Source organism: Mesorhizobium sp. P160927, from assembly GCF_057766385.1.
On the sequence record NZ_JBYMDW010000001.1, the window covers coordinates 3,629,333 to 3,739,782 of the forward strand.

A 110,450-nucleotide genomic window follows, 5' to 3' on the forward strand; every position below is an offset into this window, starting at 1 on the left:
GCATCCGCGCGGTCGTTGGAATGTGCCGCCGACAGCGAATACAGCGGCATGGCGAAACAACCGAAGATAAAGATGATGATGAAGTTGAGCAGCGGGTTGCTGCCGGCGATGAACACCAGCGCCAGTGCCGAAAGCATCGCGCAGCAGGTCGTCATCAACAGCACCCGGCGCCGATCCCAGCGGTCGGAAAGGTAACCAAGCGGATACTGGATGATGGCTCCGCCGAAAATGCCGACGCTGACGAAGGTGACGACGTCGCCGACCGACATGCCGATCTGCTCCGCATAGACCGGCGACAAGGTGCGAAAGGCACTGTTGGTGACGCCCACGGCGATGCAGCCAAAGCAGCCCAGCGGCGAAATCCGCCAGACGCGGGCCAGATCGAGCTTGACCTCTTCCGGCGGCGTCGGGTTGGAGCGGTCGCCGAGCGAAACCGGCACCAACGACAGAGTGATCATGATCGACATGATGGCGAAGATGGTGAAGCCACCGGCGCCGAAGACGGGAATCAGGAACTGGGCTGATGTCACCGATCCGGTATCGACCATCCGGTAGATCGCCAGCACGCGGGCGCGGTCGTGGTTGGTGACGCCGGAATTCAGCCAGCTTTCGACGATGGTGAACAATCCGGCGAAACAGAAGCCGCCGGCAAAGCGCACCGCGCACGACATCACCGGATCGAGAACCAGCACGAGCAGCAAGGTGCCGACGGAGGCGATCGCCGCCAGCGCCGAAAACGCCCTGATATGGCCGACCGCCTTCATGATGCGGGTGATGGCCAGGCAGCCGAGCAGGAACCCGGCGAAATAGAAGGTGCCCATCAGGCCGATGTCGGAAGCCGAAAACCCTTCCTGCGCGCCACGCAGTGCGATCAGCGTGCTCTGCAGCCCATTGCCGCCGAGGAGGATGCCTGCGGCGAGAAGAAGCGGGATCAGGGGACGGATGGAGGACATGAAGAAATACAGCCGCTCATCGTTGATCCTTTTTGGACCATCGTCTCCGTCGATGCCAGCGGCATTTGCCAATGAAAAGGCAGCGATGCCTCGGGTCGAATCAGCTCGGCGGATGAAACAGACGTCGATGGCGACCGGCAGCGCCGGTTAATCGATCAGCGTATCAATCGACGCGCTCAAAAGTGTCTAGGCTGGTCCCGAAGGCGCGCCATGTTCCAACCGTGGTCAGCTTTGCGGGCTCACCCTCGGCCTCGGCTGAAAGAGCCAGTCCAGCCACCGTGTGCCACAACATCTCGATCTTGCCGTCTCGAAAAATGCCGGTATAGCTCACAGCCGCCGGCCCTGTCTTTCCTGACGCTGCGGAAGTAAAGCCGATCACATCTCCATGAGCGGCCCCGTGAAGAGGCACTTCCATTCCGGAAAAGCTGCTGTCGGGCAACGCTGTCTTGAAGACACCGCGGATCAAACCCTCACTATCGTCGTCGATAATTACAACCGAACCGTATTGATTGCGCCAAGTGCCCTTCCAGGAAAACATGTTTGCCTCCTCTCAGTCCATCATGCGCTAACGCGACAGGCGGTTCACCGTTCCGCCATATGACCGGCCATAAATTGAAGCGGAGGTTCCAAGCTGAGAGATAGCCCCTCCGTCCCTTTGCCTTGACAAACCATGCCTCCCATGCGCTTTTCGCGCAAATTTTGAGGCCGGGCCGCAATGCTTCGGCCTACCATCCAGCACCCCGGACTTATATCCATGACCATGCACCGTTACCGCAGCCATACCTGTGCCCAGTTGCGAAAGAGCGACGTTGGCAACTCCGTTCGCCTGTCGGGTTGGGTGCATCGCGTACGCGACCATGGCGGCCTACTGTTCATCGACCTTCGCGACCATTACGGCCTGACCCAGATCGTTGCCGATCCCGATTCGCCTGCCTTCAAGGTCGCCGAGACCTTGCGCGGCGAGTGGGTGATCCGCGTCGATGGCGAGGTCAAGGCGCGCTTGCCCGAGACGGTCAACGCCAACCTGCCGACCGGTGAGATCGAAATCTTCGCTCGTGAGATCGAAGTGTTGTCGGCGGCCAAGGAATTGCCGCTGCCGGTGTTCGGCGAGCCCGATTATCCCGAGGACATCAGGCTGAAATACCGCTTCCTGGATCTGCGCCGCGAGACACTGCACAAGAACATCGTGGCGCGCACGAAAATCATCGCCGAGATGCGCAAGCGCATGGGCGAGGTCGGCTTCACCGAATTCTCGACGCCGATCCTGACCGCCTCGTCGCCGGAAGGCGCGCGCGACTTCCTGGTGCCGTCGCGCATCCATCCCGGCACCTTCTACGCGCTGCCGCAGGCGCCGCAGCAATACAAGCAGCTGATCATGGTGTCTGGCTTCGACCGCTATTTCCAGATCGCGCCCTGCTTCCGTGACGAGGACCCGCGCGCCGACCGCCTGCCCGGCGAGTTCTACCAGCTCGACCTCGAAATGAGTTTCGTCGAGCAGGACGACGTGCTGTCGACCATGGAACCGGTGATGCGCGGCGTCTTCGAGACCTTCGCCAACGGCAAGCCGGTGACGCAGAAATTCCAGCGTATCCCCTATGATGTCGCCATGCGCAAATACGGCTCCGACAAGCCGGACTTGCGCAATCCGATCGAGATGCAGGCCGTCTCCGACCATTTTCGCGATTCCGGCTTCAAGGTGTTCGCCAACATCCTGGCCAACGATCCGAAGGCCGAGGTCTGGGGCATTCCGGCAAAGACCGGCGGCAGCCGCGCCTTTTGCGACCGCATGAATAGCTGGGCGCAAGGCGAGGGCCAGCCGGGGCTGGGCTACATCTTCTGGCGCAAGGAAGGCGACAAGCTCGAAGGCGCCGGCCCGCTCGCCAAGAACATCGGCGAGGAGCGCACCGAGGCGATCCGCCTGCAGCTCGGCCTTGCCGACGGCGACGCCGCTTTTTTCGTCGCCGGTGATCCCAAGAAGTTCGTTTCGTTCGCCGGCGCGGCGCGCACCCGTGCCGGCGAGGAACTGAACCTCGTCGACCGCGAACGCTTCGAACTGTGCTGGATCGTCGACTTCCCGTTCTTCGAATGGAACGAGGAGGAGAAGAAGATCGACTTCGCCCACAACCCGTTCTCGATGCCGCAGGGTGGCATCGATGCGCTGAACGGCGAGGATCTGCTCGGCATCAAGGCCTTCCAGTACGACATGGTGTGCAACGGTTTCGAGATCGCCAGTGGCGGTATCCGCAACCATTTGCCCGAAACCATGGTCAAGGCGTTCGAGACGGTTGGGCTCGACCGTTCCACGGTCGAGGAACGCTTTGGCGGCCTCTACCGTGCCTTCCAGTATGGCGCGCCGCCGCATGGCGGCATGGCCGCCGGCGTCGACCGCGTCGTCATGCTGCTGGTCGGCGCCAAGAACCTGCGCGAAATCACCATGTTCCCCATGAACCAGCAGGCTTACGACCTGCTGATGAACGCGCCGTCGGAAGCCTCGCCGCAGCAGCTTCGCGAACTGGCGCTGCGTGTCGCGCCGGCCAAGAAGGACTGATTGCAGCGTCGCAACTGCCCTTTTCTCCCCGTCACTCTACGGGGAGAAATGTCGGGCAGGACAATGAGCGGCAGCGCGGATGCAGGCGTTTGGCGACCAGCCGCGACAACTGACGCCTTCTGACAGGCAGGCGGTTCGGCATTCAATTTCAAACTTGCAGGCGTCAGCGCTGCCCCTCATCCGCCTGCCGGCACCTTCTCCCCGTATAGGGACGGGGAGAAGGGAGTTGTCTTCGATCAGTCCTCGTTCGCCTTGACGCTGACGCCGAGCGTCTTCGGCAGGTCGAGCGGATTGGACATGGCACCCGCCATGATCAGTGCGAACGGCACCGATGCCGGCGGCTCGGCCGAGATTTCGAGGCTCTTCGGATCGTCGAGATATTTGCTGACAGCCGCCGTAACCTGAGCCGTCAGCTCGGGATTGTTGAGCTGCGACATGCCGAACGGCACGATTGCCTTGGCCTGATTGGCGATGTCCTTGGCTGACATGCCCTGCTGCTTGCCGACATAGTCCAGCACCTTGCCGGTCAGCGAATCGTCGTCGAAGCGGATCGATGCGCTGTTGAACGAAAGCTGCTGCAACAGGCCGAGCATGGCCATGCCTTGCGCCGAATTGTCGGCGCCTTCCGGCTGTGCGGCCATCTTCTTCTGCATTTCCTGCAGCGACTTGATGAAGTCGATCGTGTAGCCGCCGAGGTCGAACGTCATGCCGAGCGTGCCGGCATTCTCGACGGAGATGTCGTATTTCGACAGTTCCATCTTGCCGTCCGACGGCTGCCAGGTGCCGGCCATTTCAAGATTGCCCGAGATGTTCTGGTAGCCGAGCGCGTTGATGACCTCCTTGGATTTGGGATCCTCGACCAGCGACAGATCGGCCGTGAACTTCTCCGTGTTGGCGGTGAATTCCATCGCCTTGCCGTCGGCGGGCGGCGTGATCTGGATGGCGAGCCCATCCATCGAAAAGGCGGTCTTGTCGGCGACCTTGACCGTCATGTTCGAGAGTTCAGCGGATTTGTACATCATCAGCGAGCCAAGCGGGCTGGTGGAGCCGTCGGCCGGCACCGTCATGTCGTGGATAACGAAGGGGCTGAGATCGAGGGTGACGCCGTCCTTGCTGTGTTCGAAGGCCGAGGTCGACACGGTGCCGATATCATAGCCGCCATTGGCCTCGGTGATGTTCTCGAGCTTGACATCGCCGATCGTCAGCGCTTCCTTTTCCGCGGCCGGTTTCACCGACACGCCCTGCAGCACCATGCTGGTGTTGTCGCCGGTCACGCCGGTCCAGGAGATGTCGACGCCCTGTGCGGAGAGTGCTGCCTTCAGCCGGTCCGCGACCGCCGCGTCCTGGGCAAGGGCCGCATTCAGCGGCAGCGTGAGCAAGAAGGTCGAAAGTGCGAATTTCCGGAGAGTTGAGCGGTTGATTGTCATCGCAAGGTCCCTGAGAGTGTCCTGAAATTATTTTTCAATTCTTTGCGCCATCACCATTCCGTGACGAACTGGACGGGAAAAAGGCGTGTCTCGGCACAATGGTCGAAAATCGCGCTGAAAGGCAAACCCGATCCGAACGCTATTGGAGAACGCAGTGAATTTGGCATGAAGGTCGGGCCGCCAGCGTGCTTCGCAATAGATGCGGCATGTAACAGATTGATGTTGGCCGGCAGGCTCGACCTTGCGGTTTTCTGTTGCAGAACTGCGCGCAAATCGACTGGTCCGGTGCGCGCCTCTTGCCGCGAATCACCCGCTCGGCTAGGTCCAGCCCATGGGAAAAAGGCTTTTGCCGCCTGACAATGGCGGTGGCGATCATATCGAACCAGTCGACCTGAAGAAGGCGCTGGAAGAGCGCTATCTCGCCTATGCGTTGTCGACCATCATGCACCGGGCGCTCCCGGATGTGCGCGACGGACTGAAGCCGGTCCATCGCCGCATCATGCACGCCATGCGCCTGCTGCGCCTCAACCCGGACCAGGGGTTCGCCAAATGCGCTCGTATCGTCGGCGAGGTGATGGGCAAGTTCCACCCGCATGGCGACCAGTCGATCTATGATGCGCTGGTGCGGCTGGCGCAGGATTTTTCGATGCGATATCCCCTGGTCGACGGCCAGGGCAATTTCGGCAACATCGACGGCGATAACGCCGCCGCCATGCGCTACACCGAAGCGCGCATGACCGACGTGGCGACTGACCTGCTTGCCGGCATCACCGAAGACGCGGTCGACTATCGGCCGACCTACAATGAAGAAGACGAGGAGCCGGTCGTGCTCCCCGGTGCCTTCCCCAATCTCTTGGCCAACGGCTCGTCCGGCATCGCGGTTGGCATGGCCACCTCGATCCCGCCGCACAATGCCGCCGAGCTCTGCGACGCGGCGCTGCATCTGATCGAGCATCGCGATGCGCCGGTGGCGAAGCTGATGGATTTCGTCCAGGGCCCGGATTTTCCGACCGGCGGCATCATCGTCGACAGCCGTGCCTCGATCCTCGAAGCCTATGAGACCGGCCGCGGCGGGTTCCGCGTGCGGTCGAAATGGAACCAGGAAGACCAGGGCAGGGGCACCTGGAGCATTGTCGTCACCGAAATTCCCTATGGGGTGCAGAAGGCGCGGCTGATCGAGAAGATCGCCGAGCTGTTGATGGCCCGCAAGCTGCCGCTGCTCGAGGATATCAGGGACGAAAGCGCCGAGGACATCCGCGTCGTCCTGGTGCCGAAGAGCCGTTCGGTCGACCCAGGCATCCTGATGGAATCGCTGTTCAAGCTGACCGAGCTCGAAAGCCGTTTCCCCCTCAACATGAACGTGCTGTCGCGAGGCAAGGTGCCCAACGTGCTGTCGCTGAAGGGCGTGCTGCAGGAATGGCTGGACCACCGCCGCGACGTCCTCATCCGTCGCTCGAAATTTCGCCTCGGCGAGATCGAGAGGCGGCTGGAAATCCTTGCCGGCTACCTGATCGCCTATCTCAACATCGACGAGGTGATCAGGATCATCCGCGAGGAGGATGAGCCCAAGCAGGTCATGATGGCCCGCTGGTCGCTCACCGACACCCAGGCCGAAGCGATCCTCAACATGCGGCTGCGCGCCTTGCGCAAGCTGGAGGAATTCGAGATCCGCAAGGAATTCGACGGCCTGACCGCCGAGAAGAAGCAGATCGAGGCACTGCTGGCGTCCGATGCCAAGCAATGGTCGACCATCAAGTGGGAAGTCACTCAGGTTCGCGACAAGTTCGGTCCGGAGACCGAGATTGGCAAGCGCCGCACGCAGTTCGCCGACGCGCCCGAGCACGACCTGACCGATATCGCGCACGCCATGATCGAGCGCGAGCCGGTCACCGTGGTGGTTTCGGAAAAAGGCTGGCTGCGGGCGATGAAGGGCCATCTGGCCGATTTTTCGACGCTGACCTTCAAGGAGGGCGACAGCCTCAAGCTCGCCTTCCATGCTCAGACGACAGACAAGGTTCTGGTCTTTACCACCGGCGGCAAGTTTTACACGATCGGCGCCGATCGGCTGCCGGGCGGCCGCGGCCATGGCGAGCCGATCCGCATCATCGTCGACATGGACAATGACCAGGACATCGTCACCGCCTTCGTTCACGATCCCAAGCGCAAGCTGCTGCTCGCCTCTTTCGACGCCAACGGCTTCATCGTTCCGGAGGAAGAGGTGGTCGCCAACACCCGCAAGGGCAAGCAGGTGATGAACGTCAAGGCGCCGGACGAGGCCAAGCGCTGCGTGCCGGTCACCGGCAATCACCTGGCCATCGTCGGCGAGAACCGCAAGATGCTGGTGTTCGCGCTCTCGGAAATTCCGGAGATGGGTCGCGGCAAGGGCGTGCGGCTGCAGAAATACAAGGACGGCGGCCTGCTCGATCTCAAGCCTTTTACACTTGAGACAGGTCTCTCCTGGCAGGATTCGGCCGACCGTACCTTCACCCGGTCGCGCGAGGAATTGGCCGAATGGATCGGCGCCCGGGCGTCGGCGGGACGGATGGTGCCCAAGGGATTCCCCAGGACCGGGAAGTTCGGGTAGAAGCTGCCGATCCCCCTCGTGGGGGAAGGTGGCCGGCAGGCCAGAGGGGCGCGCTATCCCGCCGGCGCATCAAGCAAGCTACGCCTCTCGCAATTCTCGGTCCCTAAGATCAGATCAGAGGTCGCGCCCCCCTCTGTCCTGCCGGACATTCCCCACGAGGGGGGAGATTGGCAGCTCCACCATCACATTTGGACTATCGTCACGATTGCTGCACTATATCGGTGCATAACTGACCGGATGAGCCGGGGAGAGCAGGGCGTTTGAAGGAAGCAAAGATCCAGAAACCGGAACGGCAGCAGCGCCTCTTCGGGCTGTCCACACCGCTCCGTTCGGCCGTCATACCGCCGCTGTCGGCGGCGCGCTGGCTGCTGGTGCTGATCGTTGCCGCCGGCGTCTATTTCTTCCACGGCTTCCTGTTCCCGGTGCTGGCTGCCCTCGTCATCGCCTTTGCCAGCTGGCCGCTTTACCGACGACTGCTGGTCGGCGTTGGCGGCAATCGAACCATCGCCGCCACATTTGCCATCCTGTTCATCCTCGCCTTCCTGGTCATACCGATCGCGCTTGCTGGCACCTATGCCATCAACGAGGTGCGCGAATGGGTCGGCTGGGCGATAGAGACCAACCGCCACGGTGCGGTGACGCCGCACTGGATCGCCACCCTGCCTGTGGTGGGTGAATGGCTGAACGAGCAGTGGACGACCAATCTCGGCCATCCCGGCGGGATCGGCGAACTGATCCAGCTAGTCAGCGGCGCCAATATAGGGAGCATTTACCGAGGCGCGCTCGCCGCCGGCGGCAGCGCTTTCAGCCTCTTTCTAACGCTGCTGTTCATGATGATCGCCCTGTTTTTCGCCTATCGCGACGGCGAGAATTTCGCCGGCCAGATCGATCGCCTCGGCGAGCGCATTCTGCCCACCCGCTGGGAGCGGATCTCGCGCGTCGTGCCGGCGACCATTTCCTCGACCGTGACCGGCATGACTGTAATCGCCATCGGCGAGGGACTGGTGCTGGGCATCGCGTACTGGCTGGCTGGTGTGCCGTCGCCGGTGACGCTCGGCGCGCTGACCGGCGTGATGGCGCTCATCCCCGGCGGTGCGCCATTGTCCTTCACACTGGTCTCGATCTATCTCGCCGCCAGCGGCTCGCCGATGGCCGGCCTGGCGCTGTTCATCTGGGGAACGGTCGAGTTGTTCATCGTCGACAAGACGTTGCGCCCCAAGCTCGTCGGCGGCCCGATAAAACTGCCCTTCCTGCCGACCTTTTTCGGCCTGATCGGCGGCGTCAAGACCATGGGGTTTCTCGGCCTGTTCATCGGCCCGGTGCTGATGGCGCTGCTGGTCGCGATCTGGCGCGAGTGGCTGCGCGAGGTGGAACTGGCCGACGAGATCGTGCCGCCGAATGAAATCGAAGCCGGTCCACAAATCGAGGTCTTGCCCGAGCCCAGCGTGGTCAAGAAAGCCAGCGCCTGATCTCGACCTCTAAGCCGGATGGTGCACCGCGAGGTCGCCGCGGCGTTTGCGCCCATCATGCAACTGCCAGAGCGAATGGGCGACCAGCGTGACGATCAGGATGCCGCCGCCGATCAGGCTGTTGCGGGTCGGCGTCTCGGCAAAGATCATCCACACCCAGATCGGCGCCAGCACGGTTTCGAGCAGGTAGAACATCGCCACTTCCGGTCCAGAAATGTATTTCGGCCCAGCGGCGAGGCAGAAGAACGAGATCGGCATGATGACGGCGCCGTTGAAGATGATCCACCATGGCGCGTTCACGTGAAAGCCTTCGCCGCTCACCATGAAGGCTGCCAGCCCAAGCGGCAGAAGGACGCCGATCAGCGAGGTGAATCCCATATCCTTGCCGCTGGCTCGCGAGATGGTGATGGCCACCGCGATGAAGAATGCCGAGCACAGTGCCATGAAATCACCGAACAGCTTGCCGCTGCCAACCGAACCGCCGACGATGACCAGCACGCCGAGGATCATGACCAGCATGGCCGCGATCGTCACCGCCCCCGGCCTTTCCCGTAGGAATATCCAGGACAAGAGTGCGGCGAATACGGTGTTGAAGGCTAGGATGAACACCAGGTCGGCGGTCGAGGTGTGGAAGACCGCGGTAACGAAGGTGATCGAGGTCAGCCCATAGCATATCGCCACGATCAGCCCAGACCAGCCGGGGATAAGCGGCGGGACATTCCGGCTCAGCGCGCGCCAGACCGACCAGATGATCATCGCGGCGATGAAGGTGGTTCCGGTTCGCAGCAAAAGGATGGTCCACGCGCCGCCATCCGCAAGGCGGATCAACGGTATGTCGACGGTCAGTATCAGTCCGCCGATGGCGGTTATCAGAAGGCCCTTCTGGTGATCATGGTGAGAGGACATGCAGGAACTTTCGCAATTGCATTGCAGGCGGCCGATCGGCGCAAGCGCGCACTCTCTCCAGCCGAGCGGCTGAAAGACCAGCATCCCCTGCCTTGAAACAGTTTAAGCGTGGATCGGGGGAAAACTCGGCATCAGACCGCTTCGTTGGTATAGCGCTCCCAGCCTTTTGGGCCGAGATGCTCCTGCGGCATGAAGCGCATCTTATAATTCATCTTGCGCGAACCATTGACCCAGTAGCCAAGGTAGACATGGGGCAGCCCCATCGCCTTGGCACGGGCGATATGGTCGAGGATCATGAACGTGCCGAGCGAGCGGCTTTCGAAATCCGGATTGAAATAGGAATAGACCATCGACAGGCCATCGGCCATCTTGTCGGTGAGCGCCACCGCGATGAGTTCACCCTGGCCTTTGCCGGTGATGAAGGTGTCGGGTCCGCGCCGCCGGTATTCGATCACCTTGGTGTCGACATGGGTATCCTCGACCATCATGGCGTAGTCGAGCACCGTCATGTCGGACATGCCGCCGCGGCGGTGGCGGGCATCGAGATAGCCGCGAAACAACGAATACTGTTCGGTCGAGGGCTCGGCATTGTGCATGGCGCCGACGAGGTCGGAATTGTGCTGCAGCACGCGCTTCATGTTGCGGCTGGGGGTAAACTCATGGGCCAGGATACGCACCGACACACAGGCGCGGCAGGTCTCGCAGGCTGGCCTGTAGGCGATGTTCTGCGAGCGCCGGAAGCCGCCTTGCGTGAGCAGGTCATTCATCTCCGAGGCCTTGTCGCCGACCAGATGCGTGAACACCTTGCGCTCGAATTGGCCATCGAGATAAGGGCACGGCGACGGCGCGGTCAGGAAGAACTGCGGCGACTGGGTCGGGTGCTGCGTCATCGAGCCTTGGAAACACTCCTTCGAATCTCTCTACCTTTGGCTCCGGCGGCGAAAAATTCAACAGGATTGTGAAGGTGCGGGCAACTCAACACCTTCACATTTGCGCTCAAGGGGGGCTGCGGCTCTGCTTGAGAGCGATATCAGCGGCCGGTGCGGCTGACGACAGTGCCGAGCAAAAGATCGTGCAGCGTGCGCTTGCGATCCGAGAACAGGGTCACCAGCAGGACCAGCGGCGACAGGATGACGTTGCCGGCCCAAAACAGTACTGAGTGGACCACCGCGGTCAGCCCGTCGATGCGGGTGCCGTCGAGACGGTCAAGGCGGATGCCCATCATCTTCATACCCGTGGTGGCCTGGTCGGCGCTGCCCAACGTGTTCCAGATGTAGAGGATGGCGACCGCCGGCACCAGGACGCCGAACAGCATCCAGCCCAGGCCGAGGGTCAAAAGCCCGAGGAAGAACACCAGGATGGCGAACGGAATAGTCAGCAGGCCGACGATGAGATAGTCGAGCACGAAGGCCAGGATCCGCCTTGTGCGCACGCCTTCATAAGCCCTGGCATCGTCGAGCCGGGTGTTGATGATTTCGCCGTCGAAAACGCGAGCGTTCATGTCATCTCCTGGTAACAGGGGCCTGCTTAGCCTGAGCCCCACCGCACCAGAAATGGTGAAGGCTCATGGTGGAATCAAGATCGGACCGTTTCGTCGCGGCGCCAAGCGGCACACGACGGCGTGAGGGTCCGAAGCGGTTGAATTTGTAGCACGGATGGCGTTAGTTTGCTGCGGCGCAACAAGACGCCGAGGGGACGGGGCAATATGGACTACGACATGCTGGTCATCGGCAGCGGCCCTTCCGGCCGCCGCGCCGCCGTGCAATCGGCCAAACTCGGCAAATCGGTGCTGGTGGTCGATCGGGGCCGGCGTCTTGGCGGCGTCTCGGTGCACACCGGCACCATCCCCTCGAAAACGTTGCGCGAAACGGTGCTCAATCTCTCCGGCTGGCGCGAGCGCGGCTTCTATGGACGCGGCTATCGGGTCAAGCAGGATATCTCCGTCGGCGACCTGATCGAGCGTCTGCACAAGACGCTCGATCACGAGGTCGAGGTGCTGCAGCACCAGTTCATGCGCAACAAGGTCAAAAGCGCGCGCGCGGCGGTGAAATTTCTCGGCCCCAACAAGGTCAGCCTGACGTCGGACAGTGGCGACTACAGCGAAGTCGGTTTCGCCAATGCACTGATCGCCGTCGGCACCAGGCCGCATCGGCCGGCCGACGTGCCCTTCGACAAGACCCGGGTCTTCGACAGCGACGAAATGCTTGAACTCGACCGCCTGCCACGCACGCTGACGGTGATCGGCGCCGGGGTGATCGGCGTCGAATACGCCACGATCTTTTCCGCGCTCGACGTACCGGTGACGCTGGTCGAGCCGCGCAACTCCATCCTCGATTTCGTCGACCGGGAGATCGTCGACGATTTCATCCACCAGATGCGCGACCGCGGCATGACGATAAGACTGGGCAGCGCGGTCAAGGAAATCCGCTCCAAGCCGGATGCCGCCGAAGTGGAACTGGCCGATGGCCGCACTATCCGCTCCGAGGTCGTGCTTTACGCCGCCGGCCGCACCGGCAATATCGGCAGCCTCGGCCTCGACCTGATTGGTATCGAAGCCGACTCGCGGGGCCGCATCAAGGTCGATCCGCGGACGTTTCAGACCAGCGTGCCGAATATTTATGCCGCCGGCGATGTCATCGGCTTTCCGAGCCTCGCCTCCACCTCGATGGAGCAGGGCAGGGTGGCAGCATGCCATGCCTTTGGCGTGTCGCTTCCGCCACCGCCGGAGACCTTCCCGTACGGCATCTATGCGGTGCCGGAGATCTCGACGGTCGGCCAGTCCGAGGAGCAGGTGCGCCAAAGCGGCGGCGCCTATGAGGTTGGCGTCGCGCGCTTCCGTGAGACGTCGCGCGGCCACATCATGGGCGTCGACACCGGCTTCCTGAAGCTGTTGTTCTCCATCGAGACGCGGCGCCTGCTCGGCGCGCACATTGTCGGCGAGGGCGCCACAGAACTCATTCATATCGGCCAGGCGGTGATCAATCTCGGCGGCACGGTCGACTTCTTCGTCAACAACACCTTCAACTATCCAACCCTGGCCGAGGCCTACAAGATCGCCGGCCTCGACGCCTGGAACAGGATGGGGCGGGGATAGGCACTGTCTGATGCAAGTTCGGGGAAGCCGTACACTCCCCTTCATTCTGTTGCCACTTCGAGCGGCTGCTGGAATTTCTGGCGGGCAGCCATGGAATTGCTGATGACGGTCGGCCGCTACACAGTCGGCTGCGTCACGAGCAAGCCGAATATCCGTCAGGTCCGGGGCGTGGCGAAGCACTGGATGCGGCGGCGCATGATCATCCGCTTTTGCGCGAAGCCTTGGTGCACTACAGTGCCGGCGGACACGAGGCGCTGTTTGAAAGCGGGCTTGCCCTGCTGATCGCCGGGGCAAAGCTCGAATGGTGGCCGAACGCTGATTGGGCAGTGAGCGGTCCGCAAAGGCGGTCAGCCTCCCTGCGCCGCCGCCGCCGATTCCGCCAGCCAACGCTCGACGATCACTGCGTCCGGGTCGCCGATTTCATGGCCTAATGGAACGATCCGGGCGGCGATCTCGGTACCGTGCCGGCTGAGCAATGTCACCAGGGGCGGCGCGAAAGGCCCGTAGGTCTCGTCCTCCGCCCCGGCAATGATCAGCGTCCGTGTGCCCATGAGGTCCGTTGAAGGCACCTTGTCGAGCACCGGCATTGGCCTCAGCAGCGCCGCGCTTCGGACAATGCCGGGATGGAGCAGCATCAGGCTCGAAACCAGATTAGCGCCATTCGAATAGCCAAGGAATGTCGCGTGAGCGAGATCAAGCCCATGGCGGGTGGCGACTTCGCTTGCGAATTCCACGAAGGCAGCGGTTTCGACACGGATGCTTTGCTGGTCGAAGCGCGTCGGCGTGATTCGCTCGAACCAGCGAAAACCGTCTTCCTGGGGGATACGGCCGCGTACCGCGATCAGGGCGGCATCGGGCGCGATGCGCCTCGCCAGCGGCACCATGCTTGTCTCGTCGACACCCGATCCATGCAGCAGGAACAGGCATGCACGGCCGTTTTTGCCGGCACCGAGGAGCCGATAGGGAAACGTTAGATCCAGCATCAGAGGGCCATTTTCGCCACTGGCGCCAGTCATAATGCATCCCGTTGATTATATAAGGCTTTACTCAATTTGCCGGCTTCAAAACGCAATATTTTCATGCTCCGCGAAAGTTGATTGAACCAGGCTCATTCCGGCCCGTTTCTGCGCCGATACACTCCTTGTGGGAGGAATCGAAGCGGTGCGTCGGGGGTCGCATTGCTGGACATGAACAACCAGCTTTGAGGCCTTTTGTCGATGACTACCCCTGTTTCGCCAGATCGCGATTTGCGCATCTTGGTCCGCGACACGCGTATCGATGTACTGCGCGCGCTGGCACTGCTCACCATCTTCGTCGACCATGTGCCGGGTACCGCTTTCGAGACGCTGACGTACAAGAATTTCGGTTTTTCGGATGCGGCCGAGGCGTTCGTGCTGATATCAGGCATTTCGGTCGCGCTCGCCTACGGCACCAAGTTCCGGCCTGGCGGCCGGCTTCTGGCGACCTTGAAAATGTGGCGGCGGGCGGGCGTGCTCTACGTCGCCCATATCGTCACGACAATGGTGGTGATGGCCCTGTTCTGCGCCGTGGCGGTGTTTGCCAGGCGGCCGGAACTGCTGACGCTCATCAACATCGAGCCCTTGATGAAGAACACGCCGCAGGTGCTGATCGGCATCGTCACGCTCGGCCACCAGCTCGGCTATAACAACATCCTGCCGGTCTATGCAGCGCTGCTTTTGATGGCGCCGGCCTTCGTCCTGTTCGTCAGCTCCAGGCCCGTCGCGGCGCTTGTCGCGTCCGGCACGCTGTGGCTGGTTGCCGGAATTTGGGAGATCGCCCCGCCCAATTATCCGGAGCCGGGTTTCTGGTTCCTCAACCCGCTGTCCTGGCAGTTCCTGTTCAACATCGGCCTTGCCGCCATGCTGCATGTCAGGCGCGGCGGCGTCATTCCGGTCAACCGTTGGCTGGTCGGCGCGGCGGCGGTGTATGTGCTGGCCGCGCTGGTGTGGGTGCATAGCCCGCTCTGGGGACAGATAACGTGGTTCAACCTGCCGGTGGTGATCGGCGGCTTCGACAAGACCTTCCTGTCGTTGCCGCGGCTGTTGCACATCCTGGCGGTCAGCTACCTCGTCGTCGCCCTGCCGACGCTGTCAAACCTGTTCCGCACCAGCCCCGACCATCCGCTGGCCATACTGGGCAAAAGATCGCTGCCGGTCTTCATCGCCGGCACGGTGATAGCCATGGTCGCGCAGGTGGTGAAGCTGATCAATCCGGGCGGGCTCGTCTATGACAGCCTGCTGATATCGGCCGGCATTGCCATGCAGTTCGCGCTCGCCTTCTATCTCGAATGGCTGTCGACCATCGGCGGTTCGGGCAAGGCCCGCACGGCTCAAACGGTTCCCGCGCCGGTTCGTGCGCCTTTGGGGACTGCCATGGCAAGAGCCAATCGGTAGGCGGTTCAGTCGCGTGGCGAAGCCGACGAGGCTCGCACGATCAGTTCTGCCGGCAGTTGATGCCGGCTGACCGGCCCGTTGCTTTCCAGGATCGCCCTGACGGCAAGGCGGCCCATCTCGGCAATCGGCTGGGCGATCGTGGTCAATGGCGGCTCGGATACCGCTGCTTCCGGAACACCGTCGAACCCGACGATGGAAACGTCGTCAGGCACGCTCAGCCCGCGTGCGCTCAGCCAATCGAGCGCCACCAGGGCTATTCTGTCCGACATGGCCAGGATGGCGGTGGGCGGCGTGTCGGAGGCGAAGATGATCTCGAGCCCCGCCTTCGTGCTCGCCACGTCGTTGGCGGTCTCGTAGACAGGCACTTTGGATATATCGACGCCAACCCGCGAAAGCTCCCGGAAATACCCGGTGAGGCGGTCGCGCGTCCCTGCATAGGTCGCCGCCCGAACCTGTTCGGCCGAAACAAGGCCCGTCCTGTTGTCGGCGAAGGGCAGGGCCATGACGGCGAAGCGGCGATGGCCGAGATCCGTGAGATGGCGGGCCGCCACGCCGGCGCCGGCGATATTGTCGACACCGATCGCGGCGACCGAGCCGTCCTCGGAGTCGAGGTCGAGCGCGACGAAGGGCAGCTTGCGCTCACGTGCCAACTCCACCAGGCGCGAGCCACCTTCGATGCAAAAGACGATGAAGCCGTCGACCAGCGCACTCTGGATGTTCCAGGCAAGCTGCTCGTTATTGGCGGCCGAGACCAGGGAAATGCCAGCTCCGGTCGCATCGCAAGCTTGCGAGATGCCCGCCATCATGACCCGCGCAAACGGATCGTCGAAGAAATAGGAGAGGGGCTCGGCGGTCGCCACGCCAATGGCGTTGACCTTGCCGGCCCGGAGCAGCCTGCCCTTTGGATCGGGCCCGCCATAACCCATGGCCTCGGCCGCGGCGCGAACCCGTTCGCGGACTTCCTCGCGCACGATCTCGGGGCGGCTGAATACATTGGACGCGGTGCCGTGCGAAACACCGGCGGCCTTGGCGATGTCGGCCAGCCGTACGGGTCGTCGATTGCCTGCGGTGAGTGACGCCATTTGTGCGTGCCTCCTGACATCCATGTAGCACGTTCTTCCGCCGCATCTAGTATTTTCGTTGGATCGATTCAATTTTTGCTTGACCTGCGCTGGTTTCAATCTTATATTTGAATCGATCCAAGTGGCGGCTTGGGTCTGCTGAATAGCCAAGAGGGAGGAGCGCCGTGCATCCCGTTAACTACCTGTTCGCCGACATCTATCGCAACGACTGGAATATCGGGTCAGCCACCAACAAGGCCAAGCATCGTGGTGAGACGGGCCCATGGATTCGCGATCTTCGCTTCTTGGTGCTGCGCAGGCGGAGCTGATCAACCGGCTCTTTTCGTGCCCGACGATTGGATCGATTCAAGACAGGGAGGATGAGCTATGCATCCCATCAAGCATCTGTTCGAAGATATCTACCGCAACTACTGGGGCATCGGACCGGCCATCGAGCGACCGGAAGCGCGACGCCGGCTGAAACCTGCTGTTGACGGCCGTGCCCTTTGGGGTCGCCCGGCACGCCGCCGGGACTGACCTCAAGCGATCATTTCAGGGCCGTGGACATGCCACGGCCGAGATCGCTATCGCCAGCCAGCCTGCGATGAGCAGGGTGCCGCCGATCGGCGCCGACATCGGAAACAGCCTTGAGCCCCAGAAATCGCGGGCGAGAAGATCGCCCGCGAAGAGGAGCAGTCCGGCGAGCAGAACGAGGCTTGCGATGCGCAGCCAGCGGTTTGTGCCTATAACGCCGATGGCGAGGAAGACCGGCGCATGCATCAGCAGGAACGACGCGGCGGTGCCGGTGAGGGCGCCGCCGCGGTGGGCGGCGGCCGCCGAAAGCGCCACCCCCGCCGCGCCGACGAGGCCGCCGGCAAGCACGAGAAGGCGACTGCCGTTTGGATCGCGGTTCATGGCCGGCGTGCTCCTTCTTTCTTCAGCAAGCGTCAGGGCTTGCGCGCTTCCAGCGCCATATGCCGCGTCCGCCGCGACTGGACGATCCAGTTGTAGGCGGCCCCGAGCGCCATCAGCACCGACGTGCCGAGAAACACCGCCGGCATGGCGAAATGGCCGCCCACAAAACCGCCGGCCAACGGCCCCGCGACCTGTCCGACATACTGCGCCGAGATCGCCAGGCCAAGCACGTTGCCGCCAACGCCGTCGGGGATGTTGTGCCTGATGACACTGGTGATGCAGGGCAGGAGCCCGCCCAGCGCCAGGCCCATCAGGAAACGCAGGCCGATGAGCTGTAAGCTGTTGGTGACAAAAGCCTGCGGGATAAGCAGCAGCGCCGAAACGGCCAGCGCTCCCACGACAACGTTCCAGTGCCCGATCCGGTCCGCGAGCTTGCCGAGCCAGGACGCCGAGAGGATCGTGCCCAGCGCGGCGGCCGACATCACAACGCCGGCGACGAGCGTCACCCTGCTCTGGTCCTCGACGAGCTGTTGCACATAGACGGTGATGATCGGCTCGATCGACATTGTGGCGAAGGCGAGCAGCATACCGGTGGTCAGCATGGCCACGACCGGGCGCTTGTCCGGGATCTGCGACCAGCCGCTTTTCGGCTTTGCCGCCGACGCGGGTTTGGCTGGCTTCAGGCGCGGACTCTCCTTGATGAGGAAGGTCGTTGCCAGGAAGGCGAGGAAGATCACGCCGCCTGACAAGAGGAAGGTGGCGCGAATGCCGATCACCGGCGGCAGCACGCCGCCCAACAGGGGACCGACCAGCGAGCCCGCTGTAATGCCCGCCGACAGCACACCAAGCGCCCAGCCGGAACGCTCCTTCGGCGTCTGCATGGCCACCAGTATGGTTGAACCGGAGGAATAGCCGCCCGCGAAGCCGATCAGCAGGCGCAACAGAACCAGTTGCCAGACCGTCTCGACCATGCCCGTCAGCGACATGCAGATCGCCATGCCGAAGGAGGCGCGCACCAGCATCACCTTGCGCCCGTAGCGGTCGCCCAGGCGCCCCCATACCGGCGCGACTGTGGCCGCGGCGAAGAAGGTGGCGCCATACGCGATGCCGGACCACTGCACGATTGCCGCGTGGCCCTGTGCGCCGAGTTGTTCGACATAAAGCGGCAGGAATGGCAGCAGCAGGGTCATGGCGATGAGCGTGCTGAACGAGCCCGCGAAACAGACGGCGAGATTGCGCCGCCAGTGGAAGTTGTAGCCGCTTTGCTGCGTGTCTTCCTGCGTCATGCCCTGCCTGCCCGGTATCAGCGCTTGTTGCAGATACCATTTTGGGATACCAAACTGGTCTCCGTCATGAACTTCACGCCGGCCGCTGTCAATGCGGCTTCGGAAAGGACGCGCGATGTCGCAGATGCAGAATGTCGAACGGCAGCTTCGCGAGATGATCCTGGCGCTCGAGATCGGGCCGGGAGAGCGACTGACCGAGCGCTGGATCGAAAGCCAATTCGGCGCCTCGCGCACACCTGTCAGGGCGGCGCTGCTGCGGCTGGAAACCGAGGGGCTGGTCGGCAGGGACGGGCGCGGCTGGACCGTTTCGCCCATCAACCTGGCCGAACTCGAGCAGGTCGCGGTCTATCGCGAGGCGGTCGAGATCGCGGCATTGCGGCTGACGTGCGGGCAAGCCGACAAGAGCGCCATCGATGTCATCGAGGCGATGCTCAATTCCTGCGACGAAGATACGCCGCGCGAGGAGTGGCACCGTGTCGGCATGGATTTTCACATCGAGCTGGCGCGGCTCTCCGGCAACGAATTCCTGTTCCGGGCGGTTCGTGACGCGATGACGCGCCTGTCACGCGCCCGCTGGCTGGAAGTGCGTGACGAAACGGCCCTTGGCCGTGCCTGGGTCGAACATCGCGCCATCCTTGCCGCGACACGCCTCGGTCAGGCCGATGAAGCCGCGCGGCTGCTGTCGGCCCACATCGTCGGCAGCCGTGACCGGCTGGTGAGGTCGCTTGCGAACGACCGACGTGGCCTTCGCGCCAGGGGATTTGCCGTTGTCGCCGCTTAGTGCGGTCCATGCGCTGCGGCACACTGGCCGGAAAAACAGACGGGTCTGACGTGAAGCGCACTTTCGGCCTCGCTTCAAGGAAGCCGATGGCGTAAGAGCGGCGATGGAAAACAACCGGTTTGAAACACCCGTGACCGTCAAATCCGTCACGGCGGGAAGCACTCAACTCTTGCGTTCGGCAAGGGAGGCTTCCGATTACCTCCTCAACAACTGGCCCGGCAAGCGCAGCCCCAAGCATCGTGCGGCGCTGCAGGCCTGTCACGACGCGCTCGCCGGCGACAAGCCGGCGATGAATGCCAGGCGCGCTTTCATCGCCGCGGCGCGGGAAGTGGATGTCTTCATCAGCGACAAGGCGCCAGCCTGATATTAGCTCGCGGTTTGGGCTGACAATTTGGATTGAGGCTCGGCCCGCATTAGCGGGCCGGATGCCGTTAATCCTTCGTTTCGGTCTCAGTCTCGGTTTCCGGCTTCGTACGTTCGCGCGCGGCAACCTTGGCCGCCAGCTTTTCAGCCTTCTTGGCCGCTTTCTGGCGGTCGCGCTCCTTGCGTTCCTGATCGTAGTTTGGTGCTCGCGCCATGTCGGCTCCTTTTGTGACTGCCTTGCGGCCCTGAGCCTGCCTAGGAGCATTAGCCGTCAAACACAACAGCCGAAGCGACAATGCGTGGCTGCTGGCATCCAAGAGATGCGGGCACTTGCCAGATCGGCGCCACAATGATGTAGGACATGCGGGCGCCAATGAATTGAGAAGCCCGTTTGTTTTGATCAAGTGACCGATGGCCACAATTTCACGGACCGCAGCAAGAGTTTTCTATTATTCGAGAAACGTCGCGCGCGATATCGCTCCGCAAGCGCTGTTTCGTGCCAGGCTGGCTGGCCGTCTCGAAAAGGCCAGGCTTTCCGGTGAGGCGGCACGCCGCAGGCTGAATTACTACAACAAGTTGCAGGATGGTTTCGCGCCAAGCGCCCATGCCGTGCGCATCGGAAAACTGCCCTTCACGCCAACCATGTACTATTACGACCTGAAGGAATTCGCCCGCTACTTCGATCCCGGCCTGCTCATCGACCTGGAATTCGGCGACGTCAGGAATGTCCCTAAGGTGCCTTCGATCGTTAAGGACCGGCCAATCTGTGCTGACGACAAGAACGCGATCATCATGAAACTGGACAAGTTTCGTCATTTCCAGATGCCGGCTGACGCCATCTCGTTCGCCGACAAGCTGCCGTCCGTTGTCTGGCGTGGTGATCTCAACAATCCGATCAGGACAAGATTTCTGAACGCCGTGCACGACTTGCCGTTCTGCGATGCCGGTTCGCACAAGCCGAACGCACCGCCCGAATACGCCAGGCCTTTTCTCAGCATCAGCCAGCACCAGCGCTATCGCTACATCGTCTCGCTCGAGGGCAACGACGTGGCGACCAATCTCAAATGGATCATGAATTCGAAGTCGCTCTGCATGATGCCGCCGCCGACCTATGAGACATGGTTTGCGGAGCGGCAGCTCGAAGCCAACGTCCACTATGTGCCGCTCGCGGCGGATTTCTCGAACCTTGAGGACCACGTCGCCTATTTCGAGCGGAAACCGGCGGAGGCGGAGCGCATCATCGCGGCCGCGAACGCCTATTGCCGGACATTCGACGACGAACAGACCGAGCAGGCGATCTCCCTGCTGGTGCTCTACAAATACTTCGTTCTGTCGGGCCAGATCAAACCGGATGCCGAGGTGTGGCGCTACATAACGGGCTAGTTGCGGCGCTCGGTCGAGGCAGCTAGCCATGCATTGGGGTGCTATCGGAATGCGTGGCTGGATGATACGGCAATCATGCTGCGGGAACCATCCCGACCGTCATTTGTTTGAACGCGTTTATCTTTGATCAAAAGAACCCATGGCCACCCTCCAACGAACGACGGCAAAGGTCTTCTACTATGCGCGGAACGTCATGCGCGATATCGCGCCGCAGGCGATCTTCCGGCGGCGATTGGCCAGCCGCCTGCAGCAGGCCAGACTCTCGGACGAGGCCGTGCGCCGGCGTCTGAATCACTACAACAAGCTGCAGGACGCTTTTACGCCAGGCCCGGATGCGGTGCGCATCGACAAGATACCGTTTGAACCGAGCATGTACTATTACGACCTGAAGGAATTTGCCCGCTATTTCGATCCATCATTGCTCATCGACCTGAAGTTCGGCGATGTCATCGGCGTGCCCAAGCTGCCGACCCTCGTCAAGGACCGGCCGATCCGCGCCGACAACAGCAATGCCGTCGTCATGAAGTTCAACAAATTCCGCCACTTCCACATGCCCGTCGATACCGTCGCCTTCGCCGACAAGCGCCCTGCCGTGGTCTGGCGCGGCGACCTCAACAATCCGATCAGAACACGGTTCCTGGATGTCGCGCGCGACCTGCCGTTCTGCGATGCCGGTTCGCACAAGCGCAGCGCACCGGCTAAGTACAGCAAGCCCTTCCTCAGCATCAGCCAGCACCTGCGCTATCGCTACATCGTCTCGCTGGAGGGCAATGACGTGGCGACCAACCTCAAATGGATCATGAATTCCAACTCGCTCTGTCTGATGCCGCCGCCGACCTACGAAACATGGTTCGGCGAGAGCCAGCTCGAGGCCGGTGTCCACTATGCGCCGCTCGACCCCGATTTTGCCGATCTCGGCGCAAAAGTGCGCTATTTCGAAGCGCACCCGGCCGCGGCGGAGCGCATCATAGCCGCAGCCAATGCCTATTGCCGCAAATTCTCAAATGAACGGGACGAGCATTCGATCTCCTTGCTCGTCCTCTACAAATATTTCGTGCTCGGCGGCCAGATCGAACCCGATCCCGAACTCTGGCGGTTTATCGGCGGCTAGCTCTTGCTCTCGGCCTGATGCCGATCAGATATCGCTGCGGTCGAGAACCAGATCGGCGGGGCCGAAGCGATCCTTCGCTGTTAGTTGCTGGTGCCAGTAGGGGTAGAGCAGGGGCGGCCGGCTGACCGCGTCGAGGCGCTGGCGTTCTTCGGTGCCGAGCTTCAGGGCCGCCGCCGCAAGGTTGTCCTTGAGCTGAACGTCATTGCGGGCGCCGATCACCAGCGAGGAGACGGCAGGGCGACCGAGCAGCCAGGCGAGCGCCACCTGCGCCGCCGAGACGCCACGATCCTTGCCGATGTCGACCAGCACATCGACAATCCGCCACAGCCGGTCCTCGTCGCGGATCGGCGGCTCGGACCAGCCGGCAAGCTGGCGAGCGGTCGGGCTGTCACGGCGGTATTTGCCCGACAGCAGGCCGCCGGCGAGCGGGCTCCAGACCAGAACGCCCAGCCCCTGATCGACCGAGATCGGCAAGAGCTCGTACTCGGCCTCGCGTGCTTCCAGCGTATAGTGGATCTGCTGGGTGACGAAGCGTTGCTGGTGACGGCTGTCGCTGATGGAAAGCGCCTTCATCACCTGCCAGCCGGAATAGTTGGAGCAGCCGATGTAGCGCACCTTGCCCTGGCTGACCAAACTGTCGAGCGCGGCAACGGTCTCCTCGAGTGGGGTGAGGCCGTCCCATTGGTGGACGAAATAGATGTCGATGACATCGGTCTTCAAGCGCTTCAGACTGCTCTCGCATTCACGGATCAGATGGTGGCGCGACAGGCCCTCGTCGTTCGGGCCCTTGCCGATCCGCATCCGCGCCTTTGACGCGATCAGCACATCGTTCTTGCGCTTGCCGCCGAGCGCTTCGCCAATGATCTCTTCGGAGAGGCCGTTGGAATAGACGTTGGCGGTGTCGATGAGGTTGATGCCGGCATCGATGCACATGTCCATCATCCGCTTGGCTTCGGCGAGATCGCTGTTGCCGACCGCCGCGAAGGGCCCCGCGCCGCCGAATGTCATGGTGCCAAGCGTCAGTGTCGAAACCTTCAGGCCGGAACGGCCAAGGGTGCGGTATTCCATGTCAGATCCTCACGATTTGTTGAAGAGGCGTGCCGCCAAGGCAGGCCTGGAATGCGACCGCATTTGTAGGACAATTCAGCCTGCTTGTCGCCATGCAACGACGGTCGATCGATCGTACATTGCGGAATATGCAACGTCGGAAATTGCGCTCGGGCTGCAATAAAACCGTCACCGCCGGCCTATATTGAAGTCGGCTCAGGTGTTTCCATTCAGGCCGCTGGCCAGCAATTGGGGCGCCAGTGGTAACCGAGAGGGCTTGCAAGCGGAGCAGTTGATATGACCGAGCTGAAACAGAATTCCCCTGCCAAGGACTGGCTTGAGGCCGAGCTCGCCGACACGCTCGACGAGGACTATGAGCTCGAAATGTCGGAGCCGGCCCTCTCTATGGAGATCGCCAAGATCTACAAGAACTCGCATCCGCCTTCGATCGATCGCATGCGGTATTTTCGCGACCTGATCAGCCTCCAGTCCGAATTGATCAAGCTGCAATCCTGGGTCGCCTACCACAAGAAGAAACTGGTGGTGATATTCGAGGGCCGCGACTCCGCCGGCAAGGGCGGCGTCATCAAGCGCATCACACAGCGGCTCAATCCGCGTATCTGCCGCGTCGTGGCGCTTCCGGCTCCGACCGAACGCGAGAAGTCGCAATGGTATTTCCAGCGCTATGTCCCGCATTTGCCCGCAGGCGGCGAGATCGTTTTGCTCGACCGCTCCTGGTACAACCGCTCCGGCGTCGAACGGGTAATGGGTTTTGCCAACCCCGAGCAGGTCGAGGAGTTCTTCCATGACGTGCCGGAGTTCGAGCGCATGCTGGTGCGCTCGGGCATCACCGTGGTCAAATACTGGTTCTCGATCACCGACGAGGAACAACAAATGCGCTTCCTGATGCGTATCCACGACCCGATGAAACAGTGGAAGCTGTCGCCGATGGACCTGCAGTCGCGGGTGCGCTGGGAACAGTACACCAAGGCCAAGGAGGAGACCTTCGCCCGCACCAACATTCCCGAGGCGCCCTGGTTCATCGTCGAGGGTAACGACAAGAAGCGCGCGCGGCTGAACTGCATCGACCATTTGCTCAAGCAGCTGCCGTATGAAGAGGTGCCACACGAGGAGATCACGCTGCCGGAGCGCGTCTTCAACCCGGAATACGAGCGCCAGGTGCTGCCGCGCGAACTTTACGTGCCGGAGAAGTATTGAGCGAGAGTTTTGTCCTTCTCCCCGTCACTACGGGGAGAAGGTGCCGGCAGGCGGATGAGGGGCGGCGCTGGCTTTGATAATTGAGCCCGGATCAACCCCGCGCGCGCTATGTTCTTCTGCTGACACATTGCCATCTGACATGCTCGACAGCGCAATCTTCTAGCGCTAGCGCCGCCCCTCATTGTCCTGCCGGACATTTCTCCCCGTATAGTGACAGGGAGAAACGGGCGTTCGTCGAGGGTTTCGCCACCTTACGCCCGCTTGATCACCACATGCGTGGCAAGCGCCGTCGCCACTTGCTCGGTGCATTGATAGCCAAGCTTCACCATATCCAGCCCCGCAAAAAGGTTCTCGCCTCTGCCAAGCAGCACCGGCGAGATCGCCAGGTGCATCTCGTCGATCAGCTTTTCCTGCAGATACTGCCGGACGGTGGAGACGCCGCCGCCGACTCGCACGTCCTTGCCTGACGCGGCCGCTTTGGCCTGTTCGAGAGCCGAATGAATGCCGTCGGTTACGAAATAAAAGGTCGTGCCGCCTTCCATCACGATGGGATCGCGCTTGTAATGCGTCAGCACGAAGGTCGGGACGTGATAGGGCGGGTTGTCGCCCCACCAGCCCTTCCAGCTGTCGTCAGGCCATTCGCCGCGGATCGGCCCGAACATGTTGCGGCCGAGGATCCAGGCGCCGACATTCTCGAAGCTGCGCGCCGCAAAGTCTTCGTCGACGCCTGTCTCGCCGCCTTCCTCGCCAAACATCTTGCGGAAGGTGCGGGTGCTGAAAGCCCATTTGTGCAGGGCCGGTCCGCCGACTCCGAGCGGATTTTCAAGGCTCTGATCGGGACCGGCGCCATAGCCGTCAAGCGACAGGCTGAAAGCGTTGACGCGAAGTTTGGACATGAGGACCTCCTTCTTGAGAGCCAGTTGTATTTTGCAAGCGGTTTTCTAGCAAACTGATTTTGAATTGCAAGCGGTTTTTCGAGGCGGGAAAGGTGTTTCCGAATCTTGCCGCCAAGCTACGGCCACCGCCTCATTGCCCGGTCAGTTGGCGCGCGACGATTCCAAGGTCCTCGCTGTGGCTAATCGTCAGGTCGCGGCGGCCAGCGCCTGCCGCATGGCTTTCGCCATCGTCTTGGCATGGCAATAGGCAAGCATGACCGTTTCCTCGGGTTGCGGCGAAGCCTTCGTCAGTGCCCGCCTTGCCGACACCGTCGCCCGACGGTGAAACGGGTCAGGAAGCATCCTCAGGAGGCGTTCGCCATACCGCTTGGCCGAGGTGCGGGCCGCCTCCGGCCGTGCTTCGATCATAGCTGCAGCTGCCAGTTTTTGTCAGCGGGTTTTCGATGGAACAGCCGACCAATCGAAGGAAGTGGTGACATCTACTGAAGTGCCTTGCCCGGGAAGTCGGGCTACCCCTTCAGCATCACAGCCACTTCGGGTGCGAAATAGGTCAGGATGCCGTCACAGCCGGCGCGCTTGAAGGCGAGCAACGATTCCAGCATCGCCTTCTCGCCATCGATCCAGCCATTGGAATCAGCCGCCTTGATCATCGAATATTCGCCCGAGACCTGGTAGGCGAAGGTCGGCATCTGGAATTCGTCCTTCAGCCGGCGAATGATATCGAGATAGGGCAGGCCGGGCTTGACCATCAGCATGTCGGCGCCCTCGGCGATGTCCTGCTCGGCCTCGCGCACCGCCTCGTCCGAATTGGCGTGGTCGATATAATAGGTCTTCTTGTCGCCCTTGAGCAGGCCGGCGGTGCCGACCGCCTCGCGATAGGGGCCGTAGAAGGCCGAGGCGAATTTGGTGGCGTAGGACATGATCGCCACGTCCTGGAAACCGTTGGCGTCGAGCGCGTCGCGGATGCCGCCGATACGGCCGTCCATCATGTCGGACGGCGCGATGATGTCGGCGCCGGCCGCCGCCTGGATGACGGCCGCCGCCGCGACCTGTTCGACGGTCTCGTCATTGACGATGATGCCATCGCGCAGGATGCCGTCATGGCCATGGCTGGTGAACGGGTCGAGTGCGGCGTCGGTGATGATGCCGATCTCGGGTACCGCGTCCTTGATGGCACGCGTGGCGCGGTTGATGATGTTTTCCGGGTCGAGGATGTGGGACCCCGTCTGGTCTCGCAGGCCGAGATCGACGTTGGGAAAGGTGGCAAGAGCCGGGATGCCGAGCTTGGCCGCCCGTTCGGCCTCCTTGACGGCAAGGTCGACCGAAAGCCGGAAGACGCCGGGCATGGCGGCAATCGGCTCTCGGATATTCCTGCCCTCGACAACGAATATCGGCCAGATCAGGTCGTCCACCGAAAGCCTGTTCTCCTGCACGAGCCGGCGCGACCAGTCGGCCTTGCGCATGCGGCGCAGGCGGCGGCTACCGGTGACGTCATCGACGCTGCGCGCGCCGGCAGCTTTTGCTGGGGTGAATTTGTTCATGGCCAAAACTCCGGATCCGCTGCTTTTACCACGAGCCCTTGGTGCTGACCAATGCGACACGTTTGTGCCAGTGCCGAAAGCTGCCACAGCGCTGTCCCACCACGCCTATTGGGTCAGGGCTGCCCATTGCCCGAAAGGATCCGTGCCGCGCCTCCTATTGCCACACGGAACGCCTCGTCGAAGCTGACACCGCGCACCTGCCAGCGATAGGTCTTGCCGTGATCGGCCAGTCGCCAATCGGCGATCCAGCCCAGTTCCTCGTCGCTCCATATGATGCTGCCGGCGAGCGCTCGGTCGCCGCCGGTTTGCTTGGCCATCCGATCCAGCCTTGCCATGTCCGTCGCGCGTAGCGCTCCTTCACCCAAGCCGGCAAGTTGCGCGGCTTTCGGAAACGCGACATGCATCAGCATCGGCCCGGTGGCATTGACGAAGGATTCGCGCATCGTCTCGCCGCGCCCTTCCTCGGCGCTCAGAACGAAATGCCGCGCGCCTTGTTCGGTCGTGAGGAAGACGGTGAGTGTCGGCCGCTCGCCCAGCCAGGGCCTGCTGCCGAGCGACGCCAGCAGCCTGTCGATCACATCAGGTTTGTAGAAGCAGGTGAGATCATGCGGCCGGTCATGCGTGCCTTGCTCGTCATGGATCGGAATGCCCTCCATCCGGTCATGGTAGCGGAACGAGTCGACAAAGCTGCCGGCCTTGTCGCGCAGCGCGTCCATTTCGCGTCTGGCAAGCAGCCGCTGATCGCCCGAAACACGGACGAGCACCTTGTCGAGGCAAGTCCTAAAGCCGAGTTGACGGTTTTCTTCACCCTGGCCGGTGACAATGGTCTGCGAGTGGTAAAGGTCGCCGAGGTCGGTTGCCCCCGCGGCGACATTGGTTGCCATCAACACCGATAGGCAACTCAGAACAAAGGCAAGGCGCAAAAACGGCGGCATGGCTAACTATCCTGCTCTCGGCCTCTCGTAACGTCCACCAATAGCATCGGCCACCGCTAGCCGCCAAGATCGAGGCGGCCAGGCTGCAGCCATTGACGCACCCATGTGCCGCCTTTAGCACTTCAGTCCCGCAGGCGTGGGAACAAGGATTCTCTGGCGATGGATTTTGGTGGAGGCGACGAAATTCGCTTCGAAAGGTTGGGCAGGGCCGGGGTCGTCACGCTGACGCGGCCGCAGGCGCTCAACGCCGTCACCCATCGCATGATCAAGGCGCTAGGCAAGGCCCTGCGGTCTTGGGAGCGCGACGAGGGTGTGGATGTCGTCGTGGTCAAGGCCGAGGGCAGGGCGTTTTCGGCCGGGGGCGATATCCTGCACATCTACGAAGCCGGTCGGGCTGGAAACCCACCGGTAGAGTTTTTCGCAGACGAGTATCGCCTCAACGCCTACATCGCGCGTTTCAAGAAGCCCTATGTGGCGCTCATCGACGGTATGGTCATGGGCGGCGGGGTCGGCATTTCCTTCCACGGTTCGCACCGGGTGATGACCGAGAATGCCCAGTTCGCCATGCCGGAGGTCGGCATCGGCTTTTTCCCGGATGTCGGCGCCAGTCATCTGCTGCCCGACCTTGGCGGTTCCTTCGGCATGTACCTGGCGCTGACTGGGAACCGCATTCGTTATGGCGATGCGCTGTGGTCGGGGCTGGCCACCCACACCATCAAGGCCGAAGACCAGCTAAGCTTCCTCGATCGGCTGGCGCTGACGGGCGATCCGGAATCGGTGCTGCGCGGTTTCTTTGTTCCGGCCAAGCGGGAGACCGACAGGCCGATCCTGGAGGCGATCTCCCGCCATTTTGCCCAACCGTCGCTACCGGATCTCATCGACACCCTGGACCGCGCGGGCAAGGACGAATTCGCCGCCGGGACGCTGGCAACGATCCGCACGCGCTCGCCGACCAGTCTTCGCGTCGCCTGGCGACAGATCAGCGCCGGGCAGACCTTGTCGATGGACGACTGCATGAGGATGGAGTTCCGCATCCTGAACCGGATGCTGGCCGGCCACGATTTCTACGAAGGCATCCGCGCCGCCATCATCGACAAGGGCTCGAAGCCGCAATGGCGGCCGGCAGCGATCGATGCGGTCGGCGAGGCGGATGTCGAGGCCTATTTTGCCTCGCTCGGCGATCGGGAACTCGAGTTGTGAGCGAGGTGACATCGAGACGCGTCGTCCTGCAGCCCTCGACCGTCGAGGTGATCTTCGCCTGGTTCCAGCGTGTTATCGCGGGCTACTGCCTGCTGTTCGGCATCCTCTACTGGATCAAGCTGATCGGCTTCTATCCGGGCTCGCTGTGGCGGTTCGACCTTATGCCGGTGCATTGGCAGGTCGCGGCGGTGATGCTCGCGGTGTTCTTTCCCTTCGCCGCGGCAGGGTTGTGGATGCTGGCGTCCTGGGGCCCGGTGATCTGGTTCATCTGCGCGGTCACGGAGACGGTCATGTATGCCGGCTTTCCCGAGCTTTTCGGCCATCGTCCCCTGATCATCGTCTCGCATGCCTGCGTGGCGCTGCTCTATATCGTCTTTCGCGTCGTCATCTACCTGCAGAAACGGCCGGCACGGCACTAATGCATGTCGCCCGGAAGTGTCCTCGGTTCCGGGATCACGACATGCATAAAATCAGAGGCGACGTGCTGTAAGCCTTTATACCCATTGACGACCTGTCGACTGCCTGAATCCGGCGCGGCGGCCATTGCCTAAATCTTTAGGTTAATCATCCTTGCCCGGGTGACCGTTCGTTAAGCGTCTTGCGAAACCTCTTACCGGTAAGCTCTTGTTAGCCCTAGCGTTTAAGTCGAATTTTATGAGTATTCGATAGTGTCGCGATCAAGGTGAAAAACAAAAAATCACCAAGGCGACAAACGAGAGGCAAAGACAATGATCAATTCGCGTCCGGCGGCGAAGACCGCCAACGTTTCCGACGATCGCCGCGAGGCTATCCGTTCCCTGTACATGGAATCGCTGCAGCTGGTCGAGCGTTTGCACCGCCGTCTGCTTGATGTCATCAAGGACGAATTCGACCGCAACGGCCGCTCCGACATCAACGCCATCCAGGCGCTGCTGCTCTTCAACATCGGCAATTCCGAGCTGACCGCAGGCGAACTGCGCTCGCGTGGCTATTATCTCGGCTCGAACGTCTCCTACAATCTGAAGAAGCTGGTCGATCTCGGCTTCATCAACCACCAGCGCTCGCGCATCGACCGCCGTTCGGTCCGTGTCTCGCTGACGCCGAAAGGCAATGAAGTGGCGGACGTGGTTGCCGGTCTCTATGAGCGCCATGTCGGCTCGATCGAACAGGTCGGCGGCATCAACACCGACGAGTTCAAGCAGATGAACCGCGCTCTGCAGCGGCTCGACCGCTTCTGGAACGACACGATTGCCTACCGGATGTAAGACCATCCAGGAAACGGAGCCGCGCCGCAGAAGCGTGGCCGAAACAGCGACCTCCAGTCAGGGCCGGTGCCGAAAAGCACCGGTCTTTTCTTTCTTGCGTCCGGCCGAAGCAAATTACCGGCCAAGGCCACGTTGCCGCCATATTCCAGTGGAACCGAGAGCGGAAGTGATGCTGTGGTGAAGACCATGCGTCCACCCGCAACCGTGTCGCGCCCCTTGCCTTGGTCGCCAATGTGATACGGACCATGGTTGGCTAATTGTTAAGATTGCCGATTTTAGAGTGCGGGCGAGATCGCGCGATGGTCGATGCAGCAAGTGATCGAACCGCTACAAGAATGTCTGGAACGTCCATGAGAACCAGCCGCCGCTTTTTCCTTTCCGGAGCCTCCGCGCTCGCTGCCGCCGTGGTGGCTGGGCGTGCGAATGCGCAGGACGTGATCGGAGATATCCTGAAATCCTCGGCCCGCGGCAACTGGGACGATCAGTTCGATGCACGCGCCAGCGAAGGCGGCAAGGTGGCCTCGACGCTGCCCATCTTCAGTCCCCAGACTGTCGCCTTCACCGAGCAGGCGGTCGCGCAGTATCAGAACATTGTCGGGCAGGGCGGTTGGACAGACGTTCCCGCGACGAAGAGGCTGCAACTCGGCGTCGACGATCCGGACGTGGTGCCGCTGCGCAAGCGCCTGATGGTTGCGGGCGACCTGTCGCAGAGCGCCGGCATTTCGACGGCTTTCGATTCCTATGTCGACTCGGCGGTCAAGCGCTTCCAGTTGCGCCACGGCCTGCCGGCTGACGGCTCGATGGGCAAATACACCTATGCCGCGATGAACGTTTCGGCACAGATCCGGCTCGGCCAGTTGCAGACCAATCTGCAGCGGCTGAAGGAAAAGGCCGGTACGTTGGGCAGCCGTTATGTTCTGGTCGACATTCCGGCGGCGCAGGTCGAAGCGGTCGAGAACGACCGCGTCGTGCTTCGCCACACCGCGATCGTCGGCAAGATCGATCGCCAGACGCCGATCGTCAATTCCAAGATCAACGAGATCATCGTCAATCCGTACTGGAACGCACCGGTCTCGATCGTGCGCAAGGACATCATTCCGTTGATGCGGAAGAATCCCGACTATCTCAAGAACAGCCATATCCGCCTGTTCGCGCCTGATGGCAGCGAAGTCGATCCGATGAATGTGGACTGGTCGACCGACGATGCCGCCAAGTACCGTTTTCGTCAGGATCCCGGTTCGGAAAACGCCATGGCGTCGGTCAAAATCAATTTCCCGAGCCCGGACGGCGTCTACATGCACGACACGCCGCAGCAGAGCCTGTTCGGCAAGATGATGCGCTTCGATTCCTCGGGCTGCGTGCGTGTCCAGAACGTGCGCGATCTCGTCACCTGGATCCTGCGCGACACGCCCGGCTGGGATCGCCAGCATTTCGAGGCGGCCATCAAGACCGGCCAGAACACGCCGATCCAGGTCACCAACCCGGTGCCGGTGCATTTCCTCTATCTCTCTGCCTGGTCGACAGGACCCGGCGTCGTCCAGTTCCGCGACGACGTCTATGCGCTCGACGGCAACAGCGAGCTGCAGATCACGTCTTCACTGTAACGACCTGATATTTTTTTTAAAAAGCCGCTCTCAGGGCGGCTTTTTTGTTGCGGATGTCGTCAGATCCACTCATTCGACCGGCTGGACGAAGCTCAGGCGATTGGCGATGGTCGGCAAACAGCCGGGATCGTGCCATGGACGTCGCCATCTTCATTCTCGTCGTGCTGGTCTTCGTGGCGCTGTCCGGCGCGCTCGTCCGCCTGGTTCGAGTGCCGCTGCCGGTGCTGCAGATCGCCATCGGCGCGGCCCTTGCTTGGCCCGCCAAGGGCCTCCATGTCGAGATAGATCCGGAACTTTTCCTGCTGGTGTTCATCCCGCCGCTTCTGTTCGGCGACGCCTTCGCGGCGCCCAAACGCGAACTCGTCGCTTTGCGCGGACCTATACTCGATCTCGCCATCGGGCTGGTCTTCTTCACCATTGTCGGCTTCGGCTATGCCTTGCATTGGCTGGTGCCGAGCATTCCGCTCGTCGTCGCATTCGCGCTGGCCGCCGTTCTGTCGCCGACCGACGCCGTGGCTGTATCCGCCATCGTCGACAGGAATGTGGTTCCGTCCCGGTTGATGCACATATTGGAGGGCGAGTCGCTGCTCAACGACGCGTCGGGCCTGGTCATGTTCCGCTTTGCGGTGGCGGCGGCATTGACCGGCAGCTTCTCCTTCGCGGGAGCCTCGCTCAGCTTCCTCTACGCCGTCGCCGCTGGCATCCTGGCCGGTATCGCGGCGCTGTTCATCGCCGCCAAGGCGCTGCAACTGCTCAACCGCATCGGCGGCGTGCCCGCCGAAGCGCAGGTTCTCGTCATGATCCTGCTGCCTTTCGTCGCCTATCTCGGCGCCGAGCATGTCGGTGCCTCGGGTATCCTGGCGGCCGTCACCGCCGGCCTGCTGACCGGGGCTTCCGGCATGTACCGCTTCCTTGGCGTGTCGGCGCGCATGCAGACCCTGTCGCTTTGGGCGACGCTCACCTTCGTTTTCAATGGCGCTCTGTTCATTCTGCTCGGCCTGCAGCTTCCCGACATCATCCGCAAGGTCCCACCGGAACTGTCCAGCCGTCATTGGCTGATCGAGCCGGTGGCGACGGTGCTGATCCTGACGCTCTGCCTGATCGGGCTGCGCTTCCTGTGGATCTGGGTCGGGGACATCGCCCAGGCGATCGCGGCGCGCATCGGCAAACGCGAGGCCGAGCCGTTCGGATTTCGCGTCCGGCTTGCCGGCTCCGTAGCCGGCGTGCGCGGCGCAATCACATTGGCGGGCATCCTGTCATTGCCGCTCGCTTTGCAGGACGGCTCTCCCTTTCCGGAACGTGATGTGGTGATCTTCCTTGCCGCTGGCGTCATCATCTGCTCGCTTCTGATCGCCAGCCTTGCCTTGCCCAGGATAGCGCGGGGGCTGGTCGAGCCGGGCAAGGATCCGGCAGCGGCGGAAGAGCGCCGGGCGCGCGTCGGCGCCGCCAATGCGGCGATCGCCAAGATCGAGAGCATCGCCAGCGAGGCGGGCGAGGGCGAGGCGGTCCAGGCCCGCCTGGCCGTCGCCGACAGCATCGTGGCAGCTTACCGTAGACGCATCGCGGCTTCGGACGAAGCCGACGAGGCCCGCGCCGAAGCCCGCGAAGCCGGCAGGTTGGAGCTGGAACTCAGGGCGGCCGGCATCGAGGCGGAGCGTGCAGCGCTGCGCGCCATGTTCCGCAGCCAGGAGATCAACGATCACACGATGCGCGCGCTGTTTTCTGAAATCACCTTGACCGAGGCCTTATTGAAGCAGCGGCGGGACAGGAAATAGCGAACGGCCGCGATCCGTTGGCGCAAACCGGCCAGCAAATTTCGCGCTGCAAACGTGGCGAGCCCAAAACAACTGTGTTAATGGCCCGGCGAACGCAATGCATGTCGTCCAAGGCCGTTGAGTGGTTCGGGACGACGGCGTGCACGAATTTGCCCTTCCAACCCTAGGGGAACTCAGGCCATGGCAACAGCAGCGGCGGCGTCCAACAAATTCGAATCCTTCTTCGAAACCACTTTGGAAGATGCCGATCCGGAGATCTTCGGCTCCATCCGCAACGAGCTCGGTCGCCAGCGCCACGAGATCGAACTGATCGCCTCCGAAAACATCGTCTCGCGCGCCGTGCTCGAGGCCCAGGGGTCGATCATGACGAACAAATATGCCGAGGGCTATCCGGGCAAGCGCTACTATGGCGGCTGCCAGTTCGTCGACGTGGCCGAGGAACTGGCCATCGAGCGGGCCAAAAAACTGTTCGGATGCAACTTCGCCAACGTCCAGCCGAATTCCGGCAGCCAGATGAACCAGGCGGTGTTCCTGGCGCTGCTGCAGCCCGGCGACACTTTCATGGGGCTCGACCTCAATTCCGGCGGCCATCTCACCCATGGCTCGCCGGTCAACATGAGCGGCAAGTGGTTCAAGGTTGTCTCCTACGGCGTGCGCAAGGACGACCACCTGCTCGACATGGACGCCATCGAGAAGACCGCGCACGAGACCAAGCCGAAGCTGATCCTGGCCGGCGGCACAGCCTATTCGCGTATCTGGGACTGGAAGCGTTTTCGCGAGATCGCCGACGCCGTCGGCGCCTATCTGATGGTCGACATGGCCCACATCGCGGGCCTCGTTGCCGGCGGTGTGCATCCCTCGCCCTTGCCGCACGCCCATGTGGTGACGACCACCACGCACAAATCGCTGCGCGGCCCGCGCGGCGGCATGATCCTGTGCAATGACGAGGATATTGCCAAGAAGATGAACTCGGCGGTGTTCCCTGGCCTGCAGGGCGGACCGCTGATGCATGTCATCGCCGCCAAGGCGGTGGCCTTCGGCGAAGCGTTGAAGCCGAGCTTCAAGGTCTATGCCGAAAGCGTCGCAGCCAACGCCAAGGCGCTTGCCTCCAGCCTCAAGGAAACAGGCCTCGATATCGTCTCCGGCGGCACCGACAACCACCTGATGCTGGTTGACCTCAGGCCCAAGAACGCCACCGGCAAGCGCGCCGAGGCGGCCCTTGGCCGCGCCAACATCACCTGCAACAAGAACGGCATCCCCTTCGACCCGGAAAAGCCCTTCGTTACCTCTGGCGTGCGGCTCGGCACGCCCGCCGGCACCACGCGCGGTTTCGGCCAGGCCGAGTTCCGCGAGATCGGCAAACTGATCGCCGAGGTGCTGGATGGGCTCAAGGTTGCCAATTCCGACGAAGGCAATGCCGCGGTCGAGGCGGCGGTCAAGGCCAAGGTTGTCGCATTGACCGGTCAATTCCCCCTCTATCCCTATCTCGGTTGATCCCTTATCTCGGGCGATCCCTTATCGCGGTTGACCGGGCGCGAAGCGTCATCTTTTATCCACCGGCATCGCGTCACCCTGATTGGGTGACGCATCGACCCGGAGAATTGATGATGCGAAATTTTTGTCTTGCTTCTCTCGGCGCTTTAGGTTGGCTGGCCGCCTGCGGCCCCGTTTTGGCCCAGACGCAGCCCGCTGCGGACATGCCTGCCACCAGCACTTTCGGCCGGTGGACGACCATGGTCGATACGCTCGACACCGGCCAGGACGCACACAAGACCTGCGCGGCCTCGACGGCGTTCTTCGATGCGAGTGGCAATTCGGGCACGCTGACATTGTCGATCTCGACCGGCGACGCGCTGCCGCCTGACGCCTATCCGGCCGTCATGCTCACCATCGACAACCGGACCCTGCCGACCGACAAGAAGATCTCTGCCATTTTCGGCGATCCCGGCATCAAGGTTTCCGCGACGGTTTACTCCAGCGATGCCGTCAATGGCCGTCCGAGCTGGACGATCGACAATCAGGCCAAGACAAGTCTCGCGCTGCTGCGGGCCATGCGAAAAGTCACATCGCTCGACGTCACCTTCGGCAAGCAGGCTGTCGCCAGCATTCCGATGGACGGTTTCACAAAGGCCTATCGCACCCTCGGCACATCTTGTGGCTTCCCAACTAAGGACGTGGCACCTTAACGGCCTGGCCGGAGCAAGCTTGCCGCGCTGGCAATCTTCCTCGCGCCTCGCTATCTCTGAGGTGCGGCAGGCCGTGGAAAAAGCGGAACTGCTTCAATCCGCACCGGAAAGGCTCTAAGCCTTTCACCCCACCAGATTCGCGAACCCAAGGCTCTCCATGCGCTGTCCCTATTGCCAGTCCGAAGATACGCAGGTGAAGGATTCGCGCCCCGCCGAGGATGGCGCGGCGATCCGCCGGCGGCGTGTCTGCCCCGATTGCGGCGGCCGTTTCACGACGTTCGAGCGCGTGCAGTTGCGCGACCTCGTCGTGGTCAAGAAATCGGGACGAAAAGTGCCGTTCGACCGCGACAAGCTGTTGCGCTCGGTCGAGATCGCGGTGCGCAAGCGCAATGTCGATCCCGAGCGCATCGATCGCGCGGTGACCGGGATCGTGCGCCAACTGGAAAGCTCCGGCGAAACGGAAGTGGCCTCGGGCGAGGTCGGCCGGCTGGTCATGGATGCGCTGAAATCGCTCGACGATGTCGCCTATGTGCGCTTCGCCTCGGTCTATCGCAATTTCCGTGAGGCCAAGGATTTCCACGAGTTGCTCGGCGAACTGAAGGGGGACGAGGAAAAGAGCGAAGAGGACGCCGGCTGAGCATGGCAGCACCGCAACTCAGCGAGGCCGAACAAGCGACCTTTGACCGCCGTTTCGTGGCCGCGGCCTTGCGGCTGTCGCGCAAGAATGCCGGACGCACCTCGACCAACCCGTCCGTCGGCACGCTGATCGTGCGCGATGGTGGGACCGGGCCGATGATCGTCGGTACCGGCGTCACCGCCGTCGGCGGCCGGCCGCACGCCGAGACCGAGGCGCTTGCCGAGGCCGGCGAACTCGCGCGTGGCGCCACCGCCTATGTCACTTTGGAGCCTTGCGCCCATCACGGCCGCACGCCGCCTTGCGCCAACGCGCTGGTCAGTGCCGGCATTGCGCGTGTCGTGGGTGCGGCCAGCGATCCCGATCCGCGGGTCTCTGGCAAGGGTTACGCCATCCTGCGCGAGGCCGGTGTCGAAGTGGTCGAAAAGGTCCTCGCCACGGAAGCTGCCGAACAGATGGCGGGCTACTTGATTCGCTCTCTGAGAAAGCGCCCGGAAGTAATTCTGAAGCTTGCGCTTTCGAGCGACGGCAAGATTGGCAGGGAAGGCGCCGGCCAGGTCGCGATAACAGGCGACATGGCGCGCCGCGAAGTCTACCTCATGCGCGCCGAGGCGGACGCCATCCTGGTCGGCATCGGCACGGCGCTGGAAGATGATCCGGCGCTTACGGTGCGTTTGCCCGGACTGGAGAACCGCTCGCCGGCACGCATCGTGCTCGACCGCCAGATCAGGCTGCCGGAGGCCTCGAAGCTGGTGTCGGGCGTCGATCGAGTACCTCTTTATGTGGCGGCTTGCCTTGAGGCCGATTCGCGGCGGCGGGCCGCGCTCGAGCGCGCCGGCGTGCGCTTCATCGGTACGGAGACGCACGAGGGCGGCGTCGCATTGCCGGAGCTGCTCGAGGATTTGGCGGCGCTTGGCATGGCAAGCGTGCTGGTCGAGGGCGGCGCCAAGGTGGCGAGCGCCTTTCTGGCCGACGGGCTGGTCGACCGCATCGTGCTGTTCCAGGGACCGGAAGCGATCGGCCAAGACGGCATTGCATCGCCTGTCGACGCTGACCATATCCCGGTGGGTTTTCGCAAGCTGCGCGAGATGCGGTTCGGCGAAGACGGTTACGCCGAATGGATCAGGGATTTTCAGGGATAGCGATCGATGTTTACCGGGATTGTCACCGATATCGGCACCGTGGCCGCCATCAAGCCGCTGCGGGAAGGGGTGGGACTGCGCATCGACACCGCCTATGATCCCGAGACCATCGCCATCGGCGCCTCGATTTCCTGTGGTGGCGTCTGCCTGACGGTCACGGCTTTGCCCGACAGCGGCTCGAACGCGCGCTGGTTCGAGGTCGAGGCCTGGGAGGAGGCGCTCAGGCTGACCACGGCGGCGGGTTGGAAGGCCGGCACCAGGATCAATCTGGAACGGGCGCTGAAGCTCGGCGACGAGCTTGGCGGCCACATCGTTTCGGGCCATGTCGACGGCACCGCCGAGATCGTTGAACGCAGGGATGAGGGCGATGCGGTGCGCTTCACACTGGAAGCGCCGCGCGATCTGGCGAAATTCATTGCGCCGAAAGGCTCCGTTGCGCTCGATGGCACCTCGCTCACCGTCAACAGCGTTACGGGCACCCGCTTCGACGTGCTGTTGATCCATCATTCGCTGACCGTCACCACCTGGGGCGAGCGCAAGGCAGGCGACCGCGTCAATCTTGAGATCGATACCATGGCCCGCTACGCCGCCCGGCTGGCGGAGGCGGCGAAAGAGGGACAGGCATAGCCTCGGTCTTAATCGGCATTATTAAACTTGATTGCGAGGCCCTGACGGAAACAAAGGTTATCACTGCTCATGTTCCACTGCCGCTTGCGAGGAAAGTGGACCAACTGGCTGCTCGACTGAGCGTCCGCGCGGGTGGATCGTTAAACAGGCACTTTCCGCTTGGGTTGTTTTGGAGGAGGAACGTCCACGGCTCACGCTTGAAGCGCTGGCCGATGTCGACGCTGGTCGGGTTATAGACCGCCAGGCCGTTCAGGCCCGGGCAGAGAGCCTTGGTAGTGAAAAGCCGCTCCCTGCGCCACGCTGGTGGAGCTAAGTGGACCAGTAGGGCTTTGGCCGACCTGGTCGGGCTTCATGACTTTCTTGCATCAGCAAACAATCAGGCCGCCGCCAGTGTGGTGCGGTCGCTGGTTGCCGCTGCAGCACGGCTAAACGAAGATCCGCGTATCGGGAAGAAGCTGGAAGAGTTCGAGCCGCGTGAAGTCCGCCGCATTTTGGTCGGCAACTGCGAGGTCCGCTACGAGATAGAGAACACTACGATTTCACTGCTCCGTCCGTGGCAGACCCGAGAAGAGCGATAAGCGGACTTCGCCCCCAGCCAATCTTCCGCTTGCGATCAAACCGGCTTCGGCCTAAGTCACCGGCGACCCCGGAGACATCTATGGCTGGCACATCCCAACACGGCAAGGCGTTCATTCGTCCCAAGAAGAAGGCTCACCTTCTCGTCATCGAGGCGCGCTTTCACGACGATCTCGCCGACGCACTGCTCGATGGGGCGACAAGCGCGCTCGACGAAGCGGGCGCGACTTTCGACGTCGTCACTGTTCCCGGTTCGCTTGAAATTCCCGCGGTGATCACCTTCGCGCTCGACGGCATGGCTGAAGGCGGGACGGGCTATGACGGTTTCGTCGCCCTCGGCACGATTATCCGTGGCGATACCTATCATTTCGATATCGTCGCTAATGAATCCAGCCGTGCGCTCATGGACCTGTCCGTGCAGGACTCGGTCTGCATCGGCAACGGTATCCTGACCACCGAGAACGATGCGCAGGCGTGGACGCGGGCCAAGCGCTCCGAAGGCGACAAGGGTGGCTTTGCCGCGCGTGCGGCGCTGACCATGATCGCGCTGAAGGAACAATTGGGAGCGCAATCGTGAGCGAACCCGCTTCGCCCGGACAGCCCGCGGTGCGCCACGCCAACAAGCGCGGCGCTGCCCGTCTGGCCGCCGTGCAGGCGCTCTACCAAATGGATGTCGCCGGCAGCGGCGTGTTCGAGATCACCGCCGAGTACGAGGCGTTCCGTCTCGGCAAGGAAGTCGACGGCGCGCTCTATCGCGAGGCGGACGCGCAGTGGTTTCGCGCCATCCTGGCCGGCGTCGTCGAGAACCAGAAGACCATCGACCCGATTATTCGCCAGGCGCTGACCGACGACTGGCCGCTGTCGCGCCTCGATTCGACGCTGCGTGCCATCCTGCGCGCGGGCGTCTACGAACTGATGAAGCGCGAGGACGTTCCTGTCGCGGTCATCGTCACCGAATATGTCGACATCGCCAAGGCCTTCTACGAGGAAGACGAGCCGAAGCTGGTCAATGCCGTGCTCGACCGCGTGTCACGCCGGGTGCGTGGCGAGGGACGCGGCAAGGACGCTTCGTGACCGCCATCGCGGTCGAGGCGGGCAAGGAGGCGCGGCGCACCGCGCTGATCCTCGCCGCCTCGCAGGCGATCATCGGCTCGGCGGCTCCCATCGCGATTTCCATGGGCGCGCTAGCCGGGCAATATCTGCTCGGCGCCGACAAATCCCTGGCGACCGCGCCTATCACCGGCTTCAATCTCGGTGTGGCGCTCGGCGCCTTGCCCGCGGCCGCCATTATCCGCTGGCTGGGGCAGCGTGGCGGTTTCATGACCGGAACGGTGATCACCGCGCTCGGCGGGCTGGTCGCCACCCTGGCTTTGTTCCACGGCAGCTTCTGGCTGTTCGCGTTCGCGCTGCTCGTCATCGGTGTCGGCGGGGCCTTCGTCCAGCAGTTCCGTTTTGCCGCGGCCGACAACGCCCCGCCGGCGTTCAAGGCCCGCGCCATCTCCTTTGTGCTCGCCGGTGGCATCATCACCGCCATCCTCGGGCCGCAGATCGTCATCTTCACGCGCGAATTGTTCGCACCCGTCATGTTTGCCGGTTCATTCGCCTCGATCCTGCCGCTGGCGGCTGTCGGCGCCGTCATCCTGTCGTTCCTTCGTTTGCCGTCGAGGACCGCGAGCAAGGTGGACGTTGTCGACGGCGATGCCCGACCCCTTTCCGAAATCGTCACCAAGCCGCGTTTCGTCGCGGCGCTCTTCTGCGCCGTCGGCAGCTACGCGCTGATGAGTTTCGTCATGACCGGCGCGCCGCTCGCCATGGTGGGCTGCGGCCTGTCGGAGAACGATGCGACGCTGGGCATCTCCTGGCACGTCATGGCGATGTTCGGGCCAAGTTTCTTCACTGGCTCGCTGATCCATCGCTTCGGTGCCGAGCGCATTGTCGCCATTGGCCTGCTGTTGCTGATCGGCTGTGCCGTCGTTGCCTTGTCGGGCCTGGCGCTGTGGCAGTTCTGGACGGCGCTGATCCTGCTCGGCCTCGGCTGGAATTTCAGCTTCATCGGCGCCACCGCCATGGTGGCGGCCAGCTACCACCCTTCCGAAAAAGGTAAGGTGCAGGGCTTCCACGACTTCGTCCTGTTCGGCTCCGTCGCCTGTGCGTCGCTGATGTCGGGCATGGTCTATAATGCCTGGGGCTGGATGATGCTCAACTGGATGATCTTTCCGGTCGCCGCGCTTTGCTTCGTGGCACTCGGCGCGCTTAAGATCACAAGCTTGCGACCGGCTTGACGCGAATTTGAAGCTATGCGTCCGGCGGCAGAACCTGAAGCACCCGCGCTATGAACATGTGGAACTCAGCCATGTAATTGCGCAGGAAATCCTCAGTGGATTCAACCGTCACCTCGCCGTCATCCGTGATCAGTCCCGGCGTGAACTGGATATAGGCTTCGGGTGCATTCATCTGCGGTGAGTTGCAGAAACTCAGCACGCTGCGCAGGCTTTGTTGGGCGACAGCGGTCGCGATGGCGCCCGGCGATGTTCCAATGACGGCCGACGGTTTGCGCGCGAATGAATTTTTGCCGTAGGGGCGGCTGGCCCAGTCGATCGCGTTCTTAAGTCCGCCGGGAATCGAGCGGTTATACTCCGGGGTGACGAACAGCACGGCCTGGACGGAGGCGATCGCCTTTTTGAAAGCCTGGGCGGCCGGCGGGAAATTGGCGTCGTAGTCGTAGCTGTAGAGAGGCAGATCCTTGAAGCCGATTTCCGTCATTTCGAGCTCGGGAGGGGCAAGTTGAACGAGCGCCTTCGCGAGCTTGCGGTTGATGGATGCCTGGGCAAGGCTGCCGATGAGATAACCGACCTTGTGTATGGCCATAACACGCTCTCCGTGTTTGCCGCCACCCGCACGGCATTATCCACCCGATAGCGGCCAATCGCCAGCCCGCTCTTGCGGCGAAGCCCAAATCGGCGCGTCCGGAACAAAAATATTGCGCGGGTCCCCCTTCATATGAAACCGTGTGCCCCGACTGGCCGTTGAAGCCATGCTCATATGCGGCCACCGCATTACGGTTCATAGCAAGGGGTTTTCACGATGTTTTCAGTCAAGGTTCTGGCCAGCGCGGCGATGGCGTTCGCCATCACAACGGCTTCCGCTAGCGCTCAGGTCGTCGTCTCCTCGAAGATCGACACCGAGGGTGGCGTGCTCGGCAACATTATCCAGCTCGTCCTCAACGCCAACAACATCAAGACCACGGACCGCATCCAACTCGGCGGCACGCCTGTGGTGCGCAAGGCGATCACCGCCGGCGAGATCGACATCTATCCCGAATACACCGGCAACGCCGCCTTCTTTTTCGAAAAGGCCGATGACCCCGTGTGGAAGGATGCCGCCAAGGCCTATGAGACGGCCAAGAAGCTTGACTACGACGCCAACAAGATCGTCTGGCTGTCACCGGCGCCGGCCAACAACACCTGGGCGATCGCCCTGCGCAAGGAAGTGACGGATGAGAATAAGCTCGTCACGCTGTCGGACTTCGGCAAATATGTTGCCGGCGGCGGCAAGGTGGTCCTGGCGGCCTCCGCCGAGTTCGTCAATTCGGCGGCAGCCCTTCCGGCCTTCCAGACTACCTATGGCTTCACGTTGAAGCCGGACCAGCTGATCACGCTATCGGGCGGCGATACAGCAGCGACCATCGCGGCCGCCGCCAACCAGACCAGCGGCGCCAATGCTGCCATGGTCTACGGCACCGATGGGGGCATCGCGCCATCGGGCCTCGTGGTGTTGACTGACGACAAGGGCGTGCAGCCTGTCTATCAGCCGGCGCCGATCATCCGCGAATCCGTGCTGAAGGAGCACCCGGAGATCGAAACGCTGCTGAAGCCGGTCTTCGCCAAGCTCGATCTCGTCACGCTGCAGGAACTGAACGGCCGCGTGCAGGTCGGCGGCGAGCCGGTCAAGGGCGTCGCCGAGGACTTTTTGAAGAAGAACGGGTTTTTGAAATAGCTACGCGTCGATAAGTGACGTCAGTGCGAGGCGCCTTATGACCCTGCGTTTCGATAAGCTCGGCGTGGTCATCGCTGCACTCGCAGCTTACGCCGCGTTTCTCGCGCCATTCGCCACCTTCCGCGCCAACCGCATCGTTCCCGGCCAGGCACGCTCTATCCTCGAGGCGCTGCCGCAGGCGATAGGGCCGTTGCTGCTCGCGATCATTGTCGTGGTGGCAATCATCGCGCTCCTCAAAACGCCGCTCGTCTTGCGCCTTGCAGCGAGCGTCGTGGCGCTTGTCGCGCTGGCGCTGCTCATCGGCGTCGCCGGCACATTTCTCACTCCGGCCGGCAATACCTTTGCCCGGGTCTCGCCGGCATCCGGCTTCTGGATTCTTATCTTCGCCTTCACGCTTTTGCTCGCGGACGTGCTGACCCGGCTCAACCTGTCGCCCTCGGCGCGCGTCGGCGTGCTTGTCGTCGCGGCACTGGCCATCGGCTTGCTGCTGATTTCGGGACGCTGGGACAGCCTCTCGATCCTCAAGGAATACTCCAACCGCGCCGACAGCTTTTGGGCCGAAGGCTCCAAGCATGTCAGCCTTGCTCTCGGCTCGTTGCTTGCCGCCGTGATCGTCGGTCTGCCGCTCGGCATCCTATGCCACCGCGTCGAGAGCCTGCGGGCCGGCGTCCTCAACGTCTTGAACATCATCCAGACCATTCCCTCGATCGCGCTGTTCGGGCTGCTCATCGCGCCGCTTGGCTGGGTCGCGGCCCAGGTCCCGGGGGCCGCCGCGCTAGGCATCAGGGGCATCGGCACGGCGCCCGCCTTCGTCGCCCTGTTCCTCTATTCGCTTCTGCCGGTGGTGGCCAACACCGTGGTCGGCCTTGCCGGCGTGCCGCGCGCCGCCAATGACGCGGCGCGGGGCATGGGTATGACGGACCGCCAGCGCCTGTTCGGTGTGGAGTTTCCGCTGGCCTTTCCGGTGATCCTCACCGGCATTCGCATTGTCCTGGTGCAGAATATCGGTCTTGCCACCATCGCCGCGCTGATCGGCGGCGGCGGTTTCGGCGTGTTCGTCTTCCAGGGTGTCGGCCAGACGGCGATGGACCTGGTGCTGCTTGGCGCCGTGCCGACCGTGGCACTCGCTTTTGCCGCCGCCATCATCCTCGACGCTGTGATCGAAATGACCGCCACCAAGCGCAGGGTTGAAACGGCATGATCGAAATCGAAGGCATCACCAAGCGCTATGACGCGACCACTGTCGTGGACGACGTCTCGATGGTCATCGAGCCGCGCACGGTCTGCGTCATTGTCGGTACTTCGGGCTCCGGCAAGACGACGCTGCTGCGCATGATCAACCGGCTGGTCGAACCAACCGCCGGCGTCATCAAGCTCGACGGTGCCGACAATCGATCGGTACCCGGTTACGAACTGCGCCGCAGCATCGGCTACGCCATCCAGGGCCACGGCCTGTTTCCGCATCGCACGGTGGCGCAGAACATCGCCACCGTTCCGGTGCTGCTTGGCTGGGACAAGGCGCGCATCAAGTCCCGCGTCGACGAGCTGATGACGCTCTACCAACTCGACCCGCAGGAATTTGGCCCGCGCTACCCGCACGAACTGTCCGGGGGCCAGCAGCAGCGCGTCGGCGTTGCCCGCGCGCTCGCCGCCGAACCCAATGTGCTGTTGATGGACGAGCCGTTCGGCGCACTCGACCCGATCATCCGCACCAAGGCGCAAGAGGATCTGCTGGCAATCCAGAAGCGCTTCGGCACCACCATCATCCTCGTCACTCATGACATGGAGGAGGCCGTGCATATGGGTGACAAGATCGCGGTGATGGATGCCGGCAAGCTCGTGCAATATGCAAGGCCGGCGGAGATCCTGGCGAACCCGGCTAGCAGCTTTGTCGAGACCCTGGTCGGCGCCAGCGAAAGGCCGTTCAGGCTGCTGTCGCTGGGGCGGGTACGCGATGCGGTGGAGCAGGGCGGTGCCGAAGGCGAGGCGATCCCCGGCGACGCCAGCCAGCGTGACGCGCTCGCGGAACTTCTCTGGTCCGGCAAGCCGGCGCTGCCGGTGAAGGGTGCCGACGGCAAGCCGATCGGCCGCGTCACCGTGGACGGACTGGTCAAGCGCGCGGCGAGGCCGGCATGAAGGCCTGGCTGCCGCTGCTGCTCAGGCTTGCCTTGGTGGTGTTGCTTGTTGCCTTCATCACCAGTCCGGCTTGGTTCGAGCCGTTGTTGAAGCCGCTGACCGAAAACAACGCACCCGTAATCTACAACCAGGGTAGCCTGCTGACGCTGACGCTGCTGCATCTGCGCACCGTGTTGATCGCGACCGTCGCCGCCACCATCGTCGCGGTGGCGCTCGCCATCCTCGTCACCCGGCCGGCTGGCGTCGAATTTCTGCCGTTGTCGCGCAGCCTGGTCAACATCGGCCAGACCTTCCCGCCGGTGGCGGTGCTGGCGCTCGCCGTGCCGGCTGTCGGCTTCGGCGAGAAGCCGACGCTGATCGCGCTGTTTCTCTACGGACTGTTGCCAATCTTCGAGAACGCACTCACCGGGTTGACGACCTTGCCGGCCAATGTCGTCGAGGCGGCACGTGGCGCCGGCATGACCGGCTGGCAAAGGCTCACCAAGGTCGAGTTGCCGCTCAGTGCACCGATCATCCTTGGCGGCATAAGGCTCTCCGTGGTGATCAGCCTGGCCACGGCCACAATCGGCTCGACGGTGGCCGCCAAGACGCTCGGCGAAGTGATCATCGCCGGCCTGCTATCCAATAATCTCGCCTTTATCCTGCAGGGGGGCCTGATCGTGGCGGCGCTTGCCGTGCTGATCTATGACGGACTGTCGGCGGTCGAGCGATACACGGCGCGCCGGATGGGCCGCGAAGCGGAATGACCTCGGGGAGACCGGCGGTCTGCCCCGGATGTCTGATTCAATCGATCTAAATCGAAGGCTTTGTCGGCTCTGTCGTCCCGGTTTTTGTCTTTTGGGCGAAAGCCGGGCAAAAACCGAACAATATCTTGACGTTCGCGGCCCTGTTTCGCATACACCGATGCGAAGAGGCGGATTCCGCGCGCGGAATCCGTTCTTTGTCTCAACGGCCCAGGGAGGGGTTCTTTTGGGCCAACAATCGAGGAAAATTCGGCAATGACCATTATTTCCGCCGTCATCGCCTGCGGCCTGCTTTCAATCCTATACGCCATCTGGGCGACACGTTCGGTCCTCGCGGCCGATCAGGGCAATGCACGCATGCAGGAAATCTCCGCCGCCATCCGCGAAGGCGCCCAGGCCTATCTGGCGCGCCAATACACCACCATCGCCATCGTCGGAGCGGTCGTGCTCGTGCTCGCCTGGTGGCTGCTGTCGATCACCGCCGCCATCGGCTTCCTGATCGGCGCCGTTCTCTCGGGTGCCGCCGGCTTCATCGGCATGCATGTTTCGGTGCGGGCCAATGTACGCACCGCGCAAGCGGCTTCCAACAGCCTCGCCGCCGGCCTCGACATCGCTTTCAAGTCGGGCGCCATCACCGGCATGCTGGTGGCCGGCCTCGCTCTGCTGGGCGTTTCCATCTATTATCTCATCCTGACCCATTTCATGGGTCTTCAGCCCAACGATCGTATCGTCATCGACTCGTTGGTCTCGCTCGGCTTCGGCGCCTCGCTGATCTCGATCTTCGCCCGTCTCGGCGGCGGCATCTTCACCAAGGGCGCCGATGTCGGCGGCGATCTGGTCGGCAAGGTCGAAGCCGGTATCCCGGAGGATGATCCGCGCAACCCGGCCACCATCGCCGACAATGTCGGCGATAATGTCGGCGACTGCGCCGGCATGGCCGCCGACCTGTTCGAAACCTATGCGGTGACGGTTGTCGCCACCATGGTTCTCGCCGCCATTTTCTTCGGCGGCACCGCTGTCCTCGGTGCGGCGATGCTGTACCCGCTCGCCATCTGCGGCGCCTGCATCCTGACCTCGATCGTCGGCACCTTCTTCGTCAAGCTCGGCTCCAACGGCTCGATCATGGGCGCGCTCTACAAGGGCCTGATCGTGACCGGCCTGCTGTCGATCGTCGGCCTCGGCGTCGCCACCTCGGCCACCCTCGGCTGGGGCGAGGTCGGCACCGTCGCCGGCATGACGATCACCGGCAAGAACCTGTTCATCTGCGGCCTGATCGGCCTGGTGGTGACCGGGTTGATCGTGGTGATAACCGAGTACTACACCGGCACCAACAAGCGCCCGGTCAACTCCATCGCCCAGGCGTCGGTGACCGGCCACGGCACCAACGTCATCCAGGGCCTGGCGGTCTCGCTGGAATCGACGGCACTGCCGGCAATCGTCATCGTCGGCGGCATCATCGCCACCTACCAGCTCGGCGGCTTGTTCGGCACGGCGATCGCCGTCACCACCATGCTCGGTCTCGCCGGCATGATCGTGGCGCTCGACGCCTTCGGCCCGGTCACCGACAATGCCGGCGGCATTGCCGAAATGGCGGGCCTTCCCAAGGAAGTGCGCCACTCCACCGACGCGCTCGACGCGGTCGGCAACACCACCAAGGCGGTGACCAAGGGCTACGCCATCGGTTCGGCTGGCCTCGGCGCGCTGGTGCTGTTCGCGGCCTACTCGAACGACCTGAAGTTCTTCGCCGCCAATGGCGACAAATATCCCTACTTCCAGGGCATGGGCGAAATCTCCTTCGATCTCTCCAACCCTTACGTCGTCGCGGGCCTGATCTTCGGTGGCCTGATCCCGTACCTGTTCGGCGGCATCGCCATGACGGCGGTCGGCCGCGCCGCGGGCGCCATCGTCGAGGAGGTGCGCAAGCAGTTCCGCGAGGATCCGGGCATCATGGCCGGCACCTCGAAGCCGAACTATGCGCGTGCGGTCGACCTTCTGACCAAGGCGGCGATCCGGGAAATGATCATCCCGTCGCTGCTGCCTGTGCTGGCGCCGCTCGTCGTCTATTTCGGCGTGCTGCTGATCTCGGGCTCGAAGGCGTCCGCCTTCGCGGCGCTCGGCGCCTCGCTGCTCGGCGTCATCGTCAATGGCCTGTTCGTCGCCATCTCGATGACCTCGGGCGGCGGCGCCTGGGACAACGCCAAGAAGTCGTTCGAGGACGGGTTCACCGACAAGGACGGCGTCAAGCACCTCAAGGGCTCCGAAGCACACAAGGCTTCGGTGACCGGCGACACCGTCGGCGATCCCTACAAGGACACCGCCGGCCCGGCGGTCAACCCGGCGATCAAGATCACCAACATCGTGGCGCTCCTGTTGCTGGCCGTGCTCGCGCACGGCTGAGCGGAAGCGGTTGAAAAAAACCCGCGGGGAGCGATCCCCGCGGGTTTTTCATGTCAGCTGACTGGTCGCTTGGTCCGGCATTTGGACGCCGCGTGCGCGACGCCGCTATTCTCCGGTTTCTTCCCGCTTGCTGCCTCTGCGGTACTTAGCCAACAGATCATCCACGCTTGGCTCCCGTTCAGGCATGGGCGGCAGGCCGCGTACCTTTCGCAGCATGGAGACAAAAGCACCGCGTTGGTATTTGCGGCGAAACTCGACGGATCTCGGATGAATGCCGCACGCAGCCCAAACCCTGCGTTTCAGGTAGCTGGATTTCTTCAGGCGAGACGGCACCACCGCCGCGGCAAGAACCTTGAGACGCAGGTCGTCCGGTATGCGCATGCGATCGATGAGTTCCTCCTGCTCCATCGCCGTGTCTTCGAGATAACTGCCGCTGCGCTGGCCGGAGAAGATGCTCAGCACCGTCAGATGCGGCATGGTCGCGATCACGGCTCCCTTTCGCCAAGCCCGGAAGAGCCAGTCCTGCGAACTTTCGCAAGAGCATTTGCCGGCAGGCCGCCAGGGGCCGAGCCAGTCCAACGACGCCCGCCTGACCACCTGTGCCGATCCGTATCCGGCCGTGACGACGGGATCGTAAAAACCGTCTTTGCCCATTCCGTAAATCGAGGTCTTGAGAGCATCGCCCCTCGTCCGCACCGGTTCGATGATGGCGCCGCGAGCGATGACGACATCCGCACCGGTCGCATCGATCCATCCCGTGGTTGCCGCCAGATGATCCGGAAACCAAAGGTCGTCGTGATTGAGCACGGCGACAAGCCGGCCTCGCGCCCTGGCAAAACCGATATTGTTGGGGCCGGATTGCTCGCCGAAATTGACGGGCAGGTCTATATAGAAGATGCGCGGATCGGCGAATTCGGCGATGATCGCCGGTGTCTCAGGGCGACAGTCGTCGCCGATCACCAGAATTTCAAAATCCTGCAGCGTCTGGCGCAAGACGCTGAACAGGGTTTGCCGCAAGGCCGCGGGACGATTGTGGGTGGCAATCACCACCGAGACGAGCGGCACGCGCTGCCCTGCTGCATCCGACCGGCGCGATCCTTCCACGCTACACCAGCTTGTAAGGGATTTGTTCGGTGTCCGGTGGCAGGCGCCAATGGTCGGGCGCGTCGTAGGTATAGGCCTTGTCGACGAGATTGAGCAGCAGGGCGATCTCCGGCCCGAGCGCCGTCACGCCGTGCCACACGCCTGGCGGGATTATGACGATCGCCGGCCGCAACGCGCCGAGTATCTTGTGCCACACAGTGCCGAAACTGGGCGAAGCCTTTCGGCCGTCATAGAGCGATATGCGGACGCTGCCGGCACAACAGAAGAGCCGATCCAGCGTCACCTTGTGCGCGTGCCAGCCGGTTACCGCGCCTGGATACATCGTGCGTTGAAACACCTGGCCGACAGGCGATGGATCAAGTCCCCACTCTTCCCGAAAAACCTCGGTCAGATAGCCGTTGGATGTAGCGACCGGCCTGATTTCCTTGATTGTGACGCCATCGATCGACGGCGGATCGATGGCAAGCCAGTCTGATGTCACCGTCTGCCGGTCGGGTGTCCCGGTCGCCATCCAGCCATCCGGCATCGCATGGTCGTCACTGCTCATGTCCAAGTTCCCCAGCCTGGCGGTTTGATATGGGTTTGCCCCATCACTGGCAAGCCGGGCCCCGTTAAACAAAAACCCGTGGGATCGCTCCCACGGGCTTTTGGTCGCCTGAGACATTTCTGTTCCCCAAAGTCAGGGAAGCAGGATTCTAGCGATCAGGGGGTGCCGCCGCCGGGAATGCCGGGCGCCAGCTTGCTGGCGCCGTTGATGATCTGGCTGAGGAAGTTCTGGTCCTTGCCGCCGGTCGGCGTGGTGCGCGAAATGAAGTCGAAGATCTTGCCGTCCTTCAAACCGTAATTGGCGATCTGGGTGACGCGGCTGTCCGGGCCGAAATAGACCGCCAGCACTTTCTGGTCGACCAGCCTCGGCTTGTCGAATGCGACATAGCGCTTGCGCGTCTGCGAAATATAGTAAAACGCCTCATTGTCGAAAGTCGCCGTGGTCGACGGCGTGCCGAGCGCCAGGAGCACCTGCTCGCGGCTGGAACCGACCGGCACCGAATCGATCGCCTGCTGATCGAGGACATAGCCCTGCGTGAACGTCTCGCTCGGATTGAGGTCGCCGATCATCTTGTTGGTGTGGCATGCCGACAGCGCCGCAACGATAGCCAGCAGCGAGATCACGCCGGCAGCCCTGGAATTGAAACTCGACTTGAAATTCAGCGCGCGCAACAACAATTCTCCATTATATCGCCGCAACTTGCGCTGGGCCGCAAAACCGGTAAACCAGCTTGCTTGCCGATGCAACAAGGCCAATTCAACAAACGGTCCCCGGAGACCATCCCCATGTTCCAGCGCCTTTTTGGCCGCGAACGCCACGCCAACCGCGCCATCACCGACGCGCTTTACGCACAAATCGTGGCGGCGGCGCGGCAGACTGTTTTTTATTCCCACTGGAATGTGCCGGACACGCCGCTTGGCCGTTTCGAGATGCTTTCGTTGCACATGTTCCTGGTCCAGCACCGCTTGCGCGGCGAGGACGGCGTGGCGCAAGAGATCGCGCAGGTGCTGATCGACGAATTCTTTCTCGATGTCGATCATTCGCTGCGGGAACTGGGCATTGGTGACGTGGGTGTGCCAAAACGCATGAAGAAGCTGGCGAAGATGTTCTATGGCCGCACCGCCGCCTATGATGATGCGCTGGAACGAAGCGACCATGACGGTCTGACCGCGGCACTTGCCCGCAATGTCCGTCCCGACGCCGGCGGCTGGCCGGAAGCGTCACGTTTGGCCGGGTATGTCGCCGAGGCCAGCCGGCAACTGAGTGCGCAGCCGACCGAATCGATCGTTGCCGGCACTGTGGCGTTTCCTGTAGCCAACGGAGGCTGATCGATGAAAGACGCGGGTATGCAAAGTCCGGTATCCTTTTTCGCCAATGTCGCGCGTCTGCCGCACAAAGGGCTGCCGGTTGTGATCGAGGCCGATGCCGCGCAGCGCGCGGCCCTTGCCGAGGCCCATGGGCTGCTGTCGGTCGAAGCCTATCGCGCCGAACTGCTGGTTGCGTCATGGAAGCGCAACGGCGTGAAGGTCAGTGGCCGTGTCGAGGCGGACATTACGCAGGCCTGCATCGTCACGCTAGACCCCATCGAAGCGCATGTTGAAGAGCCGTTCGAGGCGCTGCTCTTGCCCGAGGACTCCAAACTCGGACGGCAGGGATTCGAAGGCGGCGGCGAAATCCTGCTCGATGCCGACGGACCCGACAGTCCCGAGACATTTTCGGGCGACACCATTGATGTCGGGGCACTTGCCGAACAGTTCTTCGGCTTGGCCATCGATCCCTATCCGCGCAAGCCCGGCGCCTCGATTGGCACCGATGACGACACCGGACCGGCCGAGAATGAATTTCAGCAAAAACTGCGATCCTTGCTGCGAAAATCCTGAAAACCTTGCTCGCGACGGAAAAGTCGGTTGTGCGACAGCCTAAAACCGCTATTTTCGCCGAACCTTTGCGATCACTAAAACGACTTGCCGCCTAACCGTGAGATTAATACCGCGTGATCAGGATTTCCATCGATGCCATGGGCGGCGATCACGGACCAGCCGTGGTCATTCCGGCGCTCATGACGGTCGCGACCCGCCGTCCCGACATCCGCTTCGTCATCTACGGACGTGAGGAATTGGTGCGCCCGGAACTCACCAAATTCCCCAAATTGGCCGAGGTCAGCGAGTTCTTCCACTGCGAGATCGCGGTCAGGATGGATGACAAGCCGAGCCAGGCGCTGCGCCATGGCCGCTGGAAATCGTCGATGTGGAAGGCGGTCGAGGCGGTGAAGTCGGGCGCCGCGGATGCATGCATCTCCGCCGGCAATACCGGCGCGCTGATGGCGATGTCTAAATTCTGCCTGCGCACCATGGCGACCATCGATCGCCCGGCGATCGCGGCCTTATGGCCGACATTGCGTGGCGAAAGCGTGGTTTTGGACGTCGGCGCCACCATCGGCGCCGACGCGCACCAGCTCATCGATTTTGCCATTCTTGGCACCGGTATGGCGCGTTCCGTATTCGGCATCGCCCGACCCACGGTAGGCCTGCTCAACGTCGGCGTGGAGGAGATCAAGGGCCAGGAAGAGGTCAAGGAGGCGGGACGCATGTTGCGCGAAGCCAATATGGCCTCGATGAATTACCATGGCTTTGTCGAAGGCGACGATATTGGCAAGGGCACGGTCGACGTGGTGGTGACGGAAGGCTTTGCCGGCAATATTGCTCTCAAGACGGCGGAAGGCACCGCGCGCCAGATAGCTGGCTATCTGCGCGCCGCGATGAGCCGCACCCTGATGGCCAAGATCGGCTATATCTTCGCCAAGGGCGCCTTCGACCGCCTGCGCGAAAAGATGGATGTCGGCCGCTCCAATGGCGGCGTCTTCCTTGGGCTGAACGGCATCGTCGTCAAAAGCCATGGCGGTGCCGACTCGGACGGTTTCGCCGCGGCGATCGAACTCGGCTATGACATGGTGCGCAACAATCTGCTTGATCGCATCGAGGCCGATCTCGACCTGTTTCATGCGCGCAACCCGCATGCCCTGACATCAAGGAAATCCGACGTCGTTACCGACGCAAAGGAATAGGAAAGAATTTTGATCAGATCAGTTGTGCGCGGCACGGGCGCCGCGCTGCCCCGCCGCATCATGAAGAATGCCGATTTTGAAGGTATGGTCGAGACCTCCGATGAGTGGATCGCTCAGCGCACCGGCATCCGCCAGCGCCATATCGCGGCTGATGACGAGACGACGGCTTCCCTGGGCGAGGCCGCGGCGCGTGCCGCCCTTGCCGATGCCGGATTGACTCCGGACGATATCGATCTGGTTGTGCTGGCGACCTCGACGCCCAACAACACGTTCCCGGCTACCGCGGTCGAGATCCAGAACCGGCTCGGTATGCGGCACGGTTTTGCGTTCGACATGCAGGCGGTATGCTCGGGCTTCGTCTATGCGATGACGACAGCCGATCTCTACATCCGCGGTGGCCTTGCAAAGCGCGTGCTGGTGATCGGCTCGGAGACGTTCTCGCGCATCCTCGACTGGAGCGATCGCTCGACTTGCGTGCTGTTCGGCGATGGCGCCGGTGCGGTCGTTCTGGAAGCGGGTGATGGGGCCGGCACGATCGCCGACCGTGGCGTCCTAGCGGCCAGCCTGCGTTCCGACGGCTCGCACAAGGAAAAGCTTTTCGTCGACGGCGGACCATCGACGACCGGCACGGTCGGTCATCTGCGCATGGAAGGCCGCGAGGTCTTCAAGCACGCGGTCGGCATGATCACCGATGTCATCGAGGCGACCTTCTCGGCCGCCGGTATTACCGCCGACGATCTCGACTGGTTCGTGCCTCATCAGGCCAATAAACGCATTATTGACGCTTCAGCCAAAAAGCTCGGGATAGCTGAGCAAAAGGTGGTGGTGACCGTCGATTTGCACGGTAACACCTCGGCTGCTTCCGTACCGCTGGCGCTGTCGGTGGCCGTCGCCGACGGCCGCATCAAGAAGGGAGACCTAGTGCTCCTGGAGGCGATGGGCGGCGGGTTCACCTGGGGCGCCATTCTGGTTCGCTGGTAAGTGCAGAACGGTCCGGTTTCGGTCCTTGACCTTGCCGGATCAATTACTTAGGCTCTGCCGTTGTTGTGCCGATTTTATGTTTGAGCTGATGGGGCGGTCGCATGGGGGGAAAGACACTTACGCGCGCCGACCTTGCCGAGGCCGTCTACCGAAAGGTCGGTCTGTCGCGCACTGAATCCGCCGAACTCGTCGAGGCGGTGCTGGACGAAATCTGCGAAGCGATCGTGCGCGGCGAGACGGTGAAGCTGTCGTCCTTCGCGACATTCCATGTCCGTTCCAAGAATGAGCGGATCGGACGCAATCCCAAGACCGGCGAAGAAGTACCGATCTTGCCACGCCGGGTGATGACTTTCAAATCGTCCAACGTCCTGAAGAACCGCATCCTGCGTTCTCACCAGAACAGCAAGGCCAAGGGCGGCAAATAGCCTCCATTGCACGGTTGAAAACCGGCTCCGCGACAACGGCGGACTTGAATATTGCTTCACAAACCGCTGAAATAAGGCCCGATTCGGCAGCATGGCCGGATGGGTGTTCTGGCTTATGATCGATTCCGCACCTGCGGAACACGCTCTTCTCATTGTTGAGCGGGATCTCGTCTGAGCGCCGTTCCGGGCTACACGCCAGCGTGAGGATTTCGCCCATGGACAAGAGCCCTGACGCCTTCCGCACCATCAGCGAGGTCGCTGAAGATCTCGACCTGCCACAGCATGTGCTGCGTTTCTGGGAGACGCGCTTCAACCAGATCAAGCCGATGAAGCGTGGCGGCGGCCGCCGCTACTACCGGCCGCAGGATGTGGAACTGATCAAGGGCATCCGCCATATGCTGTATGACCAGGGCTACACCATCAAGGGCGTGCAAAAGCTGCTGCGCGAAAACGGCAATCATTTCCTGGTCGCCATCGGCAATGGCGACATGGCCGCCGTCGAGGCGATCTCGCAGCGCAAGCAGGCCGATCAGGTGCCGCTGACGCCGGCAGCCCAGCCGCGCGGCGGAGATGACGAACTGGTTGGCCAGCCAAGGGTCAAGCCCAGCCGCCGCTTTTTCGGCCTGGGCAAGGGCGACGAGGAAGGTCCGGTAGCGCCGGACGCGTCGAAGCTCTCGCGTGACAACCGCGCGCTGCTGCAGGAGGCGCTGTTTGACCTCCTGGAATGCAAGCGCCTGCTCGACCAGGTGCGCTGACCGCCGCGAAGCGCTTTAAAGCCTCGGAACTGGAACTCGCTTTGGGGTGAGGCGTTACGTTTCCTTCTGCAAGACAAGGAAACGCATGATGCCATCATTTTCGACCCTATCGGACATCGACCTCGAAAAGCAGGTCGCGGCTCTCTCGAGGGAACTCGCCGCGTTGCGCAAGGCAGTGTCGAAGCGGGGTGGCGCTTACTATGAAGACGGCCGTGATGCTGCTCTTGATACCTATTCGGATCTTGCGGAGCGTCTGCGCGATGCTATGCCGGCAATCCGCAAACAGGGCAGGGTGATCGAGAAATCGGCACGCGACCATCCGGCGGCCGCCGCTGCGGTCGGCCTTGTCGTACTCGGTTTGGTGGCCAGCCTGCTGTTCAGCCGGCGCTGACTGCTACCCCAGGACAAGAATTTCCAGAGAGAAAATGGCGCTCGCCCTCCAGGCGCGGGCGCCATTCCCATTGATGTCAGCGAATTGCGATACCGCTCCGGAATCTGGCCGAAGCGTGTCGAGCCGCACGATTTCCGCGGCGATCGCCGGGTTTGTCCAGAAGTCCCGGCCTTGGGATTGTGACCATGAGAAAACCAGCCTTGGACAAGAAGCCAGGGCCGGTCTTCTCGCTGGCAATGCTTAGGCCTTGTTGCCCATCTTCTTCATGTGGTGATGATGATGATGGTGGTGGTGGCGATGATGGTGACGGTGATGATGGTGGTGACGATGGTGATGCTTTGCCATAGGGGCCGCGTCCGCGCTTGTCGCGCCGACCACCGGCACCGCGAAAGCGATTGCAGCTGCAAGCCCGAGGGCCGAGAGGAGGGATTTCTTCATTGGATCGTTTCCTTTTTTTCGCGGGCAGGTACCGATCGGGCCGATATCCCCGACGCCGCGAACGGAATTACGCTCCTGAATTTTTTCGTCAGTATTTCCCGATTGTAGAATCTTGTTTCTGAACTGTTTCCGAGGAACCGGCTTCCTGCCCCATGATCGCCAGGGTCGAAAGCCGGCTGCTTTGGCTTACATTGGCGGGATCACACCATTGTTTCCGACCACGACGCGGCTGGAACTCAGCGTGCCGTCCCTCTCGCGCTGAGCGGTAACGAAGACCGTCGCGCTTGGCTTGAGATCGGTCGGGGCGGCCGGCGCAAAAGTCACGACAGGCGTGCCGTCGGGGATCGAGATATTCTTCGTCTGCCCATTGTCATAGGTCAGCGTCACGGCACGCCCGTTTATGTCGGTGACGTCCGCGACGGTGCCGTTGGTCATGCGACTGTTCGGCTCCAGGTCCCAGGGGCGATCACCCTCTCCAGTGCCTTTCAAGGCCGCGGGAAAGACCACCACTTCCAGCGCGCCGCTGCCGCCGTCGGCCTTAGAGACGGAGGCGATGCCGACGAAATCGCCCTGCTTGATGTCTTTCACCGATGCGTTGGCGACGCCTGAAAGCTTCCAACCGTCTTTCAGCTTGATCGCGGCCGTGTCGCCTTGACGGGTTTTCACGGTCAGCAACGACGGCACGAAACTGACCACCGTGCCGCGCACGCGCAATGTGTCCGCCGCCTGCGTGCTGGCCACACCGATGCCGGAAAGCATGGAAATCGTGCCGAGCACGAGGAGAGGTGTCTTGAGGTTCATTGGAGTATCCTTTTGGGAAAGGCTGGCTGGAAGGAAATGGTTTCACGCCAGCGACGTCGAGATAACGAACGGGTGGGGCGAAACTGCCGGGCAAAACCCCTTCGCGCGTTCAAAACAACTTGATCAGGACAGGGCGAGGCAGATGCATGGGCATCCGGGTCACGATGCCGTGACGGCCAGATTGGCGCTTGGCAAATCGCTGACGAGAGGGCATCTTCCTGCTCGTCTCAGGCAACATCCCATTTTGATCAAACGCTTTCAGCCAACGGAGTTGCCAATGCCTAACAAAGCAAAAAGCCACGCCCCCTCCGAACCATTAGCCAACGAGATCGGGCCGGATTACAACGCCCTCAGGGCAATGCGGGAAACGCGCGGATACAGCCTCGAAGCGCTTTCGCTGACCTGCGGTCTCTCGGTCGAAGAGATCGAGGACATCGAGAGCGGCCGGGCGGCCGACCCGGCGAAGCTGCGTCGTATTGCGTCCGCGCTTCGTCTGCCTCACGACGCTCCGATTGCTTCCGCCGTGCCGACGCCGGCCGCACAAGGCCGGCCGCAGGCATAGAATGGCGCCAGGCATGCGCCAAAAACCCGCCAAGGTTCGTTTGGCGGGTTTCTTGTGGACACATGACGCTCGCCGGCAGGCCGGGCTTGCCGATTTGCAGAGCTTGCCGATTTGCCGAGCTTGCCGATTTGGAGATCGCACGCGTTTATGCGTGCGGCCCCCAAATCCGCGCCAAATCGCATCTGCCGTGCAGCGGGTCTGAACCGTGAGTTTTTCGATATGAGCCTGGGTTCCGTCAGTGCCTTCTTCGCGGCTCGCGCGCCTGATATCGAGGTTGTCGTCACACAATCAAGTTCGGCGACGGTGGCCCTGGCGGCGGAGGCGCATGGTGTATTGCCGGCACAGATCGCCAAGACGATCTGCCTTCGCGTCGGTGACCGCACCATGCTTGTCGTGACCAGCGGCATCGCCAGGCTGGACAACCGCAAATTCAAGGACCGGTTCAGCGGCAAGCCGCGCATGCTGGACGCGCAAGAGGTTGTCGCTGCCACCAGCCATCCGGTCGGCGGCGTCTGCCCATTCGGCCTGCCGTCGCCGCTGCCGGTCTATTGCGACGTCTCGCTGCGCGAATTCGCCGAGGTCGTCCCCGCCGCCGGCGCCACCAACGCCGCTGTGCGCATCCCACCGCAGCGCATGGTTGATTTGACTGGCGCCGAGTGGGTCGATGTGTGCCAAGCCTAGTGCTGGATCCGATCCAGGCCGGCGGGCAAAGGAACGCGCGATTCGAAAATTGGGTGATGCGGCAGGGCGGACTTTTGGGGGCAAGTCCAGCTTCGAAATGGTCGGAGTGGCCGGATTCGAACCGACGACCCCTTGACCCCCAGTCAAGTGCGCTACCGGGCTGCGCTACACTCCGGACCGGTCGCGATGTATCGTGATAACCCGGCTCGGGTCAACCGAAATTCGGCGTTAATCGCGCCGGTGCGGATGTGATGGCTGGTGGACCCGGCAATACCGGCCGCAATAGCCGCTGATGGCGGTATTCGAGCGCTATGGCACCCCAGATCAAGCCGAGCAGCAGATACACATGGCGCCAGTGGTCGATGTCGATGAAGGTGCCGAGCCCGACATTGCCGATGAAGGCGACGTAGGCGCATAGGAGATAAGGCTGCCACGGCCGATCGCGCAGCAGGATGCGGAATCCGGCTGAAATCGTCCAGATGACCAGCGTCAGGAACGAGACGAAGCCGAGCCAACCATAGTCCATCAGCATCTTCAGCCAGATGTCGTGTGTGTCCTCGCCGAAGATCGTGCCGAAGACCAGCGGCCCGATGCCGAACGGGTGCTCCATCGCCATCTGGAAACCGAGCGTGTAGCGGGCGAAGCGGCCCAGGCGTGCGGTGTCGTAGCTCTGTTCCAGATGCGCGCGGTTGGAGAACATGTCCGACACACCGGGCAGTTGCAAGATGACGATGACGGCGATGGCCAGCAGCGACAGCGCGGCGAGCGTCATGATCACCACGCGGAGCCGGAACATGCCGCTGGCGCTCTGCAGGAACAGGCAGCCGGTGAGCAGGATGGCCGAGACCGCGAACATGCCCCAGGCACCACGCGAGAAGGAGAAGAAAATGCCGGCGCTGATGATCAGCAGCGGCACAGCCAGCAGCGGCATGCGCGTGACCGGGCCCGTCAGCAGCAAATAGAGCAGATAGATGCCGGGCAGCACCAGGAACGGCCCGAACACATTCGGGTCCTGGAAGGCGCCGGCGGCGCGGTCGTATTTGGTGAAGATTTCGGCATCGGGGAAGGCATGGAAATAGCCCGCTATGCCAAGCAGCGACGTCGCCACCGCCGAAACGACATAGGCATTGAAGATCAACCGGTAGAGGTTCGGCTGCGTGGCCGTAACAGATGCGAAAAACACCGCGCTGAAAGCGAGAAACAGCGACACGGCAAGATAAAGCGGGGTGTTGGCGAGATCCGCCATCTGCGTCATGGAAATCATGCCGCCGATGTTCATCGTCACCAGAAGAACCAGAAGCGGCATGGCCGCGCGCGATATCCTCAGGCCGAACAGCGCCCAGATGGCGATCAGCGCGGACATGTAGATTTCGTAAGGCGCCGGCTCGCTGATGACGAAGCCCGACAAAAGAATGCCGAGCACGACCGCGCTCGAGGAGATCAGCGTGATCAGCTTGGCGTTGACCGCCGCGCGCGGCAGATCATGGCTGATCGCGCTCAATAGGCGTTTTCCGTGTTCAAGAGCCGGACCGGCGTCAGGAACAGGATGCGCAGGTCGAAAAGCAGCGACCAGTTCTCGATGTAGTAGAGGTCGTATTCCGTCCGCATGCGGATCTTTTCATTGGTGTCCATCTCGCCGCGCCAGCCATTGATCTGCGCCCAGCCGGTGACCCCCGGCTTGACCTTATGGCGCGCGAAATAGCCGTCCACCACCTCGTTGTAGAGCAGGTTGTGCGACTGGGCGGCAATGGCGTGCGGGCGCGGACCGATGAGCGACAGCGAGCCCAGCAGCGAGTTGAAGAACTGCGGCAGTTCGTCGATAGAGGTCTTGCGGATGAAGCGGCCGACAGGGGTGACGCGCGGATCGTTCTTGGTCACCGTCTGCTTGGCGGTCGGATCCGACCGGTCGGTGTACATGGAGCGGAACTTGTAGACCTCGATGATCTCGTTGTTGAAGCCATGCCGCTTCTGCTTGAACAGCACCGGTCCCTTGCTGTCGAGCTTGATGGCGATCGCCGCGGCCAGCATCACAGGCGAGAACACGACGATGCCGATGAGGCTGAAGATGATGTCGAAGGCGCGCTTGGCGACCGAATCCCAATCGTTGATCGGCTTGTCGAAGATGTCGAGCATCGGCACTGAACCGATGTAGGAATAGGCGCGCGGACGGAATTGCAGCGCATTGGAATGCGCCGACAGCCGGATGTCGACCGGCAGCACCCAAAGTTTCTTCAGCAACTGCAGCACGCGCGATTCGGCGGTCAGCGGCAACGACACGATCAGCATGTCGATGCGGGCGATGCGGGCGAATTCGATCAGTTCCGAAATGGTGCCGAGCTTGGGATAGCCGGCGACGAGGGATGGCGAACGCTTGTCGTTGCGATCATCGAAGATACCGCAGATGCGGATGTCGTTGTAAGGCTGCTTTTCCACCGAGCGGATGAGCACTTCCGCCGCCTTGCCGCCGCCAACGATGACGGCGCGCCGTTCCATGCTGCCATCGCGCGCCCAGCGCCGGATCAGCCTCGACATCACCAGCCTGAGGCCGAAGAGGCAGACGAAGGCGACGACGAACCAGGTGCCGAACAGCAGGCGCGAATAATCTTGCGACATCTTCATGGCGAATGCCGTCAGCGCCATCAGGGCGAAGGTGCCGGCCCAGACCAGCAGGATGCGCCCAAAATTGGCGATCGGCCGCATCAGGGACACCACCTGGTAGCAGTCGGTGACATCGAGCAGCACCACGGCGAGGAACGATGCGGCGGCGATCGTCAGCGGATATTGCCAGGCGAGATAATTGAAGAACCCGACATAGTAGAAATAGACGCCGAGCCCCGAGACCAGCAGCACCGCGAATTCGACCATGCGCAGCACGCCGCTGACCATGATCGGCGACATCGTATCGCGCCGGTATTGCGATGCGACCTGCCGGGCAACGTCGTTCATGCCGCCGGGCTTGTCGCCATCGGCAGGGCCGTCGAAGTGACGCACCGCTTCTGATGAAAAGCGGTGCGCGGGGTCGATCTCGTTCATGGAACAGTCCGCAAGCTTCCCCAGGGTGATTAGCAAAAGAGAGCTAAGAAACCCTTGAAACAACCTGTGGCTTTGGAAGGGCCCGAGCTAACTTTCGAGCGCGGCGAAGTAGGCCTTCTCGATTTCGGCGGCCATGACGTCGGCGCCGAAGCGCGCCCTGAGCGTGGATTCGTCCGGCATCAATCGGCGATAGGTGGCAAGGTCGCCCAGCGCCTGGCTCATTTTGTCGGCGAGCTCGGCCGGATCCGGGCGAATCAGGGCGGGGGAGCTTGAACCGAAAATCTCCGGTATGCCGCCGACCGAGGTCGCGATGACAGGTCTTGCCGCGGCAAGTGCCTCCAGCACGGTATAGGGCATGGCTTCCGCGCGCGAAGGAACGACGACGACCGCCCCCAGCACAAATGCCTGCCGGGCCGGCATTGGCGGCAGGAAGCGGACATTGCCTTGAAGCCCGAGGCGTTTCACCTGCGCGTGGTAGCGGGGCAGGTCGTCGCCGTCGCCGACCATCACGGCACTCGGTGCGCGGCCGAGCCGGGGAGCGGCGGCGGCCAGGGCATCGATGAAGATATCCGGGCCCTTGAGGTCCCGCATCATGCCAATATAGAGCAGATCTGCCGCATCGGCCCTGGTGGCTACCGGCTCGAATTCGGTGGTGCGAAGTCCATTGTAGACCAGCGTGGTCGGAATCGGCGGTTCGCCCACCTTCCTGCGGTAGGTCCGCCGCTCGTAGTCGGAGACGAACAGCAGGCAATCGGTGAAGCGCGCCATGAGATGCTCGAGCGCGAAGAACAGCTTTCCGGTGGCTGTGCTCTCGTCATAGTGGAGAGAGCCGCCATGCGGCGAATAGAGGCGGGCTACGCGAGACCTTGATACCCGCAACAATGAGCCGAACAGACGGGCATAGGCGCCACCCTTGGCGCCGTGCCCATGCAGCACGTCCGGCCGCAATTCCTTGATGATCCTGTAGGTGCGCCGGGCCGAGGCGAGGTCGCCCGGGCCGACATGGCGCTGCATTGGCGTACGATGGATGCCGAGCGCCAGCATCTCCTTCATCTGCCCGAAAAGACGCTCCTCGAATTCACCGCCCGTGGTCGAGTCGCAGACGATGCCGACCATGTGGCCGGCGGCGACCTGCGCTTCCGCTAGGTCGCGCACGTGCCGGAAAATTCCTCCCACGGGTGAGCGAAAGCAGTGGACGATCCTGAGCTTGTCCGCCACGAGGTGTCTGTCAGAACAGGCGTTCGCGGACGTAGACGGTATCTCCCGGCAGCAGGGGATCGGAGGTGACCACACGGCCGGTTATCACCTTGCCGTTGATATCGCGGGTGATGTCGACGCTCTCCTGGTTGGCGCGTGGCGTGAAGCCCCCGGCAATGGCGATGGCTTTCTGGACCGTCAGGCCGGGCACGTAGGAATACTGGCCGGCGGCGCCCACTTCGCCCATGACGAAGATCGGCCGGTAACGATCGATCTCGACCGAGACGTCGGGGTCGCGCAGATAGCCCTGCCGCAATTTGTCGGCGATCTCTTTTTCCATCTGCTGCGCGGTATGGCCTCGTGCCGGTATGGCGCCGACGAGCGGGAAGGAGATGTAACCGGACTGGTCGACGCTGTAGCTGTTGGTCAGGCCGTCCTGTTCGAACACTGTGACGCGGACCCGGTCGCCTGCGCCGAGGCGATACGGCTGTTCGAGGACCTCGTGGAAGGCGGCCGGCGTCGGCCGGTAGCTGGAACAGCCGGCGAGCATCGAAATGGCAAGCAGTGCGCGAAAGAGGGAAGCAGTGCTTTTCATGACCGGACAGGTACCTTCGACTGGCCGCTGCGATGTCGCAGCAAACATCTGGGATCGGGTCCGTTATCATCCTGTTAGGGTTAATGGCCGGTAAAGGAGCGCCTCAATAGCGTTTTAGCAGGCAAGGTTTCGCTATTTTATCGATTTTTTTGTCTGCCCCAGCAAATCCTAACGGAAGCTTACCGTGATCTTAACGGCTGGGTTACCATAGTTGTTTACGGTGCACCCTGATCCAGTTTCGGAGTAGGGATGCATGTCCGTTCAATCCGCGGCCGCAGACGTCGACGTTGATCTTAGGCAGCTCTTCGCCAGCCTGGGACGCAACTGGCTGCGGATTCTGGTCTTCGTTGTGGTGGTGACGGGGCTTGCATTCGTAGCTGCGTCGTTCGCGACCCGCCATTACAAGGCCCAGACGCAGGTGGAGATCGCCCCGCGAGAATCGGTCTACACGCGGCCCGCCAGCAGCAATCCGGACAGCGACAAGCCGATCCTCGACGAGCAAGGCGTTGCCACCCAGGTCCAGATAATTTCGTCCAACGAGATCCTCAAGCAGGTCGCCCAGAAGCTCGGCCTGTCGCGACTGCCCGAGTTCGACGAGACGATCGACATGTCGTCGCTGAGCCGCGTGCTGATCCTGCTTGGCCTGAAGAACGACCCGATGGATGTTCCGGCCGATGAACGTGTCCTGAAGAAGATGCGCGAGAAGCTCAACGTGTACGGCGTTGAAAAGACTCGCATCATTGCCATCGAGTTCTCCTCGGAAGATCCGAAGCTCGCGGCCGCCATCCCCGATGCCATTGCCGCCGCTTACATTGCGGGGCAGGGCGCGGCCAAGAGCGAATCGAACACCGCCGCCGCCGACTTTCTGGCGCCCGAGATCGCCGACCTGTCCAAGCAGGTCAGCGATGCCGAAGCCAAGGTCGCGGCTTACCGCTCCCAGTCCGACCTCCTGATGGGCGGCAACAATTCCACCCTGGCCACCCAGCAATTGGCCGAGCTGTCGACCGAGTTGTCGCGGGTGCGGGCCAACCGGGCCGCGGCCGAAGGCACTGCCGAGAGCGTGCGCAAGGCGCTGCAGAATGGCGGATCGCTGGATTCGCTGCCGGAAGTGCTGTCTTCCGATCTGATCCAGCGCTTGCGGGAGCGCCAGGTCGAGCTGCGCGCCAACATCGCCGATCTGTCGACGACGCTGCTCGACAATCATCCGCGTATTCGCGCGGCCAAATCGCAACTGGCCGATCTCGATGCGCAGATCCGCAGCGAAGCCCAAAAGATCATGAAGGGCCTGGCGATGCAGGCCGACGCCGCAAAGGCGCGCGAAAGCCAGCTGGTCGCCGACGTCAACACGCTCAAGGCTGCTTCTGCGCAGGCCGGCGAACAGCAGGTCGGTCTCGACGCGCTGCAGCGCGATGCCGCCGCCAAGCGCCAGCAGCTCGAACTTTACCTGACCAATTATCGTGAGGCGGCGTCGCGTCAGGATCGCAACTATATCCCGGTCGACGCCCGCATCGCCTCACCGGCTTCGGTCCCCGCCGAGCCATACTTCCCCAAGGTCGGGCCGATCGTTGGCGCTGCCGCCGCGGCTTCCCTTCTGCTGGCGGCCGTGTTCACGCTGCTGCGGGAGCTTTTCTCGGGCCGTGCCATGCGCCCGGCCAGGGGCGCGCGGTTTGAACCGATCGACGAGGTGATAATGCCGCCGGCCGCTTATCAGGAGCCGTCCACCCGCCTCGAACCGGCTGTCGCCACTGAGCGCGCCAATCGCACCGCCGACGTATCATGGCCCGAAACGGTCACCGAAACACCGGCACGGCCGCGGCCTGCCGCCGAGGTCGAGCCCGTCGCCACAGCGGAGCCTGTCGCCGAGCCTGAACCCTTGGCCAAATCCGAACCCTTGACCAAATCTGAACCCTTGACCAAATCTGAACCCGTGGCAGAGCCTGAGCCGATGGCTGTGCCGGAACCCGTGGAGGTTCGGCGGCCGCGCTCCGTGCTCGGCGAGATCGATGTCGAGAAGGCAGCCGAGAAGCTGATCGCCAGCGGGGCCGCGCGCGCCATATTCGTTTCCCCCGAGGGCGATGAAGCGGCGGCGTCGGCGGTCCTGGTGGCGCGCGAGGTTTCCGACGCCGGACTGCGCGTCCTGCTGCTCGACCTGACTGCCTCGGGGGCTGCCTCGCGCCCGATGCTGGACAGCGGGCTTTTCCCCGGTATCACCAATCTGCTGGCCTCGCAGGCGCAGTTCAGCGAAGTGATCCATGGCGACCTCTATTCCGACTGCCATGTCATCCCCGTCGGTACCGCCGATCCGGTCCGTGCCATGCGTGCGGCCGATCGGCTGCCGATCATCATGCAGTCGCTGACAACAGCCTACGATCTGGTGGTGGTCGAGTGCGGGCCGGCCGATGCACAAGGCATCAGCCGTCTGGGCGGCGAGGCCACCGAGGTGTTCTTGTCCATGCTGGAGGCCGACGACGAGGTGACGCAGGCCGCGGTCAAGCTGATCGAGAGCGGCTATCCCGACCTGACGCTGGTGACGCCGCTCGGCCATGAGCCGCCAGGCAATCCGGTGCCGGGGCGGCGTTCGGCTGCCTGAAAGAGCCGCCGTTCAAAGGCACGCCTGGCCGCAAGCCGCGGCAGGCCTAGTTGTCGTCGTCGCCGGCGGCCAGTGGCGCCTGGCCGGCTGCCTTGCGGCGCAGAAGCTTGGCGAGCTTCCAGATTGTCGGGCTGTTCTTGACGACAGCCTTCAGCCGCGCGCCTTGGCGAAGTGCCTGTCCCAGCGCACGGCCCTTGAGCGTCAGCGGGACGAGGACCTCGAAATGCCGGGTTTCGATATCGCACCATAACCGTTTGTAAGGTTCGTCTCCGACGGAGAAATCATAAACCGCGAACCCGCTCCGGCAGGCATCCTGGATGTTGTCGAAGAACAGGAAGTCGCCCGGGCTGGTGTGGGCAAGATCATCCTCGGCGATCGCTCCGAACTCGCAGATCAGCCTGCTGCCCGAGCGGCTCGTTCCGGTGACGGCGCGCAGCTTGCCGGCGACTTCCAGCCCGTGCACGACGAAGCAAGGCTTGTCGTCGGCAAGTGCTTGCTTGAACAGGCCCTGGAAGAAGGCGCGTGTCCGGTCGTCACCGAAGACGTTGGCGATGCCCATCTTGCGGAAGCGCTGTTCCTTCATCTCGAAGAACGCGTCGAGCAGCCTCTCCACGTCGTCGGCGCTGCTCGCCTCGATGCGCCGGTAGCTACCGACAGCCTCGAACTTGCGCGTTTGCGAGCGATGCTTCTTGCGTTTGCGCTTGCCGCTGGCGCGCAGCAGCAGCGCATCGAACCCGCCGCTGAGGTCGACGGCCAGCGAAAGATTGGGGCTGGCGAAGTGATCGAGCGATGCCAGCGGATTGGCGATGCCGTCAAGATCGGGGAGCAATCTTTCCAGCGCGATGAGATCTATGTCGGGCCGGAATTTGGCGATCGTCGCGAACATCGACCGGATGGCCGTGAGGTCGCCGCTGGCCAGCCATTGCGGTTCGACGGCGCAGAAATTGCCGTTGGCGTGGCGGCCGCCCATGAACTGGGCGACCCGCAACGGGCCGCGCTTGACCACCTCCAGCGCCAGTGCGAAGGCCGGCTTGCCCTCCAGTTCCAGCGTGGCAATGAGCAGATCGGGCTTGACCTCGGCGGCCCAGTTCAACACCCATGCCCCAGTTTGCGCCGGAGCACAGAGCGCCGAACGACAGAACGTCGCATATGCCGCGAGCCCCTCGGCGGCGGCAATGGAAACCGACGGCCCCGCGGCATTTCTGGGCAGTGTGCGTGGCGAGGCGTGGCTCGACGCGAGCCGCTTGCCATCAAATGACGCGGTCGCGTCAACCATACCTCAATCCTTAAGGCGTATTGATCCCGATTTGGGGGGCGCTCGGGCGTATTCCGTGCTTGGTTAGCCTAGGCGCAAAAGGTGAATGAATGATCGACGGTGGGGAGGCAATCCGGAAACTGGCGCTCAACGTCGCCCGTTATACCGGCCTCGCACCGCTGGCCAGGCCGTTTGTCGGCGGCATCGGCGCCATCCTGATGCTGCATCGCGTGACGGCGACGCCCGAAAAGCCCGACAGCGTCAACCGGCACCTCAACATCGCGCCCAGTTTTCTCGATGCGGTGATCGCCGACATGAAAGCGGGCGGCTATGCCTTCGTTTCGATGGATGAAGCGGTGGAGCGTATCAAGGCGGGCGGCAAGGGCGGCCGGTTCGCCACCATCACCGCCGACGATGCCTATCGCGACAACATGACCGAGGCCCTGCCGGTGCTGGAAAAGCATGGCGCGCCGCTCACCATCTATGTGGCGCCCGGGCTGATCGATGGCTCCGCCCACCTTTGGTGGGATGTGGTGGAGGACATCGTCAAGGCATGCGACCGGCTGACCTTGGCCACACCGAACGGCCCTGCGGTGATCGATTGCGCGACCCCCGCCAGGAAACATCAGGCCATCGCCCGCCTGCATGCCTATTTCACCACCGAGGTTCGCGAGGAAGACCTGCGGACCGTGCTGCGCGGTCTCGCCGCGTCGCATGGCGTCGACGCCGACGCCCCGCGCCTGCGCACGCTGATGACCTGGGATGAGATCCGCGCCGTCGCCGCGCACCCGCTGGTGACGATAGGCGCCCACACGATCAACCACAGCAATCTGAAGCGGCTTTCCGAGGCTGATGCGCGGCGCGAGATCGGCGCCGTCAAGGACATGCTGCGGACCGGGCTTGGCGAGGAGCCGAGCCATTTTGCCTATCCCTATGGCTATGCCAGCGCCGTCGGCTGCCGCGAAGTGGGCTTTGCGCGCGACGCCGGCTATGCCTCCGCGGTGACCACCCGCCACGGCGTGCTGCGCGCCGAACATGCCGGCTTCCTGCATGCCTTGCCGCGCATTTCGGTCAATGGCCGCTATCAGAGCCTCGCCCACATCCGCACCATGCTGTCGGGCGTGACGACCCCGCTCGCCAATGCCGGCAAGATGCTTGTTACCGTCTGACGTACGGCATGGCCGGGCAGGGCTCAGCGCTTAGTCCGCGGCTCCAGCATCAGCCATTTGATGATGCCCATCGCCGGCAGCACCCAAAGCAGGCCGCTGACGAGGAAAAACAGGAATTGCACCAGCGCGCCCGATTCCGACAGGCGGGCGACGGCGAAGATCGAGGCGACCAGCGCGTAGATGATGACCAGCGCCAACAGCAGGAACATTCCGATCAGTTTTTTCAGGCGAATGGGCATGTCTTGGCCTCGTTGATGGCTACCGCTTAGGCCGAACGCGGGGCACGCGCAACCCACGACGCCGGGCGCGACGGCGTGCCGCGCTGCGCGGCCTTGCCAGCCGGAGTGCGATGGTTCACCAATCCGCGACATTCAACCTGCCGGGACATATCCATGGCCGCCATCACTGCCGCCGCGCCCTATCAGGCCCGCGACCGCGATCTGCACAACCGGGCACTCGTGCGCGGCTGGCTTTACGTCGTGCTCCTGGTGCTGTTCGCGCTGGTGCTGGTTGGCGGCGCCACGCGGTTGACCCAATCCGGCCTTTCGATCACCGAATGGCAGCCGATCCACGGCGTCATCCCGCCGCTCAACGACGCCGAGTGGCAGGAGGAATTCCAGCGCTATCAACAGATCCCGCAATACACCGAACTCAACAAGGGCATGAGCGTCGAGGCGTTCAAGTCGATCTTCTGGTGGGAATGGGCGCATCGCCTGCTGGCGCGCAGCGTCGGTCTGGTCTTTGCCTTGCCGCTGCTGGTCTTCTGGGCGACGCGTCGCATCGAGCGCGGCCTTGGGCCGAAACTGGTCGGCATTCTGCTTCTCGGCGGCCTTCAGGGGGCCATCGGCTGGTGGATGGTGGCATCCGGACTGGTCGACCGCGTCTCGGTGAGCCAGTACAGGCTGGCGACGCATCTCACGCTGGCGGCACTGATCTTCACCGCGACCATGGTCGTCGCGCGTGGCCTGGCGCCGCATTCCGAACCCGCGGCCGATCGCTCGACGCAGCGTCTGGCCGGTTTTATCGTGCTTTTGGCGCTGGTCCAGATCTATCTCGGCGGTCTGGTCGCCGGTCTCGACGCCGGCATGAGCTCCAACACGTGGCCGCTGATGGACGGCCGGATCATCCCCGGCGATCTGCTCATCCTTGAGCCGGCGTGGCGCAATTTCTTCGAAAGCCCGAAAACGGTGCAGTTCATCCACCGGCTTGGCGCCTATACGGTGTTTGCCGTCGCGCTCTGGCACCTGATCGCCACGCGTCGGCGGCTGCCCGGCTCGACGCACGCGCGACGCGCGACACTGTTGTTCGTTCTGGTGCTGGTGCAGGCTTCGATCGGTATTTGTACGCTGCTGATGCAGGTGCCCTTGCACATGGCGCTGACCCATCAGGCTTTTGCGCTCGTCGTGCTGGGCTTTGCCGCAGCGCATTGGCGCGGCACCAAGGGCGCCTATCCCTTGCCCAACGAGATTGCCGTCGGACGTTGAGTGCCGCCGATCACATCCAGAAGTCGTTCGACTTCGTCTTCTTCTCGCCGTCGAATTCGGCCTGACGCAGGGCGGCGGCGGATGGTGCCGATTTGTCCTGGCCGGCCTTGGCCGCCTGGTCTTCCGTGATTCAGAAACGGGTCCGCACCGTCCGGATCGCCGTGGCGACCGACAGTTCGCGGTTCTCCTCGATCGCATTGCCGTCCTCATGGTGCCAGGCCGCGGACAGGCAGCCATAGGCGAGGGCGTGGTCCAGTATCGCTGCCGGTGATTGCCCCAGCGTCCGGGCAAAGATTTCGGCCATAAGCGCGATCCGCTCCGGGCTAGGCAAAGTGCATCGCGATCGAGCGGGTTGTAAAACATGTTGGCGGCGTCGAAGCCGGGATCGCCGAGCACGCCCTTCGGATCGATCGCCAGCCAGCCGCGCGGTCCCCGCAGGATGTTCTCGTGATGCAGGTCGCCATGCAGTGGCCTGATCTCATGCGGATTGGCCAGCAGTCGATCCGCGATGGCCGCGGCCTCGACATAGAGGCTGTGATAGCCGAGGTCACGATCGCTTGCGGCCTTCTTGAAAAGACTGGCGAACCGCTCCCTCAGCGGCTGAAGCTCGGGCGGGTAGGGGTGATCAGATGGCGAAAACAATTTCGCCATCACATCCGCCGCGATGGCGGTCGCTGCATTGTCGCCTTGTTCGTCGAGAACCTGCGACAGAAGTGTGTCCCCGCCATATTCGAGCAGCATGGAATGCCCGTCGCGGCCGAGAAGCCGCACCGCTCCTTCGCCGCGCCGCCAGGCAAGGAAATGCTCGCCGCGCAACTCGTCTGCAACGTCGTCGAACGGCTTCAGTGCCTTCACGATGGCAGGTGACCCGTCCTCAAGCCGCACCTTCCAGATGCGGCTCGAAAAGGTCTCGGCCACGAGTTCCGGTTCGCTGACCTTCCAGCGCGCTGGAAAGGCTGGTGCGTCCATCAGAGACCGAGCATCAGGTCCATGTTCTGGACGGCCGCACCCGAAGCGCCCTTGCCGAGATTGTCATAGACCGCCAGCAGCAGCGCCTGGGCTCTGCTGTCGTTGGCAAAGACATAGAGCTTCATGCGGTTGGTGCCGTTGTAGATCTCCGGATCGATGTCAGGCACGCGTTCCAGATGCGCATAGGGCGCCACCTCGACCACACCGCCCTTAATCGCGGCGAAATGGTCCGAAATGGCGGTGTGAAGTTCGGCGCCCGTCGGCACGCGGTCGAGGCCACCGAGCTGCAGCGGCACCACCGTGATCATGCCTTGCGCGAAATTGCCCACCGCCGGCTGCATGATCGGATCATGCGATAGCTTCGCATAGGCTTTCAATTCCGGCACGTGCTTGTGCTGCAGGGTCAGGCCATAGGGCAGGAATTCCGAGGCGTCCTCGCCCTTGGCGACGTAGTCCTCGATCATCGGGCGCCCGCCGCCCGAATACCCCGTAATGCCGTTGACCGCGACCGGGAAACTCGCCGGCAATAGGCCCGCGGTGACCAGTGGCCTGAGCGTCGCGATCGGCCCCTGCGGCCAGCAGCCGGGATTGGCGACGCGCTTGGCCGTGGCGATCTTTTTCGCCTGCTCCTTGTCCAGTTCGGCGAAGCCATATTCCCAGCCTTCGGCCACTCGATGCGCGGTCGACGCATCGATGACCTTGGTGGTTTCGTTGGCGATCAGCGAGACGCTTTCCTTGGCCGCATCGTCGGGCAGGCATAGGATCGCGATATCGGCGGCGTTGAGGAATTCGGCGCGCGCGGCCGTTTCCTTGCGGCGCTCGACCGGGATGGAAATGATCTCCAGATCGCCGCGCTCGGCAAGCAGCGCCCGGATCTGGAGGCCGGTAGTGCCGTGCTCGCCGTCGATGAAGATTTTCGGTTTCATTGCCTGATCAAATTCCCTGATATCTCAAAACTATATGCCGTTGCCATGATTGACCGCGGCGCCATTGTGGTTGCCGTTGTTCAGCTCCTCGATCCGGGCCTTTCGCTCGGCTAGCAGGCCAAGATATTGCATGGCCACCATCGAGCCGGCGATCGCCGTTATATCGGCGTGATCATAGGCCGGCGCAACCTCCACGACATCGGCCCCGACGATATCGACCTGGTTGAGCTGGCGCAGCGTCGACAGGATCTTCGCCGACGACGGGCCCCCCGAAACCGGCGTGCCGGTTCCCGGCGCATAGGCCGGATCGAGGCAGTCGATGTCGAAGGTCAGATACGTCTTCTTGCCACCGGTGCGATCGACGATGGCGTAGGCGATGTCGGAGGCGCGCATTTCCTCGATTTCATGGCCATGGAGAATCTTGATGCCGAACGTGTCGGGCGCATGGGTGCGAATGCCGATCTGGATCGAGCGATCGGGATCGACGATGCCTTCCTTGACCGCGCGGCCGACGAAGGAACCATGGTCGATGCGCTTGCCGTCATCGGGCCATGTGTCCTGATGGGCGTCGAACTGCACCAGGGCCAGCGGTCCGTGGATGGCGGCGTGCGCCTTGAGCAGCGGCCAAGTGATGAAATGGTCTCCGCCGAGCGTCAGCAGGAAGGCGCCCGATTTCAGGATTTTGGCCGCTTCGCGCTCGATCGTGCCTGGCGTCTTCTGGTGGTTGCCCGAATCGAGCAGGCAATCGCCATAATCGACCACGGCAAGGTGTTCGAACAGATCGCGCGAGAACGGGTATTGCGGGTCGTTGTCGAGGATCGCGGAGGCGCGGCGGATCGCCTGCGGTCCGAACCGGGCGCCAGGCCGGTTGGTGACGGCGGCGTCAAACGGAATGCCCCACACCACCGCATCGGCGCCCTTCACGTCCTTGGTGTATTTGCGGCGCATGAAAGACAGCGCGCCGGAGTAGGTCGGCTCGAGGGCGCCACCCGTTTTGGAGCGGGCGGTGAAGGCATGGTCGATGGTGTTGGTCGCCATTACGGGTCCTCGTTTTCATCGGGGTGCAACAACTACAGAACCGGCATGGAAGATGCCAGTCACGGCTTGGGGAGACGAAACCGCGCCGCCCGGGTGCCACGGCAAGACAGGACTTGTATCATCATGACGCAGACCGCGTTTCTTAATCCGTCGGATGCCGTGGTGTCGACCCACACCGGTACGATCGCCAGCGATCGGTTTCGAGTTCTCGACTCGTGGCGCGGCATCTGCGCGTTGCTGGTCGCGCTGTTTCATTTCCCGACCGCCTCGACGGTCTCGCAGAGCAGCTTTATCGGTTCGTCCTATCTCTTCGTCGACTTCTTCTTCGTCCTCTCCGGCTTCGTCATCGCCTCCAGCTATGCCGATCGGCTCGGCCGGACGGAGGAGGTCTGCCGCTTCGCGCTGGTCCGTTTCGGCCGCATCTATCCGCTGCATCTGGTCATGCTTGCCGCCTTTGCCGCCTTCGAGCTGTTGCGGCTGGTGCTGCCCCGGCTGCATGGCACGGGGGCTGCTCCCTTCACCGGCGGCTTCGACCTCAAGAGCTTGGCCGCCAATCTCCTTTTGCTGCAAGGTGTCGGCTTCGAGGATAGGTTGACCTGGAACGCCCCGAGCTGGAGCATCTCGGCCGAATTCTTTGCCTATCTGCTGTTTGCCGGCGTGGTCTTCGTCGCTGGCGCACGCGCCTGGACATGGTTCGTCGCCGCCGCCATCACCGCGCCGCTGTTCCTGCTCTGCTTCTCCACGCATCATATGGATGTGTCCTATGATTTCGGCTTCATCCGCTGCCTCTACGGCTTCTCGCTCGGCGCCCTGCTGGCCTGGTTTCAGCATGATTCCATTGCAAGGGCGCGACAGGTTCTGGCCGCGAACCGCCCGCGGATGAGCTGGACTGTTGCCGAAATCGTCATGGTGGCCGTCATCGCTCTCTTTGTCTCGCTGGCGGGCGACAATAACGCCGGCATTGCCGCGCCCCTGGTGTTCGCCTTGGCACTGTTTCTCTTCGCCCATGAAGGCGGCTGGATCAGCGCGTTGCTGAGGACGCCGTTCATGCTGATGCTCGGCGCGCTGTCCTATTCGATCTACATGGTCCACATCTTCGTTCAGGCGCGCCTGATCAATGTCGCCGGGCTGGTCGAGCGCAAACTCGGCCTCGGCCTGGTTGGCGACATCCTACTGCGTGGCGAGCCCGCGACCGGCTTTGGCGCCGGCTGGACGGGAACCGTGGCGATCGTCGTCATGCTCGCCGCCACCATCGCCGTGTCGTGGGTGACTTGGCGCCTGATCGAAATGCCTGCAATGGCCTGGTTCCGCAGGCTGTCGAAGCGTATCTGACTCGCGTCGCCGGCCGACCGCCAATGCATGTCGCCCAAAAGTGAGGTCGGTTTTGGCAAGACGGCAGGCATAGAAACAAGACCTAATGCATCTTGCCCGGAAGTATCCCCGGTTCCGGGACAACGACATGCATAATCAGAAGCTTACAGCAGGTCGGGCCAATCCAATTCGCCGCGACGTGCTGTAAAGCGCATCGCCTGAAACCGTTCGACGCGACGCGCTTTAGCCGGCTTCGTTCACGGGGATGTCACCGATGTCGCCTATCCCCGGCTCGATCCGGCAAGGAGCGATTCTCGATGCGGACGATCTGGCTGAGCCTTCTGCTTTCCACGGCACTTTCTGCAGCCTCCGGTCAGGCCTTGGCCGGCGAAACCCGCGCCAGGCAGATCCTCGACCGTTTCGAGCATGCCAATCAGTGGCGCGACCATATCATGGTGGCCGCCCATCGCGCCGGCAGCATGCAGGCCGGCAAGACGCTCTATGCGGAAAACTCGCTTGCCGCCGTGGAAGGCTCGATCGCGATCGGCGCCGAAATCGTCGAGGTCGACATCCGGCGCTCGAAGGACGGCGCGTTCATCGTCATGCATGACAGCTGGCTCGACCGCACGACGACGTGCAAGGGCGAGGTCATCAACTACACGCTGGCCGAATTGAAGAGATGCCGGCTGGTGATCGAGGGCACCCATGCCGTCACCAACGAGACCGTCTCGACGTTGCGCGAGATGCTGATGGCGACACGGGACAGGATCCTCATCAATCTCGACAACAAGCTCGAAGTCGGCGACCTCCCGGGCATGATCGCGGTGGCGCGCGACCTCGGCATGGCCGAGCAGGTTATCGTCAAGGAAAACCTTTGGAACCAGAACAGGATCAGCACGGTGAAGGCGGCCATGGCCGCGGCAGGCGGTGGCTTCCAGTTCATGCCGATCATCGCCGACGACGCGGTGCATGATGCCGGCTTCGCCTCGACGGTCGACCACGCTTTCGCGCCGCGCGCGATCGAACTGATCAACTGGCGGGCGGGCGCCGAGACGTTGACCGAAACCGGCGGGCCGCTGTTCAGCACGCGCATGCGCGCCGAGGCGGTAAGGGGTGACTGGCACATCTGGGCCGACACCTATGCCATCGTCAACAAACCAGGCGGCTTCCTCGCCGGCGGCCGTGGCGACGAACTGGCGGTCCAGGCCAGCTTGCCGCGCGAAACCTGGGGCTTCTGGGCCGATCGTGGCGCCACCATCATCCAGACCGACGAGCCGAAAGCGGCGATCGGCTGGCTTGCGGCGAATGGTTATCGGGTGCCCTATGCCGGCACGGGCGAACGCATCGAGCCGGCCGCGACCGCCAGCATCAATTGATCCGCCGCATCAAGCAAAAAGGCCGCCCGGAGGCGGCCTTTCGATTGTCTGGAACTTCGAAACGCTTAGCGCTTCGAGAACTTGGCCCCAAGCGCGCCTTAGCGCTTGGAAAACTGGAACGAGCGGCGGGCCTTCGCCTTGCCGTACTTCTTCCGCTCGACGACGCGGCTGTCGCGGGTCAGGAAGCCGCCTTTCTTGAGCACGGCGCGCAGCGCCGGCTCGTAATAGGTCAGCGCCTTCGAGATGCCGTGACGCACCGCGCCGGCCTGGCCGGAAAGCCCGCCGCCGACGACGGTGGCGATGATGTCGTACTGGCCCGAACGGTTGGACGCGATGATCGGCTGGTTGAGGATCATCTGCAGGACCGGACGCGCGAAATAGGTCGCGAATTCCTTGTCGTTGACGACGATCTTGCCGGAACCCGGCTTCACCCAGACGCGCGCGATGGCGTTCTTGCGCTTGCCGGTGGCGTAGGCGCGGCCCGACTTGTCGAGCTTCTGGACGTGGACGGGGGCGGCGGCCTGCGTGTTGGTATTGCCGGTGGCGGCGCCCAGTTCTGCGAGCGAGGAAAGCTCAGCCATCTTATGCGACCTTCTTGTTCTTGGAATTCAGCTTGGCCACGTCGAGGACTTCTGGCTGCTGGGCGACATGCGGATGCTCGGCACCTGCATAGACGCGCAGGTTCTTCATCTGGCGGCGGCCGAGCGGGCCACGCGGAACCATGCGCTCAACGGCCTTCTCGACGACACGCTCGGGGAAGCGGCCCTCGAGCAGCTGGCGCGCGGTGCGCTCCTTGATGCCGCCGGGGTGGCCGGTGTGCCAGTAATAGACCTTGTCGGTGAACTTCTTGCCGGTGAACACCACCTTGTCGGCATTGATGACGATGACATTGTCGCCGTCGTCGACATGCGGGGTGAAGGTCGGCTTGTGCTTGCCGCGAAGATGATTGGCGATGACAGTGGCGAGACGACCAACGACGAGACCTTCGGCGTCGATCAGGATCCACTTCTTCACCACATCCGCAGGCTTCTGCGAAAAGGTTGTCATGTTTTCTGCTCTCGGTTCTGACCTTCAAAGCGAAGGCGTTTCTTGTTGCTTGGATTGGCGAAAAGCGTTTGCCCGGTGCCAATAATAAAACGGCGGCCTTTGCGGGCCGCTGTTTCGTGAGGGCTTATAGGCGAGGGGAGGGATCGCGTCAAGGCGATAGAAAAAGCAGATAGCGAAGAAAAGTAAGCAAAAACAGTCATTTGTATAAAAGGTATTATTTTACCACGCTTGCCGGCGTACCAAACGCGCTGTCAACGCCAGCTTATTTTGCGACATCGCCGAGACGTTCAATCGTTACGATTGCCGCGGCGGGATCGAGTAGGTGCCCGTGGCATGCGCGATCGTGTGTCCTTCCGGGCCGGCGACGATGTCAATATCGAACACCATCAGGCTCTTGCCGAGCTTCAGGATGCGGCAATGGCCATCGATCGGTCCGGCCTCGGCCTTTCGCACGAAATTGATGTTGAGGTTCGTGGTGACCGAGAGCGCGTCCGGCCCGGCATGGCTGAGCACGCAGACATAGCCGCCAATGTCGGCCAGCGTGAACAGGGCGGGGCCGGACACCGTGCCGCCGGGACGCAAATGCCGTTCGCCGGCATTGAGCCGTACGATGCAGCCGCCTGGAAACACGTCGATCGCCTCGTAGGCGGCGGCACTCTCATTGAGTTGGGGAAAGACGGTTTCCATCAACAAATTGATCTGCGCAGCGGTCAGCACCGGCTTGAGGTTGGTGTGGGCGGGCATGTCGGTCTCTCGTTCTGCGCCAAGCCTGTATGGGCGCTGCCGGGTGTTTCTGGCAACATATACATCACCCTGGCGCAAGCGATGGGTGTTGGACGAAACCCGATCCGATATTAGATACTGCCAGCACGACCGGAATCGCGGAGACCTTAGCCATGGCCGAAATCCTTGCCATCAAGCCTGCTGCCGCCGACGAGGGCCCGGTCACGACAAGACAGGAGAAGGGCGTGCTGCGCCTGACGCTCGCCAATCCGCCCGCCAATGCCCTGTCGCTTTCGGTGATGGCGGCGCTCGTGGCTGAGTTGGAACGCGCCAAGGCGGACAAGGCGGTTCGCGTTATTGTGCTGTCGGCGGCGGGCAAGGTGTTCTGCGCGGGCCACGACCTCAAGGAAATGACCGCGCGGCGTGCCGATGCCGATCGCGGCAAGGCCTTCTTCGAAGAGACCTTTGCCGCTTGCGCCATGCTGATGCAGACGATCGTGCGCCATCCCTTGCCTGTCATCGCCGAGGTGGATGGTCTGGCGACAGCCGCCGGCCTGCAATTGGTCGCCAGCTGCGACTTGGCGATCGCCTCGCACGAGGCGACCTTCTGCACGCCGGGCGTCAACATCGGCCTGTTCTGTTCGACGCCGATGGTGGCGCTGTCGCGCAACGTCTCGCGCAAGCAGGCGATGGAAATGCTCTTGACCGGCGAGACGATCGACGCCGCGACCGCCAAGGAGTTCGGCCTCGTGAACCGCGTCGTGCCACGCGAGTACCTGAATCAGATAGTCACCAAATACGCGCAAACCATTGCTTCCAAATCCTCTTTGGTGATCAAGACCGGCAAGGAGGCTTTTTACGCGCAGGCCGAGATGGGCTTGGCCGATGCCTATGCCTATACCGGCCGGGTCATGGTCGAGAACATGCTGGCGCGGGACGCGGAAGAGGGCATCGGCGCCTTCATCGGCAAGCGCAAGGCGGAATGGACGGACGAATAGGATCATGGAACCGCGCATTTCCATTATCACCATCGCCACCGACAATCTGGATCGCGCCGTGCGCTTCTACGAGGCGATGGGTCTGAAGCGCCACGCAGGAATTACCGACGGCGTTGCCTTCTTCCAGATGGGCGGCGCCATCCTCGGCCTGTTCCCGCGCCCCAGCGCCGAGGAGGACTCCGGCATCACCTTCGCCCAGGCGCCCTCGGCGGTCTATCTCGCCTACAACACCCGCTCCGACGCCGAGGTCGACGAAGTGCTCGCCATGGCCGAGAAGGCTGGCGGCCATATCGTCAAGCCGGCTGGCCGCGCCTTCTGGGGCGGCTGGTACGGCTATTTCGCCGATGCCGACGGGCATGTTTGGGAGGTGGCGCACAATCCGGCCTTTCCGATCGCGGACGACGGCACGATTTCGCTGCCTGATTGATGGCCTACCGCAAGCAACTGACACGGCTCAAGGCACCGTACCTCAAACGGATTTTGCTCGATGCCGAGCGGGCGGCTGACTGGGAAAAATATCCCTGGAACCTGCCGCTGTTTCGCCGCCACGCGTTCGAGCTCGAATTCACCACGCCCATCACCATCATCGTCGGCGAGAACGGCACCGGTAAATCCACGCTGCTGGAGGCCATCGGCGCGCTGGCCGGTTATGACGAAGCTGGAGGCGGCAAGGGCTACCGGCCGGTCGACCACTCCCGCGCTGTCGACAAGAGCGGGGCCGCGCTAGCTGATGCGTTTCGTTGCCACTGGCTGCCGAAGGTTACTGCCGGTTGGTTCTTCCGCGCCGAATCCTTCTATTCCGTTGCCCGTTACCTCGACGAGGCGGCCAGGGAATCCGGCGGAATACCGCCCGACTTTCTGTCCTGGTCGCATGGCGAAGGCTTTATCCAGTTCTTCGAGGAGCGCTGCCGCAGGCAAGGCATCTATATTCTCGACGAGCCCGAGAGCGCGCTTTCGCCGACGCGCCAGATCGAATTGCTGAAGATGCTGCGGCGCATGGACCAATCGGGCACCGCGCAGGTGATCATGGCGACCCATTCGCCGCTATTGATGGCCTGTCCCGGCGCGCAATTGTTCCGCATCAGCCGCTTCGGGCTCGAGCCTGCCGACTTTCGTGATACGGACCACTTCCGCATGCTGCGCGATTTCAGCAATGACCCGGATGGTTTTCTCGCCGAGGCGTTGTATGAGGGCGAGACATGAACCACGACAGCTACGACAACGCCTATATCGGTGGCATCCTCAATTCGGTGAAGACGATCGCTATGGTCGGGGCGTCGGCCAATGATGTCAGGCCGAGCTATTTCGTCCTGAAATACCTGCTGGCCAAAGGGTTTTCGGTGTTCCCGATCAATCCTGGCCAAGCCGGCAAGGAAATCCTCGGCCGAATGACCTATGCCAGGCTGGCCGACATACCGGAGCCGATCGACATGGTCGATATTTTCCGCAATGCCGCGGCGGTCCCTGGCGTCCTCGACGAGGTGTTGCAACTCGATCCCTTGCCGAAAGTCATCTGGATGCAGCTTGGCGTGCGCCATGACGAGGCAGCCGCCCGTGGCGAAGCGGCCGGCATCAGGGTGGTGATGAACCGCTGCCCCAAGATCGAGTATGGCAAGCTCTCCGGCGAGATCGGCTGGACCGGCGTCAACTCCGGCGTCCTGTCGTCCAAGAAGCCGCTGATGCGCCAGGGCTTCCAGAGTTTCGGCGTGCGTCAGAAATAGGCGCGGCGCAGAGGCGCAAAATTATTCCGCTGAATGCCGCATTATCTTGCGGTGTGATCGGAGGACCGGCGCCGAAAGGTATTTTCTTCTTTGCATTCGCACGCCGCCTTCGCCAAGAATGCACGGCTAATTTAAGAAGTTCAAAGGGAGGTTTCAGTGACCCGTTCGCCCGGTTTCAACACGCTCGCCGTCCATGCCGGCGCCAAGCCCGATCCGGCGACCGGCGCACGCGCCACGCCGATCTACCAGACGACCTCCTTTGTTTTCGATGACGCCGACCACGCCGCTTCGCTGTTCGGGCTAAAGGCGTTCGGCAACATCTACACCCGCATCATGAACCCGACCCAGGCAGTGCTCGAAGAGCGCGTCGCGGCCCTCGAGGGCGGCACGGCCGCCCTTGCGGTCGCTTCCGGCCATGCCGCGCAGGTCATCGTGTTCCACAATCTGATGCAGCCCGGTGACAACTTCGTCGCCGCCAACAAGCTTTACGGTGGTTCGATCAACCAGTTCGGCCATGCCTTCAAGAATTATGGCTGGGAGGTGCGCTGGGCCGAAACCAACGACATCTCGACCTTCGAGAGCCAGATCGACGACAGGACCAAGGCGATCTTCATCGAGAGCCTGGCCAATCCGGGCGGCACCTTCGTCGATATCGAGAAGATCGGCGACATCGCCCGCAAGCACGGATTGCCGCTGATCGTCGACAACACGCTGGCCTCCCCCTATCTCATCCGGCCGATCGAGCATGGCGCCGACATCGTCGTGCATTCACTGACCAAGTTCATGGGCGGCCACGGCAATTCGATTGGCGGCGTCATTGTCGACGGTGGCACCTTCGACTGGTCGAAGTCGGGCAAATACCCGATGCTGTCGGAACCGCGCCCCGAATACGGTGGCCTCGTGCTGCACGAGACCTTCGGCAATTTCGCTTTTGCCATCGCCGCGCGCGTGCTCGGTCTGCGCGATCTCGGCCCGGCGATCTCGCCGTTCAATGCTTTCCTTATCCTTACCGGCCTCGAGACCTTGCCGCTGCGCATGCAGCGCCATTGCGACAATGCGATCACCGTCGCTGGCTGGCTGTCCAATCACCCCAAGGTCGCCTGGGTGAATTATCCCGGCCTGCCCAGTGGCAAGAACAACGCGCTACAGAAGAAATATTCGCCGCTGGGCTCTGGCGCCGTGTTCACCTTCGGTCTGAAGGGCGGCTACGAGGCCGGCATCAAATTCGTCGAGGCACTCGAACTGTTCTCGCACCTGGCCAATGTCGGCGACACCAAGTCGCTGGTCATCCATCCGGCCTCGACCACGCATAGGCAGCTTTCCGACGAACAGAAGGTCAAGGCTGGTGCCGGGCCGGACACGGTGCGGCTGTCCATCGGCATCGAGGATGTCACCGACATTGTCGCCGACCTCGAACAGGCACTCGCCAAGGTCTGACCTGATATGACCGCGTTTCTTTCCGTCGACGCCAAAAGCGTCGAGCCCGAATCCGGTGCGCCGGCGCCGGATCGCCTGATCTCGGGCGATCCGAAATTCCGCACCTGGAATGTCGAGGAGCGCGACGGCGGCCTCTATGCCGGCATCTGGGAATCGACCCCCGGCAAGTGGCGCATCGTCTATGACGAATGGGAGTTCTGCCACATTCTCTCAGGTGTTTCGGTAATCGCCGAAGAGGGCGCCGAAGCGCGCACCGTCAAAGCCGGTGACAGTTTCGTGCTGCGGCCGGGCTTCAAGGGAAGCTGGGAAGTGCTTGAAACGACTCGCAAGGAGTATGTGATCAAGCTTTGAAGCTTGATCACATTCGAGAATCCGATCGGATTTCCGGGCAACGCGCTAGCTAAAAATCGACGGCAAGTCGCTCCAGCCCATGGAAGTGGTAAGTGTCGCGGAAGCGTGGCTGTTCGGCGAGATGCAGTTGTGGGTGCCGCTCGAACAAGGTCCTCAGCGAAACCTGCAGTTCGAGGCGGGCCAGCGGCGCACCGATGCAGAAATGGATACCGGCGCCGAATGATACATTCTTCTGGTCGGTCCGCTCCGGCCGGAAGGCCCGAGGTCCGGCGAAGGCGTGCGGATCATGATTGGCCATGCCAAGCAAAAGTCCGATCGTCTGGCCCGGCCGCACGACGATGCCGGGCGCGATTTCGATTTCCTCGTAGGCATAGCGCATGAACATGTGCAGCGGCGCGTCGAAACGCAGGCATTCCTCGACCGTGGCTGCCGTCGCCTCCGGCGAGGTAAAGAAGCGGCGCGGGTCGCCGCCTTGTGCCAGGATGGAGTGGACGGCATTGCCTGTCTGGTGCACGGTTGCTTCATGGCCAGCGTTGAGCAGCAGGATGGCCGAGGAGACCAGCTCGTCCTCTGACAGTTTCTGGCCGTCCTCCTGAGCCGAGATCAGCAGCGACAGCAGGTCATCGCCCGGCTTTTTGCGCCGCTCGGTCACGTAGCCGCGCAGGAAATCGGAAAATTCGCCCGCGGCACGGTTGGCCGTCTCCTCGGTCTCACGGGTGCGGCCATGGATATACATCGCGACCATTTGATGTGACCAGTCGAGCAGTCGCGGCCCCATCTCCACCGGCACCCCAAGCATTTCGGCGATGATGGTGATCGGCAGCGGGGACGCGAAGGCCGGCAGGAGGTCGACGGCCTTGCCAGGTTCGAAACGATCGATCAATTCGTTGGCAAGCGCCTCGACGCGCGGCCGCAACCGTTCGACCTGACGGGAGACGAAAGCACGGTTGACCAGTGTTCTCAGGCGCGTATGCACCGGCGGCTCCAGCTCCAGCATCGAATTGGCTTCGATGCCGTCGAATGCCTCGAGATGGGTCCTGTCTCGGCCGACACCGCGGCTGTCGGGGATGCCGGCCGGGTTCTGGCGGCCGAAACGGCGGTCGCGCAACAGCCGGTTGACATCGCCGAAGCCGCCAAAGCACCAGAAGCCGAATTCTTCCCAGAAAAAAGCATTCGAAGCTTCGTGCAGGAAGCCGTAGGCCTCGTAAGGATCCAGGAAGAAAGCCGGTTCGCGGGGGTCGAGTCTGAGCCGGCGGGTGGCTGGATCGAAGGCCAGATAGGAGAGCGTCGATATGGTCATGCCAGACCCATAGCGCGGCTTGCCAGCCCGGTTCCAGACCGTATGTTGCGTCCGACAGCCCGATGCATTGAGCCAGCCAGTAGGGTTGCGGAAGGTCTGAACGGATGAATGTGATCGTTGTCGGCGCGGGTATCGCCGGTCTGTCCACGGCATGGTCGCTGGTAAAGGCGGGCCACGCCGTGTCGGTCGTCGAGCAGGGACCGATCCCCAATCCGCTGGCGGCGTCGGGCGACCATCACCGCATCATCCGCCGCGCCTACCGCGCTGGAACCGGCTATGGGCTGCTGATCACTGAAGCCTACGAGGCCTGGGACGAGATGTGGGCTGATCTCGGCGAGAACCACCTCGACGCGCGGGGCTTCGTCTGCGTTTCGCGCGAGCCCGGCGACGAGGCCGAGGAATACCGCGAGGGCCTTGAAGAAGGAAAATTCCCTTACGAATTGCTGGGACCGGACGCAGCCGTGGAGCGCTGGCCGTTCCTTGAGACCGGCTCGTTCCGCTACGCCTATTTTTCGCCCGAGGGCGGCGCGCTGCATTGCCGCGAAATAGCGGCTGGGCTGGCTAAATGGCTGCGTACCAATGGAGCCAATGTCTACGACCACAGCAAGGTGACGGAGATCGATGCCGAGGCCGGCCATATCGTGCTCGAATCCGGCGAGACGATGCAGGCCGACCGCATCGTCGTTGCCGCTGGCGCTTGGGTGCTGAAGCTATTTCCCGAACTCGGCGGCGAATTGAAAACCTTTCGCACCGCGCTCGCCTATGTCGACCCGCCAGCCGATCTCAGGGCCGCTTGGGAGGCGGCGCCCGTCATTCTCGATGTCGGCGGCACGACCGACGGCTATATGATCCCGCTTACGCGGGGTGCCGGCATGAAATTCGGCTCGGGCCTGCATAAGGTGCCGACCAGCGACGCCGACTGGAACCGCGAGCCGGTGCCCGGCGAGGGCGAGGCGATACGCAACCTGTTTTCGCCGCCGATCGCCCGCATCGAGGAGTACAAGGTGACCGAAGTGGTCACCTGCGCCTACACGTTCACCGAGGACGAGAAATTCCTGGCACATGAGACCGGCAAGTGCCTGGTCGTCTCGGCTTGCTCGGGCCATGGCTACAAGTTCGGCGCGGCGGTCGGGCGTCGCGTGGCCAAAGCCATTGGCGATGGCGATGTCGCCGGTCTTAAGGCCTGGCTGCGGGCCGAGGTGGCCTAAGCCTAGTCCTGGCAGTGCCTTGGAATATGCACCCGCCGCCAGCTGGATGACCCTTCGCGCACCAGCACGCGGCGGGGGACGGTCTGGTAGGCGGCGGGAATATCGATGACGCGCCTTTGCTCGGGCCGCACCAGCACCTCCTCGGCGATGCTGTCATATTGCGCCGGAATGACGACGCGCCGCGTGCGCTCGGGCTGGATCACCGCCGTCTCGGCGACGCGTTCATAGCGTGCCTTGTGCCAAACCTTGCACAACACGCGGCGGCCATGGATGACGCGCCATTCCCAGGAATAGCTGCCGCCATCGACCCTCACGGTATGGTAGACGGTCCTGGTGACCGCAGGCACCACCTCATACCGAACCTGGGCCGGCACAGTCATCACCACACGCTCGCGCGTGCCATGGATCGGCGGATCGTAGTCGACGATCTGCTGGCCAGGAGGGCTGACCATGACGTTTTCGTAGACGGTGTCGTAAACGGCCGGTGTGTGGACGTGCTCGTAGCATTCGACGGCGCGACCGCCGGCCGCCGTTTGCGAAATCGAGCCGAGCATGGTCAGCCCGGCAATGGTGAAGCATGCGGTTTTCCCAGACATGGCACTCCCCGTTTGAACTGTAGGCACAAGTTCAACGTTGAATTGTAGGGGACGCCGGTGCCGAGAAAAGCATTTTGGCGCATTTCCTTAAGCCACGAGGTTAAGAAACTGCTACCTTGGCGGAGCCGGCTCGGTATTTAGGTCGGCGTGGCATCAGCTGTTGCTAATTCTTGCCCGGAAGCTTGATTCGACTTACCCAGATGGCTAGGACGGGTCGGCCTTGCACAAGGATGAGCCGGCATCCTATTTACATCTTAACGATCCAGAACCGATTCTGCCCGAGCTGCCAGCCTGTCCGGCGCCGGAATCCCACCGCGAGACAAGAGATAACTGATGAAGAATCCCGTCGAAACCTATATGAACCTCGTTCCGATGGTGGTCGAACAGACCAATCGCGGCGAGCGGGCCTACGACATTTTCTCGCGCCTCCTCAAGGAGCGCATCATTTTCATCACCGGTCCGGTCGAGGACGGCATGGCGACGCTGGTCTGCGCGCAACTCCTGTTCCTCGAAGCCGAGAACCCGAAGAAGGAAATCAACCTCTACATCAATTCGCCGGGCGGCGTCGTCACCTCGGGCATGGCGATCTACGACACCATGCAGTTCATCAAGCCGGCCGTGTCGACGCTGTGCATCGGCCAGGCGGCCTCGATGGGCTCGCTGCTGCTGACCGCCGGCCACAAGGACATGCGTTTCGCCACGCCCAACGCCCGCATCATGGTTCACCAGCCGTCCGGCGGCTTCCAGGGGCAGGCGTCCGATATCGAGCGTCACGCCCAGGACATCATCAAGCTGAAGCGTCGCCTCAACGAGGTCTATGTCAAGCACACCGGCAAGAGCTATGAGGACATCGAGAAGACGCTCGACCGGGACCATTTCATGACCGCCGACGAGGCCAAGGATTTTGGCCTGATCGACAAGGTCATTTCGTCGCGCGAGGCGGCCGAGGGGGCGTTGGCATAAAGGCTAGTTGGCAGTTGGATGGCACCATCACGCGCTTTTGGCGTGTCTTGCGTCATTTCGGCCACAATTGGCTGTTCCCTCGGAGGTCGGGATTGCCTACGTTAAGGCTATGTTGATTTTCGACGGCTTAGCTTTGCGAGGGGAAGCTGCGAATCATTGCCACGTTTTCTGATTTGTGTTTCGTACGGAATACGTTGCGGGGGCCGGAAGACTGGCGGCGGCGGATTCCCGCGATAAATAGAGTATGCGCCCTTTCAGCCAGACCATCGGCGGGCGGCCATGAAAGGACATGAAAATGAGCAAGGTCGGCAACAACAGCGGTGATTCCAAGAACACGCTTTATTGCTCGTTTTGCGGCAAGAGCCAGCACGAGGTGCGCAAGCTGATCGCCGGCCCGACGGTGTTCATCTGCGACGAGTGCGTCGAGCTGTGCATGGATATCATCCGCGAGGAGAACAAGACCTCGATGGTGAAGTCGCGCGAGGGCGTGCCGACCCCGCAGGAGATCCTCAAGGTCCTCGACGACTATGTCATCGGCCAGCCCTACGCCAAGCGCGTGCTGTCGGTGGCCGTCCACAACCACTACAAGCGCCTCGCGCATGCCGGCAAGAACAACGATGTCGAGCTGGCCAAGTCCAACATCCTGCTGATCGGCCCGACCGGCTGCGGCAAGACGCTGCTGGCACAGACGCTGGCCCGTATCATCGACGTACCCTTCACCATGGCCGACGCCACGACGCTGACCGAGGCCGGTTACGTCGGCGAAGACGTCGAGAACATCATCCTGAAGCTGCTGCAGTCGGCCGACTACAATGTCGAGCGCGCCCAGCGCGGCATCGTCTACATCGACGAGATCGACAAGATTTCACGCAAGTCCGACAATCCTTCGATCACCCGCGACGTGTCGGGCGAGGGCGTGCAACAGGCGCTGCTCAAGATCATGGAAGGCACGGTCGCCTCCGTGCCGCCGCAAGGCGGCCGCAAGCACCCACAGCAGGAGTTCCTGCAGGTCGACACCGCCAACATCCTGTTCATCTGCGGCGGCGCCTTCGCCGGGCTGGACAAGATCATTTCGGATCGCGGCAGGAAAACCTCGATCGGCTTCGGAGCTGTCGTCGCCTCGCCGGAGGATCGCCGCACGGGTGATGTTTTCCGCCTCGTCGAGCCCGAGGATCTGTTGAAATTCGGCCTCATTCCGGAGTTCGTCGGCCGGCTGCCGGTCCTGGCGACGCTGGAGGATCTCGACGAGCCAGCACTGATCCAGATCCTGACCGAGCCGAAGAATGCGCTGGTCAAGCAGTACCAGCGCCTGTTCGAGATGGAAAATGTCGATCTGACCTTCCACGAGAACGCGCTTTCGGCGATCGCCAAGCGCGCCATCGAGCGCAAGACCGGCGCGCGCGGCCTGCGTTCGATCATGGAAGCGATCCTGCTCGACACGATGTTCGAATTGCCCGCGCTCGAAGGCGTGCGCGAGGTTGTGATTTCGGAAGAGGTGGTGACCGGCAGCGCCCGGCCGCTCTACATCTATTCCGAACAGAAGGAAAAGAAGGGCAATGTCAGCGCCTGATATGGCACCTGGCCCAATATTTTGTGGAACGGCGCCCCTGCGGCGCCGTTTTGCTGTGAGGGACCGGCAAACCTTCGGGATGGAGTGGATTGCGGACGATGTTAACTCTTGATCTTTGGCCCGCCTGCCTCCACCTAACACGAGAAGGCCGAGGTGCCCGATTTCTGTGCTGTAAAACTCCCGTCATAAACGGTGGTAGGCGGAACGATCCCCGGTCGTTAATATGAGATTCGCGGTTGGCCTGATGGTGGCCGCGACATGAAAGGTTGGACAATGGCCAAAATATCCAAGGCTCCCAGCGACGGCGTCTTCGCGGTCCTCCCACTGCGCGACATCGTGGTGTTCCCGCATATGATCGTTCCGCTCTTCGTCGGGCGCGAAAAGTCGATCAAGGCGCTGGAAGAGGTGATGGGTCAGGAAAAGCAGATCCTGCTTGCCACCCAGATGAATGCCGCCGATGACGATCCCGAGCCCGATGCGATCTTCGACATCGGCACGCTCGCCAATGTGCTGCAATTGTTGAAGCTGCCCGACGGCACCGTCAAGGTTCTGGTCGAAGGCGCTTCGCGTGCGAAAATCGTCTCCTTCACCGACCGTCCCGATTTCCACGAGGCCAAGGCCACGGCTCTGGTCGAACCGGAAGAGGAAGAGGTCGAGGTCGAGGCCCTGGCCCGCTCGGTCGTCACCGACTTCGAGAACTACGTCAAGCTGAACAAGAAGATCTCGCCCGAAGTGGTGGGTGCCGCCAGCCAGATCGACGACTATTCCAAGCTCGCCGACACGGTTGCCTCGCATCTTGCCATCAAGATCCCTGAAAAGCAGGAAATGCTGGCCACGCTTTCCGTCAAGGAGCGGCTGGAAAAGGCGATGGGCTTCATGGAAGCCGAAATCTCCGTCCTGCAGGTGGAGAAGCGCATCCGCTCGCGCGTCAAGCGCCAGATGGAGAAGACGCAGCGCGAATACTACCTCAACGAGCAAATGAAGGCGATCCAGAAGGAGCTCGGCGAGGGCGAGGACGGCCGCGACGAGGCCGCCGAGATCGAGGCTCGCATCAAGAAGACCAAGCTCTCCAAGGAGGCCCGCGAAAAGGCGGACGCCGAATTGAAGAAGCTCAGGACGATGTCGCCGATGTCGGCCGAATCGACTGTCGTGCGCAACTATCTCGATTGGCTGCTGTCGATCCCGTGGGGCAAGAACTCCAAGGTCAAGCAGGACCTGGCCTATGCGCAGAACGTGCTCGATACCGATCACTTCGGCCTCGACAAGGTCAAGGACCGCATCGTCGAGTACCTTGCCGTGCAAAGCCGCCAGAAGAAGCTGAAGGGGCCGATCCTGTGCCTCGTCGGCCCTCCCGGCGTCGGCAAGACCTCGCTCGGCAAGTCGATCGCCAAGGCGACCGGTCGCGAATTCATCCGCATGGCGCTTGGCGGCGTGCGTGACGAGGCCGAGATCCGTGGCCACCGGCGCACCTATATCGGCTCGATGCCCGGCAAGGTCATCCAGTCGATGAAGAAGGCCAAGAAGTCCAACCCGCTCTTCCTGCTCGACGAGATCGACAAGATGGGCCAGGACTTCCGTGGCGATCCGTCGTCCGCGCTGCTCGAGGTGCTCGACCCCGAACAGAATTCGACGTTCATGGACCACTACCTCGAGGTCGAATACGACCTGTCGAGCGTGATGTTCGTGACGACGGCGAACACGCTGAACATCCCTGCGCCCCTGATGGACCGTATGGAGATCATCCGTATCGCCGGCTACACCGAGGACGAGAAGATCGAAATCGCCAAGCGGCACCTGATGCCGAAGGTGATCCGCGATCACGCGCTGCAGCCAAAGGAGTTCTCCGTCGGTGAGGATGCGATCCGCGCCATCATCCAGACCTACACCCGTGAAGCGGGCGTCAGAAGCCTGGAGCGCGAGCTGATGAAGCTCGGGCGCAAGGCGGTGACCGAGATCCTGAAGACGAAGAAGAAGACGGTGAGCATCACGGCGGCGAACCTCGCCGACTATCTCGGTGTTCAGCGCTACCGCTTCGGCCAGGTCGAGGCTGACGATCAGGTCGGTGTCGTCACCGGTCTTGCCTGGACGGAAGTCGGCGGCGAGCTGCTGACGGTCGAAGGCGTCATGATGCCTGGCAAGGGCCGCATGACGGTGACCGGCAATCTGCGCGACGTGATGAAGGAATCGATCTCGGCGGCGGCCTCCTATGTCCGCTCGCGCGCCATCGATTTCGGCATCGAGCCGCCGCTGTTCGACAAGCGCGACATCCACGTGCACTTGCCGGAAGGCGCCACGCCGAAGGACGGTCCGTCCGCCGGTGCCGCCATGGCCACGGCTATCGTGTCGGTGCTGACGGGCATTCCGGTGCGGGCCGATGTGGCGATGACTGGCGAGATAACGCTTCGCGGTCGTATCTTGCCGATCGGCGGCCTCAAGGAGAAGCTGCTCGCCGCGTTGCGCGGCGGCATCAAGAAGGTGCTGATCCCGGAAGACAACGCCAAGGATCTGGCGGAGATCCCGGATAACGTGAAGAACGGCATGGAAATCATTCCGGTCTCACGCGTCGGTGAGGTGTTGCGCCACGCGCTGGTGCGGATGCCGGAGCCGATCGAATGGGTCGAACCGGTCAATCCGCCGGCTTCCACGGACACGAGCGATGACGCTGGAAAGTCGCTTGCGCATTAGTTTTTTCTAAGGTTGCAGCGCACAAACAGAAAGCCGGGCCTCGCGCCCGGCTTTTTCATGTGAAAAACCCCGGAATTCCGGGCTTTTTCCGCTTTTTTCCTGCCTTTTCGACTTGGTTGCGGGAACGCTTCTTTCTAAAGTCCGTTTCCTGCCGGATGAGTCGTGAGTTCCGGTGTTCTCATGGAAGGGAATTTTTATGAACAAGAACGAACTGGTGTCCGCTGTCGCCGACGCCGCGAGCATTTCGAAGGGTGACGCGCAGTCCGCGGTCGATGCAGTGTTTTCTGTCATCTCCGGCGAACTGAAGAAGGGCGGCGATGTCCGGCTTGTCGGCTTTGGCAATTTCACCGTGTCAAAGCGCGCCGCATCCACCGGCCGCAACCCGCAGACCGGCGCCGAAGTGAAGATCCCGGCGCGCACCGTGCCGAAGTTCTCGGCCGGCAAAGGTCTCAAGGACGCCGTCAACTAAGCGCGTTTTGATTTTTGAAAAACCAGAAAAGCCGGGCTTGCCCGGCTTTTCTTTTTCGGATCCGTATTGGGCCGGACGGTAGCTCCTCAAGCTGCCGGGGCGTCGGCGCGCATGAGGCCTTCGTTCTTGAGATCGGCCCAGAGCGATGCAGGGAGTTTCGCGTCCAGCAGCGAGCGATTGCTCTCGACTTCTTCGGGCCGCTGACCGCCGGGGATGACTGAAACCACAGACGGGTGCAATAGCGGGAACTGCAGGGCGGCTTCGATCAACCCGACCCCATGGCGCTTGCAGACGGCCTCGATGCGCGTCACGCGATCGAGCACATCCTGCGGCGCCTCGGAATAATTGTAGTAAGCGCCGGGCTTCGGTCCGGTGGCCAGGATGCCGGAATTGTATGGTCCGCCGAGAACGATGCCGATGCCGCGTTTCTGGCAAAGCGGCAGGAACGATGTCAGCGCCTCCTGTTCCAGTAGCGTATAGCGGCCGGCAAGCAGGAACAGGTCGAAATCGCCGCGCTCGGCCAGGGTCTGGGCCACCTGCCATTCGTTGATGCCGCCGCCGAACGCCTTGATGACGCCCTGGTCGCGCAAGGCGAGCAGGCCATAATAGCCCGAGCGCATGAACTCCTCGATGCGCCGGTCGGACGCCTCCTTGCTGCCGTGGGTGAAGATATCGACATCGTGCACGAACAGGATGTCGATGCGGTCGACGCCAAGCCGCTCCAGCGAGGCCTCGAACGAGCGCATGACGCCGTCATAGCTGTAATCGTAGACCTCCTTGCGCGACGGCGTGTCGAAGAACTTGCCGATGCCGGTGCGCTCTTCTGGCGGGCAGGCGCGCATGATGCGGCCGACCTTGCTCGACAGCACGTAGTCGTCGCGCCTCCTGGAGCGCAGGAACGGGTTGAGACGTGTTTCCGACAGGCCGAGCCCATAGAGGGGCGCGGTGTCATAGTAGCGGCAGCCGGTCGCCCAGGCGGCCTCTAGCGTCGCATTGGCGTCCTCGTCCGAGACGGGGCGGTAAAGATTGCCGAGCGGCGCGGTACCGAAACCCAGCTCCGAGAAGGTAATGCCGCCATTGCCGATGCGGTCGAAATGCCGTGTCTTCATATCTTGAAATTTTCCCGGATTGCTTTGTCTGACATGACACTATCACGCTCGTGGCTTGGCAAAAGCGCCGCTGAGCGTTGGACACGCATTTTCCCGGTTGCTAGCATGAACGAAATCAAGCTGTTCCGGGGAAAAGCGTGATCAGGAATTGCCAATCCAATTCGATTGCCGGCGCGCAGGCGGCGTGGCCGTGAGCAACTCCAGCTCGGAGATGTTCAAGACCGCGCTCGACGAGCTTGGCGCGGTGCTGGCGCGCGTCGATGGCGATCGGATCGACGCCGCCTGTGGGATGCTGGTCGGTGCCAGACAAATTGTCGTCCATGGCTGCGGCCGCGAGGCCTTGCAGGTGAAGGGCTTCGCCATGCGGCTTTATCATCTGGGCCTGCCGGTTTCGGTCGTCGGCGACATGACCACCCCGCCTGTAGGGCAGGGCGATGTCCTGCTTGTCAGTTCCGGGCCCGGCGAAACCTCGACCGTACTCACCCTGATGCGCATCGCGCGCCAGGCAGGCGCGACCGTCCTGCTCCTGACCGCCCAGGCAGGCGGCAGCGCCGCAGGGCTGGCCGATTTGACGCTGCTGATCCCGGCGCAGACCATGGCCGACGATCAGGGGTCGCGAAAGACGTCGGTGCTGCCGATGGGCTCGGTGTTCGAGGGCGCGTTGTTCCTGCTGTTCGAGATCATGGTGCTGAAACTCAGGGACATGACCGCGGCGTTGCCGGAAGCGATGCGCGCCCGCCACACCAACATGGAATAGATCATGCGCTATGAACTGATGCTGCCGCACCAGATCCGCAAGGCGATCGCCCAGAATTGGCCAGTCGCGCTGCCGCTCGGCGTGCTCGAATACCATGGCGAGCACATGGCCGTCGGCATGGACACGCTGGCGGTCGTCAAGACGCTGGAGTTGTTCGAAAAAGAAAGCGATGTCGTCATCCTGCCGCCCTTCTACTATGGCGCGGCGAGTTACGCGGTGGCACCGCCGGAAGGCAGCGGCTCCGTCCAGGTCGGCGGCAATCAACTGGCGCCATTCGGCGAGGCGCTGTTCTACAGCCTGCTGCGCATTGGGTTTCGCAACATCCACGCCATCATTCATCACCAGACCGAGAATTTCGCCGCCGGCATGCCGACGGACCTCGCCTTCAAGACAGCTGGCAGGCAGGCGATCTTCCGCTTCCTCGAGAAGCAGCGTGGCGAGGGCTGGTGGGGCTCCGAGACGATGGCCGACTACTATGCCGGACATGCCGAGGGCGAGAACTTCTTCAACTGGGTGCAGGTGCATCCGCTGATGCCTGCCGCCATGAACGGCAAATATCCGTTCGACCATGCCGGCATCGGCGAGACATCGCTGATGCTGGCGCTATGCCCGGAAGCGGTGGACGCCGCGCATTTCGCGGACAACAAAAGCTGGTATACGGCGACTGCGGCGGAGGGTTCGGCAGCACTTGGACAGAAGGGCGTCGCCATGATCATGGATCATCTGCGCGCGATCCTGAAGTCCTAGACTAGCGCGACCTTCTCCCAGGGAGGGGAGGGTGAAGACGCCCGGTCACTTCACCGCGCCAGCGGTCATGCCCATGATCAGGTAGCGCTCCAGCGCGATGCCGATAATGGCAAGCGGCGCGATGGCCGCGGTGGCAAGCGCCGCCATCGACCACCAGTTGATGCCTTGCGAGCCCGTCTGGCTGGCAACCATGACGGGGATAGTCTTGGCGTCCGTCGAGGTCAAAAGAGCGGCGAAGAAGTACTCGTTCCAGCACAGCACCATCGCCAGGATGAAGGCGGCCACCATGCCCGGCAGCGCGATCGGCATGACGATACGGAAAAAGGCGCCCCAGATCGACAGGCCGTCGACGAGGGCTGCTTCCTCTAGTTCGACGGGGATGGAATTGAACTGGTCGCGCATGATCCAGATCACGATCGGCAGCACCATCAGCGTGTAGAGCAGGATCAGCCCGACGCGGGTATCGAGCAATCCGACTTCGCGGTAGAGCACCAGGAAGGGCAGGGCCAGCACCACCGGCGGCAGGATGAGCTGCGACAGGAAGAAGAAGGAGATGTCTTCGTTCTTGAACCAGGCGAAATGGTAGCGGTAGCGGGTCAGGCCATAGGCGGCGAGGCTGCCGATGATGATCGCCAGGCTCGACGCGCCAACCGAGGTGATGACCGAATTCATGAAGCGCTTGAGGAACTCGTCGCGCACCGTGGACGTCTGGAGGATCGAGTCCGGCGATAGGCCAAGCGATCGCCAGCCTTTCCAATCCGGCTGGAAGTCGACGAACGGGATCAGGTGGCCCTGCGTGACATCCACCGCCGTCTTGAACGATGTGGTGATGGTCCAATAGATCGGAAACAGGCAGATGAAGCCCCAGCAGGCGAGCGCGCCATAGATGAAGACGCGGCTGGCGAGGAAGCTCGCTGGCGAGCGGATTTCGGATGCGACGTAGTCGGTGGTCTGAACGCTCATCTCTACCTAATTCACATTGCGGACGAAACGGCTGGCGAACTTCAACAGCCAGGTCACGAACACCACGATGATGACGAGATACGCCATCGCCAGCATGGTGCCATAGCCGACATTCGAGCGGTCGCGGTACTCGCGATAGATGAAGCTCGAGACCGAATCGGTGGCGCCGCCCGGACCGCCCGAGGTGACCGTGATGATGATGTCGGCAAGCTTCAGCTTGAAGATGATGCGCAGGATCACCGCCGTCACCGACACCGGCAGCATCAGCGGGAACGTGACCTGCCAGAAGGTTTGCCAGGGCGTGGCGCCGTCGACACGTGCCGCCTCCAGCACCTCGCGCGACATCGCCTGCAGCCCCGCCAGCAGCATGATCATCATGAATGGAATGAAGGTCCAGGCGTCCAGCAGCATGATCGAGATGCGGGCGGTGATCGGGTTCGAGAAGAAGGCGGGGTCTTCCCAGCCGAGATGGCGCGCCAGCGTGGCTGCCGGTCCAAAGCGGTATTCCATCAGCGACTTGCCGATCATCCACGAGACCGCGACCGGCGATAGCATGAGCGGCATCAGGAACACCACCCGGAAGAATTTTCGAGCCCGGATCTGCGCGTTGAGCAGCAGCGCCAGACCAAAGGCGATGACATATTCGACCAGCACCGCCAGCACATAGAGCACCATGTTGAACAGGGCGTTGCGGTAGTAGGGATCGGCGAGCATCTGCCAGAAATTGTCGAGCCCGTTGAACCGGCGGCCGCTGAAGGAGGAGAGATTCCAGTCGGTAAGCGCGATGTAGAAGCCGAACAGGGTCGGGAAGATCACCATCGCAATGGTGAACAACAGGGCCGGCAGCAGGAACAGCGCGCGCTGACCGTCCTCGCCACGTGTCAGAACCTGGCCGATGCCGATCGCCACACCCCACAGCACATAGGCGTAGACCACGGGCCGCCATGTCTCGAAGCCGATCGGATCGACCTCGGTCTTGTAGAGAATCTGCAGCACGATCGTAGCCAGCAGGCCGAGCGTGGCAATCGCCATCAGCGCCCAGCCCAGACGCCTGCGGCCCGGCGGGATCAGATCATAGGGGGCGGCGTCTGCCGGCCACCGGGTCGCGGTCGAAGTCTGGTCAGCCACAAATCTCGCCCGTTTGGAAGGGAAGGCTGTGGCCCGGCGTTGCCGCCGGACCACGGTTCATGGCGTAGCCTACATGCCGAGCGAAGCCTTGTAGAGCTTGATCTGCTTGTCGCGGCCGATCTGGTCGGTCAGCTTCTCCCAGGCGGCTGCGATGGCATCGGCGCCTTCCTGCGCCTTCATCTTGCCGGCGAAGGTGTTGGCCAGGATATCCTCGGCGGCGCTGTAATATTGGAAGATGCCGGGGATGCGCGGCTCGATCGCCGCGTTGGGGTGGTTGTAGCTGTCGCCTTCCGACTTCAGATACGAGGTGATGAACGCCTCGTCGTAGCCGGCCGCCACCCACTCCGGAATGTCGAAGTGCGAATTGCGATAGGGCTGGAAGCCCGACGGATACATCGCCGTCCAGATCGACAAGTCCTTGCCGCCGAGATGGGCGGCAGCCGACCATGCCGCCTTCTTTTTCTTTTCGTCGCTATCGACGCGGGCCATGACATAGACGCCCCAGCCGAGATAGGCGCAGTTGGGCGCATAGTTCGGGCCGCTGGCGAGCTTCTCCCATTTGCCGGTCTTGGAGTTGTAGACATCGTCGGAGCCCGGCAGGATCGAGAAGCCGGTGACATCGCCGATGACCGAGCTGTCATTGGTCTTGACGTTCGAGCCGACGTCACCCCACCAGGGGATCATCGAGCCGGTGCCGGCCAGGAACTGCTGGAAGGCGGTGGTGTTCGGGTCGGCATTGATCTGGTCGGCCGGCTCCGACGGCAAGGCGTCGATGACGTCCTGGATGGCGCGTACCCAGGCCGGATTGTTGACGCGTGGCTTCATCGTGTCGGCGTCGAACAGCCAGGCCTTGTCGTCGGGGTGCTTGGCGTAGGCGGTGGCACGGCTGCCAAGGAAGTAAAAGCCGAACCCACCCCAGGGCTTGGGCGCGTCGAGATAGCCGTAGACGTCCTGACCCTTGAACTTCTTGCCTTTCAGGAACTTGGTCACTGCCTGAACCTCTTGCCAGGTCTTAGGCACGCCCCATTCGCTCGTCGCCCCGCCATCCTTCCACTGCTTGGCGAGGTCGGCGTCGGCAAACACGTCGGTGCGGTAGTTGAAATTGTGCGCGTCGCCGTCGATGGTGACCCGGTACTGCTTGCCATCCCAGGTGCCGACGGGCGGCTTGAGGTAGTTGACGAGATCGTCGAAGTCGATCTGCTTCTTGACCCAGTCGGGCATCTCCGAAGTCAGGCCCTTGCCGCAGACGTCGCCCTCGAACGGCGCGCCCATCTCGATGATGTCGAAGTCGACGGTGCCGGTGGCGATCGACTGCTGCAGGCGGGCGTTGTAGTCGGCCTGCGCCAGGTCGATCCAGCTGATCTTGGCGCCGGTATAGGTTTCCCACGGCTTCAGGAAACCACGGAACAGGACGTTGTGCAGGTTCTGGTTATTGAGGCCCATGAAGGTGAGCTCGACGCCGGCGAACTCGCCTTCCTTGACATTGGCCTTGGTCGCCTCCAGGCAAAGCTCGCCGACCTTCTGGAAATCGGCGTCTGTCGGTTGGCCTTTGCCAACCCCGGGGATCTGCAGGATTTTCGAGCGCAGTTCGCTTGCGGCGGAAGCCGGGCGCGTCAGCGCGCCAAGTCCGGCGCCAGATGCGGCCGCGATCGCGGCCATCGAGGCCGCGCCCTTCAATATGTCACGCCTTGTGGCGCCGGCACGTACCAGTTTGTCGTAAAGACCTACTCGCATGGACTATTTCCTCCCAGAACGTTAGTCGTGAATCGAAAGTGCCAATCGTGCCGGGCGCTGGCCTTTTAGAAGCGAAATCAGGACCCCAACCTGCGTCGCTTCGCCTTCCGTTTTTTCGGGTAGAGAACCGGCGTTCGGATTGGCGCTCGCCACTATTCTCACAACCAAACGCCGTGTCAACGACGACGGGTTTTTATCTATAAGAGACCGACTTGCCCTGACCGGTCGCGTTGGTTAGCTTCTGCGCCTACGGCCAGTGGAGCCGATGGGGGAACGATGGCTCAAGTCGCGATCAGCAATGTGGCCAAGGCGTTTGGAACCGTCAAGGTTCTGCACGAAGTCAGCGTCGACATCGCCGATGGCCAGTTCGTCGTGCTTGTCGGCCCGTCCGGTTGCGGAAAGTCCACGCTGCTCAGGATGGTGGCGGGGCTGGAGACCGTATCCGGCGGCACGATCGCCATCGGTGACCGTGTCGTCAATCACCTGCCACCCGCAAAACGCGACATCGCCATGGTGTTCCAGAACTATGCGCTCTACCCGCACAAGACGGTCGAGCAGAACATGGCCTTCGCCCTCAAACTGCGCAAGACCGATCCGGCCGTGGTTGCCGAGCGGGTCAAGCGCGCCGCCGACATCCTCGACCTCAGCCCCTATCTGAAGCGCTACCCGCGCCAGCTTTCCGGCGGCCAGCGTCAGCGCGTCGCCATGGGGCGCGCCATCGTGCGCAATCCGCAGGTATTCCTGTTCGACGAGCCGCTTTCGAACCTCGACGCCAAGCTGCGCGTGCAGATGCGCACCGAGATCAAGGAACTGCACCAGCGGCTGAAGACCACCACCATCTATGTCACCCACGACCAGATCGAAGCCATGACGATGGCCGACAAGATCGTCGTCATGCGCGATGGCCGCATCGAACAGGTCGGCGCGCCGCTGGAGCTTTTCGACAGGCCGGCGAACCTTTTCGTTGCCGGCTTCATCGGCTCGCCGTCGATGAACCTGCTCAAGGGTATCGGGCGCAAGGGCGGCGTCGAGATTGCCGGAACGCTATTCCCGGTGGCTCCGAACAACACCGTCGAGGAAGGGCGCTCCGTCGTCTATGGCGTGCGCCCCGAACATCTCGAGATCCATCCCGATGGCGTGCCGGCGAAGATTTCCGTGGTCGAGCCGACCGGCTCGGAAACCCTGGTGTTCCTCCGCTTCGGCGACGGCGAGATGGTGGCGCTGTTCCGTGAGCGTCATGACTTCAAGCCCGGCGATACGCTGAAGCTTCGGCCAAGGCTCGACCATATCCATCTGTTCGACGCCGAGACCGGCAAGCGTCTCTGATCTCAAACGCACTTCACGAGGACCATCATGCTCAAAGGGATCGATCCGTTGCTCAATGCCGACGTGCTCCAGGCATTGCGGGCGATGGGGCATGGCGACGACCTGATCATCGCCGACACCAACTTCCCGTCCGATTCGGTGGCGCGCCAGACGGCGCTCGGTCGGGTGCTGCGCATCGATGCGCCGGCCGCGAAAGTGGTCAAGGCGGTTCTGTCGCTCTACCCGCTGGACACCTTCGTCGATGATTCCGCCGCCCGGATGGAGATCGTCGGAAAGCCGGGCGAGATCCCAGCCGTGCAGAAGGAAGTCCAGAAAGAGATTGACGCCGCGGAGGGCAAGTCCTGGCCGATGGTGCCGGTCGAGCGTTACGCCTTCTACGAGCGCGCCAAGCAGGCCTATTGCGTCATCCAGACCGGCGAACGCCGCTTCTACGGCTGCTTTGCCTTCCGCAAGGGCGTCGTGCCGCCGGATGCGGAGTAGCGGCATGGCCTCGGGCAAGCCGGTCGTCATCCTCGGTGTGTTTGTCGCCGACACTGCCTACAGGGCCGAGCGCCAGCCGCGCATGGGCGAAACGATCCTTGGCAATTCCTTCAAGCTGGGGCCAGGCGGCAAGGGGTCGAACCAGGCCGTGGCCGCTGGCAAGCTGGGGGCCGGCGTCGCTTTCCTGACCCGCCTCGGTGTCGATGCCTTCGCCGACATGGCCAAACGGACCTGGAAGGATGCCGGCGTGAAGAGCGCCGCCATCGACACGCCGGACAGCTACACCGGTGCCGCCTATATCTTCGTCGAGGAGGGAAGCGGCAACAATGCCATCATCGTCAGCCCCGGCGCTGCCATGCTGATCACCCCCGAGGACATCGAAGCCAATGCCGACCTTATCAGGGGCGCCGGAGTTTTCGTGACGCAGCTCGAACAGCCGATCGATGCCGCGATGCGGGCGTTGGAGATCGCGCGCGGGGCCGGGGTGACGACCATCCTCAACCCGGCACCGGCGGCAAAGCTTCCCGACCGCATCTACACACTGTGCGACTATCTTACACCGAACGAGACAGAGACGGAGGAATTGACCGGGCTGAAAGTTTCGTCGGTCGACGAGGCCCGCGCCGCCGCCGGCAAGCTGCTCGAAAAGGGCGTCGGCACGGTCATCGTCACGCTGGGCGACAAGGGCGCTCTCCTGCACACGAACGATCGCTCCGAGCATGTTTCCGCCATCAGTGCCGGCCCTGTCGTCGAAACCACCGGCGCGGGGGACGCCTTCAATGGCGGACTGGCCGCAGCACTTTCACGAGGCGTGGAGCCGCTGGAGGCGGTGCGCTTCGCCTGCGCCGTCGCTGGCATTTCGGTGACCCGACCAGGCACGGCACCGTCGATGCCGACATTGCAGGAGGTCGAGGCGTTGCTGGCCAAGCGCTGAGGCTGCTCAGGGCTCGCGGGGTCCCCGGAGCCAGACCGTTCTGGCCTCCGGGTCCCGTGCCAGTGGGCATTGAGAAGCTACTGCATGACGTAGCAGCGCTTTCCCTGGTCGGGAGCGGGATCACCGAATGCATCGTTGTCGCATTGAACGCCATTGCGGAACACGTCCTGCGTGAACCGGCCGCGGGCGCCATACCTGACCACCTTGCGGCCATAGAAGTCGCAGAATTCGCCTTCCTCGGCGCAGACCGCCCACTGCTCGCGGCGAGGCTGATCGTAGTCGTCGTTCGACTCGTCACGGTCGCGCTTCACAATGAAGCAGAACTTTTCCCTGCCTGGCGCGGGATCGCCGAAAACGCGGTTCGAACAGGGTATCGCGTTGCGCTCGATGTAACGCGAGGTCGTGCGGCCCCTGGCACCGTAGACGACCTCGGCGGGATAGGGCAGGCGGCAGATCTCCCCCTCGCGAGCGCATCGCTGCAGCCGGTCGGCCGACGCGGCGGCGGGAAAAAGGACGGATGCGGCCGTCGTCGCGCCACCCAGGCAAATCAGCGTGAATATCGTGCGCGTGGAAATGTTCGGTGCAATTGACATTACGTCCTCCATGCCATTCCGGCAGCATACTCCAATCTGGCTGCCTGCGGCATGAATCGAGCCTTTTGTGGGCGATTGCGCAAGCAGATTCGCAACGAGCAATTCGGTCGCGTCTGCAGGGCCGCTTGGTCCGTTGCTTGTCGACCCACAGGAATCGCGTCGCGGGTTCCACGGCATCGCTCATGCATGGGTGATTTTGGAGCCAAGAAAAACCAGGCCGAAGAAGGCCTTCAGCACGCTCTTCCTGGAGAGAATATTGACAATTTGTCGGCATTTCCCCGGAGCCAAGGATCATCATCCTTGAGGGGAAATGGCGCGAGTGACGGGGCTCGAACCCGCGACCTCCGGCGTGACAGGCCGGCACTCTAACCAACTGAGCTACACCCGCGCATTGACGAGCACGTGTCAGCCGTGTTCGTCGTTGGGGCGCTGGATAAGGGGTTCGCTACCGGGTGTCAAGCGCACCAAACCATCATAACGCCAAACAGGAGAAGGTTTTTTGACAGCCGGCATTTTGTTCGCAAATCCGGCCTGCGAACAGGGCATCCCGCACTCATTTGGCCTTGCGAAGCAAGTCCCGACCGCTTAAAGGTCCGGCCCGGAGCGGGCGATTAGCTCAGTTGGTAGAGCGCTTCGTTTACACCGAAGATGTCGGCGGTTCGAGCCCGTCATCGCCCACCATTCAAACCCACATTTCAAGTCAGCTGAGAGCCGGCCGCTGGCGCATCGCGGTATCACGGCGGCACCATGCGGAAATCCTTCCCCTCGGGCAGCAATTGCCCGCCGTCGACCACGATAGTCGTGCCGGTGATGTAGCTGGCGTCGTCCGAGGCGAGGAACAGGAAGGCGTTGGCCACGTCGCGCGGGCTGCCGAGCCGGCCGAGCGGGATCGAATCCTCCATGTTCTTGATATAGGCAGCGCCGCGATGCTCCTGGATGGCTTCGGTGAGGATGTTGCCGGGTTCGACGCCGTTGACGGTTATGCCATAGCCGGAGAATTCAAGCGCTGCCGCGCGAATGAAGCCGTTGATGCCTGCTTTCGTCGCCGAATAGTGGCCGTGGCCGGGGCTGGTGACGTGCGGGCCGGTGATGGAGGAGGTGTAGAGCATGCGGCCAAAGCGCTGCGCCTTCATCGGCACCAGGGCCGCGCGGCTGGCGTTGAAGGTGCCGCGCAAATTGACCGCCATGACGCGGTCCCAGTCGTCGGCGCTGGTATTCTCGATCAACTGCCAGGGATAGATGCCGGCATTCTGGACGATGATGTCGAGGCGGCCATGGTGTTGCAACGAAAGCGCCACGGCGGCCTCGGCGTCGCTCATTCGCGAGATATCGGTGCGGATGAAGGGGACGCCGAGCTCATCCGCACTTGCCTGCCCGGCCTCGGTCTCGGAGTCGGCGAGCACCAGCCTCGCACCTTCCTCGGCGAAGCGCAGCGCGATGCCCTTGCCGATGCCGCGCGCGCCGCCGATGATCAGCGCCACCTTGTCGTTCAATCGTCCGGTCATGCGAGCCGTCCTGTCACGCCAGTCTTTGGCGAATGGTTTGCTTGAATGCGTCGAGCAGCACGGCGGCCAGCACCAAGAGGCCATGGATGACCTGGGTGAAGTTGGCGGGCAGGCCCATCAGGTTGATCGCCGTGTTGATGGCCGACAGCAGGAGCACTCCGGCATAGACGCCAGGCAAGGTGCCGACGCCGCCCTTCAGGCTGACGCCGCCGATAACCACGGCCGCGAAGGCGTTGAACAGAAGGCCGACGCCCAGATTGGCGGTGGCGCCCGAGGTGCGGATCGCCAGCAGCCAGCCGGCCAGCCCTGCGATGGCGCCGGCGAGCACGAAGGCGATGATCAGGTTGCGGTTCACCCGGATGCCGGCACGGAAGGTCGCGGTTTCATTGCCGCCGATCATCACCAGGTGCCTGCCGAACGGGGTCTTGGCCAAGATCAGCGAGAACACCACGAAACAGGCCACCGCGATCCAGGCGGTAAGCGGCAGGCCGACCAGGCGTTGGATGCCGAACCAGCGGATGGCGGGTGCCAGATCCTGTGCCGAGCGGCCGCCCGAAATGACCAGCACCAGGCCGCGCACCCAGATGTAGGAGGCGAGCGTGATGATGAAGGCGCTCATCTTGACCTTGACCACGAGATAGCCGTTGAAGGCGCCGATGAGGCCGCCGACGGCCAGCGCCAGCAGCAGCGAGACCGGAACCATCAGCCATTCCGGGTGCAACCGCACGCCGAGGCCGATGCCCGAGGAACAAAACAGGATGCCCACCACCATGGCGCTGAGCGCGGCGACGGATTCGACCGACAGGTCCATGTGCCCGGCAATGATGACCAGCGCCAGGCCGATCGACATGACGCCGAGCACGCTCGACGCTTCGATGATGTTGGCGAAGATGCCGAGCTGGAAATAGTTCGGGATGAACAGCGAGAAGACGACCAGGACAAAAAGCAGCATGAACCAGACGAGATTGTCGAGGACGAACTCCAGGGCGTGGCGTGTGCGAGGGTTCATGTGTCGATCCGGTTGGCGTGCGGGATCAAGGCCGCGGCAGGTTGCCTGCGTCTCGTTTCATTCGGGCAGGGAAGGGCTCCGGGCCGGGTATGGCCCGGAGCGGTCGGGCCATCTGTCTATTCGACCGACTTGACGGTATCCGTCGGCGGCTTCTGGTTGCCCCAGAAAGCCGGGTTGTCGACGTTTTCCTTGGTGATGGCGGCACCCGGGATCTTGATGTTGGGGCCCCAGGCTTCCTTGGTGAGGGTCGATTTCAGGCCAAGCACATCGTATTCGCCGGGCTTGATCTCTTCCTTCTTGACGACCTTGTCCATGAACATGGCGACGGCAGCGGCCTGTGCGTAAAGCGGCTGCTCGACCTCGACGTTGAGCCAGCCCTTGCGGATCAGGTCGAGGCCGACCGGTGCGCCGTTCGAGCTCATCAGCATGACGTCGCCAGGCTTCTTGCCGGCGGCCTCGAGCGAGGCGACGGCGGCGACCGACAAGTGTGCGGCATGGCTGAAGATCAGGTCGATGTCGGGGTTGGCCAGCATCTGGTCGGCAACGATGGTGCCGGCGTTGCTGGCCTCCCATTGCATGGCCGGCAGCGAGATGATCTTGACGTCCGGGAACGCCTTCATCTTCTCCTCGAAACCCTTCTGGATGTCCAGCGTGTAGGGATCGCCGGGATCGCCAAGCACCTGCAGGACCTTGCCCTTCACCGAGCCGTTCTTGGCTTTCAGAAGCTTTTCGGCCTGCTCTGCGGCGACGTAGCCGATCTCGACAGTGCCCGCGACCGACGTGAAGTCGGACGGTGCCGACGTGATCTGGCGGTCGAACTCGACCACCGGAATGCCGGCGGCGCGCGCTGCCTCGATCGATGGTTTCAGCGCATTGAAATCGACGGCGGCCAGGATGATCGCCGCCGGCTTCAGCGCGATGACGTCGTTCATTTGCGATTGCTGCGCGTCGGTCTTGTTGTCGGCGTTCAGCGTCTTCATCTCGTAGCCGGTCTGTTTCAGGAACAGCTCCAGCGCGCTCACCGAGCCGGTCTGGAACTCGTCGAGCAATGTCGGCACCATGTAGTAGACAATACCCTTGGACTGGGCGAATGCCGGCGTGAGCGTGGCAAAGGCCAGTGCCAGGATACCGAAGACAGCAAGAAGTATTCGCTTCATGTCGTTGGCTCCCTGTTAAGCCGGACCCCTCTATGTCCCTCGGCCCGCCGGTCCGGCACCGGCAAGCGTCTCTCCGGTGATCATGTTGATCACCGCATCGGGACTTGTCTTGTTGCGTGCGACATCGCCCGCCACGACGCCTTGCCGGATGACCACGATCCGGTCGGCGACCTGAAAAGCCTGCTGCATGATATGGGTGATGATGACGACGCCGATGCCCTGGCTCGCCACCTGGCGGATCATGTCGAGACCGCGCCGCGTCTGCTCGACGCCAAGCGCAGCGAACGGCTCGTCGAGCAGCACCAGCTTGCCGCCCCAATGCACGAAGCGGTTCAACTCGATGGCCTGCCGCTGGCCGCCCGAGAGATGCTCGACATTGGTGCGCAGCGAAGGAATGCGGGTCCCGGCGCTGGCCAGCGCCTTGCCGACCACGGCTTCCATGGCACGCTCATCGAGCACCGGAATGCCAAGCACCTTCCTGGTGATCTCGCGGCCCATGAAGAAATTGGCCACCACATCGACATTTGTGCACAGCGACAGGTCCTGGTAGACGGTCTCGATGCCCGCCGCCTTGGCTTCCGCCGGCGACCGGGCCAGGAATTCCTTGCCCTCGAACAGCATGCGGCCGGAGGTCGGTTCGAGACCGCCAGATATGATCTTGACCAGCGTCGACTTGCCGGCGCCATTGTCGCCGAGCAACGCCACCACTTCGCCCTTGCCGATGGAAAAGCTGATCCCCTTCAGCGCTTCGATCGCGCCGTAGTTCTTGGTCACGTTGTCGAGCACCAGCAGAGGTTCGCTCATGCGGCAATCTCCCTGGCCGAAAGTATGTCGCGGCCGCGCTCGCGTTCGGCGGTGAACATCTGGCCGAAGCGTGGCGACAACACCCCTGAAACGGCGAGCGCCGCCGCGCCGCGCAGCACGGCATGCTGGCCGCCGCCGGCGACGACGACACGCGGCGTCTTGCGGTCCGCGCGTGCCGAAACCGAATTGTGCAGCGGTTCGACCGCGTCCGCCAGGCGCTCGAGCAGTTCCGATGCCGCCAGGCCGCCGAGCACGACCGTCTCTGGATCGAAGAGGTTTTCGATAATGGCGATGGTGTTGCGGAAGATCGGGCCGACTTGCGCCACCCAATCGGCGTCGTTGCCGGCCCGGCGGCCTCGCGCCTCGAGCGACAGGTAGCGCTCGAGGCAGCCTCGGTTGCCGCAGGGGCAAAGCTCGCCATCGGGGACCACGGGAATGTGGCCGATCTCGCCCGCATTGCCCCAGGCGCCGCGCAGAACGCTGCCGTCATGCATCATCGCGCCGCCAAGTCCGACGCCGAAATAGAGATAGTAATAGTCGGAATGGCGGGCTCCGATGCCATAAAGCCGCTCGCCCATCGCGGCGGCGGCCATGTCGCTCTCGAAGAACGCCGGCAATCTTGTCGCGGCCGTCAGCCGCTCACGCAGCGCCACATGCTTCCAGCCGGTCATCGTGGTCGGGCCGACAAAGCTCATGGAGTCCACATCGAACGGGCCAGGAAGCGCCATGCCGACGCCGATGACGCGGCCGCCTGGCCGCTTGCCCGTCAGGTCGCGGACCATGGCGCCAATCTGGTCGAACGCGTGATCGGGCGTCGCGTTGGACGCCTCGCGGCGTGAACTCTCGATGACGTCGCCGCTGAGATTGATCAGCGCGGCGTCTATTCCAAGCGGCGTCAGGTGGATGCCGACGGCATAGCCGCCTTCCGGGTTGATGCGCAGCGTCGCCGGTGGCAGGCCACGCCCCTTCGGCTCTTCGCGCAAGGACAGGATGTAGCCCTGTTCCTCCAGTTCGCGAACGATGGTCGACACGGTCTGCACGGTGAGCCCGACGTGCCTGGCGATGTCGCCACGTGCAATCGGGCCATGACGGCGGATGGACTCAAGCACGATGCGCCGGTTGTACGGCCGCCCGAACTCCTGATTGGTCCCCCGCAATGCCATGCCTTGCGCCTCCACCTGACGTAAGGTTCGCATCAAATATTTATTCAGTCAAATGGAATTCAAAAATGATTCGGAACGCGGGGAGCCGCGGATATGACGGTTTACGGCGGTGCGGGATACCGCATGACGAGGAGAGGTGTGCCTGACCGGCACCGACGGCTCCGGATTCAGCAAGCCAGCGGTCGATCTTGTTAGAGATACTGGGCGACTTTCCTGCCGACAGTCAGGAAGCGCAGCGGATCGATCGCCTCGCCATTGTGACGCACTTCATAGTGCAGATGCGGGCCGGTCGAGCGCCCGCTGCTGCCGGTCTTGCCGATGACGGCGCCGGCGTCCACCTTCTCGCCCACCGTCACGTCGATCTCGCTGAGATGTCCGTAGCGCGTGGCAAAGCCATTGCCATGGTCGATCTCGACCATGCGGCCATAGCCGCCATTCCAGCCGGCCTTGGTTACGATGCCGGGCGCGGTGACCTTGGCCGCCATGCCGATCGGGGCCCTGAAATCCATGCCCGAATGCAAAGCGGCCGTCCCGAGAATGGGATCGGTGCGCACGCCGAACGGACTGGTGACGGAGTGGCCAGGGGCAGGGTTTTCAAGCGGCAACCGGCGCGCTTCCTTCTTTAGGTGATCGAGCGCATCCAGCGCCTCGTCCAGTTCCTTGACCTTGCTGTCGAAGATCATCGACGAGTTCGAGCGGAATCAGCGGTCCGCCGACATCGCTTTCGTTCTTGCCGAAATCACTGTCGACCGGCAGCCCGGCCGTCCGCAGCGCCTGCTGGATGGCATCGGCGCTTTTATAGGCATTGTCAGCGAGCGTGTTGATGCGGCTGAGCTGTTCATTCTCGATGGATTTCAGCGACTGGTTGATCGAAACGAACAGCCTGTCGGCGCGATCGGCGGCTGAGTCGCTGGGCAGCGGATCGGTGCGGGTCGACCACAAGGAGAAGGGCCTTGTGTCGGCGGTGCCGAGGTCGGCGCCCAAGCTGGCAATCGCGTAGTTCTGCGCTGGCTGGCCGATGCTGCCGGTCACCTCGGCGCCCTTGTCCGGCTTGGCGGCCGCAGCCGGATCTTCGGCGGGCACCGTTCCGACCTCACCTTCGGCACGTTCGAGCAGTGGGCCGAGACGGCCATGCCGCTGGCTCAGCTGCGTCTGGCGCTCGAGCAGTTCGCTGACTTTGGTTTCCATCAATTGCTGGTCGAGCAACTGCCTGCTCGTAATGCGGTCGACCTGGGCGCGAAGCGCCGAAATGCGGTCCTCGTAAGCCTGCTGCATGCGAGCCTGGCGCGCCGTGGTGGCGCCGATCAGGTCGTCACGCAGAACCAGATAAGATGTGGCCAGGAGGTAGCCGATGGCAATGGCGGCGAGTGCTGAACCAATGAATGCCGCCAACCAGGGGCGGATCGTGAAGTGCCTGATCTGGTCGCCCCGGGCGATGATGATCGTGTGCGGTTCCTTGCGCCTGCCGAAGACTGCGGACTGACCGGTTGCGTTCACGGGACCAAGCTTTCGTTACGACACCACGACAGCCTGATTACACATTATTAGGGTTAACAAAGGCTTGCCGTATCAGCTGCGCCACGCCGAATGCCCGCGATGCAGGCAAGAGGTTGCATGGGAATCGCCAGGGACGGCGCTACGTCGCGAAATCGTTGGCGAAGAGCCCCAATGTTCCACCAGCAGCGGTCGGTCACGCGCAGAGCAAGGTCCAGGTTTCTTAACTGTATTCGATTGCGTTTAATTGACTTTTTTCGAGTAAAGGCTTGCCGGTATTTCGGATTCATCGTGGCGGTAGGAATGCTGGACGACCTGATTGGCAAGATCGTCGACAAGATTTCGGGCGCCAGTCTGCTGGCGACCGGGCTTTTGCTGCTGACGGCCTTTGTCAGCGCGCTCGTGGCCTATTGGCGCACGGTCGAGGAGAAGAGCTGGAAGGAGTTTTTCGAGTTCGTCGTCCCCCATGAGGTCATCACCCATCCCTCCGCGAAAGCCGACCTGCTGTTCTGGGTCACCAAGAAGGCCCTGATGCCTTTCCTGATGCTGCCCGCCGGAATTGTCTTCGTCACGGCGGTGGGCTACGGGACCAACTGGCTGTTTTCGACACTGTTCCAGTTCCAGCCGCCTCTGATCGAGGGGCCGGCAGGACCGGTGACGGTGCTGATCTTCACCATCAGCATGCTGCTCGCCTACGACATTTCCTATTATCTCTATCACGTCGCCCAGCATCGCTATCCGATGCTTTGGGAGCTGCACAAGGTGCATCACTCGGCCGAGGTGATGGTCGGGATCACCAAGGATAGGGTCCATCCGCTCGACGAGCTGATGAACCGAGCCTGGGACGGGCTCATCGTGGGGCTGTGCTTCGGCGTCTGGTCGCTGATTTCGCTTAACCTTGTCGAACTGACGGTCTTTGGCGTCAACGTCTATGTGATGCGGAACATCTTGATGATGGATTTTGTCAGGCACACGCATTTCAAGATCTCGTTCGGCCCGCTCAACAACTTGATCCTGTGTCCTCATTGGCACCAGCTGCATCACAGCGTCGATCCACGCCACTACGACAAGAATTTCGGGCTGCTCTTCTCGTTCTGGGACCGGCTCTTTGGAACATTGTGTGTGCCGAGGCCCGACGAGGACTTCAAGTTCGGACTGGTCGACCGCGATGTGCGCGACTACCAGTCGCTCGCCGGCCTTTATGTCATGCCGCTGAAGCGGATGTGGGGTCATATTGCCAGGCGTATCCGGCCTGGAAAGCGACAGCCACGGACCGCGCGACCATCGGAAGGGACACGGCCATGAACGCCCCCGTCACGCTTTCCATCCAGCGGACACACACCTTCGAAATCGTGACATCGGCGGGGCGCCTGGCCGAGATCGCACCGGCCTGGAGCACGCTCTGGCAGCGGGCTGGCGGGCTTGTCTTCCAGCATCCCGACTGGATCGCGGCCTGGTGGCGCACCACCCCGCATCAGGAGCGGCGCGCACTCAGGATTGGGCTTGCCTGGAACGGCGACCGGCTCGAGGGCGTAATAGCGCTCGCGACCTTCAGGCGCTCCGGCATCCGCATGCTCGAATGGGCGGCGAAGGACCACAGTGACTATGGTGACGCGCTGGTTGCACCCGACAGCGACCCGCAGGCGATCTCCCGCCTTTGGCAGTATGTTTTCGATCAGGGCGGCTTCGACCTGATCTACCTCAACCGTCTGCTGCCGGATGCCGGTGTTCATGCCCTGCTGCGCCCGGCCCATGGCAAGGCGCTTCGGCCCAACCACCGCGGTGAAATCAGCTATCGTGTCACTGGTCCCTGGCGGAGTGGGGCGGAATGGTTCGAGACGTTGTCGAAAAAGGGCCGGCAGAACTATCGTCGTGGCCGCAAGTTCATGGAAGAGAGCGGCGCATTGCGTTTCCGCTTGCTGGATGCGGATGACCCGCGCGAGCCGGTGCTCGAGCGGGTGGCGACGCTGAAGCGGCTCTGGCTCGTTCGGCATGGCCGCGCTTCGGATCTGTTCGATGAGGGCTCGCCGGTTCTCACCGCGCTTATTTCCGTGCTGGCCGACCTCGGGCTGTTGCGCATCTTCGTGCTTGAGCTTGACGACACGATCATCGCTGTCTCGATCAACTTCGAGCAGCACGGCACGATGATGGCTTTCGTCACCACCTACGACCCCGAACACGAGCGCGCCTCGCCGGGTATGGTGCTGATGATGGACTATATCCAGTGGTCGCTCGACCGTGGCCTTGCCACGATTGATTTTCTCTGCGGCGGCGAGGATTTCAAGCGCCGCTTCGCCACGCAATCGGTCGCGCTGTCGTCGATGATGGGTGCGCGCGGCTTGCGCGGTCATCTCGCCGCACTGGCCGACCATGTGGACCATGTTTCGAAATCCTGGAAGACGCGGCGGCAGCCGAAAGCCGACGCGGTGCCTGACGAATAGCCCCATGATCGTCTTTTGCGTCGCGGGCTTTGGCGACGCTCAAAGCGCGCGAACGGCTTCCAGAACGGCCTCGGCATGGCCCTTGACCCGGACCTTGCGCCAGATCTTGGCAATCCGTCCGTCACTGCCGATCAAGAATGTCGCGCGCTCGACACCCATGTATCTGCGGCCGTACATCGATTTCTCGACCCACAGATTGTAAGCCTCGATCACCTTGCGCTCCTCGTCGGCGGCAAGATCGATGGTGAGATCATATTTCGACTTGAACTTGTCGTGCTTCTTGGCGCTGTCGGGCGACAGGCCGATGACGACAGCGCCGGCCTTCTCGAATTCCGGCTTCAACCGCGAGAAGCTGATCGCCTCTTGCGTGCAGCTTGTCGTATCGTCCTGCGGATAGAAATAGAGCACGACTGGCTTGCCGGCGGATGCGGCCAGGCTGAGCGATCCGCCGCCGTCCCGCGGCAGATCGAATTGCGGCGCGGGATCGCCTACTTCCAGGTCAGCCATATCGATGCCCTTGTTTGAGGTTACGCGCGAAGCCACACCGATATAGTGTCGACCGGGGATTCGTCCACGAGCGAGTTTGTACAACGGAAGATTGCGTGGATCAGGAGCAACCGCAGCACGAGAAGATCCGGTTCAGGCGGGACGAAATCACCGACCTGGGGGCCCTGCCGTCCGCGTGCCGCGTCCCGCCTCTTGGCCAGGCGGCGATCGGCCGCGGCTTTCGCATCCTTTCGCGCGTGTTTGCCGGCGTGGTCGCGTTCATGCTGCTGGCCGCGACGGCGGTCTATCTCGTCGGCCTTTCCGGCATTGGTTCGGACCGGCTCCGCGTCGAGGCGGAGAGCGCCATCGAGAGGCTGGCGGGCGTCGACGTCAATGTCGCGGTCGGGCCCGCCCGCATCACGCTCGACAGTTCGAGCTTCGTGGCGCTGCAGGTGAGCGATGTCAGCCTGAAGACATCGGACGGCAAACCCATGGCCGATGCCGGGCGTGTGCGCTTCGGTATCCGCCTGGTGCCGCTTTTGTGGGGCGAGGTGCGGCTGACCAGTGCCAGGATATCCGATGCCCGCATCGTCATGGCCGCGATGCCGTCCGGCGGCGACTGGACCGCGGCGCTGCGCAACGAGAGCGGCCTCGTCGATCCGGAGAAG

109 protein-coding genes, 3 tRNA genes and 4 pseudogenes (2 of these 116 running past the window's edge) are annotated in these 110,450 nt (G+C 62.6%); 66 read left to right on the forward strand and 50 right to left on the reverse strand.

Annotation, left to right across the window (positions count from 1 at the left end):
- Positions 1 to 953 (reverse strand): annotated as a pseudogene (locus tag AC3CB8_RS17555) (MFS transporter) (it extends 291 nt beyond the left edge of the window).
- Between AC3CB8_RS17555 and AC3CB8_RS17560 the strand changes: the two are divergent.
- Complete coding sequence (locus AC3CB8_RS17560) at positions 952 to 1,104, forward strand: hypothetical protein (protein WP_156939401.1); 153 nt, start codon at positions 952 to 954, stop codon at positions 1,102 to 1,104. The pseudogene AC3CB8_RS17555 and the gene AC3CB8_RS17560 sit on opposite strands and share 2 nt — an antisense overlap.
- Positions 1,105 to 1,116: 12 nt before the next feature.
- Here AC3CB8_RS17560 and AC3CB8_RS17565 read toward each other — a convergent pair whose 3' ends face one another.
- A complete protein-coding gene (locus AC3CB8_RS17565; RefSeq protein ID WP_023773301.1) occupies positions 1,117 to 1,491 on the reverse strand; it encodes an avidin/streptavidin family protein in 375 nt (124 codons plus the stop codon).
- Positions 1,492 to 1,713: 222 nt separating this feature from the next.
- On the opposite strand from AC3CB8_RS17565, the gene aspS reads away from it, so the two are divergent.
- Complete coding sequence (gene aspS / locus AC3CB8_RS17570; RefSeq protein ID WP_023795589.1) at positions 1,714 to 3,501, forward strand: aspartate--tRNA ligase; 1,788 nt, start codon at positions 1,714 to 1,716, stop codon at positions 3,499 to 3,501.
- 236 nt (positions 3,502 to 3,737) lie between these two features.
- Here aspS and AC3CB8_RS17575 read toward each other — a convergent pair whose 3' ends face one another.
- Entirely contained in the window at positions 3,738 to 4,928 is a 1,191-nt protein-coding gene (locus tag AC3CB8_RS17575) for a hypothetical protein (RefSeq protein ID WP_023795590.1), read from the reverse strand.
- Positions 4,929 to 5,259: 331 nt separating this feature from the next.
- On the opposite strand from AC3CB8_RS17575, the gene parC reads away from it, so the two are divergent.
- On the forward strand, positions 5,260 to 7,512 hold the full coding sequence (parC, locus tag AC3CB8_RS17580; protein ID WP_023773298.1) for a DNA topoisomerase IV subunit A: 2,253 nt from the start codon (positions 5,260 to 5,262) through the stop codon (positions 7,510 to 7,512).
- 260 nt (positions 7,513 to 7,772) lie between these two features.
- A complete protein-coding gene (locus AC3CB8_RS17585) occupies positions 7,773 to 8,981 on the forward strand; it encodes an AI-2E family transporter (RefSeq protein ID WP_023773297.1) in 1,209 nt (402 codons plus the stop codon).
- A 9-nt stretch (positions 8,982 to 8,990) separates the two neighbouring features.
- On the opposite strand, the gene AC3CB8_RS17590 is transcribed toward AC3CB8_RS17585, so the two are convergent.
- The 3 genes from AC3CB8_RS17590 to AC3CB8_RS17600 all read right to left on the reverse strand — a co-directional run bounded on the left by AC3CB8_RS17590 (position 8,991) and on the right by AC3CB8_RS17600 (position 11,388).
- Positions 8,991 to 9,887 (reverse strand): DMT family transporter, encoded by an 897-nt coding sequence (locus tag AC3CB8_RS17590; protein WP_352563076.1) that lies wholly within the window; start codon positions 9,885 to 9,887, stop codon positions 8,991 to 8,993.
- Positions 9,888 to 10,018: 131 nt separating this feature from the next.
- Positions 10,019 to 10,777, reverse strand: coding sequence for an arginyltransferase (locus AC3CB8_RS17595; RefSeq protein ID WP_023795592.1), 759 nt, complete (start codon positions 10,775 to 10,777; stop codon positions 10,019 to 10,021).
- Positions 10,778 to 10,917: 140 nt separating this feature from the next.
- On the reverse strand, positions 10,918 to 11,388 hold the full coding sequence (locus AC3CB8_RS17600) for an RDD family protein (RefSeq protein ID WP_023773294.1): 471 nt from the start codon (positions 11,386 to 11,388) through the stop codon (positions 10,918 to 10,920).
- Positions 11,389 to 11,592: 204 nt separating this feature from the next.
- Between AC3CB8_RS17600 and sthA the strand changes: the two genes are divergently transcribed.
- A complete protein-coding gene (gene sthA, locus AC3CB8_RS17605) occupies positions 11,593 to 12,981 on the forward strand; it encodes a Si-specific NAD(P)(+) transhydrogenase (protein ID WP_352563077.1) in 1,389 nt (462 codons plus the stop codon).
- A gap of 347 nt (positions 12,982 to 13,328) precedes the next feature.
- On the opposite strand, the gene AC3CB8_RS17610 is transcribed toward sthA, so the two are convergent.
- Positions 13,329 to 13,997, reverse strand: coding sequence for an alpha/beta hydrolase (locus tag AC3CB8_RS17610; protein ID WP_023795595.1), 669 nt, complete (start codon positions 13,995 to 13,997; stop codon positions 13,329 to 13,331).
- A 201-nt stretch (positions 13,998 to 14,198) separates the two neighbouring features.
- Between AC3CB8_RS17610 and AC3CB8_RS17615 the strand changes: the two genes are divergently transcribed.
- Positions 14,199 to 15,395, forward strand: a complete 1,197-nt coding sequence (locus AC3CB8_RS17615) for an OpgC family protein (protein ID WP_023773290.1) — start codon at positions 14,199 to 14,201, stop codon at positions 15,393 to 15,395.
- Between the two features lie 5 nt (positions 15,396 to 15,400).
- On the opposite strand, the gene AC3CB8_RS17620 is transcribed toward AC3CB8_RS17615, so the two are convergent.
- Positions 15,401 to 16,477, reverse strand: coding sequence for a substrate-binding domain-containing protein (locus tag AC3CB8_RS17620; RefSeq protein ID WP_352563078.1), 1,077 nt, complete (start codon positions 16,475 to 16,477; stop codon positions 15,401 to 15,403).
- 366 nt (positions 16,478 to 16,843) lie between these two features.
- Between AC3CB8_RS17620 and AC3CB8_RS17625 the strand changes: the two genes are divergently transcribed.
- A complete protein-coding gene (locus AC3CB8_RS17625; RefSeq protein ID WP_023773287.1) occupies positions 16,844 to 16,993 on the forward strand; it encodes a hypothetical protein in 150 nt (49 codons plus the stop codon).
- A 15-nt stretch (positions 16,994 to 17,008) separates the two neighbouring features.
- On the opposite strand, the gene AC3CB8_RS17630 is transcribed toward AC3CB8_RS17625, so the two are convergent.
- Entirely contained in the window at positions 17,009 to 17,371 is a 363-nt protein-coding gene (locus tag AC3CB8_RS17630; protein WP_352563079.1) for a DUF423 domain-containing protein, read from the reverse strand.
- A gap of 32 nt (positions 17,372 to 17,403) precedes the next feature.
- The gene (locus tag AC3CB8_RS17635) at positions 17,404 to 18,657 is read right to left on the reverse strand and encodes an MFS transporter (protein ID WP_352563080.1); all 1,254 of its coding nucleotides are present in this window, start codon (positions 18,655 to 18,657) and stop codon (positions 17,404 to 17,406) included.
- Between the two features lie 115 nt (positions 18,658 to 18,772).
- Between AC3CB8_RS17635 and AC3CB8_RS17640 the strand changes: the two genes are divergently transcribed.
- On the forward strand, positions 18,773 to 19,438 hold the full coding sequence (locus tag AC3CB8_RS17640; RefSeq protein ID WP_488377330.1) for a GntR family transcriptional regulator: 666 nt from the start codon (positions 18,773 to 18,775) through the stop codon (positions 19,436 to 19,438).
- A 130-nt stretch (positions 19,439 to 19,568) separates the two neighbouring features.
- On the forward strand, positions 19,569 to 19,802 hold the full coding sequence (locus AC3CB8_RS17645; RefSeq protein WP_245262889.1) for a DUF982 domain-containing protein: 234 nt from the start codon (positions 19,569 to 19,571) through the stop codon (positions 19,800 to 19,802).
- A 67-nt stretch (positions 19,803 to 19,869) separates the two neighbouring features.
- Here the strand turns inward: AC3CB8_RS17645 and AC3CB8_RS17650 are convergent, their stop codons facing one another.
- The gene (locus AC3CB8_RS17650) at positions 19,870 to 20,016 is read right to left on the reverse strand and encodes a hypothetical protein (protein ID WP_015318263.1); all 147 of its coding nucleotides are present in this window, start codon (positions 20,014 to 20,016) and stop codon (positions 19,870 to 19,872) included.
- A gap of 196 nt (positions 20,017 to 20,212) precedes the next feature.
- Between AC3CB8_RS17650 and AC3CB8_RS17655 the strand changes: the two genes are divergently transcribed.
- Together AC3CB8_RS17655 and AC3CB8_RS17660 are read left to right on the forward strand one after the other, a co-directional pair.
- Positions 20,213 to 21,184, forward strand: a complete 972-nt coding sequence (locus AC3CB8_RS17655) for a glycosyl transferase family 90 (RefSeq protein WP_023783040.1) — start codon at positions 20,213 to 20,215, stop codon at positions 21,182 to 21,184.
- A 139-nt stretch (positions 21,185 to 21,323) separates the two neighbouring features.
- Positions 21,324 to 22,295 (forward strand): glycosyl transferase family 90, encoded by a 972-nt coding sequence (locus tag AC3CB8_RS17660; RefSeq protein ID WP_352563081.1) that lies wholly within the window; start codon positions 21,324 to 21,326, stop codon positions 22,293 to 22,295.
- Positions 22,296 to 22,319: 24 nt separating this feature from the next.
- Here the strand turns inward: AC3CB8_RS17660 and AC3CB8_RS17665 are convergent, their stop codons facing one another.
- Positions 22,320 to 23,363, reverse strand: coding sequence for an aldo/keto reductase (locus AC3CB8_RS17665; protein WP_023783042.1), 1,044 nt, complete (start codon positions 23,361 to 23,363; stop codon positions 22,320 to 22,322).
- Positions 23,364 to 23,639: 276 nt separating this feature from the next.
- Here AC3CB8_RS17665 and ppk2 point away from each other — a divergent pair, with 276 nt between their 5' ends.
- On the forward strand, positions 23,640 to 24,560 hold the full coding sequence (gene ppk2, locus AC3CB8_RS17670; protein ID WP_023773281.1) for a polyphosphate kinase 2: 921 nt from the start codon (positions 23,640 to 23,642) through the stop codon (positions 24,558 to 24,560).
- A gap of 251 nt (positions 24,561 to 24,811) precedes the next feature.
- On the opposite strand, the gene AC3CB8_RS17675 is transcribed toward ppk2, so the two are convergent.
- The 4 genes from AC3CB8_RS17675 to AC3CB8_RS17690 all read right to left on the reverse strand — a co-directional run bounded on the left by AC3CB8_RS17675 (position 24,812) and on the right by AC3CB8_RS17690 (position 27,932).
- On the reverse strand, positions 24,812 to 25,456 hold the full coding sequence (locus tag AC3CB8_RS17675; RefSeq protein WP_023783043.1) for a dihydrofolate reductase family protein: 645 nt from the start codon (positions 25,454 to 25,456) through the stop codon (positions 24,812 to 24,814).
- Positions 25,457 to 25,642: 186 nt separating this feature from the next.
- Positions 25,643 to 25,864 carry a hypothetical protein gene (locus AC3CB8_RS17680; protein WP_352563082.1) on the reverse strand — a complete coding sequence of 74 codons (222 nt, stop codon included), beginning with the start codon at positions 25,862 to 25,864 and terminating at the stop codon, positions 25,643 to 25,645.
- A 101-nt stretch (positions 25,865 to 25,965) separates the two neighbouring features.
- Positions 25,966 to 26,997 (reverse strand): porphobilinogen synthase, encoded by a 1,032-nt coding sequence (gene hemB, locus AC3CB8_RS17685; protein WP_352595618.1) that lies wholly within the window; start codon positions 26,995 to 26,997, stop codon positions 25,966 to 25,968.
- A gap of 113 nt (positions 26,998 to 27,110) precedes the next feature.
- The gene (locus tag AC3CB8_RS17690; RefSeq protein ID WP_352563084.1) at positions 27,111 to 27,932 is read right to left on the reverse strand and encodes a DUF2066 domain-containing protein; all 822 of its coding nucleotides are present in this window, start codon (positions 27,930 to 27,932) and stop codon (positions 27,111 to 27,113) included.
- Positions 27,933 to 28,091: 159 nt separating this feature from the next.
- Here AC3CB8_RS17690 and AC3CB8_RS17695 point away from each other — a divergent pair, with 159 nt between their 5' ends.
- From AC3CB8_RS17695 to AC3CB8_RS17765, 15 genes and pseudogenes are all read left to right on the forward strand, one after another.
- Positions 28,092 to 29,132 carry an enoyl-CoA hydratase/isomerase family protein gene (locus AC3CB8_RS17695; protein WP_352563085.1) on the forward strand — a complete coding sequence of 347 codons (1,041 nt, stop codon included), beginning with the start codon at positions 28,092 to 28,094 and terminating at the stop codon, positions 29,130 to 29,132.
- Positions 29,129 to 29,551, forward strand: a complete 423-nt coding sequence (locus AC3CB8_RS17700) for a DUF6163 family protein (RefSeq protein ID WP_023773275.1) — start codon at positions 29,129 to 29,131, stop codon at positions 29,549 to 29,551. The genes AC3CB8_RS17695 and AC3CB8_RS17700 overlap by 4 nt, the downstream gene beginning before the upstream one ends.
- 309 nt (positions 29,552 to 29,860) lie before the next feature.
- Positions 29,861 to 30,376: a transcriptional regulator LdtR gene (gene ldtR, locus AC3CB8_RS17705; RefSeq protein ID WP_013896002.1), complete on the forward strand. Its 516-nt coding sequence runs from the start codon at positions 29,861 to 29,863 to the stop codon at positions 30,374 to 30,376.
- A 350-nt stretch (positions 30,377 to 30,726) separates the two neighbouring features.
- Positions 30,727 to 31,980, forward strand: coding sequence for a L,D-transpeptidase family protein (locus AC3CB8_RS17710; protein ID WP_023773274.1), 1,254 nt, complete (start codon positions 30,727 to 30,729; stop codon positions 31,978 to 31,980).
- Between the two features lie 134 nt (positions 31,981 to 32,114).
- Positions 32,115 to 33,755: a Na+/H+ antiporter gene (locus tag AC3CB8_RS17715; protein ID WP_352563086.1), complete on the forward strand. Its 1,641-nt coding sequence runs from the start codon at positions 32,115 to 32,117 to the stop codon at positions 33,753 to 33,755.
- 180 nt (positions 33,756 to 33,935) lie between these two features.
- On the forward strand, positions 33,936 to 35,249 hold the full coding sequence (gene glyA, locus AC3CB8_RS17720) for a serine hydroxymethyltransferase (RefSeq protein WP_488377331.1): 1,314 nt from the start codon (positions 33,936 to 33,938) through the stop codon (positions 35,247 to 35,249).
- Positions 35,250 to 35,362: 113 nt separating this feature from the next.
- Positions 35,363 to 35,941, forward strand: a complete 579-nt coding sequence (locus tag AC3CB8_RS17725; protein WP_023773271.1) for a hypothetical protein — start codon at positions 35,363 to 35,365, stop codon at positions 35,939 to 35,941.
- A gap of 157 nt (positions 35,942 to 36,098) precedes the next feature.
- Positions 36,099 to 36,578 (forward strand): transcriptional regulator NrdR, encoded by a 480-nt coding sequence (nrdR, locus tag AC3CB8_RS17730; protein ID WP_015318247.1) that lies wholly within the window; start codon positions 36,099 to 36,101, stop codon positions 36,576 to 36,578.
- A 2-nt stretch (positions 36,579 to 36,580) separates the two neighbouring features.
- A complete protein-coding gene (ribD, locus tag AC3CB8_RS17735) occupies positions 36,581 to 37,717 on the forward strand; it encodes a bifunctional diaminohydroxyphosphoribosylaminopyrimidine deaminase/5-amino-6-(5-phosphoribosylamino)uracil reductase RibD (RefSeq protein WP_352563087.1) in 1,137 nt (378 codons plus the stop codon).
- Between the two features lie 6 nt (positions 37,718 to 37,723).
- Positions 37,724 to 38,344 carry a riboflavin synthase gene (locus AC3CB8_RS17740; protein WP_023773268.1) on the forward strand — a complete coding sequence of 207 codons (621 nt, stop codon included), beginning with the start codon at positions 37,724 to 37,726 and terminating at the stop codon, positions 38,342 to 38,344.
- 41 nt (positions 38,345 to 38,385) lie between these two features.
- Positions 38,386 to 38,657, forward strand: a pseudogene (locus tag AC3CB8_RS17745) (CopG family ribbon-helix-helix protein).
- Complete coding sequence (locus AC3CB8_RS17750; protein WP_031240892.1) at positions 38,635 to 38,922, forward strand: type II toxin-antitoxin system RelE/ParE family toxin; 288 nt, start codon at positions 38,635 to 38,637, stop codon at positions 38,920 to 38,922. Before AC3CB8_RS17745 ends, AC3CB8_RS17750 begins: the two are co-directional and overlap by 23 nt.
- An 80-nt stretch (positions 38,923 to 39,002) precedes the next feature.
- Positions 39,003 to 39,497 (forward strand): 6,7-dimethyl-8-ribityllumazine synthase, encoded by a 495-nt coding sequence (gene ribH / locus AC3CB8_RS17755; RefSeq protein WP_023773266.1) that lies wholly within the window; start codon positions 39,003 to 39,005, stop codon positions 39,495 to 39,497.
- Positions 39,494 to 39,994, forward strand: a complete 501-nt coding sequence (gene nusB, locus AC3CB8_RS17760; protein WP_023773265.1) for a transcription antitermination factor NusB — start codon at positions 39,494 to 39,496, stop codon at positions 39,992 to 39,994. Before ribH ends, nusB begins: the two co-directional genes overlap by 4 nt.
- Positions 39,991 to 41,202 (forward strand): MFS transporter, encoded by a 1,212-nt coding sequence (locus tag AC3CB8_RS17765; RefSeq protein WP_023773264.1) that lies wholly within the window; start codon positions 39,991 to 39,993, stop codon positions 41,200 to 41,202. Before nusB ends, AC3CB8_RS17765 begins: the two co-directional genes overlap by 4 nt.
- 13 nt (positions 41,203 to 41,215) lie before the next feature.
- Here AC3CB8_RS17765 and AC3CB8_RS17770 read toward each other — a convergent pair whose 3' ends face one another.
- Positions 41,216 to 41,788, reverse strand: coding sequence for an NADPH-dependent FMN reductase (locus AC3CB8_RS17770; protein WP_023773263.1), 573 nt, complete (start codon positions 41,786 to 41,788; stop codon positions 41,216 to 41,218).
- Positions 41,789 to 42,004: 216 nt separating this feature from the next.
- Between AC3CB8_RS17770 and osmF the strand changes: the two genes are divergently transcribed.
- The 5 genes from osmF to AC3CB8_RS17795 all read left to right on the forward strand — a co-directional run bounded on the left by osmF (position 42,005) and on the right by AC3CB8_RS17795 (position 48,192).
- Complete coding sequence (gene osmF, locus AC3CB8_RS17775; RefSeq protein WP_023783051.1) at positions 42,005 to 42,916, forward strand: glycine betaine ABC transporter substrate-binding protein OsmF; 912 nt, start codon at positions 42,005 to 42,007, stop codon at positions 42,914 to 42,916.
- Positions 42,917 to 42,953: 37 nt separating this feature from the next.
- The gene (locus tag AC3CB8_RS17780) at positions 42,954 to 44,117 is read left to right on the forward strand and encodes an ABC transporter permease (RefSeq protein ID WP_023783052.1); all 1,164 of its coding nucleotides are present in this window, start codon (positions 42,954 to 42,956) and stop codon (positions 44,115 to 44,117) included.
- Positions 44,114 to 45,052, forward strand: coding sequence for an ABC transporter ATP-binding protein (locus AC3CB8_RS17785; RefSeq protein ID WP_023773261.1), 939 nt, complete (start codon positions 44,114 to 44,116; stop codon positions 45,050 to 45,052). Before AC3CB8_RS17780 ends, AC3CB8_RS17785 begins: the two co-directional genes overlap by 4 nt.
- Positions 45,049 to 45,798 (forward strand): ABC transporter permease, encoded by a 750-nt coding sequence (locus tag AC3CB8_RS17790; RefSeq protein ID WP_023773260.1) that lies wholly within the window; start codon positions 45,049 to 45,051, stop codon positions 45,796 to 45,798. Before AC3CB8_RS17785 ends, AC3CB8_RS17790 begins: the two co-directional genes overlap by 4 nt.
- 252 nt (positions 45,799 to 46,050) lie before the next feature.
- A complete protein-coding gene (locus AC3CB8_RS17795) occupies positions 46,051 to 48,192 on the forward strand; it encodes a sodium-translocating pyrophosphatase (protein ID WP_023783053.1) in 2,142 nt (713 codons plus the stop codon).
- A 105-nt stretch (positions 48,193 to 48,297) separates the two neighbouring features.
- On the opposite strand, the gene AC3CB8_RS17800 is transcribed toward AC3CB8_RS17795, so the two are convergent.
- From AC3CB8_RS17800 to AC3CB8_RS17810, 3 genes are all read right to left on the reverse strand, one after another.
- Positions 48,298 to 49,257, reverse strand: a complete 960-nt coding sequence (locus tag AC3CB8_RS17800; protein WP_352563088.1) for a glycosyltransferase family 2 protein — start codon at positions 49,255 to 49,257, stop codon at positions 48,298 to 48,300.
- Between the two features lie 40 nt (positions 49,258 to 49,297).
- A complete protein-coding gene (locus AC3CB8_RS17805) occupies positions 49,298 to 49,843 on the reverse strand; it encodes a dTDP-4-dehydrorhamnose 3,5-epimerase family protein (RefSeq protein ID WP_352563089.1) in 546 nt (181 codons plus the stop codon).
- Positions 49,844 to 49,998: 155 nt separating this feature from the next.
- Positions 49,999 to 50,514: an outer membrane protein assembly factor BamE gene (locus AC3CB8_RS17810; protein ID WP_023773257.1), complete on the reverse strand. Its 516-nt coding sequence runs from the start codon at positions 50,512 to 50,514 to the stop codon at positions 49,999 to 50,001.
- A 114-nt stretch (positions 50,515 to 50,628) separates the two neighbouring features.
- Between AC3CB8_RS17810 and AC3CB8_RS17815 the strand changes: the two genes are divergently transcribed.
- The 7 genes from AC3CB8_RS17815 to AC3CB8_RS17845 all read left to right on the forward strand — a co-directional run bounded on the left by AC3CB8_RS17815 (position 50,629) and on the right by AC3CB8_RS17845 (position 55,459).
- The gene (locus tag AC3CB8_RS17815) at positions 50,629 to 51,171 is read left to right on the forward strand and encodes a ubiquinol-cytochrome C chaperone family protein (protein WP_023773256.1); all 543 of its coding nucleotides are present in this window, start codon (positions 50,629 to 50,631) and stop codon (positions 51,169 to 51,171) included.
- A 3-nt stretch (positions 51,172 to 51,174) separates the two neighbouring features.
- On the forward strand, positions 51,175 to 51,723 hold the full coding sequence (locus tag AC3CB8_RS17820) for a YceD family protein (RefSeq protein WP_023773255.1): 549 nt from the start codon (positions 51,175 to 51,177) through the stop codon (positions 51,721 to 51,723).
- 113 nt (positions 51,724 to 51,836) lie between these two features.
- A complete protein-coding gene (plsX, locus tag AC3CB8_RS17825) occupies positions 51,837 to 52,907 on the forward strand; it encodes a phosphate acyltransferase PlsX (RefSeq protein ID WP_023773254.1) in 1,071 nt (356 codons plus the stop codon).
- Positions 52,908 to 52,916: 9 nt separating this feature from the next.
- Positions 52,917 to 53,888, forward strand: a complete 972-nt coding sequence (locus AC3CB8_RS17830; protein ID WP_023783055.1) for a beta-ketoacyl-ACP synthase III — start codon at positions 52,917 to 52,919, stop codon at positions 53,886 to 53,888.
- Positions 53,889 to 53,989: 101 nt separating this feature from the next.
- Positions 53,990 to 54,313 (forward strand): integration host factor subunit alpha, encoded by a 324-nt coding sequence (locus tag AC3CB8_RS17835; RefSeq protein WP_010915609.1) that lies wholly within the window; start codon positions 53,990 to 53,992, stop codon positions 54,311 to 54,313.
- A 215-nt stretch (positions 54,314 to 54,528) separates the two neighbouring features.
- Complete coding sequence (locus tag AC3CB8_RS17840) at positions 54,529 to 55,068, forward strand: MerR family transcriptional regulator (RefSeq protein ID WP_015318228.1); 540 nt, start codon at positions 54,529 to 54,531, stop codon at positions 55,066 to 55,068.
- Positions 55,069 to 55,156: 88 nt separating this feature from the next.
- Positions 55,157 to 55,459, forward strand: coding sequence for an MDR/zinc-dependent alcohol dehydrogenase-like family protein (locus AC3CB8_RS17845; protein ID WP_023773252.1), 303 nt, complete (start codon positions 55,157 to 55,159; stop codon positions 55,457 to 55,459).
- Between the two features lie 240 nt (positions 55,460 to 55,699).
- Here the strand turns inward: AC3CB8_RS17845 and AC3CB8_RS17850 are convergent, their stop codons facing one another.
- Together AC3CB8_RS17850 and AC3CB8_RS17855 are read right to left on the reverse strand one after the other, a co-directional pair.
- Positions 55,700 to 55,897 carry a hypothetical protein gene (locus tag AC3CB8_RS17850; protein WP_352563090.1) on the reverse strand — a complete coding sequence of 66 codons (198 nt, stop codon included), beginning with the start codon at positions 55,895 to 55,897 and terminating at the stop codon, positions 55,700 to 55,702.
- A 186-nt stretch (positions 55,898 to 56,083) separates the two neighbouring features.
- Positions 56,084 to 56,698, reverse strand: coding sequence for a hypothetical protein (locus AC3CB8_RS17855; RefSeq protein ID WP_352563091.1), 615 nt, complete (start codon positions 56,696 to 56,698; stop codon positions 56,084 to 56,086).
- Positions 56,699 to 56,975: 277 nt separating this feature from the next.
- Between AC3CB8_RS17855 and AC3CB8_RS17860 the strand changes: the two genes are divergently transcribed.
- On the forward strand, positions 56,976 to 57,260 hold the full coding sequence (locus AC3CB8_RS17860) for a helix-turn-helix domain-containing protein (RefSeq protein ID WP_352563181.1): 285 nt from the start codon (positions 56,976 to 56,978) through the stop codon (positions 57,258 to 57,260).
- A gap of 219 nt (positions 57,261 to 57,479) precedes the next feature.
- Positions 57,480 to 57,941, forward strand: coding sequence for a YbaK/EbsC family protein (locus AC3CB8_RS17865; protein WP_023795073.1), 462 nt, complete (start codon positions 57,480 to 57,482; stop codon positions 57,939 to 57,941).
- A 98-nt stretch (positions 57,942 to 58,039) separates the two neighbouring features.
- Here the strand turns inward: AC3CB8_RS17865 and AC3CB8_RS17870 are convergent.
- The 5 genes from AC3CB8_RS17870 to AC3CB8_RS17890 form a co-directional block, all read right to left on the reverse strand.
- Positions 58,040 to 58,116 (reverse strand) — tRNA-Pro (locus AC3CB8_RS17870).
- Positions 58,117 to 58,152: 36 nt separating this feature from the next.
- Positions 58,153 to 59,442, reverse strand: a complete 1,290-nt coding sequence (locus tag AC3CB8_RS17875) for an O-antigen ligase family protein (protein WP_023795074.1) — start codon at positions 59,440 to 59,442, stop codon at positions 58,153 to 58,155.
- A complete protein-coding gene (locus AC3CB8_RS17880; RefSeq protein WP_023773246.1) occupies positions 59,439 to 60,974 on the reverse strand; it encodes an undecaprenyl-phosphate glucose phosphotransferase in 1,536 nt (511 codons plus the stop codon). The genes AC3CB8_RS17875 and AC3CB8_RS17880 overlap by 4 nt, the downstream gene beginning before the upstream one ends.
- 87 nt (positions 60,975 to 61,061) lie before the next feature.
- Entirely contained in the window at positions 61,062 to 62,192 is a 1,131-nt protein-coding gene (locus AC3CB8_RS17885) for a glycosyltransferase (protein ID WP_352563092.1), read from the reverse strand.
- A gap of 10 nt (positions 62,193 to 62,202) precedes the next feature.
- Positions 62,203 to 62,766, reverse strand: a complete 564-nt coding sequence (locus AC3CB8_RS17890) for a polysaccharide biosynthesis/export family protein (protein WP_023773244.1) — start codon at positions 62,764 to 62,766, stop codon at positions 62,203 to 62,205.
- Between the two features lie 253 nt (positions 62,767 to 63,019).
- On the opposite strand from AC3CB8_RS17890, the gene AC3CB8_RS17895 reads away from it, so the two are divergent.
- Positions 63,020 to 65,356: a Wzz/FepE/Etk N-terminal domain-containing protein gene (locus AC3CB8_RS17895; RefSeq protein ID WP_023783827.1), complete on the forward strand. Its 2,337-nt coding sequence runs from the start codon at positions 63,020 to 63,022 to the stop codon at positions 65,354 to 65,356.
- Between the two features lie 46 nt (positions 65,357 to 65,402).
- On the opposite strand, the gene AC3CB8_RS17900 is transcribed toward AC3CB8_RS17895, so the two are convergent.
- Positions 65,403 to 66,632: a GNAT family N-acetyltransferase gene (locus tag AC3CB8_RS17900; RefSeq protein WP_352563093.1), complete on the reverse strand. Its 1,230-nt coding sequence runs from the start codon at positions 66,630 to 66,632 to the stop codon at positions 65,403 to 65,405.
- An 89-nt stretch (positions 66,633 to 66,721) separates the two neighbouring features.
- On the opposite strand from AC3CB8_RS17900, the gene AC3CB8_RS17905 reads away from it, so the two are divergent.
- A complete protein-coding gene (locus AC3CB8_RS17905; RefSeq protein WP_352563095.1) occupies positions 66,722 to 67,780 on the forward strand; it encodes a polysaccharide deacetylase family protein in 1,059 nt (352 codons plus the stop codon).
- 23 nt (positions 67,781 to 67,803) lie between these two features.
- Here AC3CB8_RS17905 and AC3CB8_RS17910 read toward each other — a convergent pair whose 3' ends face one another.
- Entirely contained in the window at positions 67,804 to 68,019 is a 216-nt protein-coding gene (locus AC3CB8_RS17910; protein ID WP_015318215.1) for a DUF2842 domain-containing protein, read from the reverse strand.
- A gap of 153 nt (positions 68,020 to 68,172) precedes the next feature.
- Between AC3CB8_RS17910 and AC3CB8_RS17915 the strand changes: the two genes are divergently transcribed.
- Positions 68,173 to 69,264, forward strand: a complete 1,092-nt coding sequence (locus tag AC3CB8_RS17915; protein WP_352595621.1) for a COX15/CtaA family protein — start codon at positions 68,173 to 68,175, stop codon at positions 69,262 to 69,264.
- Between the two features lie 130 nt (positions 69,265 to 69,394).
- On the opposite strand, the pseudogene AC3CB8_RS17920 reads toward AC3CB8_RS17915, so the two are convergent.
- From AC3CB8_RS17920 to speB, 3 genes and pseudogenes are all read right to left on the reverse strand, one after another.
- A pseudogene (locus tag AC3CB8_RS17920) lies at positions 69,395 to 70,236 on the reverse strand (aminoglycoside phosphotransferase family protein).
- Positions 70,233 to 71,159, reverse strand: a complete 927-nt coding sequence (argC, locus tag AC3CB8_RS17925) for an N-acetyl-gamma-glutamyl-phosphate reductase (protein WP_023773238.1) — start codon at positions 71,157 to 71,159, stop codon at positions 70,233 to 70,235. The pseudogene AC3CB8_RS17920 and the gene argC overlap by 4 nt, the downstream one beginning before the upstream one ends.
- A 30-nt stretch (positions 71,160 to 71,189) precedes the next feature.
- Positions 71,190 to 72,197, reverse strand: a complete 1,008-nt coding sequence (gene speB / locus AC3CB8_RS17930; protein WP_023795080.1) for an agmatinase — start codon at positions 72,195 to 72,197, stop codon at positions 71,190 to 71,192.
- Positions 72,198 to 72,320: 123 nt separating this feature from the next.
- Between speB and AC3CB8_RS17935 the strand changes: the two genes are divergently transcribed.
- Together AC3CB8_RS17935 and AC3CB8_RS17940 are read left to right on the forward strand one after the other, a co-directional pair.
- A complete protein-coding gene (locus AC3CB8_RS17935; protein ID WP_352563098.1) occupies positions 72,321 to 73,529 on the forward strand; it encodes an acyltransferase family protein in 1,209 nt (402 codons plus the stop codon).
- 296 nt (positions 73,530 to 73,825) lie between these two features.
- Positions 73,826 to 74,884, forward strand: a complete 1,059-nt coding sequence (locus AC3CB8_RS17940; protein WP_352549074.1) for a glycerophosphodiester phosphodiesterase family protein — start codon at positions 73,826 to 73,828, stop codon at positions 74,882 to 74,884.
- 98 nt (positions 74,885 to 74,982) lie between these two features.
- Here the strand turns inward: AC3CB8_RS17940 and rpsI are convergent, their stop codons facing one another.
- The 3 genes from rpsI to AC3CB8_RS17955 all read right to left on the reverse strand — a co-directional run bounded on the left by rpsI (position 74,983) and on the right by AC3CB8_RS17955 (position 76,675).
- Positions 74,983 to 75,465, reverse strand: a complete 483-nt coding sequence (gene rpsI, locus AC3CB8_RS17945; protein WP_015318209.1) for a 30S ribosomal protein S9 — start codon at positions 75,463 to 75,465, stop codon at positions 74,983 to 74,985.
- Position 75,466: 1 nt separating this feature from the next.
- The gene (gene rplM, locus AC3CB8_RS17950; protein WP_010915638.1) at positions 75,467 to 75,931 is read right to left on the reverse strand and encodes a 50S ribosomal protein L13; all 465 of its coding nucleotides are present in this window, start codon (positions 75,929 to 75,931) and stop codon (positions 75,467 to 75,469) included.
- Between the two features lie 294 nt (positions 75,932 to 76,225).
- Positions 76,226 to 76,675: a PaaI family thioesterase gene (locus AC3CB8_RS17955; RefSeq protein WP_023773234.1), complete on the reverse strand. Its 450-nt coding sequence runs from the start codon at positions 76,673 to 76,675 to the stop codon at positions 76,226 to 76,228.
- Positions 76,676 to 76,827: 152 nt separating this feature from the next.
- Here AC3CB8_RS17955 and AC3CB8_RS17960 point away from each other — a divergent pair, with 152 nt between their 5' ends.
- From AC3CB8_RS17960 to AC3CB8_RS17985, 6 genes are all read left to right on the forward strand, one after another.
- Positions 76,828 to 77,652: an enoyl-CoA hydratase gene (locus AC3CB8_RS17960; RefSeq protein WP_023773233.1), complete on the forward strand. Its 825-nt coding sequence runs from the start codon at positions 76,828 to 76,830 to the stop codon at positions 77,650 to 77,652.
- Between the two features lie 4 nt (positions 77,653 to 77,656).
- Entirely contained in the window at positions 77,657 to 78,079 is a 423-nt protein-coding gene (locus tag AC3CB8_RS17965; protein WP_352549079.1) for a VOC family protein, read from the forward strand.
- Positions 78,079 to 78,855, forward strand: a complete 777-nt coding sequence (locus AC3CB8_RS17970) for an AAA family ATPase (RefSeq protein WP_352563099.1) — start codon at positions 78,079 to 78,081, stop codon at positions 78,853 to 78,855. The genes AC3CB8_RS17965 and AC3CB8_RS17970 overlap by 1 nt, the downstream gene beginning before the upstream one ends.
- On the forward strand, positions 78,852 to 79,373 hold the full coding sequence (locus AC3CB8_RS17975; protein ID WP_352563100.1) for a CoA-binding protein: 522 nt from the start codon (positions 78,852 to 78,854) through the stop codon (positions 79,371 to 79,373). The genes AC3CB8_RS17970 and AC3CB8_RS17975 overlap by 4 nt, the downstream gene beginning before the upstream one ends.
- Before the next feature lie 156 nt (positions 79,374 to 79,529).
- Entirely contained in the window at positions 79,530 to 80,810 is a 1,281-nt protein-coding gene (locus AC3CB8_RS17980) for an O-acetylhomoserine aminocarboxypropyltransferase (RefSeq protein ID WP_352563101.1), read from the forward strand.
- A 6-nt stretch (positions 80,811 to 80,816) separates the two neighbouring features.
- Positions 80,817 to 81,161 carry a cupin domain-containing protein gene (locus tag AC3CB8_RS17985; RefSeq protein ID WP_023783838.1) on the forward strand — a complete coding sequence of 115 codons (345 nt, stop codon included), beginning with the start codon at positions 80,817 to 80,819 and terminating at the stop codon, positions 81,159 to 81,161.
- 49 nt (positions 81,162 to 81,210) lie between these two features.
- Here the strand turns inward: AC3CB8_RS17985 and AC3CB8_RS17990 are convergent, their stop codons facing one another.
- Positions 81,211 to 82,461, reverse strand: coding sequence for a cytochrome P450 (locus AC3CB8_RS17990; protein ID WP_352563102.1), 1,251 nt, complete (start codon positions 82,459 to 82,461; stop codon positions 81,211 to 81,213).
- Positions 82,462 to 82,565: 104 nt separating this feature from the next.
- Between AC3CB8_RS17990 and AC3CB8_RS17995 the strand changes: the two genes are divergently transcribed.
- Complete coding sequence (locus AC3CB8_RS17995; RefSeq protein WP_023773226.1) at positions 82,566 to 83,669, forward strand: NAD(P)/FAD-dependent oxidoreductase; 1,104 nt, start codon at positions 82,566 to 82,568, stop codon at positions 83,667 to 83,669.
- Positions 83,670 to 83,671: 2 nt separating this feature from the next.
- On the opposite strand, the gene AC3CB8_RS18000 is transcribed toward AC3CB8_RS17995, so the two are convergent.
- A complete protein-coding gene (locus AC3CB8_RS18000; protein ID WP_352563103.1) occupies positions 83,672 to 84,265 on the reverse strand; it encodes a hypothetical protein in 594 nt (197 codons plus the stop codon).
- A 333-nt stretch (positions 84,266 to 84,598) separates the two neighbouring features.
- On the opposite strand from AC3CB8_RS18000, the gene clpP reads away from it, so the two are divergent.
- The 4 genes from clpP to AC3CB8_RS18020 all read left to right on the forward strand — a co-directional run bounded on the left by clpP (position 84,599) and on the right by AC3CB8_RS18020 (position 89,952).
- Positions 84,599 to 85,228, forward strand: a complete 630-nt coding sequence (clpP, locus tag AC3CB8_RS18005) for an ATP-dependent Clp endopeptidase proteolytic subunit ClpP (RefSeq protein ID WP_015318198.1) — start codon at positions 84,599 to 84,601, stop codon at positions 85,226 to 85,228.
- A gap of 295 nt (positions 85,229 to 85,523) precedes the next feature.
- On the forward strand, positions 85,524 to 86,798 hold the full coding sequence (gene clpX / locus AC3CB8_RS18010; protein WP_013532190.1) for an ATP-dependent Clp protease ATP-binding subunit ClpX: 1,275 nt from the start codon (positions 85,524 to 85,526) through the stop codon (positions 86,796 to 86,798).
- A 273-nt stretch (positions 86,799 to 87,071) separates the two neighbouring features.
- A complete protein-coding gene (lon, locus tag AC3CB8_RS18015) occupies positions 87,072 to 89,483 on the forward strand; it encodes an endopeptidase La (RefSeq protein WP_015318197.1) in 2,412 nt (803 codons plus the stop codon).
- Positions 89,484 to 89,679: 196 nt separating this feature from the next.
- Positions 89,680 to 89,952, forward strand: coding sequence for an HU family DNA-binding protein (locus AC3CB8_RS18020; protein ID WP_015318196.1), 273 nt, complete (start codon positions 89,680 to 89,682; stop codon positions 89,950 to 89,952).
- Between the two features lie 86 nt (positions 89,953 to 90,038).
- On the opposite strand, the gene AC3CB8_RS18025 is transcribed toward AC3CB8_RS18020, so the two are convergent.
- Complete coding sequence (locus tag AC3CB8_RS18025) at positions 90,039 to 91,061, reverse strand: aldo/keto reductase (RefSeq protein WP_352563104.1); 1,023 nt, start codon at positions 91,059 to 91,061, stop codon at positions 90,039 to 90,041.
- Positions 91,062 to 91,272: 211 nt separating this feature from the next.
- Between AC3CB8_RS18025 and AC3CB8_RS18030 the strand changes: the two genes are divergently transcribed.
- On the forward strand, positions 91,273 to 91,818 hold the full coding sequence (locus AC3CB8_RS18030) for an SIS domain-containing protein (RefSeq protein WP_435052991.1): 546 nt from the start codon (positions 91,273 to 91,275) through the stop codon (positions 91,816 to 91,818).
- Positions 91,819 to 91,821: 3 nt separating this feature from the next.
- On the forward strand, positions 91,822 to 92,565 hold the full coding sequence (locus AC3CB8_RS18035; RefSeq protein ID WP_023783844.1) for a creatininase family protein: 744 nt from the start codon (positions 91,822 to 91,824) through the stop codon (positions 92,563 to 92,565).
- A gap of 45 nt (positions 92,566 to 92,610) precedes the next feature.
- Here the strand turns inward: AC3CB8_RS18035 and AC3CB8_RS18040 are convergent, their stop codons facing one another.
- From AC3CB8_RS18040 to AC3CB8_RS18050, 3 genes are all read right to left on the reverse strand, one after another.
- Positions 92,611 to 93,528: a carbohydrate ABC transporter permease gene (locus tag AC3CB8_RS18040; protein ID WP_352563106.1), complete on the reverse strand. Its 918-nt coding sequence runs from the start codon at positions 93,526 to 93,528 to the stop codon at positions 92,611 to 92,613.
- A 6-nt stretch (positions 93,529 to 93,534) separates the two neighbouring features.
- Positions 93,535 to 94,656, reverse strand: a complete 1,122-nt coding sequence (locus AC3CB8_RS18045; RefSeq protein ID WP_352563107.1) for a carbohydrate ABC transporter permease — start codon at positions 94,654 to 94,656, stop codon at positions 93,535 to 93,537.
- Positions 94,657 to 94,725: 69 nt separating this feature from the next.
- The gene (locus AC3CB8_RS18050; RefSeq protein WP_023795085.1) at positions 94,726 to 96,390 is read right to left on the reverse strand and encodes an ABC transporter substrate-binding protein; all 1,665 of its coding nucleotides are present in this window, start codon (positions 96,388 to 96,390) and stop codon (positions 94,726 to 94,728) included.
- 276 nt (positions 96,391 to 96,666) lie between these two features.
- Here AC3CB8_RS18050 and AC3CB8_RS18055 point away from each other — a divergent pair, with 276 nt between their 5' ends.
- Genes AC3CB8_RS18055 through rbsK form a run of 3 tightly spaced genes read left to right on the forward strand, consistent with a single transcriptional unit; the run spans position 96,667 to position 99,130 of the window.
- Entirely contained in the window at positions 96,667 to 97,716 is a 1,050-nt protein-coding gene (locus AC3CB8_RS18055) for an ABC transporter ATP-binding protein (protein ID WP_023783847.1), read from the forward strand.
- 27 nt (positions 97,717 to 97,743) lie between these two features.
- Complete coding sequence (locus AC3CB8_RS18060) at positions 97,744 to 98,196, forward strand: RbsD/FucU family protein (RefSeq protein WP_023773219.1); 453 nt, start codon at positions 97,744 to 97,746, stop codon at positions 98,194 to 98,196.
- A 4-nt stretch (positions 98,197 to 98,200) separates the two neighbouring features.
- Positions 98,201 to 99,130 (forward strand): ribokinase, encoded by a 930-nt coding sequence (gene rbsK / locus AC3CB8_RS18065; RefSeq protein WP_352563108.1) that lies wholly within the window; start codon positions 98,201 to 98,203, stop codon positions 99,128 to 99,130.
- Between the two features lie 77 nt (positions 99,131 to 99,207).
- Here the strand turns inward: rbsK and AC3CB8_RS18070 are convergent, their stop codons facing one another.
- Entirely contained in the window at positions 99,208 to 99,723 is a 516-nt protein-coding gene (locus AC3CB8_RS18070) for a hypothetical protein (RefSeq protein WP_352563109.1), read from the reverse strand.
- 311 nt (positions 99,724 to 100,034) lie between these two features.
- A tRNA-Asp gene (locus AC3CB8_RS18075) sits at positions 100,035 to 100,111 on the reverse strand.
- A gap of 217 nt (positions 100,112 to 100,328) precedes the next feature.
- On the opposite strand from AC3CB8_RS18075, the gene AC3CB8_RS18080 reads away from it, so the two are divergent.
- Positions 100,329 to 100,404, forward strand: a tRNA-Val gene (locus AC3CB8_RS18080).
- Positions 100,405 to 100,457: 53 nt separating this feature from the next.
- On the opposite strand, the gene AC3CB8_RS18085 is transcribed toward AC3CB8_RS18080, so the two are convergent.
- The 6 genes and pseudogenes from AC3CB8_RS18085 to AC3CB8_RS18110 form a co-directional block, all read right to left on the reverse strand.
- Positions 100,458 to 101,228, reverse strand: coding sequence for an SDR family NAD(P)-dependent oxidoreductase (locus AC3CB8_RS18085; protein WP_023773216.1), 771 nt, complete (start codon positions 101,226 to 101,228; stop codon positions 100,458 to 100,460).
- 13 nt (positions 101,229 to 101,241) lie between these two features.
- On the reverse strand, positions 101,242 to 102,237 hold the full coding sequence (locus AC3CB8_RS18090) for an ABC transporter permease (RefSeq protein WP_352563110.1): 996 nt from the start codon (positions 102,235 to 102,237) through the stop codon (positions 101,242 to 101,244).
- Positions 102,238 to 102,353: 116 nt separating this feature from the next.
- Positions 102,354 to 103,394 carry a sugar ABC transporter substrate-binding protein gene (locus AC3CB8_RS18095; RefSeq protein ID WP_352563111.1) on the reverse strand — a complete coding sequence of 347 codons (1,041 nt, stop codon included), beginning with the start codon at positions 103,392 to 103,394 and terminating at the stop codon, positions 102,354 to 102,356.
- A gap of 30 nt (positions 103,395 to 103,424) precedes the next feature.
- The gene (locus AC3CB8_RS18100; RefSeq protein ID WP_023773213.1) at positions 103,425 to 104,198 is read right to left on the reverse strand and encodes an ATP-binding cassette domain-containing protein; all 774 of its coding nucleotides are present in this window, start codon (positions 104,196 to 104,198) and stop codon (positions 103,425 to 103,427) included.
- Positions 104,195 to 105,361, reverse strand: a complete 1,167-nt coding sequence (locus tag AC3CB8_RS18105) for an ROK family transcriptional regulator (protein WP_352563112.1) — start codon at positions 105,359 to 105,361, stop codon at positions 104,195 to 104,197. The genes AC3CB8_RS18100 and AC3CB8_RS18105 overlap by 4 nt, the downstream gene beginning before the upstream one ends.
- Before the next feature lie 191 nt (positions 105,362 to 105,552).
- Positions 105,553 to 106,858, reverse strand: a pseudogene (locus AC3CB8_RS18110) (M23 family metallopeptidase).
- Between the two features lie 300 nt (positions 106,859 to 107,158).
- On the opposite strand from AC3CB8_RS18110, the gene AC3CB8_RS18115 reads away from it, so the two are divergent.
- Positions 107,159 to 108,160 (forward strand): sterol desaturase family protein, encoded by a 1,002-nt coding sequence (locus AC3CB8_RS18115; protein WP_352563113.1) that lies wholly within the window; start codon positions 107,159 to 107,161, stop codon positions 108,158 to 108,160.
- Positions 108,157 to 109,296 (forward strand): GNAT family N-acetyltransferase, encoded by a 1,140-nt coding sequence (locus AC3CB8_RS18120; RefSeq protein ID WP_023783854.1) that lies wholly within the window; start codon positions 108,157 to 108,159, stop codon positions 109,294 to 109,296. Before AC3CB8_RS18115 ends, AC3CB8_RS18120 begins: the two co-directional genes overlap by 4 nt.
- 39 nt (positions 109,297 to 109,335) lie before the next feature.
- On the opposite strand, the gene AC3CB8_RS18125 is transcribed toward AC3CB8_RS18120, so the two are convergent.
- On the reverse strand, positions 109,336 to 109,803 hold the full coding sequence (locus AC3CB8_RS18125; protein WP_352563114.1) for a peroxiredoxin: 468 nt from the start codon (positions 109,801 to 109,803) through the stop codon (positions 109,336 to 109,338).
- Between the two features lie 95 nt (positions 109,804 to 109,898).
- On the opposite strand from AC3CB8_RS18125, the gene AC3CB8_RS18130 reads away from it, so the two are divergent.
- Positions 109,899 to 110,450, forward strand: the beginning of a protein-coding gene (locus tag AC3CB8_RS18130; protein ID WP_352726498.1) for a YhdP family protein. 2,829 nt of this gene lie beyond the right edge of the window; the window shows 552 of its 3,381 coding nt (coding positions 1-552); the start codon lies at positions 109,899 to 109,901; the stop codon falls past the right edge of the window.

What these genes read in the sequence shown, in the direction of transcription:
- AC3CB8_RS18035 (WP_023783844.1), top strand. Translation starts at nt 91,822, where the DNA reads ATGCGCTATGAACTGATGCTGCCGCACCAGATCCGCAAGGCGATCGCC.
- speB (WP_023795080.1), bottom strand. Translation starts at nt 72,197, where the DNA reads ATGGCGACCAACACCATCGACCATGCCTTCACCGCCCGCTCCAAAACG.
- AC3CB8_RS17740 (WP_023773268.1), top strand. Translation starts at nt 37,724, where the DNA reads ATGTTTACCGGGATTGTCACCGATATCGGCACCGTGGCCGCCATCAAG.
- AC3CB8_RS17650 (WP_015318263.1), bottom strand. Translation starts at nt 20,016, where the DNA reads ATGGCGCGAGCACCAAACTACGATCAGGAACGCAAGGAGCGCGACCGC.
- AC3CB8_RS17770 (WP_023773263.1), bottom strand. Translation starts at nt 41,788, where the DNA reads ATGGCCATACACAAGGTCGGTTATCTCATCGGCAGCCTTGCCCAGGCA.
- AC3CB8_RS17595 (WP_023795592.1), bottom strand. Translation starts at nt 10,777, where the DNA reads ATGACGCAGCACCCGACCCAGTCGCCGCAGTTCTTCCTGACCGCGCCG.
- parC (WP_023773298.1), top strand. Translation starts at nt 5,260, where the DNA reads ATGGGAAAAAGGCTTTTGCCGCCTGACAATGGCGGTGGCGATCATATC.
- AC3CB8_RS17910 (WP_015318215.1), bottom strand. Translation starts at nt 68,019, where the DNA reads ATGCCCATTCGCCTGAAAAAACTGATCGGAATGTTCCTGCTGTTGGCG.
- AC3CB8_RS17565 (WP_023773301.1), bottom strand. Translation starts at nt 1,491, where the DNA reads ATGTTTTCCTGGAAGGGCACTTGGCGCAATCAATACGGTTCGGTTGTA.
- AC3CB8_RS17615 (WP_023773290.1), top strand. Translation starts at nt 14,199, where the DNA reads ATGACTACCCCTGTTTCGCCAGATCGCGATTTGCGCATCTTGGTCCGC.
- AC3CB8_RS17660 (WP_352563081.1), top strand. Translation starts at nt 21,324, where the DNA reads ATGGCCACCCTCCAACGAACGACGGCAAAGGTCTTCTACTATGCGCGG.
- AC3CB8_RS17860 (WP_352563181.1), top strand. Translation starts at nt 56,976, where the DNA reads ATGCCTAACAAAGCAAAAAGCCACGCCCCCTCCGAACCATTAGCCAAC.
- AC3CB8_RS17785 (WP_023773261.1), top strand. Translation starts at nt 44,114, where the DNA reads ATGATCGAAATCGAAGGCATCACCAAGCGCTATGACGCGACCACTGTC.
- AC3CB8_RS17575 (WP_023795590.1), bottom strand. Translation starts at nt 4,928, where the DNA reads ATGACAATCAACCGCTCAACTCTCCGGAAATTCGCACTTTCGACCTTC.
- clpX (WP_013532190.1), top strand. Translation starts at nt 85,524, where the DNA reads ATGAGCAAGGTCGGCAACAACAGCGGTGATTCCAAGAACACGCTTTAT.
- AC3CB8_RS17715 (WP_352563086.1), top strand. Translation starts at nt 32,115, where the DNA reads ATGGACGTCGCCATCTTCATTCTCGTCGTGCTGGTCTTCGTGGCGCTG.
- AC3CB8_RS17590 (WP_352563076.1), bottom strand. Translation starts at nt 9,887, where the DNA reads ATGTCCTCTCACCATGATCACCAGAAGGGCCTTCTGATAACCGCCATC.
- AC3CB8_RS17845 (WP_023773252.1), top strand. Translation starts at nt 55,157, where the DNA reads ATGCCATCATTTTCGACCCTATCGGACATCGACCTCGAAAAGCAGGTC.
- AC3CB8_RS17850 (WP_352563090.1), bottom strand. Translation starts at nt 55,897, where the DNA reads ATGAAGAAATCCCTCCTCTCGGCCCTCGGGCTTGCAGCTGCAATCGCT.
- AC3CB8_RS18020 (WP_015318196.1), top strand. Translation starts at nt 89,680, where the DNA reads ATGAACAAGAACGAACTGGTGTCCGCTGTCGCCGACGCCGCGAGCATT.
- AC3CB8_RS17995 (WP_023773226.1), top strand. Translation starts at nt 82,566, where the DNA reads ATGAATGTGATCGTTGTCGGCGCGGGTATCGCCGGTCTGTCCACGGCA.
- AC3CB8_RS17955 (WP_023773234.1), bottom strand. Translation starts at nt 76,675, where the DNA reads ATGCCCGCCCACACCAACCTCAAGCCGGTGCTGACCGCTGCGCAGATC.
- rpsI (WP_015318209.1), bottom strand. Translation starts at nt 75,465, where the DNA reads ATGGCTGAGCTTTCCTCGCTCGCAGAACTGGGCGCCGCCACCGGCAAT.
- argC (WP_023773238.1), bottom strand. Translation starts at nt 71,159, where the DNA reads ATGAAACCGAAAATCTTCATCGACGGCGAGCACGGCACTACCGGCCTC.
- AC3CB8_RS17890 (WP_023773244.1), bottom strand. Translation starts at nt 62,766, where the DNA reads ATGAAAAGCACTGCTTCCCTCTTTCGCGCACTGCTTGCCATTTCGATG.
- AC3CB8_RS17795 (WP_023783053.1), top strand. Translation starts at nt 46,051, where the DNA reads ATGACCATTATTTCCGCCGTCATCGCCTGCGGCCTGCTTTCAATCCTA.
- AC3CB8_RS18115 (WP_352563113.1), top strand. Translation starts at nt 107,159, where the DNA reads ATGCTGGACGACCTGATTGGCAAGATCGTCGACAAGATTTCGGGCGCC.
- ldtR (WP_013896002.1), top strand. Translation starts at nt 29,861, where the DNA reads ATGATCAATTCGCGTCCGGCGGCGAAGACCGCCAACGTTTCCGACGAT.
- AC3CB8_RS17695 (WP_352563085.1), top strand. Translation starts at nt 28,092, where the DNA reads ATGGATTTTGGTGGAGGCGACGAAATTCGCTTCGAAAGGTTGGGCAGG.
- AC3CB8_RS18040 (WP_352563106.1), bottom strand. Translation starts at nt 93,528, where the DNA reads ATGAGCGTTCAGACCACCGACTACGTCGCATCCGAAATCCGCTCGCCA.
- AC3CB8_RS17895 (WP_023783827.1), top strand. Translation starts at nt 63,020, where the DNA reads ATGTCCGTTCAATCCGCGGCCGCAGACGTCGACGTTGATCTTAGGCAG.
- AC3CB8_RS17900 (WP_352563093.1), bottom strand. Translation starts at nt 66,632, where the DNA reads ATGGTTGACGCGACCGCGTCATTTGATGGCAAGCGGCTCGCGTCGAGC.
- rbsK (WP_352563108.1), top strand. Translation starts at nt 98,201, where the DNA reads ATGGCCTCGGGCAAGCCGGTCGTCATCCTCGGTGTGTTTGTCGCCGAC.
- AC3CB8_RS17655 (WP_023783040.1), top strand. Translation starts at nt 20,213, where the DNA reads ATGGCCACAATTTCACGGACCGCAGCAAGAGTTTTCTATTATTCGAGA.
- AC3CB8_RS18125 (WP_352563114.1), bottom strand. Translation starts at nt 109,803, where the DNA reads ATGGCTGACCTGGAAGTAGGCGATCCCGCGCCGCAATTCGATCTGCCG.
- AC3CB8_RS17625 (WP_023773287.1), top strand. Translation starts at nt 16,844, where the DNA reads ATGCATCCCATCAAGCATCTGTTCGAAGATATCTACCGCAACTACTGG.
- AC3CB8_RS17880 (WP_023773246.1), bottom strand. Translation starts at nt 60,974, where the DNA reads ATGAACGAGATCGACCCCGCGCACCGCTTTTCATCAGAAGCGGTGCGT.
- glyA (WP_488377331.1), top strand. Translation starts at nt 33,936, where the DNA reads ATGGCAACAGCAGCGGCGGCGTCCAACAAATTCGAATCCTTCTTCGAA.
- AC3CB8_RS17690 (WP_352563084.1), bottom strand. Translation starts at nt 27,932, where the DNA reads ATGCCGCCGTTTTTGCGCCTTGCCTTTGTTCTGAGTTGCCTATCGGTG.
- AC3CB8_RS17725 (WP_023773271.1), top strand. Translation starts at nt 35,363, where the DNA reads ATGCGAAATTTTTGTCTTGCTTCTCTCGGCGCTTTAGGTTGGCTGGCC.
- AC3CB8_RS17790 (WP_023773260.1), top strand. Translation starts at nt 45,049, where the DNA reads ATGAAGGCCTGGCTGCCGCTGCTGCTCAGGCTTGCCTTGGTGGTGTTG.
- AC3CB8_RS17840 (WP_015318228.1), top strand. Translation starts at nt 54,529, where the DNA reads ATGGACAAGAGCCCTGACGCCTTCCGCACCATCAGCGAGGTCGCTGAA.
- AC3CB8_RS18100 (WP_023773213.1), bottom strand. Translation starts at nt 104,198, where the DNA reads ATGAGCGAACCTCTGCTGGTGCTCGACAACGTGACCAAGAACTACGGC.
- AC3CB8_RS18025 (WP_352563104.1), bottom strand. Translation starts at nt 91,061, where the DNA reads ATGAAGACACGGCATTTCGACCGCATCGGCAATGGCGGCATTACCTTC.
- AC3CB8_RS17665 (WP_023783042.1), bottom strand. Translation starts at nt 23,363, where the DNA reads ATGGAATACCGCACCCTTGGCCGTTCCGGCCTGAAGGTTTCGACACTG.
- AC3CB8_RS17710 (WP_023773274.1), top strand. Translation starts at nt 30,727, where the DNA reads ATGAGAACCAGCCGCCGCTTTTTCCTTTCCGGAGCCTCCGCGCTCGCT.
- AC3CB8_RS17940 (WP_352549074.1), top strand. Translation starts at nt 73,826, where the DNA reads ATGCGGACGATCTGGCTGAGCCTTCTGCTTTCCACGGCACTTTCTGCA.
- AC3CB8_RS17675 (WP_023783043.1), bottom strand. Translation starts at nt 25,456, where the DNA reads ATGTCCAAACTTCGCGTCAACGCTTTCAGCCTGTCGCTTGACGGCTAT.
- AC3CB8_RS18055 (WP_023783847.1), top strand. Translation starts at nt 96,667, where the DNA reads ATGGCTCAAGTCGCGATCAGCAATGTGGCCAAGGCGTTTGGAACCGTC.
- AC3CB8_RS17970 (WP_352563099.1), top strand. Translation starts at nt 78,079, where the DNA reads ATGGCCTACCGCAAGCAACTGACACGGCTCAAGGCACCGTACCTCAAA.
- AC3CB8_RS17820 (WP_023773255.1), top strand. Translation starts at nt 51,175, where the DNA reads ATGAAAGACGCGGGTATGCAAAGTCCGGTATCCTTTTTCGCCAATGTC.
- AC3CB8_RS17990 (WP_352563102.1), bottom strand. Translation starts at nt 82,461, where the DNA reads ATGACCATATCGACGCTCTCCTATCTGGCCTTCGATCCAGCCACCCGC.
- AC3CB8_RS17560 (WP_156939401.1), top strand. Translation starts at nt 952, where the DNA reads ATGAAGAAATACAGCCGCTCATCGTTGATCCTTTTTGGACCATCGTCT.
- AC3CB8_RS18050 (WP_023795085.1), bottom strand. Translation starts at nt 96,390, where the DNA reads ATGCGAGTAGGTCTTTACGACAAACTGGTACGTGCCGGCGCCACAAGG.
- AC3CB8_RS17630 (WP_352563079.1), bottom strand. Translation starts at nt 17,371, where the DNA reads ATGAACCGCGATCCAAACGGCAGTCGCCTTCTCGTGCTTGCCGGCGGC.
- AC3CB8_RS17635 (WP_352563080.1), bottom strand. Translation starts at nt 18,657, where the DNA reads ATGACGCAGGAAGACACGCAGCAAAGCGGCTACAACTTCCACTGGCGG.
- AC3CB8_RS17960 (WP_023773233.1), top strand. Translation starts at nt 76,828, where the DNA reads ATGGCCGAAATCCTTGCCATCAAGCCTGCTGCCGCCGACGAGGGCCCG.
- AC3CB8_RS18000 (WP_352563103.1), bottom strand. Translation starts at nt 84,265, where the DNA reads ATGTCTGGGAAAACCGCATGCTTCACCATTGCCGGGCTGACCATGCTC.
- AC3CB8_RS17905 (WP_352563095.1), top strand. Translation starts at nt 66,722, where the DNA reads ATGATCGACGGTGGGGAGGCAATCCGGAAACTGGCGCTCAACGTCGCC.
- AC3CB8_RS17975 (WP_352563100.1), top strand. Translation starts at nt 78,852, where the DNA reads ATGAACCACGACAGCTACGACAACGCCTATATCGGTGGCATCCTCAAT.
- AC3CB8_RS17835 (WP_010915609.1), top strand. Translation starts at nt 53,990, where the DNA reads ATGGGGGGAAAGACACTTACGCGCGCCGACCTTGCCGAGGCCGTCTAC.
- aspS (WP_023795589.1), top strand. Translation starts at nt 1,714, where the DNA reads ATGCACCGTTACCGCAGCCATACCTGTGCCCAGTTGCGAAAGAGCGAC.
- AC3CB8_RS17915 (WP_352595621.1), top strand. Translation starts at nt 68,173, where the DNA reads ATGGCCGCCATCACTGCCGCCGCGCCCTATCAGGCCCGCGACCGCGAT.
- AC3CB8_RS18090 (WP_352563110.1), bottom strand. Translation starts at nt 102,237, where the DNA reads ATGAACCCTCGCACACGCCACGCCCTGGAGTTCGTCCTCGACAATCTC.
- AC3CB8_RS17680 (WP_352563082.1), bottom strand. Translation starts at nt 25,864, where the DNA reads ATGATCGAAGCACGGCCGGAGGCGGCCCGCACCTCGGCCAAGCGGTAT.
- AC3CB8_RS18120 (WP_023783854.1), top strand. Translation starts at nt 108,157, where the DNA reads ATGAACGCCCCCGTCACGCTTTCCATCCAGCGGACACACACCTTCGAA.
- AC3CB8_RS17865 (WP_023795073.1), top strand. Translation starts at nt 57,480, where the DNA reads ATGAGCCTGGGTTCCGTCAGTGCCTTCTTCGCGGCTCGCGCGCCTGAT.
- AC3CB8_RS17640 (WP_488377330.1), top strand. Translation starts at nt 18,773, where the DNA reads ATGTCGCAGATGCAGAATGTCGAACGGCAGCTTCGCGAGATGATCCTG.
- ribH (WP_023773266.1), top strand. Translation starts at nt 39,003, where the DNA reads ATGGCTGGCACATCCCAACACGGCAAGGCGTTCATTCGTCCCAAGAAG.
- AC3CB8_RS18095 (WP_352563111.1), bottom strand. Translation starts at nt 103,394, where the DNA reads ATGAAGCGAATACTTCTTGCTGTCTTCGGTATCCTGGCACTGGCCTTT.
- AC3CB8_RS17610 (WP_023795595.1), bottom strand. Translation starts at nt 13,997, where the DNA reads ATGACTGGCGCCAGTGGCGAAAATGGCCCTCTGATGCTGGATCTAACG.
- AC3CB8_RS17805 (WP_352563089.1), bottom strand. Translation starts at nt 49,843, where the DNA reads ATGAGCAGTGACGACCATGCGATGCCGGATGGCTGGATGGCGACCGGG.
- AC3CB8_RS18085 (WP_023773216.1), bottom strand. Translation starts at nt 101,228, where the DNA reads ATGACCGGACGATTGAACGACAAGGTGGCGCTGATCATCGGCGGCGCG.
- AC3CB8_RS18060 (WP_023773219.1), top strand. Translation starts at nt 97,744, where the DNA reads ATGCTCAAAGGGATCGATCCGTTGCTCAATGCCGACGTGCTCCAGGCA.
- AC3CB8_RS17965 (WP_352549079.1), top strand. Translation starts at nt 77,657, where the DNA reads ATGGAACCGCGCATTTCCATTATCACCATCGCCACCGACAATCTGGAT.
- osmF (WP_023783051.1), top strand. Translation starts at nt 42,005, where the DNA reads ATGTTTTCAGTCAAGGTTCTGGCCAGCGCGGCGATGGCGTTCGCCATC.
- nrdR (WP_015318247.1), top strand. Translation starts at nt 36,099, where the DNA reads ATGCGCTGTCCCTATTGCCAGTCCGAAGATACGCAGGTGAAGGATTCG.
- AC3CB8_RS17935 (WP_352563098.1), top strand. Translation starts at nt 72,321, where the DNA reads ATGACGCAGACCGCGTTTCTTAATCCGTCGGATGCCGTGGTGTCGACC.
- AC3CB8_RS18030 (WP_435052991.1), top strand. Translation starts at nt 91,273, where the DNA reads ATGTTCAAGACCGCGCTCGACGAGCTTGGCGCGGTGCTGGCGCGCGTC.
- hemB (WP_352595618.1), bottom strand. Translation starts at nt 26,997, where the DNA reads ATGAACAAATTCACCCCAGCAAAAGCTGCCGGCGCGCGCAGCGTCGAT.
- AC3CB8_RS17815 (WP_023773256.1), top strand. Translation starts at nt 50,629, where the DNA reads ATGTTCCAGCGCCTTTTTGGCCGCGAACGCCACGCCAACCGCGCCATC.
- ribD (WP_352563087.1), top strand. Translation starts at nt 36,581, where the DNA reads ATGGCAGCACCGCAACTCAGCGAGGCCGAACAAGCGACCTTTGACCGC.
- AC3CB8_RS17620 (WP_352563078.1), bottom strand. Translation starts at nt 16,477, where the DNA reads ATGGCGTCACTCACCGCAGGCAATCGACGACCCGTACGGCTGGCCGAC.
- clpP (WP_015318198.1), top strand. Translation starts at nt 84,599, where the DNA reads ATGAAGAATCCCGTCGAAACCTATATGAACCTCGTTCCGATGGTGGTC.
- sthA (WP_352563077.1), top strand. Translation starts at nt 11,593, where the DNA reads ATGGACTACGACATGCTGGTCATCGGCAGCGGCCCTTCCGGCCGCCGC.
- AC3CB8_RS18105 (WP_352563112.1), bottom strand. Translation starts at nt 105,361, where the DNA reads ATGGCATTGCGGGGGACCAATCAGGAGTTCGGGCGGCCGTACAACCGG.
- AC3CB8_RS17985 (WP_023783838.1), top strand. Translation starts at nt 80,817, where the DNA reads ATGACCGCGTTTCTTTCCGTCGACGCCAAAAGCGTCGAGCCCGAATCC.
- lon (WP_015318197.1), top strand. Translation starts at nt 87,072, where the DNA reads ATGGCCAAAATATCCAAGGCTCCCAGCGACGGCGTCTTCGCGGTCCTC.
- AC3CB8_RS17600 (WP_023773294.1), bottom strand. Translation starts at nt 11,388, where the DNA reads ATGAACGCTCGCGTTTTCGACGGCGAAATCATCAACACCCGGCTCGAC.
- AC3CB8_RS17780 (WP_023783052.1), top strand. Translation starts at nt 42,954, where the DNA reads ATGACCCTGCGTTTCGATAAGCTCGGCGTGGTCATCGCTGCACTCGCA.
- AC3CB8_RS18070 (WP_352563109.1), bottom strand. Translation starts at nt 99,723, where the DNA reads ATGTCAATTGCACCGAACATTTCCACGCGCACGATATTCACGCTGATT.
- ppk2 (WP_023773281.1), top strand. Translation starts at nt 23,640, where the DNA reads ATGACCGAGCTGAAACAGAATTCCCCTGCCAAGGACTGGCTTGAGGCC.
- rplM (WP_010915638.1), bottom strand. Translation starts at nt 75,931, where the DNA reads ATGACAACCTTTTCGCAGAAGCCTGCGGATGTGGTGAAGAAGTGGATC.
- AC3CB8_RS17855 (WP_352563091.1), bottom strand. Translation starts at nt 56,698, where the DNA reads ATGAACCTCAAGACACCTCTCCTCGTGCTCGGCACGATTTCCATGCTT.